At 51.3% G+C, this 115,343-nt stretch carries 90 protein-coding genes and 1 riboswitch; of the genes, 34 read left to right on the plus strand and 56 right to left on the minus strand.

Annotated elements, in window-relative coordinates; all coding sequences use genetic code 11:
• Positions 1-4 precede the first annotated feature (4 nt).
• From pqqE to HAV38_RS07485, 3 genes are all read left to right on the plus strand, one after another.
• On the plus strand, positions 5-1,231 hold the full coding sequence (gene pqqE, locus HAV38_RS07475; protein WP_168054005.1) for a pyrroloquinoline quinone biosynthesis protein PqqE: 1,227 nt from the start codon (positions 5-7) through the stop codon (positions 1,229-1,231).
• Between the two features lie 65 nt (positions 1,232-1,296).
• Positions 1,297-1,575 (plus strand): type II toxin-antitoxin system RelE/ParE family toxin, encoded by a 279-nt coding sequence (locus tag HAV38_RS07480; RefSeq protein WP_168054007.1) that lies wholly within the window; start codon positions 1,297-1,299, stop codon positions 1,573-1,575.
• Positions 1,576-1,594: 19 nt separating this feature from the next.
• Positions 1,595-1,882 carry a HigA family addiction module antitoxin gene (locus HAV38_RS07485; RefSeq protein ID WP_168054009.1) on the plus strand — a complete coding sequence of 96 codons (288 nt, stop codon included), beginning with the start codon at positions 1,595-1,597 and terminating at the stop codon, positions 1,880-1,882.
• Between the two features lie 19 nt (positions 1,883-1,901).
• Here HAV38_RS07485 and HAV38_RS21610 read toward each other — a convergent pair whose 3' ends face one another.
• The 5 genes from HAV38_RS21610 to relB form a co-directional block, all read right to left on the minus strand.
• Complete coding sequence (locus HAV38_RS21610; RefSeq protein WP_184013443.1) at positions 1,902-2,090, minus strand: hypothetical protein; 189 nt, start codon at positions 2,088-2,090, stop codon at positions 1,902-1,904.
• A 116-nt stretch (positions 2,091-2,206) separates the two neighbouring features.
• Positions 2,207-2,635, minus strand: coding sequence for a type II toxin-antitoxin system VapC family toxin (locus HAV38_RS07495; RefSeq protein WP_184013444.1), 429 nt, complete (start codon positions 2,633-2,635; stop codon positions 2,207-2,209).
• Entirely contained in the window at positions 2,632-2,886 is a 255-nt protein-coding gene (locus HAV38_RS07500) for a type II toxin-antitoxin system Phd/YefM family antitoxin (protein ID WP_168054011.1), read from the minus strand. Before HAV38_RS07500 ends, HAV38_RS07495 begins: the two co-directional genes overlap by 4 nt.
• Positions 2,887-3,071: 185 nt before the next feature.
• The gene (locus tag HAV38_RS07505; protein WP_168054013.1) at positions 3,072-3,338 is read right to left on the minus strand and encodes a type II toxin-antitoxin system RelE family toxin; all 267 of its coding nucleotides are present in this window, start codon (positions 3,336-3,338) and stop codon (positions 3,072-3,074) included.
• The gene (gene relB, locus HAV38_RS07510) at positions 3,322-3,549 is read right to left on the minus strand and encodes a type II toxin-antitoxin system RelB family antitoxin (RefSeq protein ID WP_168054015.1); all 228 of its coding nucleotides are present in this window, start codon (positions 3,547-3,549) and stop codon (positions 3,322-3,324) included. Before relB ends, HAV38_RS07505 begins: the two co-directional genes overlap by 17 nt.
• A 195-nt stretch (positions 3,550-3,744) precedes the next feature.
• Here relB and HAV38_RS22260 point away from each other — a divergent pair, with 195 nt between their 5' ends.
• The 5 genes from HAV38_RS22260 to HAV38_RS07535 all read left to right on the plus strand — a co-directional run bounded on the left by HAV38_RS22260 (position 3,745) and on the right by HAV38_RS07535 (position 7,126).
• Complete coding sequence (locus HAV38_RS22260) at positions 3,745-3,870, plus strand: SymE family type I addiction module toxin (RefSeq protein ID WP_209216672.1); 126 nt, start codon at positions 3,745-3,747, stop codon at positions 3,868-3,870.
• Positions 3,871-3,958: 88 nt separating this feature from the next.
• Entirely contained in the window at positions 3,959-4,216 is a 258-nt protein-coding gene (locus HAV38_RS07520) for a type II toxin-antitoxin system prevent-host-death family antitoxin (RefSeq protein ID WP_168054017.1), read from the plus strand.
• 52 nt (positions 4,217-4,268) lie between these two features.
• Positions 4,269-4,460 (plus strand): Txe/YoeB family addiction module toxin, encoded by a 192-nt coding sequence (locus tag HAV38_RS07525; protein ID WP_245182265.1) that lies wholly within the window; start codon positions 4,269-4,271, stop codon positions 4,458-4,460.
• Positions 4,461-4,766: 306 nt separating this feature from the next.
• On the plus strand, positions 4,767-5,933 hold the full coding sequence (locus HAV38_RS07530) for a Fic family protein (protein WP_168054019.1): 1,167 nt from the start codon (positions 4,767-4,769) through the stop codon (positions 5,931-5,933).
• A gap of 194 nt (positions 5,934-6,127) precedes the next feature.
• The gene (locus HAV38_RS07535; protein ID WP_168054021.1) at positions 6,128-7,126 is read left to right on the plus strand and encodes a GlxA family transcriptional regulator; all 999 of its coding nucleotides are present in this window, start codon (positions 6,128-6,130) and stop codon (positions 7,124-7,126) included.
• 127 nt (positions 7,127-7,253) lie between these two features.
• Here the strand turns inward: HAV38_RS07535 and gfa are convergent, their stop codons facing one another.
• The 3 genes from gfa to HAV38_RS07550 form a co-directional block, all read right to left on the minus strand.
• On the minus strand, positions 7,254-7,823 hold the full coding sequence (gene gfa / locus HAV38_RS07540) for an S-(hydroxymethyl)glutathione synthase (protein WP_168054023.1): 570 nt from the start codon (positions 7,821-7,823) through the stop codon (positions 7,254-7,256).
• A gap of 72 nt (positions 7,824-7,895) precedes the next feature.
• Positions 7,896-8,759: an S-formylglutathione hydrolase gene (gene fghA, locus HAV38_RS07545; protein WP_168054025.1), complete on the minus strand. Its 864-nt coding sequence runs from the start codon at positions 8,757-8,759 to the stop codon at positions 7,896-7,898.
• 20 nt (positions 8,760-8,779) lie between these two features.
• Complete coding sequence (locus tag HAV38_RS07550; RefSeq protein ID WP_168054027.1) at positions 8,780-9,886, minus strand: S-(hydroxymethyl)glutathione dehydrogenase/class III alcohol dehydrogenase; 1,107 nt, start codon at positions 9,884-9,886, stop codon at positions 8,780-8,782.
• 547 nt (positions 9,887-10,433) lie between these two features.
• Between HAV38_RS07550 and HAV38_RS07555 the strand changes: the two genes are divergently transcribed.
• On the plus strand, positions 10,434-12,395 hold the full coding sequence (locus tag HAV38_RS07555; protein WP_168054029.1) for a sigma-54-dependent Fis family transcriptional regulator: 1,962 nt from the start codon (positions 10,434-10,436) through the stop codon (positions 12,393-12,395).
• A 242-nt stretch (positions 12,396-12,637) separates the two neighbouring features.
• On the opposite strand, the gene HAV38_RS07560 is transcribed toward HAV38_RS07555, so the two are convergent.
• The 10 genes from HAV38_RS07560 to HAV38_RS07605 form a co-directional block, all read right to left on the minus strand.
• The gene (locus HAV38_RS07560; protein ID WP_168054031.1) at positions 12,638-13,666 is read right to left on the minus strand and encodes an ATP-grasp domain-containing protein; all 1,029 of its coding nucleotides are present in this window, start codon (positions 13,664-13,666) and stop codon (positions 12,638-12,640) included.
• A gap of 256 nt (positions 13,667-13,922) precedes the next feature.
• Positions 13,923-14,768 carry a hypothetical protein gene (locus HAV38_RS07565; protein WP_168054033.1) on the minus strand — a complete coding sequence of 282 codons (846 nt, stop codon included), beginning with the start codon at positions 14,766-14,768 and terminating at the stop codon, positions 13,923-13,925.
• Between the two features lie 140 nt (positions 14,769-14,908).
• A complete protein-coding gene (locus HAV38_RS07570) occupies positions 14,909-15,781 on the minus strand; it encodes a substrate-binding domain-containing protein (RefSeq protein WP_168054214.1) in 873 nt (290 codons plus the stop codon).
• A gap of 59 nt (positions 15,782-15,840) precedes the next feature.
• Positions 15,841-16,263 (minus strand): c-type cytochrome, encoded by a 423-nt coding sequence (locus HAV38_RS07575; protein ID WP_168054035.1) that lies wholly within the window; start codon positions 16,261-16,263, stop codon positions 15,841-15,843.
• A 110-nt stretch (positions 16,264-16,373) separates the two neighbouring features.
• A complete protein-coding gene (locus HAV38_RS07580) occupies positions 16,374-18,185 on the minus strand; it encodes a methanol/ethanol family PQQ-dependent dehydrogenase (protein ID WP_168054037.1) in 1,812 nt (603 codons plus the stop codon).
• Positions 18,186-19,072: 887 nt separating this feature from the next.
• Entirely contained in the window at positions 19,073-19,474 is a 402-nt protein-coding gene (locus tag HAV38_RS07585; RefSeq protein ID WP_245182254.1) for a hypothetical protein, read from the minus strand.
• A gap of 95 nt (positions 19,475-19,569) precedes the next feature.
• Complete coding sequence (locus HAV38_RS07590; RefSeq protein ID WP_168054039.1) at positions 19,570-20,577, minus strand: aldo/keto reductase; 1,008 nt, start codon at positions 20,575-20,577, stop codon at positions 19,570-19,572.
• A 149-nt stretch (positions 20,578-20,726) separates the two neighbouring features.
• Positions 20,727-21,644: a transglutaminase family protein gene (locus tag HAV38_RS07595; protein WP_168054041.1), complete on the minus strand. Its 918-nt coding sequence runs from the start codon at positions 21,642-21,644 to the stop codon at positions 20,727-20,729.
• Entirely contained in the window at positions 21,641-24,280 is a 2,640-nt protein-coding gene (locus HAV38_RS07600; protein WP_168054043.1) for a circularly permuted type 2 ATP-grasp protein, read from the minus strand. Before HAV38_RS07600 ends, HAV38_RS07595 begins: the two co-directional genes overlap by 4 nt.
• A 333-nt stretch (positions 24,281-24,613) precedes the next feature.
• Entirely contained in the window at positions 24,614-27,952 is a 3,339-nt protein-coding gene (locus HAV38_RS07605; protein WP_168054045.1) for a transglutaminase family protein, read from the minus strand.
• Between the two features lie 731 nt (positions 27,953-28,683).
• Here HAV38_RS07605 and trpS point away from each other — a divergent pair.
• Complete coding sequence (gene trpS / locus HAV38_RS07610; RefSeq protein WP_184013445.1) at positions 28,684-29,712, plus strand: tryptophan--tRNA ligase; 1,029 nt, start codon at positions 28,684-28,686, stop codon at positions 29,710-29,712.
• A gap of 105 nt (positions 29,713-29,817) precedes the next feature.
• Here the strand turns inward: trpS and HAV38_RS07615 are convergent, their stop codons facing one another.
• From HAV38_RS07615 to pedF, 4 genes are all read right to left on the minus strand, one after another.
• Complete coding sequence (locus HAV38_RS07615) at positions 29,818-30,246, minus strand: type II toxin-antitoxin system VapC family toxin (protein WP_168054047.1); 429 nt, start codon at positions 30,244-30,246, stop codon at positions 29,818-29,820.
• Positions 30,243-30,482: a FitA-like ribbon-helix-helix domain-containing protein gene (locus HAV38_RS07620; protein WP_168054049.1), complete on the minus strand. Its 240-nt coding sequence runs from the start codon at positions 30,480-30,482 to the stop codon at positions 30,243-30,245. The genes HAV38_RS07615 and HAV38_RS07620 overlap by 4 nt, the downstream gene beginning before the upstream one ends.
• A 124-nt stretch (positions 30,483-30,606) precedes the next feature.
• Complete coding sequence (locus HAV38_RS07625; protein WP_168054051.1) at positions 30,607-31,458, minus strand: substrate-binding periplasmic protein; 852 nt, start codon at positions 31,456-31,458, stop codon at positions 30,607-30,609.
• Positions 31,459-31,603: 145 nt separating this feature from the next.
• The gene (gene pedF / locus HAV38_RS07630; RefSeq protein WP_168054053.1) at positions 31,604-32,071 is read right to left on the minus strand and encodes a cytochrome c-550 PedF; all 468 of its coding nucleotides are present in this window, start codon (positions 32,069-32,071) and stop codon (positions 31,604-31,606) included.
• 290 nt (positions 32,072-32,361) lie between these two features.
• On the opposite strand from pedF, the gene HAV38_RS07635 reads away from it, so the two are divergent.
• Positions 32,362-34,269, plus strand: coding sequence for a sigma-54-dependent Fis family transcriptional regulator (locus tag HAV38_RS07635; protein ID WP_168054220.1), 1,908 nt, complete (start codon positions 32,362-32,364; stop codon positions 34,267-34,269).
• A 654-nt stretch (positions 34,270-34,923) separates the two neighbouring features.
• On the opposite strand, the gene HAV38_RS07640 is transcribed toward HAV38_RS07635, so the two are convergent.
• Together HAV38_RS07640 and HAV38_RS07645 are read right to left on the minus strand one after the other, a co-directional pair.
• A complete protein-coding gene (locus tag HAV38_RS07640) occupies positions 34,924-36,657 on the minus strand; it encodes a PQQ-dependent methanol/ethanol family dehydrogenase (protein WP_260326463.1) in 1,734 nt (577 codons plus the stop codon).
• A gap of 500 nt (positions 36,658-37,157) precedes the next feature.
• Complete coding sequence (locus tag HAV38_RS07645; protein ID WP_168054056.1) at positions 37,158-38,297, minus strand: porin; 1,140 nt, start codon at positions 38,295-38,297, stop codon at positions 37,158-37,160.
• A gap of 566 nt (positions 38,298-38,863) precedes the next feature.
• Between HAV38_RS07645 and HAV38_RS07650 the strand changes: the two genes are divergently transcribed.
• The 4 genes from HAV38_RS07650 (at position 38,864) to HAV38_RS07665 (ending at position 47,712) form a co-directional block, all read left to right on the plus strand.
• Positions 38,864-40,966: a 4Fe-4S binding protein gene (locus HAV38_RS07650; RefSeq protein ID WP_168054059.1), complete on the plus strand. Its 2,103-nt coding sequence runs from the start codon at positions 38,864-38,866 to the stop codon at positions 40,964-40,966.
• Positions 40,967-40,978: 12 nt separating this feature from the next.
• Positions 40,979-42,022: an FAD:protein FMN transferase gene (locus HAV38_RS07655; protein WP_168054061.1), complete on the plus strand. Its 1,044-nt coding sequence runs from the start codon at positions 40,979-40,981 to the stop codon at positions 42,020-42,022.
• A 203-nt stretch (positions 42,023-42,225) separates the two neighbouring features.
• On the plus strand, positions 42,226-45,090 hold the full coding sequence (locus tag HAV38_RS07660; RefSeq protein ID WP_168054063.1) for an insulinase family protein: 2,865 nt from the start codon (positions 42,226-42,228) through the stop codon (positions 45,088-45,090).
• A 306-nt stretch (positions 45,091-45,396) separates the two neighbouring features.
• The gene (locus HAV38_RS07665) at positions 45,397-47,712 is read left to right on the plus strand and encodes a bifunctional diguanylate cyclase/phosphodiesterase (RefSeq protein ID WP_168054065.1); all 2,316 of its coding nucleotides are present in this window, start codon (positions 45,397-45,399) and stop codon (positions 47,710-47,712) included.
• Positions 47,713-47,870: 158 nt separating this feature from the next.
• On the opposite strand, the gene HAV38_RS07670 is transcribed toward HAV38_RS07665, so the two are convergent.
• The 7 genes from HAV38_RS07670 to HAV38_RS07700 form a co-directional block, all read right to left on the minus strand.
• A complete protein-coding gene (locus HAV38_RS07670; RefSeq protein ID WP_168054067.1) occupies positions 47,871-48,803 on the minus strand; it encodes an alpha/beta hydrolase in 933 nt (310 codons plus the stop codon).
• Positions 48,804-49,119: 316 nt separating this feature from the next.
• Positions 49,120-49,674 carry a single-stranded DNA-binding protein gene (ssb, locus tag HAV38_RS07675; protein ID WP_168054069.1) on the minus strand — a complete coding sequence of 185 codons (555 nt, stop codon included), beginning with the start codon at positions 49,672-49,674 and terminating at the stop codon, positions 49,120-49,122.
• Positions 49,675-49,704: 30 nt separating this feature from the next.
• The gene (locus tag HAV38_RS07680) at positions 49,705-50,901 is read right to left on the minus strand and encodes an MFS transporter (RefSeq protein WP_168054222.1); all 1,197 of its coding nucleotides are present in this window, start codon (positions 50,899-50,901) and stop codon (positions 49,705-49,707) included.
• Positions 50,902-51,364: 463 nt separating this feature from the next.
• Positions 51,365-54,070 carry an MSCRAMM family protein gene (locus HAV38_RS07685; RefSeq protein ID WP_168054071.1) on the minus strand — a complete coding sequence of 902 codons (2,706 nt, stop codon included), beginning with the start codon at positions 54,068-54,070 and terminating at the stop codon, positions 51,365-51,367.
• Entirely contained in the window at positions 54,057-54,962 is a 906-nt protein-coding gene (locus HAV38_RS07690) for a fimbrial biogenesis chaperone (protein WP_245182255.1), read from the minus strand. The genes HAV38_RS07685 and HAV38_RS07690 overlap by 14 nt, the downstream gene beginning before the upstream one ends.
• Positions 54,963-55,016: 54 nt before the next feature.
• On the minus strand, positions 55,017-55,448 hold the full coding sequence (locus HAV38_RS07695; protein ID WP_209216674.1) for a DUF4402 domain-containing protein: 432 nt from the start codon (positions 55,446-55,448) through the stop codon (positions 55,017-55,019).
• Positions 55,449-55,623: 175 nt separating this feature from the next.
• Entirely contained in the window at positions 55,624-56,193 is a 570-nt protein-coding gene (locus HAV38_RS07700; protein WP_168054075.1) for a DUF4402 domain-containing protein, read from the minus strand.
• A gap of 143 nt (positions 56,194-56,336) precedes the next feature.
• Positions 56,337-56,421, minus strand: a riboswitch (cyclic di-GMP riboswitch).
• Between the two features lie 740 nt (positions 56,422-57,161).
• Here HAV38_RS07700 and uvrA point away from each other — a divergent pair.
• Positions 57,162-60,011 (plus strand): excinuclease ABC subunit UvrA, encoded by a 2,850-nt coding sequence (gene uvrA, locus HAV38_RS07705; RefSeq protein WP_168054077.1) that lies wholly within the window; start codon positions 57,162-57,164, stop codon positions 60,009-60,011.
• 194 nt (positions 60,012-60,205) lie between these two features.
• Positions 60,206-60,991 carry a phytanoyl-CoA dioxygenase family protein gene (locus HAV38_RS07710; RefSeq protein ID WP_168054079.1) on the plus strand — a complete coding sequence of 262 codons (786 nt, stop codon included), beginning with the start codon at positions 60,206-60,208 and terminating at the stop codon, positions 60,989-60,991.
• A gap of 30 nt (positions 60,992-61,021) precedes the next feature.
• On the opposite strand, the gene HAV38_RS07715 is transcribed toward HAV38_RS07710, so the two are convergent.
• Together HAV38_RS07715 and HAV38_RS07720 are read right to left on the minus strand one after the other, a co-directional pair.
• Complete coding sequence (locus tag HAV38_RS07715; RefSeq protein WP_245182256.1) at positions 61,022-61,984, minus strand: alpha/beta hydrolase; 963 nt, start codon at positions 61,982-61,984, stop codon at positions 61,022-61,024.
• A gap of 145 nt (positions 61,985-62,129) precedes the next feature.
• Positions 62,130-64,118, minus strand: coding sequence for a monovalent cation:proton antiporter family protein (locus tag HAV38_RS07720; RefSeq protein ID WP_168054081.1), 1,989 nt, complete (start codon positions 64,116-64,118; stop codon positions 62,130-62,132).
• A gap of 490 nt (positions 64,119-64,608) precedes the next feature.
• Between HAV38_RS07720 and HAV38_RS07725 the strand changes: the two genes are divergently transcribed.
• From HAV38_RS07725 to hpf, 11 genes are all read left to right on the plus strand, one after another.
• Positions 64,609-67,089 (plus strand): PKD domain-containing protein, encoded by a 2,481-nt coding sequence (locus tag HAV38_RS07725; protein ID WP_168054083.1) that lies wholly within the window; start codon positions 64,609-64,611, stop codon positions 67,087-67,089.
• Positions 67,090-67,895: 806 nt separating this feature from the next.
• Positions 67,896-70,058, plus strand: coding sequence for a S8 family serine peptidase (locus HAV38_RS07730; RefSeq protein ID WP_425338687.1), 2,163 nt, complete (start codon positions 67,896-67,898; stop codon positions 70,056-70,058).
• Between the two features lie 367 nt (positions 70,059-70,425).
• Positions 70,426-72,363 carry a S8 family serine peptidase gene (locus HAV38_RS07735; protein ID WP_168054086.1) on the plus strand — a complete coding sequence of 646 codons (1,938 nt, stop codon included), beginning with the start codon at positions 70,426-70,428 and terminating at the stop codon, positions 72,361-72,363.
• Positions 72,364-72,717: 354 nt separating this feature from the next.
• Positions 72,718-75,024, plus strand: a complete 2,307-nt coding sequence (locus HAV38_RS07740; protein ID WP_168054088.1) for a S8 family serine peptidase — start codon at positions 72,718-72,720, stop codon at positions 75,022-75,024.
• Positions 75,025-75,379: 355 nt separating this feature from the next.
• A complete protein-coding gene (locus HAV38_RS07745; RefSeq protein ID WP_168054090.1) occupies positions 75,380-76,456 on the plus strand; it encodes a KpsF/GutQ family sugar-phosphate isomerase in 1,077 nt (358 codons plus the stop codon).
• Positions 76,456-77,034: a 3-deoxy-manno-octulosonate-8-phosphatase KdsC gene (gene kdsC, locus HAV38_RS07750; RefSeq protein ID WP_168054092.1), complete on the plus strand. Its 579-nt coding sequence runs from the start codon at positions 76,456-76,458 to the stop codon at positions 77,032-77,034. Before HAV38_RS07745 ends, kdsC begins: the two co-directional genes overlap by 1 nt.
• Before the next feature lie 7 nt (positions 77,035-77,041).
• Positions 77,042-77,647 (plus strand): LPS export ABC transporter periplasmic protein LptC, encoded by a 606-nt coding sequence (gene lptC, locus HAV38_RS07755; RefSeq protein ID WP_168054094.1) that lies wholly within the window; start codon positions 77,042-77,044, stop codon positions 77,645-77,647.
• A 53-nt stretch (positions 77,648-77,700) separates the two neighbouring features.
• On the plus strand, positions 77,701-78,240 hold the full coding sequence (lptA, locus tag HAV38_RS07760) for a lipopolysaccharide transport periplasmic protein LptA (protein WP_168054096.1): 540 nt from the start codon (positions 77,701-77,703) through the stop codon (positions 78,238-78,240).
• 1 nt (position 78,241) lies between these two features.
• A complete protein-coding gene (gene lptB / locus HAV38_RS07765; protein ID WP_168054098.1) occupies positions 78,242-78,988 on the plus strand; it encodes an LPS export ABC transporter ATP-binding protein in 747 nt (248 codons plus the stop codon).
• A 16-nt stretch (positions 78,989-79,004) separates the two neighbouring features.
• Positions 79,005-80,492, plus strand: coding sequence for an RNA polymerase factor sigma-54 (locus HAV38_RS07770; RefSeq protein ID WP_168054100.1), 1,488 nt, complete (start codon positions 79,005-79,007; stop codon positions 80,490-80,492).
• 124 nt (positions 80,493-80,616) lie between these two features.
• Positions 80,617-80,970 carry a ribosome hibernation-promoting factor, HPF/YfiA family gene (hpf, locus tag HAV38_RS07775; protein WP_168054102.1) on the plus strand — a complete coding sequence of 118 codons (354 nt, stop codon included), beginning with the start codon at positions 80,617-80,619 and terminating at the stop codon, positions 80,968-80,970.
• A gap of 364 nt (positions 80,971-81,334) precedes the next feature.
• Here hpf and HAV38_RS07780 read toward each other — a convergent pair whose 3' ends face one another.
• The 8 genes from HAV38_RS07780 to HAV38_RS07815 all read right to left on the minus strand — a co-directional run bounded on the left by HAV38_RS07780 (position 81,335) and on the right by HAV38_RS07815 (position 90,901).
• A complete protein-coding gene (locus HAV38_RS07780) occupies positions 81,335-82,030 on the minus strand; it encodes a DUF4197 domain-containing protein (protein WP_168054104.1) in 696 nt (231 codons plus the stop codon).
• Positions 82,031-82,209: 179 nt separating this feature from the next.
• Positions 82,210-83,391, minus strand: coding sequence for a deoxyguanosinetriphosphate triphosphohydrolase (locus HAV38_RS07785; RefSeq protein WP_184013447.1), 1,182 nt, complete (start codon positions 83,389-83,391; stop codon positions 82,210-82,212).
• Positions 83,388-85,181: a bifunctional shikimate kinase/3-dehydroquinate synthase AroKB gene (aroKB, locus tag HAV38_RS07790; RefSeq protein ID WP_168054106.1), complete on the minus strand. Its 1,794-nt coding sequence runs from the start codon at positions 85,179-85,181 to the stop codon at positions 83,388-83,390. The genes HAV38_RS07785 and aroKB overlap by 4 nt, the downstream gene beginning before the upstream one ends.
• A gap of 465 nt (positions 85,182-85,646) precedes the next feature.
• Positions 85,647-87,764, minus strand: coding sequence for a type IV pilus secretin PilQ (locus tag HAV38_RS07795; protein WP_245182267.1), 2,118 nt, complete (start codon positions 87,762-87,764; stop codon positions 85,647-85,649).
• A 188-nt stretch (positions 87,765-87,952) separates the two neighbouring features.
• Entirely contained in the window at positions 87,953-88,501 is a 549-nt protein-coding gene (locus HAV38_RS07800; protein ID WP_168054108.1) for a pilus assembly protein PilP, read from the minus strand.
• A complete protein-coding gene (locus tag HAV38_RS07805; RefSeq protein WP_168054110.1) occupies positions 88,498-89,151 on the minus strand; it encodes a type IV pilus inner membrane component PilO in 654 nt (217 codons plus the stop codon). The genes HAV38_RS07800 and HAV38_RS07805 overlap by 4 nt, the downstream gene beginning before the upstream one ends.
• Positions 89,152-89,180: 29 nt before the next feature.
• Entirely contained in the window at positions 89,181-89,822 is a 642-nt protein-coding gene (locus HAV38_RS07810) for a PilN domain-containing protein (RefSeq protein ID WP_168054112.1), read from the minus strand.
• Positions 89,822-90,901: a pilus assembly protein PilM gene (locus HAV38_RS07815; protein ID WP_245182257.1), complete on the minus strand. Its 1,080-nt coding sequence runs from the start codon at positions 90,899-90,901 to the stop codon at positions 89,822-89,824. The genes HAV38_RS07810 and HAV38_RS07815 overlap by 1 nt, the downstream gene beginning before the upstream one ends.
• A gap of 426 nt (positions 90,902-91,327) precedes the next feature.
• On the opposite strand from HAV38_RS07815, the gene HAV38_RS07820 reads away from it, so the two are divergent.
• A complete protein-coding gene (locus HAV38_RS07820; protein WP_168054116.1) occupies positions 91,328-93,721 on the plus strand; it encodes a penicillin-binding protein 1A in 2,394 nt (797 codons plus the stop codon).
• 125 nt (positions 93,722-93,846) lie between these two features.
• Here the strand turns inward: HAV38_RS07820 and cyaY are convergent, their stop codons facing one another.
• Positions 93,847-94,179 carry an iron donor protein CyaY gene (cyaY, locus tag HAV38_RS07825; protein ID WP_168054118.1) on the minus strand — a complete coding sequence of 111 codons (333 nt, stop codon included), beginning with the start codon at positions 94,177-94,179 and terminating at the stop codon, positions 93,847-93,849.
• A gap of 47 nt (positions 94,180-94,226) precedes the next feature.
• Here cyaY and lptM point away from each other — a divergent pair, with 47 nt between their 5' ends.
• Together lptM and lysA are read left to right on the plus strand one after the other, a co-directional pair.
• Positions 94,227-94,481: an LPS translocon maturation chaperone LptM gene (gene lptM / locus HAV38_RS22095; RefSeq protein WP_280730144.1), complete on the plus strand. Its 255-nt coding sequence runs from the start codon at positions 94,227-94,229 to the stop codon at positions 94,479-94,481.
• A gap of 27 nt (positions 94,482-94,508) precedes the next feature.
• Positions 94,509-95,798, plus strand: a complete 1,290-nt coding sequence (lysA, locus tag HAV38_RS07835) for a diaminopimelate decarboxylase (RefSeq protein WP_168054120.1) — start codon at positions 94,509-94,511, stop codon at positions 95,796-95,798.
• A 150-nt stretch (positions 95,799-95,948) separates the two neighbouring features.
• Here the strand turns inward: lysA and HAV38_RS07840 are convergent, their stop codons facing one another.
• The 6 genes from HAV38_RS07840 to HAV38_RS07865 all read right to left on the minus strand — a co-directional run bounded on the left by HAV38_RS07840 (position 95,949) and on the right by HAV38_RS07865 (position 102,938).
• Positions 95,949-96,605 carry a protein-methionine-sulfoxide reductase heme-binding subunit MsrQ gene (locus tag HAV38_RS07840; protein WP_168054122.1) on the minus strand — a complete coding sequence of 219 codons (657 nt, stop codon included), beginning with the start codon at positions 96,603-96,605 and terminating at the stop codon, positions 95,949-95,951.
• Between the two features lie 145 nt (positions 96,606-96,750).
• Positions 96,751-97,731, minus strand: a complete 981-nt coding sequence (msrP, locus tag HAV38_RS07845; RefSeq protein ID WP_168054124.1) for a protein-methionine-sulfoxide reductase catalytic subunit MsrP — start codon at positions 97,729-97,731, stop codon at positions 96,751-96,753.
• Between the two features lie 319 nt (positions 97,732-98,050).
• Positions 98,051-98,767: an HAD-IA family hydrolase gene (locus HAV38_RS07850; protein WP_245182258.1), complete on the minus strand. Its 717-nt coding sequence runs from the start codon at positions 98,765-98,767 to the stop codon at positions 98,051-98,053.
• Positions 98,768-98,781: 14 nt separating this feature from the next.
• Positions 98,782-99,927: a c-type cytochrome biogenesis protein CcsB gene (ccsB, locus tag HAV38_RS07855; protein WP_168054236.1), complete on the minus strand. Its 1,146-nt coding sequence runs from the start codon at positions 99,925-99,927 to the stop codon at positions 98,782-98,784.
• A 118-nt stretch (positions 99,928-100,045) separates the two neighbouring features.
• Positions 100,046-102,193, minus strand: coding sequence for a cytochrome c biogenesis protein ResB (locus tag HAV38_RS07860; protein WP_168054126.1), 2,148 nt, complete (start codon positions 102,191-102,193; stop codon positions 100,046-100,048).
• A 76-nt stretch (positions 102,194-102,269) separates the two neighbouring features.
• On the minus strand, positions 102,270-102,938 hold the full coding sequence (locus HAV38_RS07865; protein ID WP_168054128.1) for a c-type cytochrome: 669 nt from the start codon (positions 102,936-102,938) through the stop codon (positions 102,270-102,272).
• Positions 102,939-103,384: 446 nt separating this feature from the next.
• Here HAV38_RS07865 and yihA point away from each other — a divergent pair, with 446 nt between their 5' ends.
• The 3 genes from yihA (at position 103,385) to HAV38_RS07880 (ending at position 106,937) form a co-directional block, all read left to right on the plus strand.
• Positions 103,385-104,164, plus strand: a complete 780-nt coding sequence (gene yihA / locus HAV38_RS07870) for a ribosome biogenesis GTP-binding protein YihA/YsxC (protein WP_168054130.1) — start codon at positions 103,385-103,387, stop codon at positions 104,162-104,164.
• Positions 104,165-104,501: 337 nt separating this feature from the next.
• Positions 104,502-105,527 carry a porphobilinogen synthase gene (gene hemB / locus HAV38_RS07875; protein ID WP_168054132.1) on the plus strand — a complete coding sequence of 342 codons (1,026 nt, stop codon included), beginning with the start codon at positions 104,502-104,504 and terminating at the stop codon, positions 105,525-105,527.
• Positions 105,528-105,791: 264 nt separating this feature from the next.
• The gene (locus HAV38_RS07880; RefSeq protein ID WP_168054134.1) at positions 105,792-106,937 is read left to right on the plus strand and encodes a magnesium transporter CorA family protein; all 1,146 of its coding nucleotides are present in this window, start codon (positions 105,792-105,794) and stop codon (positions 106,935-106,937) included.
• Positions 106,938-107,045: 108 nt separating this feature from the next.
• Here HAV38_RS07880 and HAV38_RS07885 read toward each other — a convergent pair whose 3' ends face one another.
• The 8 genes from HAV38_RS07885 to rpsD form a co-directional block, all read right to left on the minus strand.
• Positions 107,046-107,684: a peroxiredoxin gene (locus HAV38_RS07885; RefSeq protein WP_168054136.1), complete on the minus strand. Its 639-nt coding sequence runs from the start codon at positions 107,682-107,684 to the stop codon at positions 107,046-107,048.
• Between the two features lie 693 nt (positions 107,685-108,377).
• Positions 108,378-110,273, minus strand: coding sequence for a protein-disulfide reductase DsbD (gene dsbD, locus HAV38_RS07890; protein WP_168054138.1), 1,896 nt, complete (start codon positions 110,271-110,273; stop codon positions 108,378-108,380).
• A complete protein-coding gene (gene cutA / locus HAV38_RS07895; protein ID WP_168054140.1) occupies positions 110,266-110,598 on the minus strand; it encodes a divalent-cation tolerance protein CutA in 333 nt (110 codons plus the stop codon). The genes dsbD and cutA overlap by 8 nt, the downstream gene beginning before the upstream one ends.
• Before the next feature lie 181 nt (positions 110,599-110,779).
• Positions 110,780-111,556 (minus strand): ABC transporter permease, encoded by a 777-nt coding sequence (locus HAV38_RS07900; RefSeq protein ID WP_168054142.1) that lies wholly within the window; start codon positions 111,554-111,556, stop codon positions 110,780-110,782.
• A gap of 1 nt (position 111,557) precedes the next feature.
• On the minus strand, positions 111,558-112,499 hold the full coding sequence (locus HAV38_RS07905; RefSeq protein ID WP_168054144.1) for an ATP-binding cassette domain-containing protein: 942 nt from the start codon (positions 112,497-112,499) through the stop codon (positions 111,558-111,560).
• 430 nt (positions 112,500-112,929) lie between these two features.
• Complete coding sequence (gene rplQ, locus HAV38_RS07910; RefSeq protein ID WP_168054146.1) at positions 112,930-113,325, minus strand: 50S ribosomal protein L17; 396 nt, start codon at positions 113,323-113,325, stop codon at positions 112,930-112,932.
• A 165-nt stretch (positions 113,326-113,490) separates the two neighbouring features.
• Positions 113,491-114,468 (minus strand): DNA-directed RNA polymerase subunit alpha, encoded by a 978-nt coding sequence (locus HAV38_RS07915; RefSeq protein ID WP_108441469.1) that lies wholly within the window; start codon positions 114,466-114,468, stop codon positions 113,491-113,493.
• Positions 114,469-114,567: 99 nt separating this feature from the next.
• The gene (rpsD, locus tag HAV38_RS07920; RefSeq protein ID WP_168054148.1) at positions 114,568-115,191 is read right to left on the minus strand and encodes a 30S ribosomal protein S4; all 624 of its coding nucleotides are present in this window, start codon (positions 115,189-115,191) and stop codon (positions 114,568-114,570) included.
• Positions 115,192-115,343: the final 152 nt, after the last annotated feature.

A 115,343-nucleotide genomic window follows, 5' to 3' on the forward strand; every position in this document is an offset into this window, starting at 1 on the left:
CAACATGACCGGACAGACACAGCAAGCTGATCAGGCCCAAGAGGTTGAGGTGGTCAATCGGGTGGCGGATAGCGCGGTCCAGGATTTTGTCGTAACACCGCCATTGTGGCTGCTGGCCGAACTCACTTATCGCTGCCCTCTGCATTGCGTATTTTGTTACAACCCGCTGAATTACGCAGAAAACCGCAACGAATTAACCACCGATCAATGGTTTGACGTAATGCGTCAGGCGCGCAAACTCGGTGCCGCACAGCTCGGCTTTTCTGGCGGCGAACCACTGCTGCGGGATGATTTGGAAGAGTTGATCGCTGAAGGTCACCGACTGGGTTATTACACCAACCTGATTACTTCCGGCGTCGGATTAACCGAACCGCGAATCGCCCGCATGAAGGAATTGGGCCTGGATCACATCCAGCTATCGTTCCAGGACTCGACCAAGGAAATGAACGATTTCCTGACCAGTACCAAAACCTTTGATTTGAAATCGAAGGTCGCCAAACTGATTAAGCAATACGACTACCCAATGGTGCTAAACGTCGTCCTGCACCGCTACAATCTGGATCATATCGACCGCATTATCGAGATGGCGATTGAGATGGATGTGGAGTATCTGGAACTCGCCAACACGCAATATTACGGCTGGGGTCTGGTCAACCGCGCGCATCTGCTGCCATCGCGTGAGCAGTTACAACGTGCCGAAGCGACTGTGAATGAATATCGCGCCAAGCTTGGTAACAAGTTGCGTATTTTGTTCGTAGTGCCGGACTATTTTGAAGAGCGCCCGAAGGCTTGCATGAACGGCTGGGGTTCGGTATTTTTAGCCGTCGCCGCCGACGGCGCAGCGTTGCCGTGTCACGCTGCAAGATCGTTACCCGGCCTTACTTTCCCCAACGTGCTGGAAGACAGCATCCACGATATTTGGCACCACAGTGACGCATTCAACCGCTACCGCGGCGACGCCTGGATGAAAGAGCCGTGCAAGACTTGCCCTGACAAAAAGAAAGATTTTGGCGGTTGCCGCTGTCAGGCCCTCGCCTTGACCGGTGACGCAACCAACGCCGACCCGGTATGCAGTAAATCGCCACACCATGACGCGCTACAAACCATCGTTCTGCACGCCCAACCGACTAAGAACGGCGTACCGCAAACTGTTACGCAACCGATACTGTTCCGTACTGATGCCAACTCGATGCGATTTGCTAGCGCTGGTGCTGAGTCCTCAAATAAGTAAAAAACCTAGAGCAAAGAGGCGCACAAGTATTGTATTGTGTATATATACGCGATACAATAGGTTTCATGATAAAGAATTTTCGACATAAAGGATTACAGCGGTTCTTTGAAACAGGAAGCAAGGCCGGAATTCAAGCAGCTCATGCAGTAAAGCTGAAACTTCAACTTGCTGCACTTGATCAAGCCATCGCGCCAGAAGATCTTTCTGCGCCATCGTGGGGGTTGCATCCACTACAGGGCGATTTAAAGGGACATTGGGCAATCACGGTCAATGGAAACTGGCGAATGGTATTCGCTTTTGAAGGTACAGACGCTATTCTTGTCGATTACCTTGATTATCACTAAAATTTTAAGGAGATTTATAATGATACGTATGCACAATCCTCCTCATCCAGGCGAGGTTTTAAGAGAATATCTAGGTGACGTAACCGTGACGGCCGCAGCGAAGCAGATAGGCGTAGGTCGGGTCACATTACAGCGCATAGTCACTGGCGCATCAGGTGTTTCGCCTGATATGGCATATCGTCTTGGTGCGGCTTTTGGCACCAGTCCCGAATTGTGGGCGGGCATGCAGCTTCAGTACGACTTATATCAGGCCAGCAAAATAAGCCGACCCAAGATCGAGCGATTGAGTGTAACGACTTCAATGTAGCGCGAGAGTTCTATATGCATCACTTCTCCGCAGCGTTGGCGATTGCCTGATACTTGCGCTCAAGGCGGTTCAACACGTCGTCAGCCGAGATGCCTGATGACTTGTCGTTCAACGCTTCCTGCCAGACGCAACCGGGCGATTGCCCCTCCTTTAGTTCCCCATCTGGGACGTAAGGATCAAACCATCCCTTTCCGTTAAAACCTGTCAATACCCTAATGATGTATTATTTTTATACCTTATTCTGTTTTTTTAATTTTTAAAACGGAGGGTACAGCATAGAACTCATTACAACTCTGGCCTGTGTCGGAAAGCATCTGTTTCCCATCACTGCGATACATCCCATGGATTGATAAGGGGGACTCCTGTTTGCTTAAAATCAGCGATGTTGCGAGTAACCACCGTCATGCCATGCACAAGGGCGGTTGCCGCGATGAGTGCATCGCGCTCGCCTCGCTTATCGGGTACATGCAGCCTGGCGCAGCGTTGCGCCACGGCAGTATCGACAGACAGCGTGCGACCGGAGAACTCAGGCAATACGTGATGCTCTAGCCACGAGCGCAACATGGCCCCCTGAGTGGCGTCCTTTCGTTCAATTGACAGAACGCCAAGCTCCAGTTCCATGATTGTAATGGCCGATACAAAGAGGTCAGCGGCATCAACGCTTTCCGTCCATGCTGTCACATTGGCATCAGCTTTACCAAGCCGCACCTTGCGCAGTTCGGACACTACGTTGGTATCCAATACAAACATCATGTGAAATCAGCCGGACGAATTTCGATATTTACACGCGGCGGCTCAAACTCGATGTCGGCAATACTGGGCATAGCCAGCGCATCGGCAATGTTGCGCCGCTGTTTTGTGAGCCGCTGATAGTCCTCAAAGCTCATAAGCACATGGGCCGGCCGGCCGCGATCCGTGATGAACACTGGCCCGTTGTTTGCGGCCCGTTTTGCCTCGCTCGCCTTTTGGTTGAACTCGCGGCTTGATAAGGTGGTAATGATCATGACGACACCCCGCATGCTTGAATAATGTAGCTATGTTACTACTTCACTCAAGCGAGTGCAAGTGTTTCAGAGTCTATAGAAGGGCAACGAACGCGGTTAGAGGTTAGTCCGGCCATCGGCGTTGGTCGCGTTGAGCGTTGAGCGTAGAGCGTAGAGCGTTGAGCGTTGAGCGTAGAGCGTAGAGACTACCGATATACCTCACGCCGGTTGCCAACCTGCACCACAAGAACGCACAAAGCGCCGTCCTGTATGTCACAGATTACGCGGCAGTCACCTACCCGATAACGCCAGAGGGTATCAAGCGGGCCGCTCAACGCTTTGCCCGTGGTACGGGGGTTCTCCAGTCCGGCAATGCGTTCATCCATGTAATCGACGATGCGCCGCGCCATTTGCTTGTCGAGTTTTCGAAGCTGCCCCTTGGCAGTATCGGCGTAATCAATCGTCCAAGCCAAGGTCTCTCCTCACGTCAGCAGCAGAGTGTACTTGTTCTTGCCCCTTGCGTACACGTTCCAACACGTTGGCCGCAAGGTAGTAGTCCTCCATGTCCTCAATGCCCCGCTCAATAATTTCTCGCAGGTAGTACGCTTTTGTGCGACCAGTGCTTGAGGCGAGGAAATCAAGCCGTTGCTCCGTTTCTTGAGCGAGACGTACAGAGGTAGCCATAATAAAATCTCCAAGTGAATATATGTATTCATTGTATCATTTACATTCGGCGTCAGTTTTGGTGTCGAGGCGCTGCTGCTCACTATATGGATACGAGGCATCAAACTATTCGTTTTACCGCTCATAACTCATCGTGAGCGCCTGATTCTGGTCGAGAAACTGCCGGAATTTTTCGGCACTAAAGCAAGGATACGTTTGCAGGGCCGATGGCTGGCGGCAGCAGGATTCTTGCCCCGAACACGCGTCAGGGTCAGCGTCATGACGGGATGTCTGGTCATCACACGCGAGGATTGTCCGCCCATATCGTTCGACATGCTCTAATGTTGATGAAGCAACGCTTCATGTGCGGCGTTTTGACCGTGCTACCATATATGTACTAATATTTGTACATATTTATGAGGAACAAATCGTGGATGCCTTATATTATAGCTATACAAGACAGCACCTTACGGCTGTGATGGATAAGGTGGGACAAGATCGCGCCCCTATCTTGATTACACGCCAAAAGGGCGAGCCGGTAGTGATGATGTCGCTTGATGACTACAACGCACTTGAAGAAACAGCTTATCTCTTACGCAGCCCTAAAAATGCTAAAAGGTTAGCTAAGTCGATTGAGTCTTTACGGGCCGGTCGCGGCGTGGTGCGAGAGTTGCTCAATGAAGATTGAGTGGTCTGAAGAAGGCTGGGAAGATTACATTTATTGACAAACGAATAATAAAATTCTACTAAAACGTATTAATGCCCTTATTAAAGATATTCAGCGCGATCCTTATATCGGTATCGGCAAACCCGAACCACTGAAACACCATCTGTCAGGCTTTTGGTCCAGGCGCATCGATGATGAGCATCGACTTGTCTATGCCGTTGAGAATGCCGCGCTGCAAATCGCGCAATGCCGTTCTCATTATTAAAAAGAATACATCAGACTAGCGGTAAAAATATTGCAGGGCTAATCCCAAAGAACTTACCTAATTTTCGCCAGGGAAGCACTTATTTTTCGCTTGCCAGCCAGAATTGCCGACAGATTGCTCTGGTGAACAATTTCTGCCAATTCTTCTTGTTTCAGCTCGCGACTATCCATCAAAAAACGTAACGCGTCTTTGCTTCAGGATGTTTTTGGGACTAACTATGCCCATTTTTTATGTTCAAATTATGGTAAGTGGGTATTTGTGAGCCGTATATAATGAAATACGGCTCACGAATTGATTTGAAAATCCATGAATGCACCTCACCAACGCGCATATGTCTGGCAACACTCTTCTTGGCCAGCATGGGAATACGACAGCGAAGTCATCAGTGCATCGCTTACGCAAGCACGTCTTCAACAGGGAAAAGTACTAGGTAAAGCCCAAGTAATCGACATGTCCGGCGACGCCCTTACCCAAGTGGTTAATGACATCTGGGTTCAGGAAGTTCTTGCGACCGCTGCGATCGAAGGTCATAAACTCGACTTCGACCAGGTACGCTCCTCCGTTATGCGCAAACTCGGCATGGCAACGGCAGGACCATCCCCACGTCACGTCGATGGTTTGGTGGACGTCATGCATGATGCGATCCAAAATTTCTCCGTGCCGTTAGATTTTGACCGTCTGTTCCGGTGGCAGTCAGCGCTCTTTCCGGGTGGCACATCAGGGATACAGCGCATTGAGGTGGGAAAGTTTCGCACCTGCCAAGATCCGATGCAAATAGTAAGCGGGCGACCGGGCAAGGAAGTCGTACATTATCGTGCGCCAGATTCCAGACAAGTGCCCCAGGAAATGGCGCAGTTTTTAGCGTGGTTTAACAAGCCCAGTGAAATAGAGGGCATTGTGCGCGCGGCGATCACTCACTTGTGGTTCGAGACAATCCACCCGTTCGAGGACGGAAACGGCCGCGTCGGTCGCGCCATAATGGATATGGCCATCGCGCAAGACGCTCAGTCGGCGGTTCGCCTCTATAGCATGTCGCGCCAACTGCAAGAAAACCGCACGGCCTACTATGACGCGTTAAAGGCTGCGCAAACAGGTAACCTTGACATCACTCCATGGATTGATTGGTTCGCAAAGCAGTTCGCTTTAGCGTGCATCAAATCGGAACGCATCATCGACCAGGCCCTTGAGAAGGCCGCGTACTGGGCCAAGCATGTCACCCATTCATTCAATGCGCGCCAGCGCAAAGCACTGCAAAAACTTCTCGATGCTGGCGATGGAGGATTCCTAGGTGGTTTGACAGCGGAGAAATACTGCAAAATTACGGGCGTATCAAAGGCTACTGCCACACGCGATTTATCTCACCTATTGCAACAGGAAGCATTAGTCGTACGTGGCGTCGGCAAGGCAACCAAGTACTATATAAATGTTTCTGGCTGGCACCAAAAAGGTAGCGATGAAGGCGCTATCGTATAAGGTGAGGCAAAGTCCCATACACCCTCTCAGCGGAGGGTGTCAATAATGATGAAACATCGTTACAGCGCTTGCCCTCACGCTGTCAGGTTTTCCCTCTACAGATAGAATGCATGGCATCATCACGGCTTGCTTGCACGGCGCATGCACGTCACAGTCCGTATTTATACATTCCAGCTCAAATAACACCAGCAACTATGCACAAAGAAGTACAGCACTACAAAACACACACCGTAGATATCATCATCTATCCGGGCTTTAAAGCGCTGGAAGCTATCGGACCGCTGAAGGTATTTGACTACACCAATAGTTGTCTGCGGCAGCGCCAGTTAGCAGGGGGTTATCAGGTCGCGATAGCGTCAACCAAAATCGGCATGATCGTGTCCGACACGTTGATGGCGCTTGAGGCGACCAAAGCAATCAGTATGCTTGCCTTGCCTGATCTTGCGCTGATAGTCGGTGCGCCTGACATCGAAAAAGCGCTCAAGGATTCATTTGAAATAGTGGAATGGGTAACTAGCGCCGCGCCTAAAATGCAGCGTCTGGCAGCGCTGTGCACCGGGAGTTTCTTTCTGGCCGAAGGTGGCGCGCTGGATGGTCGGCGCGCCACCACGCATTGGCGGTTTTCTGAATTGTTAAGTAAAAAATATCCAGCGGTCAAAGTAGACGCTGATGCGATCTTTATACGCGAAGGCAACATCTGGACCTCTGCGGGCGTGACGGCTGGAATGGACCTGGCGCTAGCAATCGTAGAGGAAGATTTTGGCCGTGAAATCGCCCTTGAGGTGGCGCGCGATTTGGTGATCTACCTGAAAAGACCGGGCGGACAGTCGCAATTTAGCGTACATCTTTCTAGCCAGATGACGACCCACCCAACCATCCGTGAGTTACAAAGCTGGATCATGCTGCATCTGGGCGAGGACCTCAGCATCCCCAAATTAGCGGCACGGGTAGCGATGAGCGAACGTAATTTTGCCAGAGTATTTCAACGAGAAACCGCAGAAAGCCCAGCCGAATTTATAGAAAGCGCACGCTTCGAAGTAGCCCGACGCATGCTGGAAGAAAACGAATCGGCGTTAAAACAAATTGTGTTGAAGACTGGATTTCGCACTGAAGAAAAGATGCGACGGGTGTTTCAGAAAAAAATCGGCGTGACCCCAAAAGTCTATCGTGAACGCTTTTCAACAACGCTATGATTACTATTTTCAGATCCATACTGCAGCGTGTTGACCCTGAAGCACTTCCAGAGCCAACAGCTTACATAAAACAGTCGTTCTAATGGTCAACTAATGACCACCTTTTCGAGTGTTTCACACTTACCGGTTACAGACTTTTTGACTTAGCAGAATGCGCAGCAATAGCGTCCATTAACGGTGGTGACAGGCAATCGTAAGGTGGCAGATTCAGTTCAACCAAGCGTGCGCGCACTGCGCCCATACCGTCTGGCTTATAGCCGGCTTCGATGATCGATGATACAAACGCCGCAAATTCCGGAGGTGCCCATCCGCTTGCTGTAGAACGCTCTGTATGAACAAAATCCAGACCATGAAATGGATGACCGGTGTTTTCGATGCGGCCGTACATGTGAACGCCGCACTCTTTGCATGCATGACGCTGAATCGCTGCGTTGGTATCGACGACGGCTAGTTTATCGCCGTTTGCAGTAACGCTAACGTTGTCACGTGAGACAACGGCGATTTGCGCGAACAAAGCACCTTCTGGCTTCCAGCATTTTGAACAACCGCATACGTGGTTGTGCGCTACCTGACCTTTGATTGCTACTTCCACTTTATTGGAAGAACAGCCGCAAGAAAGCGTGCCGCCCGCGAAATTTTCTGCAGCTGGCTTTAGTCCGTTATCGACGGCTGGATGGATCTTGACTGAAGCATTCATGAAACTTCTCCTGATAGATTTTATGGATGAAAATAGCTGTGTAATAAATGGGGAGGAAATAATGTTGTGCCGTTACCGGGCGGCTCCATTTAGTTGTTGGTGGTGAAATCGCAAATGATCTTCAACGAAGGTCGAAATAAAATAATACCCATGGTCATAACCTGCATGTCTGCGTAATTCCAAAGGCTGCTGCGCTTTTGCACACGCGGCTTCAAATGCCTCCGGAAACAACTGGCCTGGTAAAAACTTATCGCTCAGACCCTGATCAATCAGGATGCCGTTCGGGTAAGGCGTGGCCTGCTGTTCCATCAATGCAGTGGCGTCATAGTGACGCCAGGTTGCCTGATCGCTGCCCAGATATCCAGTGAACGCCTTAACGCCCCAAGGACACTGAATCGGTGCACAAATCGGTGCAAATGCTGACACCGACTTGAATAACCCTGGATTACGCAGCGCCAGCACCAGCGCACCGTGACCGCCCATCGAGTGACCCGTAATACCAACCCGAGACGGCTCAACTGGCAGGCTTTCCGTCACCAATGCGAGTAGTTCCAGCACGTAGCTGTACATCCGATAATGCTTGCTCCATGCCGCTTCTGTTGCGTCGACATAGAACCCCGCACCGAGACCGAAATCCCAACCGTCTGCCTCACCCGGCACATTAGCACCGCGCGGACTGGTATCCGGCGCGATCAGTATCATGCCCTGCTCTGCGGCGATGCGCTGCGCACCGCCCTTGGTCATGAATGTTTCTTCGGTACACGTCAGACCGGCAAGATAAATCAAGGCCGGAACCTTGCCATCCTGCGCCTGCGGTGGCAAAAATACCGAGAACCGCATCGGTAAGCCGATCTCTTTGGAGTGATGGCTATAAAACCGCTGCACTCCGCCAAAACAAGCGTGTTCGCTGATAATTTCGAGAGAAGAAGCCGACATATTGGTCTCCGTCAGCTGATTCAATACAGCACGACGGATCGGATCGATTCGCCACTTTTCATCAAATCGAAACCTTCGTTGATGCGCTCAAGCGGCAACGTATGTGTGATCAGATCATCGATATTGAGTTTGCCGTCCATGTACCAGTCAACAATTTTCGGTACGTCGGTGCGACCGCGTGCGCCGCCGAAAGCAGAACCTTTCCACTCGCGCCCGGTGACTAGCTGGAACGGACGTGTACTGATTTCTTGTCCTGCTGCAGCCACACCGATGATGTAAGACTGACCCCAGCCTTTATGCGTGCATTCCAACGCTTGACGCATGGTAGTGGTGTTACCGATGCACTCAAACGAGTAGTCTGCGCCGCCGTCGGTTAGTTGAATAATGTGATCAACGACGTTGCCGACTTCTTTCGGATTCACGAAGTGCGTCATACCAAACTTGCGCGCCATTTCAATGCGGCCCGGATTGATATCGACACCGATAATTTTGTCAGCGCCGACCATCTTGGCACCCTGAATCACGTTCAGTCCAATACCGCCGAGACCGAACACAACGACGTTTGCGCCAGCTTCAACTTTGGCCGAAAATACCACTGCTCCAACGCCAGTCGTCACACCGCAACCGATATAGCATGCTTTATCGAATGGGGCATCTTCACGAATTTTTGCCAATGCGATTTCCGGCACGACGATGTAATTTGAAAAGGTCGAGGTACCCATATAATGGAAAAGCGGCTTACCATCCAGCGAGAAACGCGACGTTGCATCCGGCATCAGGCCGCGTCCCTGAGTCGAACGGATCGCCTGGCATAAGTTAGTTTTGCGCGATAGGCAAAATTTGCACTGACGACATTCCGGCGTGTACAGCGGAATAACGTGATCGTCTCTTTTAACAGAGGTAACGCCGGGGCCGACCTCCACCACGATGCCTGCGCCTTCATGACCCAGAATGGAGGGGAAAATTCCTTCAGGATCCGCGCCTGAGAGCGTGTAATAGTCGGTATGACAAATACCAGTCGCTTTAATTTCTACCAGTACTTCGCCTTCTCGCGGCCCTTCCAGATCAACTTCTTCGATCGTAAGTGGCGCTCCGGCTTTCCATGCGACTGCGGCTTTCGTTTTCATCAGGTGGCTCCAAAATATTTAATAGACGTATTCTGCTATCGGAGAAAGGAGGCAAATCGAATCCGGATAAATTTTGGCTGAAAATGCCGCAATTACGTCCGCATTTGCGTCCCATCCTTTCTAGCAGTAAGCTTCACTCCATACGGCGGGCAAATCGAGATCACAGCGTTTACAATGTCATACGTGAAGTAATCTGCGTTCCGTAGCGCGACGTCGGAAAAAGCTGCGACGTAGCGCCATATACTCATGCATTCATTATTTGTATTGATCAGTGCAAATTGTTACGCTTCCGCACCACTAAAACTTCGCACTGCTCCGAAAATCACCCATTGCTTATCAACAACACATTCTTATTTGACACCATTCGTTCACCACTGTAGCCCATGAGACGCCGTGTTGAGGTAGTATCAAGTAACAAATAAAACAATTGCAAAGAGTATGCGGGATAGTTATACCCGATATAAGCAAAAACCAGTCCACAAAATACGATCGACGTTTAACGCGCGCAATCCCACGTCAGATTGAAATGTTGGTCAGAGGAGACACCATGACAGTACTAGCCGCAAGTCACGTTAAACACGTGCGCTCGGTTGTTCAAAGAGGCATGCAGCCCGGTAGTGGTCTCGCGGGCGATCCGATCGTTAATTCCTGGATAAGATGTCTGAACGAATATAGTCTGGACCCGGACAATTGTGATGAGCCCGTCATCATCGGGCATGTCGAACTGCAGGAGCGACAGGCGCGTCTGGCCGATGTTCAAGAAGTAGCTAAAATTGAAATGGCGAACCTGTATCAGCAACTGGCTGGCTCCGGCTACGCTATCATGCTGATGGATTGTGATGGCGTTTTGCTTAATTATTTCGGCGATCCCAGCTTTACCCACGCGGCGTCCAAAACCGGTCTCATGCAAGGCGCGGTCTGGAGCGAGCGCCTGCAAGGTACTAATGGCATGGGCACATGCCTGGTAGAGAAAAAGCCGATCATTGTGCATCAAAACGAGCACTACCTTTTACGCAATATCGGCATCAGTTGTGCCGCAGCACCTATCTGCAATCATCGGGGCGATGTACTGGCGGTACTGGACGCATCGGGCGAGTCACGCCTTGCACAACAGCACACATTGGCACTGGTCAATATGTCGGTACAGATGATCGAAAATCGGGTTTTTCTGCAGCAGTTCCATCGCGAGTATATCGTGCGGTTTCATAACCGCCCGGAGTTCGTGGGTACGCTTAGCGAGGGTGCCATTGCGTTCGACAGCGCGGGGACCATTTTGGCCGCGACGCGCTGTGCGCAGTTCCAGCTTGGGGTACGTTCACCTGCCGAGATTTACGGCCGCAACATCACTGAATTGTTTAACGTATCGTTACCGGGCTTACTGGATAGCAGTCTTAAAAAAGCGTTCCATCCGACCCCGATTTTTGAAGTCCGCAGCGGTGCCCGTTATTTTGCAGTGATTTATCCCCCCGAGCCGACACCCGGCGCATCGCGCCTGTTGACCGTCAAACACGATTCAGGCAAGCCAGCATCGACTCAGCGCAGCGCGCTTGATGAACTGCATTTTGGCGACCTGACGATGCTCAATAACGTGCAGGCCACCAAGCGCGTTCTGGAGCGCGATGTGGCTATCATTCTGTGCGGCGAGACTGGGACCGGCAAAGAGATGTATGCCAAGGCAACGCATCTTTCCGGCAGTCGCTCGCAGCAACCGTTTGTCGCTATCAACTGCGCCTCTATTCCGGAATCGTTGATAGAGAGTGAACTGTTTGGCTATAAGTCTGGCGCGTTCACGGGCGCTAGCAAAGACGGACAGCGCGGCAAGATATTTCAGGCTAACGGCGGAACATTATTTCTCGATGAAATTGGTGATATGCCGATGTCTTTGCAAGCGCGCCTGTTGCGGGTTTTGGAGGAGCGCGAAGTTACGCCGCTGGGCGCAGACAAGCCGGTTAAACTAGACATTCGGTTGATCAGCGCGACGCATTGCGATTTGCAGGAAAAGATCGCACAGAATTTATTTAGAGAAGATTTGTATTACCGCCTTCTGGGCTTGACCGTGACACTTCCCGCGCTGAGAGAACGCACAGATCGCCATGGATTGATCAAGCATCTTCTGCTGAAAGAAGCTGGCGACGAGGTGGTAGAGATTGATGATGCGCTATTAGCTGTATTTGATCACCACCGCTGGCCGGGCAATATTCGCCAGATGCGTCATCTTTTACGCACAATGATCGCACTGCGTGAAGGCGACCTGCTCACCGCTTGCGACCTGCCTAATGGCTTCTACACCGGCCCGTTGCCGACCGCTGGCTGTGGTGACTGCGCTGGAGCTTCCGAGGAAGCCCGCAATCCTCTGGAGAACGCAGAACGCGATGCGCTGATTCAGGAACTGGAACAACACAACTGGAATATCACCACGCTGGCCAAACAATTGAAGATGAGCCGTAACACGCTGTATCGAAAAATGCGTCGTCTGGACGTCAAGGATCTGGATAAAATATCGCTGTAACTGGTGATATTAAGAGGTTGGTGGGTTCTGCATTAATGCAGGCTGCGCACGCATTAATATTACGTAAGAGGTTGGTGGGTTCTGCATTAATGCAGGCTGCGCACGCATTAATATTACGGCAGATTTTGCAGTAGAAAAGGCAGTAGATGCCGCAGCAGAAACCGCAGCGCATGTCGATTTAAAAATAGGTGGTGGCCACACCTGACAGTCTTTTCGGCCTGTCCGACGATAGCGTTATTGAATTATTGCAGCGTGTCAAATGTCGCTACATCAATACTAACGCTAGTGGCCTTCAAAGTCTTTTCCAATAATGAGCCCATGCCGGTTTCGTGTAATAGGCCAAGCACCAGTTCCGCCGGATTACAATCGATTGAGGCATGCAAGCCGGCACAGGAGCTGGTCATTTGCGGATTGACTTCAAGGACCACCGGACCTGTATCGGTGAAGATAAAATCGACCCCTACATAACCCCATAAGCCGGGAATGGCCGCGGCAATATCCTGCGCCAGTCGATCCAGATCCCCGGTGACGTCAACAAAACTATTGATGGTACTTCCAAGAAAATACAATTGATTATCGCGTACGGCGATCCGTTGCTTGTTGCAGCTAAGGACCCGCGCGACCCCGTTACAACATATCAGACAAAGGCTGCATGGCTGGCCTGACATAAACGGCTGCAATATAAAATTGTCGTCACTATTGGCCGCGATCCAGGCCAATGCTTTGGGCGGGGAGCTAAAGATGCGGCTATTGCGGCAACCAGCACCTTTGTCCGGCTTAACCACCCATGCCGATGCTGCGATATGCTGCGGCAAAACATCTTCCGGCGTATAAGTTTCCACTACCGGAATACCCGCTTCGGCCAACGCACGCACGGTACGCAATTTACTCGCAGCAATATGAATTGCCGCGGGCGTGCTGCCCAGCAAAATGCGGTTATGGCTAAGAATCTGACGCGACAGGTTCTCCAATATATCATCGGATTCCGGTGCGATCAGCCAGACTGCGTCGGCCTGTTCCATACAATCGGTAAAGTAAGATTCAAACCCATTTCGCACGGGAATTACCACGGCAGCCCCCGTCGGGGACAGACATAAATCCATTTTTGGCAAGCGTGCGTCGCGCGTGGTAATGATATCAATTCCAGCAATCGCGGAAAGATCGGACAGCAATGCACGATGCCGTATCTCGCCCGGACGCATTAGCGAATGATCCAATGGTTGCATCGACAAACCACCGCCGGATGCATAATCGAAAAGAAATACTTTCATGGGAACACCGTTTTTGGGAATTTTAGAGGGCTTACCCACGCTTAGTTATTGAGAGTTCCGTTTTTATTTAAATGCGCTCAATACAAAACTTTACTCATTCCGTTAATACCGCATCACCTCGCTAATAGGGTTGCGCTGCCTGCCTGCTCAAGATTAACGCAACTGTTTCTCTGCTGGCAATCAATCTTTCTTAAAATCAAAATTTACATTTACCAAGGCCTTTAAATGCAGCCCTGCTCTATGTACCACCTGCAAATTACTTCTTGCTATCTTCTTTTACTAACGTAATAGTTTCATCCGTGCGCATATTTTCCTGCGCAACTGTACTGACGGTTAACGCCCCGACCTTTTCCGTGCTGAGCTGAGTACCGATTTGGTACACTCCACCGGGAACCTTATTACTGAAAACAAACGTGTAACGCTTGTCCACATATTTCTCAAATTTTTCATGCATGGGATCATTCCGATACGGCTGGAAACTGACCTCTTGCGCATCCAGTTTCTTACCCTTGTAGGTAATAGTTGTGGGCCGAATCACTGCGGCCTCGGCGAGAGCAATCCTGATCCGTCTCCGAAAATAACCCGTTGATCCGCCGGTCAATGCCTTCATCTGCGCAATATCCCACTCTAGAAATCCTAGTAACAACGGGTTTCCTTTTGAGTGTTCGACTTCAGGAATTGCTAGTTTTCTGGTGCCGGTCAAGAATCGTAGCGATACTGTTGCAGTACCGTCAGGATTAATTTTGGTCACATCAACGTGGATCAGGTCATCAATACCCGGCGCGCTAACGACAGCCTTCTTATACGCATAGGTAAGGTCAACGGGCGAGTGAATATTTTGCATATGATTGGTTTGAAACACCATCACTTCGGCCGGCGAAATCTCCTGAGTCGGGGCTGAAGGAGCCGCCGGGGCCGCTGGCGCTACCGGGGTCTCAGGGGTCTCAGGGGTCTCAAGGGTCGCCCCGATCGCTGCTGTCGAAACGGCTACCGACACCGCCACGCAGATCGCCGTCGACACCACGACGTTCATGGGCAGGCGACCCGCTCTGCGCATCCATTGCGGCAATCCGCTACTACGATGCCCGAATATAGAATGCATTTATCTTCCTTTAAGATCCGCGCTAAAATAACTGATTTACCATACTGTGCGCGACCTCAACCATTAAACTAATGGTTCCCACCCAGCCTTCAGAAAAAGAGACCAGAATGGGTTAACGCGTGAGCGAGGGGGCAGCGCAGCTAGTTTGCCGATACTAAAAGATTACCTTGATCATCGACCAGCAAAACACCGTACTCTCGCAGGATCGCTGTAATTTGTGGCTGATTTTTTGCGATCAACTGATCAATACGGTCCTTGAAACCCTTTTCGCCATATCGAACGCCCATCGCGATACTAAAATCCATACGCATGTTGGGCTGTGATTTAAACGGGATAGCGGCGATCGGTACGGTAGTGGCCTTTTTAGCAAAGTAGCCGCCAATCGGTCCCCACACAAAAGCCACGTCGATCTTGCCGGAAGTCAGATCCTTCTCGACCATTTCACCCGGGTATTGCGCTGGATCGCCGGTCTGGGTCTGATAGGACACCATCTGATCGGCTAGTCCATTTTTAAGCATCCAGTCCACGACCGGGGACCGTCCGAATACGCCTAGCCGTAATGTTTTTAATCTGGCAGGATCGAGCTTGAGCAGGTCATCCGGCGTTTTGATATCGTCAAAGCCCTTACCCTTTACATACGCCATTGAATAGGTGGAGTGGTAATAAGGCCTGGTAGTGGCACCCAGATCAAATCCGACTGCAACACCGGTCACCAGATCGCATTCGTACTGGTCCGAATCAGGCAGTTTCTTCTTCAATGTGTTCCTTACGTAGCCCATGCGTTGCGGGTACCACGTGTACTCAATTTTCCAACCTAATTCTTTCGCGAAAAGTGCCGCAATCTTGTTTTCAAAGCCCATTAGTTTCTGGTTTGAAAACGGCATGTTGTTAGGGTCCTGACAAACCCGTAAAACTTTCTCATGTTCAGGTTCAGGTGCGGGTACTTCAGCCATAGTGAGATTTGAAGCCAAGGCAGCGCTCAAGAAAATCCCAGCCATACTGCAGTGCCACATACCGTGCAAAGGACGGCTCAGCCTTGCAACAATTGCGATACCAGAATTTGAGAGTGAGTTCACTTTGGTATCAACTTCAGGTTGCCTGTTTTGATGGCACCATCGGAGCGGCCTTTAAGAAACGCATAAAGGTTATCGATATTATCTGTCACTTGCTTGCTGCCGTTAAAGTTCGGCATACCTTTTTCCATCCGGCCTAAAAGAACCGTCGTTTTGAACTGCTCTTTTGTCAGAACTTTGAGACTGTCCACTAATGCGGGACCAACTAATCCCTGCTGGTTTGCACCATGGCAGCGTTCGCATGCCATGGCGCGCCAGGTGTGCCAGCCATCAAGCGTGCCCTGATCCACTTTGTTGCCATCGACCACTGTATAGGGCGTGTCTGCAGCATTGGCGACACCGACTGCTCCTAACAGTACGCCGCTAAAAATCGCAGCCTGAACTGCTGCCTGAAATATTGTTTTTATGATGCTTGTAGTCATGTAAACCTCTCAGTTCGGCGTTCATCCCGCCATTTTCGCTGACATTCCGGCATCTGCCGGAATGTCAGCGTCAATGTGCAGAGTTGTCTATAAAAATGTTGCTGTCGTGCTTACACGTTGCCTGGCAAAGCGAATACAGTCAAGACGCCGCCCAACTCTGTGTACTTAGCCAGATCTCTATAACCACCTACTGCGCCCAGACCTTCGGTGTCTTTTTCAAGACCTGCTGCAAGGCCAATCCCAGCCCAGCCGCCAATACCGGACAACACGCCGATGTACTGTTTACCTTTAAACGACCATGTGTGAACGTTGCCGATGATGCCGGAAGGTGTTTTGAACTTCCATAGTTCCTTGCCGTTTGCATCCACTGCTTTGATATAACCTTCCAGCGTACCGTAGAAAACTACATCGCCAGCAGTCGATAATGCACCACTCCATACAGAGAATTTCTCTGGCTTGGACCAGACAATTTTGCCTGTACCTGCATCCCAGGCGATAAAGTTACCCATGTTGCCTTTTGCTTTTTCGGCAGGATACATAGAGAGAGTTGCACCAACATATGGCTGACCCGCTGTGTAGTCAACTTTGAACGGCTCGTAGTCCATGCAGACGTGGTTGGTCGGTACGTAGAACAGGCCAGTTTTTGGAGAAAATGAAGCTGGTTGCTGATCTTTGGTGCCGAGTGCAGTCGGGCAAATGCCTTTGATATTAACGTCCGGTCCTTGACGATCGGTGCTGTACTTGGCATCAAGAATTGGACGACCTGTTTTCATGTCAACGCCTGAAGCCCAGTTAACTGTTGGATCGTATTTTTGTGCTACTAGCAGTTCACCCGTCGAACGGTCCATGGTGTATGCAAAGCCGTTACGATCCATATGGACCAACGTCTTACGCATTTGACCTTTGACCTTGATATCGGCCAGAATCATTTCATTGACGCCGTCATAATCCCACTCATCATGCGGTGTCATCTGGAAGGCCCACTTGGCTTTACCTGTATCCAGATCGCGAGCAAAAATAGTCATGGACCATTTGTTATCGCCGGGACGTTGGCTCGGATTCCAGGTGCTTGGATTACCGGTGCCGTAGTACACAAGGTTCAGCGCTGGATCGTAGCTGTACCACCCCCAGGTTGTACCGCCGCCAAGTTTCCATTGGTCCCCACTCCACGTTTTAAGTGATGAATCCTTACCAACCGGTGCCATCTTGCCATCGGTCCAGGTCATGGTTTTCTGGGGATCCATCAACATATCCGCGTCAGGCCCGGTGCTGAAGGCTTTCCACATCAACTTGCCGGTTTCAACGTCATAGGCAGCCAGACGACCGCGGACACCAAACTCACCACCGCTGATTCCGGTAATGATTTTGTCTTTAAAAACGTGTGGGGCATTAGTAGTCGTTTCACCGACCTTTGGATCGCCGACTTTTACTTTCCAAATTTCTTTACCTGTCTTCGCATCCAGTGCAACCAAGGTCGTGTCGGCTTGTTGCAAGAAAACTTTTCCGCTAGCGTATGCCACACCACGGTTTACCGTATCGCAACACATAACAGGAATAACTGAGGCATCTTGCTTAGGCTCGTATTTCCATTTAATCGTTTGATCGCCTAGATTAACTGCGAAGACTTTATTCGGGAACGGGCTGTGAACATACATCGTGTCACCCACCACCAAGGGTCCGCCTTCGTGACCGCGCAGAACGCCCGTCGAAAAGGTCCACGCGACTTGCAGATTCTTCGCATTGTCCTTATTGATTTGCTTTAATTCACTATAACGCTGACTTGAATAATTACCAGACTGCGTCGCCCAGTTATCTGGATTTTTAGTGAGTGCCTCAATATCTGAATTGGCAAATGCTAGAACCGGTACTGCAAGCAGAACGGCGCATTGCACCAAGCCTTTTAGGCTCTTTCGGGATGACATGTGTAATCTCCTGTTAATTTTTTTAAATAGAACTCAACGAACCCACCTGCCACCAACCCTCTTTGGAAGTGAAGTTTTTGATCCGTTATTGGTACTACCTTTTGTATTGCCCACTTCGCTTCGCACTGTACTTCGAATGATTACTCAGCATAGAACGTGCCAAGCAAAGGTCTTTACGCTGGCGCCGGGCGCGCTGCCCATAGGGAGCGTCGACATTCATTGTGCAGGCACCGCAACAGGCATTCGATGCTGCATAGCACCATGTTCAGATTGATGAACAGTGGGCTAAACGCTCTGTATCACTTTCGTGTCAAACCGGGTTCTAGTGAGCGTCGGAGATGATTAAAAGTATGGACGCCGGGCAGAGGGTTTACCAGACTAAAAGCGCTGGAATAAAAATTGAAAGGCACAGTAACCGCATGCCAATCCGAACCAGTGATTCATGGCAACAGTGATATCTGCAGAGTGGGATCTGGGGCGTGGGCGTGGCAATACCGGGTGTGGTTATTGAAGGCAACGGCAAGGCACCTACTGCACCTTGCCACGTTGCATATTTCAGCCATAAACAAAGGCAAATACCAGGCTGTAGCATGGCGATTCTGGCAGCACCCGCTATATTGAGCGGCTTAGTTTCTTTATCTGCATACAAAGGTTACAAATTACAACTGATGCCACCCAGAAAGCAAAGATTCGACTGCCTATCTGGCGAAAATTTCAACCCGACAACTACGTGCGACGAGCAGGTAGCAGCAATCATGCCCTACCAAGTTGCAGGGCAGTGATTGCTTGGGATGCGCGTACGGGTGCGCTCGTTACGACCTGTGAAGCCGAGGCCAAGGCGTAAATCGGCCTCAGTGCGCGCCCGGTGAGTGATGGTAGGAAAATGGTTATTGCACGAAGCAGGCTTGGTCGGCGGCGGCTTGAATTGTTTTGAATTTTTTGGCCATTGTTTTCACTATTTCGGGATCGCGAAATTCCGAACCGCGTTGGCCTCCGGTCATTTGTGGGCGCGCCGCAAGAGAAATTTCTACAAACTCGTCATATTTTACCGAGGTCGCAATATTGTCCAGTGCACAGGAACACTTGTACAAATATTCGTATTTTCCTGCATGATTTTTCATACATTCAAGCACGTATTCAACGCGCCCCGTTGTCGGGAAATCATTGGCATATGCGCTGATCGGCGCGGCGACGGCGGCGGGAATTGTCAGTAGTAATACCAAGCGTAAAACCTTCATTTCATCTCCGTTTATTTTATATTTTGACTTAACTGCATGGGAGTAATGCATATTCCATGCCACAGCACAACGTGCAATCAAGCTAACGACGCGCGGTATAGAAAAAACGAGATGAATTTCGCTTTTTCTATAACGGGCAAACTTTATTAGCCCGCAACAACGCGCCCAAAAAACGGATAACCAGGGTCTGTATATCCCGGCGTCGATGCATGTCCTGGCGGGACCAAACTGTCGACTAAAGCCTCATCATCCATCGCAATTTTGACGTCTACTGCGGCGTAATAATCGTCCATTTGCGCTAACGTACGCGGCCCTGCTATCACCGAACTAATGTGACGGTTTGCCAGCACCCAAGCAGTAGCAAACTGACCTAACTGGATGCCGCGTTCGTCGCTGTGCTGCTTCAGGCGTTGCGCGATTATGAGCGACTCTTCCCTGAATTCGGTTTCCATGATGCGCTTGTCACCCCGACTGGCCCGGGTATTTTCGGGCGGGGTCTGACCCGGCAGATATTTGCCGGTCAGCACGCCGCGCGCAATCGGACTGTAAGGGACAACACCCAATCCGTAATGGGCGCAAGCGGGCAGAATTTCTACTTCTGGCATGCGGTTCAGCAGGTTGTAATAAGGCTGGCAAACAATCGGTTGCGGCACACCCGTCTGTTGGCACAAGCGAACCACTTCCGCAATACGCCAGCCACGGAAGTTGGACAAACCGAAGCTACGAATTTTACCTGCACGAATCAAATCGCCGAGCGCGCGCACCGCTTCTTCCAGATTCTCATCCTGATAATCACGGTGCAGGTACAGAATATCGATATAGTCGGTCGCCAGTCGTTTGAGACTGTTTTCGACTTCGCTGATAATCCAGTGGCGTGAGTAATGCGATTGATTGGGACGGCCGCTCATTGGGTTGCCAAGCTTGGTGGCTAGTACCCAGTTAGGACGATCTGCAGCCAATACTGTTCCGACCATTTCTTCGGAGGCACCTTTGGTGTACACGTCGGCGGTATCAATGAAATTGACGCCGTGATCGCGGGCGGACGCGACGATGCGCTCTGCTTCACCGATATCGGTTTGATCACCAAACATCATGGTGCCCAGACAAAGTGCGGAGACCTTCAGATTACTAGTGCCGAGACGTCGATATTGCATGATCTTTTATCCTGTGTCGAAATGGGAGAATATCGGTAGCGTCCGAACCATTTCGCTAGAATCGGCACGCCAGAGACCAGTCTGTTTTAGCCAGCCCAGACTTTTGGACTTCTATTATGCCCAAAGATTGAATTTTAGTTATGCGGCCGTCAAATATGCGGCAGAGGAGTGACCGTGACCTCAACATCGAGCGTCTGTTCCCCACCGCCTAGCACGATGCCACGCATGGGCGTGACGTCGCTAAAGTCGCGGCCCCAACCCAACGTGATGTGTTCGGACTGCACGAGGCAGCGATTAGTAGGGTCAAAATCGATCCAGCCGAAGTCCGGGCAAAAAATCGATACCCACGCATGGGAAGCGTCGGCACCGATCATGCGCGGCTGTCCGGCTGGCGGATGGGTCAGAATATAACCGCTGACATAACGTGCGGGCAGGCCAAGCGCTCGCATACAACCGATCATCAGTTGCGCAAAGTCCTGACACACACCGCGACGACCTTTAAGAACCTCGTCGAGCGGCGTCGATATTTCGGTGGCTTTATCGTCGAATTCAAAGTCGTCAAAAATACGTTGCGTCAAATTCAGCGCGGCATCCAGCAATGGTCTGCCGGGGGTAAAACTAATCCGTCCGTAGTCACCCAGGTCAGGGCTGAGATGAACATGCGGCGAGGCATAAAGATAGCGACACGCGTCCAGCGCAGCCTCCGATTTATCCTGCCGTACGCTATCGCGCAAAGTTTCCCAGGAAAGGGTTCCCTGAATCCTTGTAAGCGTAAACCGCGGCTTGAGTACGACGATCGACTCGGCGTGCACGGACAATGTTTTATGCGGCACGGTAATGGCGATGTGACGGGTCATATTGCCAAAATAATCGTGGCCTTCCGAACCGTCTTCTTCGTGTGGCGCAATCACGATCCGGTGCGACTCGATCTGTTGATAGATAAACGAGCGCGGCGTCAGGTGCAGGTACTGCTGCGAGAGCGTCACCATACTTTGATAGGTGTAGCGCGTTTCGTGCACCACGCGGAAACGTGCAAATGAAGCGGCACTGACGGACGTATCACTCATGCTTTTCTGGTCCTGTCCTGATAGCTGTCGGTGTAGCTAAAAAATTGTACGCTGATTTGCTCGGATACGGCTTCGCTGGCAAGTTGCATGCGATACAGCAGGTTAATCAACTGGGCGTTGCCGCAATACAAATCGGTTTCTGGCGCTAGCGCCAGTAACTCTTCCTTAAGCGGCGTGAATCGCTCCGCACCGCAGGGTCCATACGTTACCGCAATTTTTCTAAGGCTCTTTAATATCCCGTCGAGCTGAAAAAAAATTGAGCGCGGATTGGTCTCGTCCAGCAATAACAGGTCGAGTACCGGTAGCCATTCCGGCTGCGCGCGATAGCGCGAACGATACGTCACAATGCTGTCCGAGAGCTCCAGCAACCAGTCCAGATTGCCGTTAGCGTCCATCACCAGCGCGCGCTGCAAAATCACGCTTTGAAACTGTAGTCGTTCCAAACGACGGCCAAGCGACAAGAAACGCCAGCCGAGATCACGGGTCATGCCGTCCAATGTAAATCCGGCCATGGTCATGAGCGATGCCGTTGCATCATCCAGAATAGTCATCGCCTCGGCCTGGGACAAGCGGTGATCGTCGCTGGTTTCTCGCGGCACCATGCGGTTGAGCGCACGCCAGTTATCCACGGATAGACGTTCGCGCAACTGGCTGGCAATGCCATACAACTGCTGTTGCTGACGCGCCAGGCCGGGCACGTCCGGCGATATCACTGCGCGCAATAAAGTCGATTCAATTTGGGCGTCACTAAACATTGCCGCCGGTTTTATGATTGCACCTGGCACCAGACTCTGCATTTGACTTTGCGTTTGCCCGAGTGTTTGACTTTGGCTCTGACCCTGGCTCTGGCTTTGCAACGCGAGCCGTGCCGCCAACTCCGGGTCAAGTTCTTTAATATCGATCAAATGGAAATAAACGCATAATGCTTCCACGGTCGGCCATTCGGCACCGCGATACGCAGGCCGGACATTGAATAGCAGGTGTAGCGTAACCCGCAACAATCGGGCAATATTGTCGCAGCGATCAGCGCTGCGGCCGAACCAAAACAAATTCTCCGCCATACGACTAGAAAGATGGGTGTCATCGCGCACCAGATCGTCGCGTGTTGTCGTCCGTTTGGAAAGACTTTGCGTGGCAACCTGCTCGTTGCCCTGCACCCAGGTATCCTTGCTACCGCCGCCGCGTTGCATGGTGATAATACGCGCATCGGTTCCTGTCGCGGCGCGCGTCAAACCGCCCGGCATGACGACGTAGCCTAGCGGCGTGGCACATGCATACACCCGCAAGCCGATGGCACAAGCGCTTAATCCGTCTCCCTTCCATACCGGCCCCTGCGACAATCGCACCATTTCCTGCGCGACATAGTTTTCCGGTTCAGCGCGCATCTTGGCAATAAAGGCGGCACGGGCGGCACCTTTAAGGTCTTGACCAAACACCGGAAACTGCCGCGATTGCGGGAAGGCCGGTTTGATAATCAGTTCGTCCAGCTTTTCAATTGCTTCTTCCAACGCGGCTGGCTCTCCGCACCACCAGGTAGCTACCGACGGCATTTTTAATGATTCTCCCAGCAAGCGCTCGCACAATGCGGGAAGAAAACCCAGCAATGCGCCAGACTCTAGCATGCTGGAACCCAGGCTATTGGCGATCAGTACATTACCGCGCCGTGCAGCTTCGGTTAATCCGGCGACGCCCAACCCGGAATCTGGTCGCAATTCCAGCGGATCGCAAAAGTCGTCATCGACCCGACGCATGATGACGTGCACGCGCTGCATGCCGGATAAAGTCTTAAGCCAGACAATACCGTTGCGTACCGTCAGATCACCGCCTTCAACCAGTGGCAAACCAAGATAACGCGCCAGATAAGCTTGCTCGTAATAGGTTTCGTTATATGGACCCGGGGTCAACAGGACGATCAGTGGCGCTTCGCTACTGCGCAGCGGCGCGCCATTTTTCCCGCCGTTACCGTTTGCTGCGCACAAACGCCCCCAATGCGCAAGGCTGTCGCGCATGGTGTTAAAGAATTCAGTCAGGTGCTGGACTTTCAAATCCCGCAATAGATCAGGAAAAGTACGTGCGATGATGGCGCGATTTTCAAGCGCATAACCGGCACCGGACGGTGCCTGCGTACGGTCGGCCACCACCCACCATTGTCCATTAGGCGCACGTGCAAGATCGACCGCATAAAAATGCAAAGCGATCCCGTCAGCATGCTGCATACCGTGACATGGACGAGAAAAGCCGGCATGACCGTGGATTAATTCCGGCGGCAACAACCCTTCTTCCAGCATTCTCTGGTCGCCATACACATCACCCAGAATCTGATTCATCAGGGTAGCGCGCTGAATGACGGCGGCCTCAATACCGGTCCATTCATCCTGCGGCAGAATCAGTGGCAGAACATTCAAATCCCAGGGACGCTGTATTCCTTTAGAATCGGTATAAACATTATAAGTAACACCGTTTTCACGCACCTGTTCTTGCACCGTTTCGATGCGTTCGCGCATCATATACGGTGACTCTGCGCCCAAACCCTCTAGCAAGGTGCGCCAATGTGGACGCGGCTGGCGGGACGCGTCCAGCATTTCATCGAAACTGTTCGGCGGAGCCCTGTAGCTTGCGAGTAGTTGATTTAACATTTTGTCGCTTATTCCTTTTATAACGATTCTATCGATATGCGGGGGTCGCATAACTATCACTTGCGACCCGGCACACCCGAACCATAAAGGATACGATCAAGAAATTTCTTTCGTAACCTGCGGGCGGCATCAATCCTGCGCTGCCCGGCGTTCGCACTAGTTGCGAGTTCTTTGCGCAATTTTACACATTCTCCACGCCAATCTTAAATGCGGCACCTGCCTGCTTGACGTAATTAACTGAACTTACCAACGTTTCGCGGTCGGGAATAAGCCCGGCGACTGAGATGCTGGTACCCAGCAATTCGGTCGCCTGACCGCAAGTTTCAGAACATACTAAGCATCGTGCCAGCGCAAATCCAGCGTCATCGGGAAGCTTGGATTGGTCTCTTCCTTATAGACTGTCATAGGACCCGGCGTATGACCGTGGGCCCAAAAGCGTGCAAAACGACGTGCTTCTGCAGCGTTTGCATTGACCGGTGCAGTGGCCTCACTGCGACCACCTGGATGGACCACGTGATAGGTGCAACCACCAATGGCGCGACCGCTCCAGGTATCGACCAAATCAAAGGTCAACGGTGCATGAATCTTGACAGTCGGGTGCAAGGCTGACCATGGACTCCATGCGCGGAAACGGATACCGGCTACGTACTCGCCCGGAATACCGGTCGGATGCAATGGCAACATGCGTCCGTTGCAGGCGATAACGTGACGTCCGTCGGTTAATCCGCGCACCAGCAATTGCATACGTTCAACCGAAGAATCGACGTAACGTGCAGTGCCACCGGCTGCCATTTCTTCGCCCAGCACATTCCATGGCTCGATTGCCTGACGCAGTTCCATCTCTACGCCTTCGTAGACGACCGTACCAAAACGTGGAAAGCGGAACTCGATAAACGGATCGAACCAGTTCTCTTCAAATGCATACCCGGCAGCACGCAAATCCTTAGCAACATCGCGGATATCCTGCGCCACAAAATGCGGCAACATCCAGCGATCATGCAGCGCTGTGCCCCAATTCACTAATTTGGCTTGATACGGCTGACGCCAAAAACGCGCTACCAATGCACGCAGCAATAACATCTGCAGCAAGCTCATGCGCTCATGCGGCGGCATCTCAAATGCGCGGAACTCGACCAGTCCCAGACGACCTGTCGGGCCATCGGGCGAATACAGTTTATCGATAGAGAACTCGGAGCGATGCGTATTGCCGGTTAGGTCGACCAGATGATTGCGCAACAAACGGTCAACCATCCACGGCTTATCGCCCGGATGTAGCGTCGGCAGTACTTTGTCCATCTGCTGGAACGCAATCGCTAACTCGTATAAGTTGTCATCACGCGCCTCGTCAACCCGCGGTGCCTGACTGGTCGGTCCGATAAACGTACCCGAAAACAGATAAGACAACGCGGGATGATTCTGCCAGTAGGTGATCAGACTTTTCAGCAAATCGGGGCGGCGCAGCATCGGGCTGTCTTCCGCGGTAGCCCCGCCCAACGTGGCGTGGTTGCCGCCGCCGGTGCCAGTATGGCGACCATCGACCATAAACTTTTCTGTACCCAGACGCGTCAGACGTGCCTCTTCATACAGCGTGGTCATGTTATAGACCAGTTCCTTCCAGCTTGCAGCAGGATGAATGTTTACCTCAATCACGCCCGGGTCCGGAGTGACGCTCAACAACTTGACCCGTGGATCGCGCGGTGGCGGATAACCCTCTATCCACAGCTTCAGTTTAAGCTTGGCGGCGGTGTTTTCTACCGCTGTCACCAGCGCCAGATAGTCTTCCACCCGCTTTACCGGGGGCATAAAGATATGCAGACGACCAGCGCGCACCTGTACGCACAGGCCGGTATGAATGACTTCCCGCGCTGCTGGCTTTGGATCGACCGGCGGAATAACGGCTTTCGTCGCTTTTTCCGGGTCTAGACTTAGTGTTGGCCGTTTGCCATTTTTTACCGCTGGCAGCGCGCCGCGCGGAGCAAACGGATCCACATCGAACTCATGCGGGACATCGTCCGGCAGTACCCATGGCAAGGCGTTCAGCGGCAGACGCAAACCCATTGGCGAATCGCCTTCGGTGAGGTACAAATGCTCACGCTTAAGTGGCCAGGCGGACGTGCGCCAGACCGTACCTAACGAGGTAGCAGGATCAAAGTCCCGCGGCTTCAGCGGTAACACATAACCGACGATTGCACCGAGACCGGTCTCTAACAAACGTGCAAGACGGCGGCGCTCTTCGGAATCTTTTAAATTGGCCTTCAGCGGATCGACGTTAACCGGCATGCCCTGCTCACGATGGACTTGCGACATGACATCTTCATATGCCGCAATGGCGCTATTGGCGGGCAAACCGAGCGCCCTTACCAATTCGGTCACAAAGCGGCCAGCCTCAGCGCCCTCATAACCTTCGGCCTTGTTCTCGTCGGAGAACAACGTCGCATCCAGCCACATCGGCTGGCCGTCGACACGCCAGAAAATATTTAACGCCCAGCGCGGCAATGGCTCACCCGGATACCATTTTCCCTGACCGTAATGCAACATACCGCCTGGCGCAAAATGGTTTTTCAGACGATGCATCAACTGCCCCGCCAATGCGCGTTTTTCGTCGCCGTGCGCCAGCGTATTCCACTGCGCGCCGTCCATATCATCGACGGACACAAAAGTCGGCTCACCACCTTGGGTCAGACGCACGTCTTGTCGCTTCAGATCAGCATCTACCTGATGACCAAGCTTGTCGATTTTTGCCCAATCGGCTTCAGAGTATGGCTTGGTCACACGCGGGTCTTCATGAATCCGCGTAACGGTCATTTCATGGAAGAACGTCACTTCCGCTTTATCGGTAAAACCGCTGACCGGTGCTGCCGATGACGGCATCGCTGTACAGGCGAGCGGAATATGTCCTTCGCTAGCCAACATACCGGAGGTAGGGTCCAAACCGATCCAGCCAGCGCCGGGAATATACACCTCGGTCCATGCATGCAGATCGGTGAAGTCCACCTCGGTCCCGCTTGGGCCGTCGAGCGATTCCTGATCAGGACGTAATTGAATCAAATAGCCCGATACAAAGCGCGCCGCCAGACCCAGCTGACGCATAATTTGCACCAGTAACCAGCCACTGTCGCGACAAGACCCCGAGCGATTTAACAGCGTCTCTTCCGGCGTTTGCACGCCCGGCTCCATCCGCAACAAATAGGCGATATCGCCTTGGAGACGTTGATTGATGGCGACCAGAAAATCGTTCGTCGCCAGCGGTTTTTTGAGCAATTCAGCCCGTGCAGCCGCGACCCACTCGACGAGCAAAGGTCCCGGCTCCTCAACCGCGAGATAAGCGCTAAGTTCAGATTTTTGCTGGGCCGGATAACTGAAGGGGAATTGTTCTGCGTACTTCTCGACAAAGAAGTCAAACGGGTTAATCACCGTCATATCCGCGATCAGATCGACCGTAAATTCGAGTACGTCCGATTTTTCCTGAAATACAAAGCGGCCTATGTAGTTGCCGTAGGGGTCTTGCTGCCAATTAATAAAATGGTCTTCCGGCGTCACGGTCAGCGAGTACGACAGAATCGGGGTACGTGCGTGGGGAGCAGGACGCAAGCGAACTTCATGTGGGGACAAAGTGACCAGGCGATCATAGTGGTAGCTGGTTTTGTGATGCAGCGCGACACGGATGGCCATAGGGTGGTGCCTTTCGATGAATGTTGATACGAAATGGGGGAAAGCGGGTAATAAGCAGTAAAACGGATAATTAAAGTGCCTAAAAATCCCTAAAAATGGTCCATTTCTCGTTAAGCAGGATTCATACCCGAAAACACGCAGAACGCGCGTTCAAATCACTATTTCAAGTATATAAATTTGCAGTTTTCTATGCCCTTTCGGCATTACTTCACACGTCAGTAGATTTGTCAGGCATTGCGTTGGCGTCAGTAAGGGCTTAATCGCTAATACTCGCTATTCCCTACGCCGGTAGCCCCGCCTTTTGCGCTTTGCCACCCTTCCTTGTATAGGGTCCCCCTACGGTTTTTCGGTCTTGTAATACTACTTCAATGTGCACTGACGAGAGAGCTGGAAGGTCATTTTATTTAAAAATCGGGCTGCAAATCTCACACCTATCGCGTGAGTAAAACCACATAATTTAGATTGCTATTTTAGCATCAATACAACATCTATTGCGCCTTGACATTATGGGAGCGCATCGCCAGCGCCGATCACCCCATGATCCGTATCACCGCAGTAAGCGGCGTGCGCTGAAATTGTGCATCCTGACAGTTTCTTCAAAAAAATGTCAGGCATCAATATGGAGCGCTTATACTGACGATCAAAATTGCGGCAGCCGCTTAACCGGACTGCCGAGGGTTTGTGACCGCCCGATATGGTTATAGGATTGCCCGTTGCTGAGTATCTCGCCGATGAATTTAACTACCGCCCCTAGCTCCCAGAACGCGCCTGTTATCCTGACAGGCGATAGACCAACCGGACCGCTCCATCTCGGTCATTTTGTAGGCAGTCTGCGCAATCGCGTCGCCTACCAAAATACTTACAAACAATTCATTATGCTGGCCGATGCGCAAGCCCTCACCGACAACATGGATGACACTGGCAAAGTGCATCGTAATGTCGTCGAAGTCGCGCTAGATTATCTGGCCGTCGGGATCGACCCGCAACAATCGACCATCTTCATTCAGTCCCAGATTCCTGAACTGGCTGAACTCACGTTTTACTATTTGAACCTGGTGACCGTTGCGCGGCTGGAGCGCAATCCAACCGTGAAAGAGGAAATACGTTTGCGCGGCTTTGAGCGTGATATCCCTGCGGGATTTTTGACCTATCCCGCAAGTCAGGCCGCAGACATCACCGCATTCAAAGCCAGCCTCGTACCGGTCGGCGAAGATCAAATACCAATGATCGAACAAACCAACGAAATCGTGCGCCGCTTCAACCGCCTTGCCGGGCGCGATATTTTGATCGAAGCCAAAGCACTAGTGCCAGAAATCGGCCGTTTGCCCGGCATTGATGGCAAAGCAAAAATGAGCAAATCGCTAGGAAACACCATTAATCTTGGCGCAACCTCGGACGAAATCCGGGCAGCCGTCAAAAAGGTCTACACCGATCCATTGCATCTTAAAGTGGAAGAGCCGGGCCATCTGGAAGGCAACGTCGCCTTTTTATATTTGGATGCGTTCGATACCGATCAAGCCGGACTGACAGAGATGAAGGCACACTACGTGCGCGGCGGCTTAGGCGACAGCATCGTCAAAGCGCGGCTTGAAGCCTGCCTGCAAGAACTACTCGCCCCAATCCGCCTGCGCCGTCAAGAGCTTGAAAAAGACCGCGGCTATATTCTGGATTTGCTAAAGAAAGGCACCGAGCAGGCGCGGGAAGTTGCGGCGCAAACGATGGCGGAGGTGAAGGCTGCGTTGGGGCTTACTTATTTTTAGGTGGTAGGAGTGGTTGGAAACCGATACCGTGTCGTTTTCCAACAAATAACAAGGACGGCTATCAAACGAGTGCCTGGCGTGGTTGCCTGCGGTCCGGCTAAAGCATCACGCCAACTGCCATGTCCAAGGGTTGATAACAGTCAAGCCAGCAGCGCCAAAAGGCGACGTGCCGCGCGTGGCGACCGCAAAACCATGCGTCGCAGCGATAGCTGCGATATAGCCATCCGTGGGCGCAATGGCTTGTCCAGCGTTACGCGCACGGGCGCGCAGCGTTGCATATGCTCGCGACGCAGCGTCATCGAATGACAGGATGCGGCCCGCGAACAACGGTAATACACGCTTCTCAAGACTGGACTGAAGCATGTCCCTGCGTTTGCCCTCAGGAAGCGCAGCGATACCGAAACGCAGTTCTGCAAGACTGATTGTGGAAAGGTATAACGTTTCAATAACCTGTGCATCGATCCCGGCAAGTACGTTCGTATCACCAGACACTTTTAACGGCTCAGAAACGACGTTGGTATCAAGCAAGATCATGCAAAGCCTAGCGGCTCGACGGGTGTTCTATCGCGTTCGATCTCAAGGTCGACGCCACCCACTTCGCGGCCAATTTCAGCCAAAAGTGAACCGAGCTTGATCCGACCCTCGGGTCGAACGGCATTTTCAAGGATCGCACGTATTTCGGCCTCTGTACTGAGGCCATGCATTGCGGCACGCACGCGCAGGGCACGGTGCGTTTCATCGGGTAAATTACGGACAGTGACGGATGCCATTGCTTTCACTAATCAAATTTAATATCAATGATAGTGGGCCGGGCATGACCGCCATTGCCCGGTTTGCAGCAAGTGACCGCTAATTGTCCAATTGCTTTGCCCGTCTATTCCTACCAAATTAATACTACGGCGCGACCACCTGTACACCATGCTTCTCAAATATTTTTGCCATCTCGCCGGACGCCACCAGTGAATCAGTCGCTGTCTGCAGTTGTTTGACTAGTTCTGTGTCGTCCTTTTTTACAGCCATGCCGATGATCCAGCCTTTTGGTGGCATACGCTGAAACGGAACCTCGCTCATTTTAAAGTTAGCGTCTTTGCCGAGGACGGATTCAATTTCTGAACGATTGGCGACGACGGCATCCAGTCCGCCCTCCTTAAGCTTTTCTAACGCATCGAATGCGGTCGGGAAAATTTTTACGTTTTCACGAAACTTGCCGTCCTCTGCGCCCAGTAATAGCATCGCGCCAATGGAGATTTTCTCGGCACCGATAGTTTTGCCTGTGATGGAATCCAGATTTTTAAACTCTGGTACCTTACGGATATCCCGGACCAGACGTACCGTCTCACGATGATAAGGCGCAAAAATAGTGACCTTGTCGTTTTGGTTGATCAGGATAGGCTCTACCGGCACGTGCATCAATACATCAGCTGGGCCATAACCGAGGTAATGTCCTTTCCACACCATATTACGCAGGTCATCGCTCAGTTCTTCACCTGCGGGGAAAGGTAACAAGCTTACCTTAAGCCCTAATTTGGCAGCCAACGCTTCGGCGATGTCGATGTCGATACCGCCCTTGGTTGTGGAATAGGGCGCGAAATCGTTGTAGACCGCGACTTTTAATATGCCCGATTGCTTGATTTTGAGGAAGTCTGCATTTTCCTGCGCATGCGCTGTAGCGATCAGGCCAAAACATAGCGCTATACTGGTGAGCGTCAGCACTCTGCTGGCGACCTTACGATAAAATTTAACCATTGCGTCTCATCCTGTTATTTTATGTTTTGGTTATGATTCTTTAGACACATTTGCGTTGTTTGATGCGTGAGGTGCGGCGCTATACTTCCCCACTGCAGGGAAATTGACGGACCACGCTTATGCCCTTTTGTGCGGTCCTGAAAAATTAATTAACTGCGCGCAGTGTCTCTAAATAGGATTTAATAGACCACATTGCTTCTTGATTCAGAATGCCTTCAAACGGCGGCATATACACTGCGCCATTGCGGACTTTACCGTGACGAACAGATACCAGGAAATACTTATCCGTTTCTTTGTAACAGGCTTGTTGTTTGGCGCCTTTAAGGTCGGTACAGTCGCGATCCAATAAACGCAAATCTGGCGCGATACCGCCGGATTGTGCTTGCAGGCCATGGCATCGCGCGCAATTTTCTGCATAGGCGGAAGTGCCGATATTAATGGCTTCCTTCTGACCGCGATAAGGGTTTTCATCACGCCATGCGGTACCTAAGGCGGGCAAGGTTTTGGTGTCAACAGGTTGTGGCGTTACGTCGCCATGCGCGTAGGCAAACGATGGTGCAAGTACAACAGCAAATAACAAACAACACGCAATAATGTGGCTAAATTTTTTCATACGATCTCCTCTACGACGATTTAAATAATAAAGAGCTAGTGGCAAGTGTCGTGCCAAGGAAATCTACGGCTTTTTCATATCTGATTGTTCTATTTCTGAACAATAGCCTCATCAAGTGCTATATTTAAGAGCAATACAAAAATAAACACGATGTGCATAACATCTAAAACGCAGGAGACCCGATGCAATCAAGCGATAATCCCGACCAGCGGAGCGTGTCGCACGCTACACAAGCGTCCAAACAGGGCAACGACGCGCGTGGCACGCTTTCTGCTTGCGATGACGCCATGATGATAGAAGAATCCCGTCAACGTTCTAAAGCATACGGCCTGTCGGAAGCTGAAAAGCCCGATTTTAGTCCCATAGGACGGCCCGATCTAGCGCTATTGCTGGATCAAAACCGCATACTGCACACGCATGCGATTCCGGTGATGGAAACGCTATACGAGCAAATCATTAACACCCATAACATGGTGATCCTGACCGACGTGAACGGTCTGATCGTGCATACGCTGGGCGATGATGACTTTCTGGAGAAGGCCAACCGCGTCGCCCTGAAACCTGGCGTCACCTGGTCCGAGGCCAGCAAAGGCACCAATGCCATTGGGACGGCGATTGCAGAACAGTTGCCAGTGCAGATTCATGCGCATGAACATTTTTTGGTCGCTAATCACTTTCTGACCTGCTCCGCCGCGCCAATTCTGGATCACCGCGGCAATGTTATTGGCGTGCTGGATGTAACAGGTGACCAGTCCAGCTTCCATAAGCACACGATGGCGCTAGTGCGCATGTCGGCGCAGATGATAGAAAATCATCTTTTTTTAGCTGCATTTCAAGATGCCATCACGCTGCATTTCAACACCCGCCCCGAGTTTGTCGGCACATTGATGGAAGGTATAGTCTCGTTTTCACCTAGCGGTAAGTTTTTATCTGCCAATCGCACCGGATTGTTCCAACTTGGGCTGCCGATGTCGGCCTTGCAATCGCATACGTTTAGCTCGCTATTTGGTTTATCAATTACCGCTTTATTCGACCATTACCGCACTGCCATGCCGGGCTTATTGAACCTGTGCATGCCTAGTGGCGTGCGGGTGTATGGCCGGGCGCAATTACATGTCGCAAATAATGCTTTTCACCGTTCGGTCGAATTAGTCCGGGCCAACGCTGCGACCGAGCCCGAGGCCCACAAACCAGCCGTTGCGGGTAAGACCGCCGACAATCGCACCAGTCAGATCGCACGCCGGATGTCTGGACTACGCTATCTGAATACCGGCGATCCTCAGGTCGCCGCGCTAATCGAAAAGGTTAACAAGGTACTTGGACGCGATATTCCCATTCTGATCATGGGCGAGACCGGCACCGGAAAAGAGTTACTGGCGCAGGCAATTCACAATGATTCACCGAGGGCCAGCGGGCCGTTTGTCGCGGTCAATTGCGCATCCATCCCGGAGACGCTGATTGAGTCCGAACTATTTGGCTATGAGGACGGTGCGTTTACCGGTGCCCGTAAAAAGGGCGCGGTCGGTAAGATATTACAGGCCAACGGCGGCACCCTGTTCCTTGATGAAATCGGCGATATGCCGTTCAGTCTGCAGTCGCGGCTTTTACGCGTATTGCAAGAACGCATGGTCACGCCGCTGGGAAGCACTAAATCGATCACAGTAAATGTTGAATTGATCTGCGCGACTAACCGCAACCTGCGTGACTTGATCACCAAAGGCGAGTTCCGCGAGGATCTCTATTACCGTTTGAACGGTCTGGTGGTGAAGTTGCCGCCGTTGCGCGAACGTACCGATATGGACATCGTCGTAGAAAAGATTTTGATCGCCGAGTCCGCGAGCGAGCGATATACGGTAGCGCCGGAAATCATGGCGCTGTTCAAGTTGCATAACTGGCCGGGAAATTTCCGCCAACTGACCAACTTGCTGCGCACGGCTATCGTCATGGCAGACCAACAGCATGAAATTCAGCATCAGCATCTGCCTGATGACTTTTTGGAAGATATTGAGCTAGCCCGTGCCAGCGAGCAGACCGATAATACAAAATGGCTGGTATCGAGCGGTGCCAATCTGGAGCAGGTAGAGAGATCGGTCATCGAGAAAGCACTGGCCTCGCATGGCGGCAATGTATCGGCTACCGCCAGAGCGCTGGGCGTGTCGCGCAATACGATCTATCGCAAAATTCCCTTGGCAAAATAGGTCCTCTTCAGCTGCACATTTAGCGCGCCATGATGGATTCAGCGCGATGTGCAACCGTGCACCACTTGCAACGACTTGGTAAGTGAGCGATTAACCTGCCCTCTTCCCCCTTGACTATTTAGGCAGCGCGAACCAGCAAACACTGGTTCGCGTTTTTTGTTGGGGCCTACTGCCGAGATATCAATCTATCCCCGCAGGCTCGCGTGACACCGGCACGGTACACCCGTCACTCTGCGGCGGACTAACGTAAATTCTCGCGCTGAAGCACCCGGTCGCAACCTTTAAATGGTTCGCTGATCGCTATGATATTTGCGCTGCAGGAAAAAAATGGCTACCGACTGCAGCAGTCGCTAGCCAAATCACCTGGGAGGAGGAGAGATTCTGTCCGTCTTCAACGGCGCCTTAACCCCGAACCTTCGTGCGCATAGTGCACATAGTGCGCGTCGTCAGTATGGTGCGCTTGTCGAGGTTTGAAGAACGTGTATCGATTGTACCGCTATACAAAATTGATGCTGGCGTTGATATAAATTAAAACGGCGATGTTAGTAGGAACTGTCTGCAAAATTGCCTGCTAATTGCACCTCAGACACCGGCGGGATGCAGGTCGATGTCTGAGGTAGTTTCTAGCCGATGCGAATAACTGCTAACCAAATTTTACTTAGCGCTAAGTTTGAAAACCCAGACTGAACCGCCTTGTTCAATCGTGTTGATTTTCTTGGCAACTTCACCGCCCCACAAAGGTACGGCCCCACCCCAGCCTGAAACAACGGCGACATACTGCGTATCGCCATCTTTCCATGTTACCGGCGGTGCTACGACGCCTGAACCGGTCTGGAATTTCCACAGTTCTTTACCTGTCGTTGCATCAACTGCTTTCAGGAAGCCTTCTGGTGTGCCATAAAATACTAATCCGCCAGCCGTGGTCATAACACCACCCCATAGAGGCGCGTTATTTTTGATTTCCCAGACAATTTTGCCTGTCTTAGGATTGATCGCACGCAATGCACCGATGTAATCGTCATTGATCGGGCGGATAGTAAATCCAGCGCCCAGATATGCACTACCTTTTTTGTAGCTGACTGGCTCATTCCAGATATCCATGCCCCATTCGTTAGCAGGTACATAGAACAATTTAGTTTGTGGGCTATACGCCATCGGCATTTGATTTTTACCACCGAGGAACGCAGGCGCTACGAAAGATGTCGTGCCTTTCTTGCCTTCTTCACCCTTGGTCGGATCGCCTGGACGACCTGTTTCAAGATAGTTAGGACGACCTGTTTTCAGATCGATACCAGAGGCCCATGTGATTTTTTTCACAAAAGGAAATGCATTTTCCAGTTTGCCGTTTTTGGCGTCGATGACATAGAAAAAACCGTTACGATCGGCTTTACCGCCGTAGCGCTTGCCGTCCATATCAAAGGTGACAAACTCGTTCACACCGTCATAATCCCAGCCATCGTGCGGCGTAGTCTGATAGCTCCACTTGATTTGTCCTGCATCCAGATCCAGCGCAACGGTCGAAGAAGAGTACAGATTATCACCAGGACGTAAATGGCTGTTCCATGGTGATGGATTACCTGTTCCGAAGTAAGCTAAGCCAGTCGATGGGTCGTAAGTACCGCCAAGCCAGGTTGCGCCGCCGCCGGTTTTCCACAGATCACCAGGCCAGGACTTATTGACCGTGCCGGTAATACCGTTTTCGGTCGCTTTGCCATCTTTGTCGTATTTATAGCCCATATGACCTTCGATCATAGGACGCGACCATACCAGTTCGCCGGTGCGTGGGTTGCGTGCATCGACACGGCCCACAACGCCGAACTCACCGCCTGAAACGCCGGTCAGCAACAAACCTTTGGCGATAAGGGGCGCAGCCGACATTGAATAGCCTGCAGCGTAATCCGCGACTTTTTCTTTCCATACGATCTTGCCGGTGTCTTGATCCAACGCAATCAACTGCGCATCGAGCGTGCCGAAAATCACCAGATTGTCGTACAAAGCTGCGCCACGGTTAACCACATCGCAACAAGGCATAATGCCGTCTGGCAGGCGATGTTCATATTTCCACAATTTGGTACCGGTCTTCATGTCAATCGCGTAGATGCGCGAGTACGAACCGGTCACAAACATTTTGCCGTTATAAATCAGCGGTTGCGATTCCTGACCGCGCTGCTTTTCACCACCGAACGAAAACGACCAGGCTGGTGTAAGCTTGCTCACGGTCTTGGTATTGATCTGAGTCAGTGTGGAGTAACGCTCCCCTTCGGTACCCATGCCCCATGACAAAACCGTATTCGGTGCTTTGGCATCATTGGCAATCATCGCGTCGGTGACGCCCACTTGTGGCACCGCAAACGCGCTGCTTACAACCGCGCCGAGCAGTACTCCCATCAGCTTCTTATGCATGTCATCTCCTGTTTATCTATCAAATATTTTTTGGTTACCTGCGGGCTTTTTTGTAACTCCCCACCACCCATAGGCAAGGCGCATGCCACCGGTGTGGTACAGGCGTTTAAGGGCGTTACAGGGCATTTGCCGGGCTAAAGGCTAAGGATGTGTCTGGAGACCTGCGCTAAAATTAAGCAAGTGTTTCAGAACAGAACAAGCAAACAGCGCATAATTATGGGAGTGATGTTGCGAGTAATTGCAGGGAGTTACGGTGATTTCGCATTTTGCATAAAAAAAGCAGATAAGGAGCAACCCTTATCTGCCGAATCAAAACGCACTGGTCAAATACCTGATTCGACCGCTGCAGTAGTTGCGCCGCAGCTAGCACAGCCACGCGCGGTCAGGAGTAAATAACCCGTGTGAAGTGAAGCGAAAAGGTAGGGGCTTTGCCCTCACCGATGACTTGAAAAGCGCGCCGGTCCAGATGTAAGCGCGCCCGGTCATTAAAACGTGTGCTTGATACCGACTTCAACTGCTGTCGTTGTTTTACCGCTGGTAGGCAGGTATAGATTATTATTTGCCACGCCGAATGCTGAGCCCACGGTGTAGCCGCTACCCGCTTTTACGCCAGCCACCAGACCATACAACGTGGTGCGCTTGGATAAAGAATAGTCATCACTAACGATGATTGATTTCGAGTTATCGCTGGAACCGACTTTATTGCTGGAGTAGTAGTAAGCCAGGGTCGCCGTGTTAGCCACTGACGTGCGGTAGTTCACACCTGCGCCATACACGCGATACTGAGCCAACTCTGCACCAGTTCCAGGATTTTTGTTTTTGTTGTTCAGGTAGTTCAGCGTCAATGTCGCGTCGCCGATGGCGTAGCCAGCACCGAGACTGTATTTTCTGGTCTGCACACCGGTGCCACCGATCGCGCCTGCCCGCTGACCGTTGTCCGATTGATAACTTGCCGACAGCGTTACAGGCCCGCTATAGACAGCACCTAATGAGATAACGCGATTGGCTGCATTGCTACCGGCGACCTCGCCAAAACTATACGAACCACTCAGATTCACATCTGCAATTTTGGTGCTTAGTGCCAACGCATTAGCCACGAAAACATCAATCGGCGCGTTTGAATTGGCGGGAGCAACCGCTGTGCCAACATTGATCGGGCTCTGTGTCAGTGCCCATGAAATCAGACCTGAAAAGGTTTCTTTCAAGCCACGGGGATCAGTCGCTGCAAACGCTAGAACTGCAGGTGAATACTGCTTACCCAGCGTCATAGTGCCGTAACTGTTAGACAGTCCGACGTTGGATTGGCGTCCGAACAAACCGCCCCACTGACCGCCTTGACCCGTGCCGGCGAAGAAATGTCCCTCAAGATTGAAGTTGGCTTTTAAACCGCCGCCTAAATCTTCGGTCCCCTTGAAACCAAAAATACTCGGCGTCACGCCACCGGTGTTCAGCGCGATGACACTACCGGTACCGCCGGTTGGTTTTTGCTGGTTGTTGACGTAAACCACGCCCGCATCCACCACACCGTAAATCGTGACGGACGATTGCGCCTGCGCGATACCTGCAACGGCACTTAATGCCATTACTGCAGCGAGGGATGTTTTACGCTTTAATATTTTTTTCACAGAAGTCTCCTTGGTCCATTTTATTTTCAATTCCGCGACACGTTTAAGCTGATGCGGCATCAGGCACATGGCAAAAGCCATGCCAGCGCATGCGTCATCTCAAGCGCAAAATAAAATTTTCTGCCGCATAAATCTGTGCAAGAGCGCGATACTAAAAGGCAGATTCAAGCAACATTTCATTCCCAAGGAAGGCTTTAAATCCGCGTCGCGAGCAACGTTATTGCAATGCAATATTGGCCGTGCTGAAGGGGTATTTTTTACGCTGAATTAATCTAATAACAGCCTAAAGAAGACATTGAACGGCAACCAGCGCGTATCAGTAGCTGCGTAAATATGTATCACATAAGACGCAACCTGTTCATTATTTGATCGCTTTCATGAACAGTGGCGTTTGCTTGCAGGCGCTCAAAAAACGATGGCACATATATTGCACTAGCTTTGAAAAAAGAGACCGCTAAAACGTCGGCCATTCGACATCCGTTTAGTTTAGCTTGGCTTGGTTGTCCCTCAGTTGCGCTCCGGTTGTGCACTCAGTTGCGCACTTTTTAAATACTCTAAGGTCCTCGATGCGCCATTGGTTAATTGTTTTTACCCTGTTGATAGCCGCAGGCTGGACCGCGTCGTCCTCAGCGGGAGAAATGACGCATGCGGAACTGGTCAAGCGCTTTCCGCAGCCTTATATCATCGGAGAAAAAGATAGTGCGATACCGGTCTGGCCTATCTTTAAACAAAACGCGACAGCTAATGAACTGGTTGGCTATGTGTTCGAATCAATCGACCTGGCGCCGATTTCCGGATTCTCGGGATTGCCGATCAATTTGCTCATCGCACTGGATCCCAAAGGTAACTTCATCGACGTCAGTGTTCTTTCGCATCATGAGCCGGTGTTTCTGGACGGCCTGGGGGAAGCACCAATGTTTCAGTTCGTCAGCCAGTATAAAGGCCTGTCGCTCTTTCAAAACATCAAAATAGAAACACAAAAAAATAACACCAACAAGCCGCATGGCGTAAACGTTTATCTGGATGGTGTCACCAAAGCCACCGCTTCGGTGCGCATCATGAATCAAACGGTTCTTTCGGCGGCCCTGAAAGTAGCGCGCAAAAAACTCGGCTTCGCAGAGGGCCGGGACCCTGATTTAATTGCACGGGTAAAAAAAGATTATTTTGTACCAGCCAGCATCGCGCAGCTAATCGATTCCGGACTGATCAAGCACTTGGTCGTGCGCAACCGCGAGGTTGAGCAAAAATTTAAAAGTACCAACGGCGCGGGACTAGACCCCGATGCGCTGGCGCAGCCCGATGCAACCTTCATTGATCTTTACCTTGCGCTGGTATCGGTGCCCGGCATCGGCCGCAATTTGCTAGACCTCAAAAGTTGGGGCAAGCTAAAAAACCGTCTGGAGGACGGCGATCACGCGATTCTGGTGATGACCAAAGGGCGCTACGGCATTCTCAGCGATACATTCGTCAGCGGCACCATTCCTGATCGCCTGCAACTGCAGCAGGATAAGCTGCCGATAGAAATGCGCGACCTGGATCTGGACCTCGCTCTGGCTAGCAATAGCGATTTGAAAATGGATTCAATCAAAGTATTTCGGGTGATCAGCCAGTCCGGCTTGGACCCTGCGCACCCACTAGATTTTTCATTAGCGGTGACCCGCAACCGCGGCATCATATATCCGGAACGTATCACTGAAAATTTCCCCTTCAGTTTTGAACTGCCAAAGAAGTTTTATCAGGAAGCGGAAGCCGACGCCAAGTCATGGAAAGGTATCTGGATCAAGCGTTGGTGGGAAATTACGCTACTTATCACCGGCCTCACCGCTCTCGCGATTGCGTTGACGTTTCAGAAACGGCTTACTAAAAACGGTGCAGCGTTTGTTTGGTTCCGCCGTGGATTTCTGAGTTTCACGCTGCTGTTTATCGGTTGGTACGCGCAAGGACAATTATCCATCGTCAATATCACGGGCTTCTTGCAGGCATTGATTGGTGGGCGCAGTCTGGATTTCTTTTTATATGATCCGATGACGGTAGTGTTATGGGGATTTGTCGCCGTGTCTTTGGTCATATGGGGACGCGGCACATTTTGCGGTTGGTTATGTCCATTTGGCGCACTGCAGGAATTTATCGGGAAGCTGGCTCAACTGCTTAGAATCCCGCAACTCAGGATCAAAACAAACACCGACGCACGGCTCAAGCGCATTAAATACGTGGTGCTCTTCGGCATCCTTATCAGCACTTTTATCTCCACAAGATTAACCGATACCCTGGTCGAGGTGGAGCCGTTTAAAACGGCGATTACGCTTAATTTTGTTCGCTCATGGCCGTATGTCGTGTATGCAGTCGGACTTTTGCTTGCCAGCACGTTTGTCTATAAATTCTTTTGCCGTTATCTGTGTCCGTTTGGCGCTGGGTTGGCCGTGCTAGGCCGCTTCCGACTTCTGGACTGGATACCGCGCCGCAAGGAATGCGGAACCCCGTGCCAGACCTGCCGCCATCGCTGCGATTATCAGGCGATAAAACCGGACGGAAAAATTGTCTACGAAGAATGTTTTCAATGCATGGATTGCGTCGTCATTTATGAAAGTGACGATAAATGTGCGCCTTTGATCATGGAGAAAAAACGCGCCCGGATTATTCCTATTCAACCGGCACCCGTTAATCTTTAAAGGAAAATCAACATGAAACGTCGTACATTTATCTCGGGTTCCGTCGGCAGTGTCGTAGCGGGACTGGCAGGATTAGCTAGCTGGCAGTTTTTGCGACCGCAGGCTGTCGCTGGTGTTATAAGCCGGAGCGCCGAGCTGCCTTCGGGCCTGCATTTGTTCGCCGGTGCTGATCTGGCATTCGGTACGACGATAGGGATTCAATTGCTGCATCATGATCAACGCCAGGCTGAACTGGCGATAGAGGATGCATTTCATGAAGCGAAAAAAATTGATGCGTTGATGAGCATCTATAGCGAACAGAGTCAGGTGTTTCAACTGAATCGGGATGGCCGACTATCCGATCCCGATCCGCATTTGCTGGTCGTACTCAAAGAAGCACAACGGCTGTCGGTACTAACCGAGGGCGCATTCGACATAACCGTGCAGCCGTTGTGGATAAAATTTAGTCAGGCGGCAAAGTCGCACACCCTTCCTCCCACTGACGAGGTACGGCATGCGAAATCGCTAGTAAACTGGAGAAATCTATCGGTTAGCCCTGCCCAAATTGCATTTAATAAACCCGGTATGGCCATTACCTTGAACGGCATGGCACAAGGTTACGCGGTCGATCTGGCGCTCGCCGCCATGCAGTCGCGTGGCATCAGGCATGCGCTGCTGGACACCGGCGAATTTATTTCTACCGGCAATAAGTCGGCGCAACGCCGATGGACCGTCGGCGTGCAAGATCCCCGCGATGCCAGCGCATTCACTGCCGCGTTGCAAATGGATGGGCGCAGCGTAGCGACGTCGGGCGATTATGAAACTACATTTACGCCTGACTTTGTCCACAACCATATATTTGACCCGGCCACTGGCGACTCGCCACTGGAATTAGCCAGCGTTACTGTCGTGGCACCCACCGGTTTGCTGGCCGACGGCATGTCGACAGCGCTCTTTGTATTGGGATCAAAGAAAGCGATGGCGCTTGCCGCCGAGACCGCCAATGTGGACGTGCTACTAGTGGACAAGCAAGGGAAAACCTGGAAAACGCGTACCTTGCGCGAAACGTTGGCATAAAGCCCTATCCAAATGAAGTGGTATTGCGTTGCATATTCAATTATTGCCGATTGGTGTTGCACACGGTCAATAGGTGCCGCTTGTTGTTGTTTTTATTGATCTTGCGGGGAAGAAAACGCGGATTGATATCGCTTTACAAAAGCATTAAAGACGGTTTTCAGGCACTATTGAGCATTGGTAATTAAATTATTTCAATTCAATACATGGCATTTAAACAAACCCGCCTTCATCCCGTTCCTGCCCTCCGCGCCGTTGTAGAAGAATATGAAGACGCTGACTTCGGCACGCGCCATATTCATCTGCGCACCGACGATCAGGAAATGGTATTTTTGGTGGCTTTTCCTACCATTCCCGACACTAGCGACGGTCGGGCGCACATTCTCGAACATTTATCGTTATGCGGATCCGCACATTTTCCGGTCCGTGATCCGTTTTTCTCGATGACCCGGCGTTCGCTGGGCTGGATGAATGCACTCACTTATCCGGAAAAAACTGTGTATCCGTTCGCAACGACCGATCGGACCGACTTTTTCAATTTACTCGATGTCTATCTGGATGCGGCATTCTTTCCCACGCTTGACTACTATGACTTCTTGCAGGAAGGATGGCGTTTGGCCTTTGAAGACGGCAAGCTGGTGTATCAGGGCGTCGTTCTCAATGAGATGAAAGGCGCGTTCTCAGACCCTGTCCGCGCACTGGATCATGGCATCAATCAGCACTTGTTCCATAACACTACTTATATGGTGGAGTCGGGCGGCGACCCTCTTGCCATCCCAAATTTAACCCATGCCGCCTTAAAAGCATTTCACGCAAAACATTATCATCCTTCGCAGGCGGTCTTCATGACCGCCGGGAATGTTGACGTTCGCGCGGTACAGGCGATTATTGCCGAACGCGTGCTCACCAAACTGCCCGGCCGTTCAGAACGCATGTTGCCGCAATTGGCAGCGCCATGGGATGCGCCTAAAAATGCCACTATCGTCATTCCTGCACAGGAAGGAAACGATAGTAAATACGGATTTCAGATGAGTTGGTTGATGGGTGAGTCGTCCGACCCGGTCGGCAATATACGCGCAAGATTACTGGAGGCAGGCTTACTTGGCGATGCATCGGCACCCTTGTCACGTGCCATGGAATCGGCGGGATTTGGCCGCCCTTCTGCACTTAATCATGCCGAAACCAGTTCGCGTCAAATCACCTTTCACGTGGGCATGGAGGGTCTCAAAAAATCGGAAGTCAGCAAAGCCAGAACCCGTATCTGGAATGCCCTGGAACAGGCTGCGGTGGATGGCGTGCCGACCTCAACGCTGTCGGCCAGTTTACGCGACTTACGCTTCCATCAACGTGAAATTAAGGGAGGTGGATTGCCGTATGGCTTGCATCTGTTACTGAATGCGTTGCCATTTGAAATGAATGGCGGCGACATCCTGCAGGCCTTTGATGTCGAGCCGGCCTTACAGCAATTTGATGAGCAGATTAAAGACCCCGCGTTCTTTAAAGAACTGGTCGCATCGTTGCTGAACTCCCCGACCCGGCTGGAGTCCAGCGTTTTAGCGGATGCCAGTTACGGCACCGACCGGATCCAGCAAGAAACAGCACGTTTGGCAGAAATTGAAAGCAACCTCACCGCCCAAGATCGGTCTCGCATCGCGAACGAATCTGCCGAATTATTGCAGCGCCAGCGTCAAGTGATGAACAAGGATATCTTGCCGCGTATCCGTCCTGCTGATGTCACGCCGATGGCCAAACCGGGTTTTCCGATTCCCCTGGCCGATCAAGGCGTGATCAGCCTGCCGATTGCCTCAAACGGTGTCAGTTACGCGTCAATTCTATTCAACGTTTCCGACCTTCCTGCGGATGAATGGTGCTGGCTCAACTTATACGCCGGTCTGGTCCCCGACCTTGGCGTGGGTACCCGGAACTACGAAGACGCGAGCGCCTGGCGCCAGGATCTGGTACCCGACTTCGAGGTCAATCTGGAAGTACATCAGCCGCTCGATGCCGCCGCCCCGTTACGGATTGCGATGGAGTTCTCCGCCAAGGGTTTGAAGGAGGAGCAAGATCACATCCGCATGGCGCTGCAGGATACGATCACTGGCGTGCGCTTCGATGAGAGCGAACGGCTGGCGTTTTTGATCGACAGCATGATACGTGATGTCCAGAGCGATCTTGCCGAAGATGGGAGCCGCTACGCTGCGCTGGCCGCTTCCGCTCCGTGGTCGCGCGCCAGTCAGTTTGAGGAGGCAGTGTTTGGTGCGTCCGGATTGCCTTTCTATCGTTACTTGCAAGAGCAGATAGCCAGCAAAAAAGGAATTCAGGCGATTGCCGACCGACTCATAATATTGCATCAAAAAATCGTTGGCAGTCCCGTCACGGTATTAGTCGCAGCGGAACCCCAGGTTGCCGTGCTATTTGGCCAGTCATTCGTTAAAGCGTACACAAACAATCCACGTTCACCAGGCGGTCCGCAACGCTTTGCAGCGCTGCCTTCCGCTAACGCCGCACTGCATGCTACCGCGCAGGTCAATCATTGTTTCGCAGTATGGGCGGGGCCGACTATTGCGGAACCGGATGCGGCGTTTGTATCGGTGCTGGCAGAGTTGATGACCAACGAGGTTTTACACAGAACCATTCGCGAGGAAGGCGGCGCTTATGGCGCGCAAGCCTCACATGCGGTGGGATCAGGGTTGTTCAAGATGACCTCTTTCCGTGACCCGCGCCTGTCTGCGACCTATGCAGATTTTGAACAAGCCATTGCGTGGGTGCTGGCCTCGGAACTGTCCGCAGAAAGTATCGAAGAGGCGATTATCAGTGTCGTGCAATCGATGGACCAGCCACGCTCCCCTTATGCAGAAGCCCATAACAGTTGGGCGCGCAAGCAGATCGGCGTGACAGAAGCAATGCGGATAGCATATCGCCAAAACGTATTGCGCTGCACCGCGAACGACCTTAAGGAGGCCGCCGCAAAATGGCTGGTCGATAAGGTACCTAGCCGCGCGGCATTTGTAGGTAACACCGATCAGGATTTGACCACGCTTACGTTAACCAGATTGGCATCGCTGATTTAATAGCGCCTCAAGGACTGGTTGAAACAGTCCATCACTGCAACTTACCGGGTGCAGCGATGGACCGAATTAATGCCACAAAAGATACGATTGGGCCGCTTAGCGGGATGTACGCAGTCCGCGATTCACCCCGTGGTCTACATCAATACTTCTTAAAATGATAAATCTAATGTTTGACCAGTATGGCGAAACTACTAAGCACCGAAAGCGACAGCCCGAATACACGTTTTTAAAACGGGGGTATTTCTCAACAAATTTGAGATTTATTTGGGCAATCATCGCTGCAAACGCGCTAACGTAGGACGTCTTATGGCATTTAAAACTGTACTGTCCCGTCGCGGTCACGAATATTTACTCGCGCTGCTAGTCGCCTTCAATGTGCTATTGCTGGTCGGGTTGTGGGTCGGAATTCAGATCTATACAAAGAATGAACGCATAGCCGCTGTTCGTTCTGCAAGTGGTGATATGGATAACCTGGTGCGTAGCTACGAACAATATATTTTACGCACTCTGCATCATGATGACGAGGTAGTAAAATTTATCAAGTTCCAGTATGAGAGTAACGAAGGTGTAATCGACCTGCCCAATTTTGTTGAGCGCGGCCTGCTGTCATCGGACATCCTGACGCTGGCGTCAGTTATTGACGCCAAAGGCAACCTTATCGCTACCTCGCGTCGGCAACCCATCGAAAAAACCAATCTGCACGACCGTGAGCATTTTCGGGTTCACATAGACGCTGACTCGCAAAAAATGTTTATCAGTAAGGTCGTGCGGGGTCGTATTTCGGGTGCGGAGACATTGCAAATGACGCGTCGCCTAAACCATGACGACGGTAGTTTTGCAGGAGTCGTGGTCCTGTCAGCGACGCCATCAACTTTCACTGATTTTTATAATAAAGCTGATTTTGGCACCCATGGCATGGTTGGCTTATTGGGAACCGATGGCGCTTATCGCGCAATCCGTATCGGCGATGCGGAGAAGAGCAAGATCTCCGTTAATTTCCTCGATACACTCGCCATGCTCACCGCTGCGCATAAATCTGAAGCCTCCGTCGTCCTTAGCGCGATTGATAAAACGCCCCGCGTTACTGCCTATCGGATGCTATCCGAATACCCCCTGATGGTCAGTGTCGGTATCTCGATGGATGACGTTTTGAGAGACGTTAATCTCGCTGCAGTGACGCATTACCGATGGGCTGCCGGTGCTACTGGCATCATCCTTATATTTTTGTTCGTCACTGGCTTACTCGCCTTTCAGCTAAAAAAACACCAGATAAAAATGGAGTTTCTGGCGGGACATGACTCTCTGACGCAACTGCCCAATCGCCTGCTATTTTTACGCCATTTACAAAGCGCGATGGACCTTTTCCCCGCGCAAAGCGGCGGTACCGCCGTACTGTTTATCGATTTGGATAACTTTAAAAACATAAACGATAGTCTGGGACATGAGACCGGGGATCAGATGCTTTGTGCGGTCGCCCGACGCTTGCAATCATCGGTGCGATCAACCGATACCGTATACCGTCTTGGGGGAGACGAATTTACGGTCATATTAAATAATTTCACCAATGATCGATTGGCAGTGTTGGCGAGCATTCGTATCCTCACCGAACTGGAACAGCCATTTACAATTAATGAGCGATTCTTGTCGATTGGTGCCAGCGTTGGGATTAGCCGATATCCATTAGACGGCAATACAACCTCAGAAATATTGCAGCACGCGGACATGGCAATGTATCAGGCCAAGACCGAGCAAAAAGGTGCGTATCGCTTCTTTTCGGCACGACTGGGGAATGAACTGGCCGACCGCCTGACGCTGGAACAATCAATCCGCGTGGGCATATCGCGGCACGAATTCTTCTTGAACTATCAGCCCAAGGTTGATTTGCAAACTGAGAAAATTGTTGGATTTGAGGCGTTGATGCGTTGGCGGCATCCGTCGAAAGGAATAGTACTGCCGGGAGAATTCATACCTGTCGCCGAGACCACCGGCCTTATCTTACCGTTGGGACGGCAAGCTATCGAAATGGCTTGCTCACAAATGCAACGCTGGCATCAGGCAGGTTTGGGCTGGATTCCGGTTGCAGTCAATGTCTCTGCGCGGCAATTTAACAGCGATCATCTGGTCAAGGACATCTTGGCCGCACTCGCGAAATACGGGGTGCCCTCATCCGTACTGGAAGTCGAGTTGACGGAGAGTCTGGTCATGGATGACCCTGTGATAGCGGAAACCATTCTGCTAGAACTCCGGGCAATCGGCATCAAGATATCGATTGACGATTTCGGAGCGGGTCATTCATCACTGGCGTCCCTGATGCACTATTCGGTGGACTGCCTGAAAATTGATCGCGCGTTCATCCAAAACAGTTCCACTGAAATTATTCGTGCGGTTATTTCTTTAGCCAAAAGTTTTGATTTGCAAGTAGTGGCCGAGGGTGTAGAAACTAGCACGCAGCGGGATATGCTGAAGGGGCTTTCTTGCGAAATTGCGCAAGGTTATTTCTATAGCATGCCCGTGACAGCCGAGGAGGTGCCAGACCTCCTGCTAAAGTTTTCAGGTACAAACCCTTTGGAGATTTTAGGCGATGATTATCAAGCGACACCGGCCCGAAAACATGAGGCATGATGAGGTGAAAGCGGATGTCTGGGACGCTTCACGTCATCCAGCCCCGTTCGCGCGTCACTGCGCAATCGCCCCGCGCTTACCTGTAGTCCGACATCCCTCAACGAGCCCTGCGTAAGCTCCGCTGAAAGCTCGTCCTTCAGGACGAAGTAAATAATCCACTATGCAGCAGGACCCTGCTGAGGCAGACCGGAAAGTGGCGGCGGGTTTAGATTCTCGCCCGCGCTCTCGGATGGCCTTGCTATCAGAGGCAGGGGACGCGCATCCTTGAATTTACTGGTGAGAAATTCGGCGATACGTCCTTGCGTGGATTCCAGATACGGGATGTTGCTATGATCAGAATCAGGGATAGTTTCATCCCTCGGTGTGGTCGTCAGCTTTGCGACCAGTAAGTCGGTATGCGACGCAGGAACCACATCGTCACTCGCAGCACGAATGATAAATGTCGGGGCCGATAACAACGGTGCGTGTTTGACTGAATCAAAACGATGCCGCAGAACAAACCCTGGTATGGAAGGAAAGCGCCGCTTGGCAATGGCTAATATAGAGTCATAAGGCGTAATCAAGACCACCGCCGCAACGGGCCTGCTGACAGCCAACTGCACCGCCACGCCCGAGCCAAGACTGCGTCCCACCACCGCGATTTGCCCCGGCGCGATATGCCGATGCTCCATCACCCAATCAAACAGCATGTGGGCGTCTTCAATCATTTTGAGTTCGCCGGGGATGCCCTCAGAATCCCCGTAGCCGCGATAGTTAATTGCCAGCACCGTCATGTTCGGGAACATTCTCCAGGCATCTCGCGCGACCCATGAGACCTCTTCCGAGCGTCCGCCAAAATACACAACAGCAGGATGCGGCCCCGCTGCCCGGGGAGTAAGTAGCCAACCAGAAAGGCGCGTTCCATCCATGCTACGCAACACCACAGGTCGCGTCCGATGCCCGATGCTGCGAGGACGCTCGACTTCCTTGATACGAACTGGTTTGAAAATGAGTTTGCGTTGAGTAACAGCAACTGCGGCGGTAAAAACGAGCCACCCAAGGGCGACGATGCCCCCCATTCCCGTCATTTTTTTGTATTTGATGGGTTTCATATGACTCATTGTACTGACGTCTTGTGGATGCCGCGACGATTCAATCGTCAGGAATTGTAACGGCGGCGAAGCTCATCCGGTTCGCACCATCGGGCGCGCTCTGCGTTGCGCACAGTCTCCGTGTTGTTGCGCCGACAGGTACTGAGACAGCTAACTAATGACCAAACCCGGCTGCGTAGTGGGCGCAAGCGTGGCTTCGGCGATTGACTGACACCATTCCCCATTCCGCAGTCTTCTAAAAAAGCTTGAGGCAATGAAAAGCCCGCTAAGTCGATGACTTAGCGGGCCGGGATAATTATTGAAGTATCAGTTCAAATTAGAACGGAATATCGTCATCCATATCCGAGAAGTTCGGTGCCGGGCGTGAGGCTGGTGCCTGTGCCGGACGGGATGGCGCTTGCGCCGGGCGCGCCGGGGTGCTGTTGCCGGATGGTGCGTTATTGTATGACGATCCACCGCCCGCGCCACCACCGCTTTGACGTGGGGCATCGCCGCCATCGTAACCGCCGTCATCCATTGATGCGCCACCCTGACCCTGACGACTGCCCAGCATTTGCATGGAGTCTGCAATGATCTCGGTGGTGTAACGCTCTACGCCTTCTTTATCTTGCCATTTGCGCGTTTGCAGACGACCTTCGATATAAATTTGCGAGCCTTTTTTAAGGTATTGACCGGCGATTTCGGCTAGCTTGCGATAGAAAGTAATACGATGCCATTCGGTCAACTCTTTCTTTTCCCCACTATTTTTATCTTTCCAGCTTTCCGTCGTCGCAACAGCGATGTTGGTTACCGCTTCGCCGTTGGGCATGTAGCGGGTTTCGGGATCTCGGCCCAGATTACCGACGATGATGACTTTATTGACCGACGCCATATATTTCTCCTCAATTTTGGTTAACTAAATTTAATGTGTAACCGCGCTGGCTGGCTTACCACGACGCGGTAAATTTTTCATACCGGCAGCGATTATAAGCCAACCGAGCGTTGAAATCGCGCCCAAGATGAATACAGATGGCGTTCCAAGGTGTTGCTTAAGCAAACCGCCTAACGCACCGCCACAAAATAACCCCAACGCCTGAAGAGTATTGTAGACCCCGAGCGCGGCACCTTTGGCGCCTGGCGGAGCGATGCGCGAGACCAGTGAGGGCTGGCTGGCCTCAAGTACATTGAAGGCGATAAAAAAGGCCAGCAACAGGCCTACCAAAAATGGCCAGTAGACTGCGGCTTGCGAAAACGCCAGCCACATACCGATTTGGACTGCTAGCAACAGCGCAATGGCGGCGACAAATACCTGTTTCATCCGACCCTGCTTCTCGCCAATAAAGACGGGTGGCAACATCAACACGAATGAAATCAGGACGACCGGCAAATAAATTTTCCAGTGTTGCGTGACTGGCAAGTCAGCGTACTGCACCAACGCTGACGGCATAACAACAAACATTGCCATTTGCGTTAAATGCAAAGAAAAAACGCCGACATTCAACCGCATCAATTCGCCATTGCGCAATATCTCGGACCACGCGACGCGCTTGGGCTTTACCATCGGTGCGTCGGGTACACCAAAAATTATCATGGCAATTGCTGCCAACGACAATACGCCCGTAACGACAAAAATGCCGCCCATGCCGACCCACTCAAAAAGCAATGGCGACAGGATCATTGAGAGAGCAAAAGTCAGCCCGATTGAGCCACCCACCATTGCCATCGCCTTGGTCCGATGCTCTTCCCGGGTCGAGTCGGCGATAAAGGCCGTTATCGCCGCCGAGATCGCGCCAGCACCCTGGACCGCGCGGCCAATAATGACCCAATAAATGTTGGGGGCAGCAGCGGCGATGAACGATCCGATGGCAAACAGAATCAACCCGATAATGATGATCTTTTTGCGGCCGTATTTATCTGATGCGGCACCAAAAGGAATTTGCCCGAATGACTGCGCCAGGCCATATATCCCCATGGCAAGACCAACCAACGTGGCACTTTGACCTCCGGGGAGGGTTTTGGCATATACCGAAAATACCGGCAGGATCAAAAACAATCCCAACATCCGCAACGCAAAAATCGACGCGAGTGAGGCGCTCGACCGAATTTCGGCGCGATTCATGCGACTACCTTCGATAACAGATTGATCTGCGGTCTTATCCAGGTCTGTGCCTGTTTCTATGGCGGTCGCGGTATTTGGGAACGAACTGGTCATGTTGGAGAAAGTAGCGCCTGGTTGTTAAGGCTGGTAATCGGAGGACTCATCGGTGAAAAGACATCGGTTGCGGCAGTCGTTGATACGCTCACACATGGAATCTGGCTACGCTGTAAGTATGTAAGCGCATGGAACGTAATGCAAACGATGCAAATCAAGATTCAATATCATAGCAGGGAAAGACAGCGACGCATGACAGCAGTGAAGAGTGCAGTTAACACCGAAGGCAATCGATAAGGCAAGTTTAGCGATTTATTTATTGCCTTACTGCACTCTGAGGAGGTTAGTCGAGCATGCCATAAGCAGCAGTATTGCCGAGTCAGCAGACGAACACATTCGCTGCTTGCCTACGGTTTTAACTGCACTTAGTTCAGTCCCCAGTTTCGTCCCCTCTCGGTAACGCTGGCCTGTTTTTCGAGAGTAAGAAGTCGACGCCTTCAATAAGATTGCCATCGGGTAAAACTGTGACAGCCCGCGGGCCGGGATCGGCCAGATCAAACTGTTTAAATTGCCACGGAGCGATTTGTAAATAGTACAGGCCATGGGTCACCGCAGGAACGGTGTAGTAGCCATCCGAACTAGTGGTAATCGTCGTCACTAATTGATGATTAAGATCCAACACCTCAATCACGACATCCCCTAAGCCACGTTTTTTGGTTTTATCGACTAGATACACGGTGCCATCAATGTCACTTGTCATGATTACCGGAAAATCAAGTTCAGCCACCGTACCAGGTCGGAGAATCAAACGCACACCTTTGCGCTGCGATACCCAGTAAGGGTCCTCCAAAGTTTGCGAATCGATCGCGATGTCAACATTTTCTCGGGTAGGCAAGTGATCCAGCCAAGCGATTCCTGCGGCATTGGTGCGGCTCTGCGACCGGTTTCCGTTTACCGTAATGCCGACGTTCGGGAGTAGTTTGTCCTCGGCGTCCAGGATGCCATTGTCATTGTTATCTAAAAAAACCCTTACCGATGCAGCGCCGCTGTTGGCTTTAGGCAGCGCATCAAAATGCCACTGTGCTTGTCGCGGTTCGCGCCCCATTGCCAGAAATAGTTGCAGCCCCGCAGTAAGGGTGCCGTGACTGGAATAACTGGCGCTAAGGCCTAAACCGTAACTGCCCAAGCTTTTATTCAGGGCTGCGGTGTATAACGTTTCGGCGCTGCTTACTGCACGTGCCAGACCCAGAGTGAGCAGGTAAGCCTGTCCGAAACGGTGGTCGCCTGAAAGTGTCAGCGAATTAAGTTTTGCTTGCGGTTGTATGCTATAGCCCAGCTGGCCGTTCAAACCCAGGTCGCCGACCCTGCGGCTGAGTTGCAGGTTGCCGTTAGCGCTGCTACTGTTGTATGCGCTTTGAAAGATGATTTGGTTGGATATCGCGGTACGGTCCAGATAGGCGGAGACCCGCGCACTCACAGACAGACTACTACTTCCCGAAAGAAACTTATCGCGCTGAAATTCAACGCTCATTGGCAGGCGCGGTAAAAACCCGGTTGTGAGCGCGCCATCCAGTCTAAGGTTGTCACGCGTTTGTAAGGGGTCGCTAGTGTTGGAAAAAACTTGGCTGCTGAATTTATTGAAAAGCAGATGGTTATAACTGACAGCGAGGCTCCCGATCCTGGTTTTGAGTTCTGCATCATTGAGCCAACCGCCATTCGATGAGTGGGAAAAATTGTTACTCAAGATGAATGATTGCCAAAAACTGCGTAGACCCACGCTGGTGTACATCTGAGGGGGGAGATTGCTCAACAATCCTGCTGGCATGTGGATGACCGCACCGGTAGCCATCAGATATTTGTTGAGGCCCCACTCAAACTGTCCCACCGAGCGCAACGCCCCGGAGTCGTCGCGCTGAGCTGTGATGTTGTAATAAAACATGCCAGGCGGCGTGCTGGTCTGATCTATCAAAAAACGCTGATTTTCAATGCGCTGTTGGCCCAATGGACCGTGAAATACCAGTCTGAAGTCATTCTCGCCATACGTCAGTGGCAAATCGTCAAAGCTATAGCGGCCGTCTGCGCGGGAATTTTGCAAAGCAACTAAAGCATTATTAAAATACAGTTCTACGTCCCAGCCTGGCGGTAAGTCGCCTTGGAAGGTATGGCGGTCAAAGCTGGTAGGTTGGTTTAGCGGGCGATTACTTAGCATCACGCCATAACTGTTGCCAGTGAGGTTGGTGCTACCAATGTTAGCTACGCTGGGCGTGCTGACACCGCTGCCAAATATTACCGAGCGCGCGCGCAACGGTCCCAACAATCCGGCATCAGGGTCGTTGCGCCCGAGCGTGAAGCGGAGATCCGGGGTTGGCTTTTGCTGGCTGCTGCTGACATATAACGCCGACTCCATACCCAGCAAATCTGGGGTCATATACGCGGTGTAGTTGGCATTTATCTGGCGCGCACCATTGCCGCTGCTGCTGGCCAGTCTCAGCGTCTGATCGATGAATGGCACTCCCAACAATCGGTAAGGCAAGGCTTGGCGTGGGTAGTTGGGGACTTGATAGGTGCTGGCTTGATTAGTGATTTTGGCGCCCAGACGTTGACGGTCTAGCCGGTCCTGCAAGGGCAGCCGTTCTCTTGGCTTGACACGTAGATACAGATCCGAAAGATTCACTTCAAGATCCAGAGGTAGCCAGCGCGCCAGCAGCGTGGTTGCAATATAAATATCGCCGCTATGAACGCTGACTTGCCTTGGATCAAAACTTTGAGTCTGACCGTTCAATGTGACTTTGGCCTGTGTGAGACTTAGACTGAAAGTGCGCGCTTCACGCAATATAAAACCATCTGCAGTACCTTGTGCGGGATTGGTATTGATGGCCAGGGTTAGCAGCTGGGCCAGTTCCTCAAGGGGTAAAAACGTCTGCCCCCCATATTGATAGGCAGTCATCGACTCGGCCAGCACGTCGGCATCGAGCCGGACGTCGAGCAGTATCGCACTACGGTCGTCAGACTGGAATGTGGTAACCGTGGGCACTGGCGTTTCGGCGAGTGTTATGCCAGGCCCAATCAGGAAAAAATATAGAATTAGCGTAGCGGCATAGCGTCGGAAATAGCGTTTCGGTTCAAGGGATTTCAAGGATGGCTTCAGCGATTAACTTACCGCCTGCATCTGGCCGCTCCCGGAAGGTAACATGCACGTTGCCGCCTTTGAGTGCCAGTCCTGCGGGCATCTTCAGGCTCAACTTAACGCGACGCAGGGCGTTGGGTGCGTAAACCGCTACACCACCAACTGTGCCGATGACACTTTCCTTTCCGCCATGCGGGGTAAAGCTAGCATTCAGATCGCCATATACTGAGCTATTGCCGCTGCGTTCCATTACCATCGCCAGCATAAAGCCGTTGGTAGCTTCTGGCTTGAGTATTGTCAGACCCGAAAGTGTCACGTTAGCGCTGGTTTCACCTTGACGCACGATAAGCGGAATCGTGGCGCCAATCAGGGCGGTCAACGACATGCCGATGTTGGAACTAGGGTTGCTCTGCGCGTCGATACTAGTAACACCATCGACGTCCGGCAGTCGGTCAAACTGGAAGTGAGAGCGGTATTCTCCGGTTGCCAAATCGGTTGGTTTGCGCAGAGATATCCGCACAATTTGGCTGCGCCCCGGGGCCAACACTACTTGTCGCGGTGAGTAGCGCACTAACTTGTCGGAGAATAGCTCCCCAGGCAACGGGCTAGTGACCGGGGCAAACTCTCCGACGTCATTCATGCGCCGGTTGACTACGCTAATACGGTAGGTTGCGGTTTCTTGACCATTATTAATGAGCTCAAGTTGCGCCGCGCGTTGATTTTTTTCGAATACGATACGGGTTGGATACAGCATCAGGTCCGCCAGCGCTGGTCGCGGGGCCAGCATGATTAACGCTGCACCTAACAGTAATGCGCTAGCGCGATTGAAACTGGCCCATGCGGGTGCTGCTTTTGCACACTGCACAGCCTTAGGGGGAGCACTAAAAATGGGGTTCATCATGTAAATCCTATGGGGCTTGATGGCGATCACGAGTCTGCCGGGTTAATAACGCTGTCAGTTGTAGTTGGCCGTGACCGCAAACGTGCCGTTGTAGACACCGGGTTTCTGGTTGTTAGCAATGCCCAGCGTTGCGCCAATCGCAAGTGTTTGCGTCCCACTTAAACTTAACGTTCCCGTCAGACTCGGTTTGCTGGTGAAGTAATTGACAGTCATGCTACTTGTGCCGCTCGTCAGGAGCACCGTTCCATTAGCCGGTAACACGATGGAATAGGTCTGGTTTGGAAGACCATTGACAGTAAATTGTCCTGCGGAACCATTGTCCGATGAGAGCAAAATAACGTCACCCGTTTTGCTACGTAAGCCGGCGGCGCTGATCGTGACGCCGCCGCCGTAACCCGCGGCGAAACTGCCAAAGGACAGTGCCTGAACGTTAGTCAAAGACTGTACCTGAGTCTGAGCCTGAGCCTGAAAGACGGAAGTGCACATTAACCCACACACCATAGCAAACCAGAAACGATAATTTTTCAAAATAGTTTTCTCGGACCATCCCGACGGTTAGCGCTCAGTAGTCGCAAAAAAGGCGGGGAGTACCCGCCTTTGTAATTTTATTTGGGGACACTACAGACGACTGGAGCTGCCCCTGAAGGTGTGCGAAACAGGTTTAGTTGTATTCGACAGCAACTATGATATTGGCAGCATAATCAGCATGAAATGGTTGGCTTGCACCGACCGTCGCGGTACCGCCAACATAGATTGTTTGTGCCCCAGCGGTAAGTGTTCCGCCGTTGGTGGCAACAGTACCAGTGGTCGCATTCCCACCAGTAAAGTCACTGAAAATAGCCAGTGGCATGACGTCACCTGGCGTGGCGGTACTGGCCAGTGGAGTGTTAGTAAAAGAAATACTATAAGTAGAAACGCCATCACCAGTGACTGCAAATTGTGCAGCACTTGGCGCGACCCCGATGCTGGACAAGATAGTTCCAGATTTCGTACGAGCTCCGCTGGTGCTCACGGTAATAGTGCCACCTACGCCGGGTGCGAACGAACCAAATGCAAGATCACGTGTCTTGCTAATCGCGATCGGTACCAAAACCTTCGCGGTCGAAATAGAAGTAGCAGAAGCAGCGTCAGCGTAACTGTTCACGCCCAACCCGATGCTGAGAGCAACCGCAGTTGACAGTACCGTTTTCAAAACGCGACGGTTAAAAATTGTAGAGGTAGTATGTTTCATGGTGTATTCCCGGTTTTCATTGAGAGTTCCTTGTGGGAACGTTGCGCGACAATAACGATCAATGAAAAGTGGGAAACACAAGGTAGAGGTCAAGCGGGGACGCAAAGCATAAACAATCGCGCAAAATCTGCGCTGAGTGCACTTTCGGCGACCCCGCTGTCGTAGGCAGAAGCCGTTAGACCGGAAGCTTTGCGTCCCCGCTTTTCAACGAGTTTGCTATTATCGAGTTATTTTTTATTTAACAAATGTTGCTGTGGCGTAATATACACTCTTTTTACATTTTTGTTTAATTGGTTTTTTAAATAGCAGTACCAAGCTTCTGCCGTCACTCAGGTTTAGGACCAGTTGCCCAACTTGCCATCAAGCTGTTCAAATTCAGCAGATCGTACTGCCTCGGGAGGCATCCACATGGCAACCTCTTCAATTGATCCTGATGCAAAATATATCGCTAAATTTGTATTATCGTTGCCTTCGGTTCTGCACTTCGATAAATGAATGAATACATTGCCCCTTAATATGAGTGGTGATTCAAATCTACAACGTCGCTTTGAATTGCACTATATTTATAAAATAAAACTTTCAAAGCGACCTGCTTGCAGCGCGAAGCCATACCGCATCGTAACAATTCAGTTTTGTCTGAGAAGCGCCGCAACGCATCGTCACCAACTCAAAAATGCGGAGCCTGATATAGTACCGGGTTGACCGCTTTAGGGACTGTTACCTGGCAGTAAGATGATCTTGTAACGAATCAAGCCATTCCGTTCAGGCCATCCAACGTATGGCAGCACTGCACCGATGATGAGGTCGGGACCCTACCAAAATGCTGAATGCGAACATGCTGACTGAACGCGCGCGTCAAGCACCAATTAGACGACACGTGAGGCGAAACTGTATTGCTATTGAGAATAAGTAACTTGCCACTTCAACATAAACCATCGCCGTAAACAAACCTACGCAGAAAGCTGTTAATGGAAGAAATTCGCATCCGGGGTGCACGCACGCATAACCTCAAAAACATCAATCTCGACCTGCCGCGCAATAAACTGATCGTGATTACCGGCCTGTCCGGATCGGGCAAGTCATCACTAGCTTTTGATACGCTCTACGCTGAAGGTCAGCGACGCTATGTTGAGTCGTTATCATCGTATGCGCGCCAGTTTCTGCAGTTGATGGAAAAGCCCGATGTCGACCTGATCGAGGGCCTGTCGCCCGCGATTTCTATCGAGCAAAAAGCCACTTCGCACAATCCGCGTTCCACCGTCGGCACCGTCACCGAAATCCACGATTATCTGCGCTTGTTGTACGCCCGCGTTGGCACACCGTATTGCCCGGATCATCCGGAAAAACCGCTGGCTGCACAATCCGTGTCGCAAATGGTCGATGCGGTACTGGCAATGCCCGACGAGACCAAACTAATGATTCTGGCGCCGGTGGTGGCGAACCGCAAGGGCGAGCACGTTGACCTGTTTGAAAACATGCAAGCGCAGGGATTTGTTCGGTTCAGGATTCAAAGCGGCACTAACAAAGCCAAGATATACGAAGTCGACGATCTGCCAAAGTTAAAGAAAACCGAGAAGCACACTATCGATGTGGTGATTGATCGGGTCAAAGTAAAAGACGACATCAAACAACGTCTGGCAGAAAGTTTTGAGACGGCATTACGTTTGGCCGACGGACGCGCGATTGCGCTCGAAATGGATGGCGGCGCAGAACATATATTCTCGAACAAGTTTGCCTGTCCAACTTGCGGCTACTCGTTGCAAGAATTGGAACCACGCCTGTTCTCGTTCAACAACCCAATGGGCGCTTGCCCCGAATGCGATGGTCTCGGTCATATTGAATTTTTCGATCCTAAGCGGATCGTTGCGTTTCCTAATCTATCGCTCGCCAGCGGTGCCGTAAAAGGCTGGGATCGACGTAATCAGTTTTATTTCAATATGCTGTCGAATCTTGCCGCGCATTATGCGTTCGATCTCGATATGCCATTTGAAAAACTGCCCGAAAAAGCGCGTCAGGTGGTGCTGTATGGCTCCGGGCGCGAGACCATTCCGTTCACTTATATTAACGAGCGTGGCAAGGCTGTGATCAAAGATCACACGTTTGAAGGCGTCGTAAATAATTTACAACGTCGCTACCGTGAGACCGATTCGATGGCGGTCAAGGAAGAGCTTGCCAAATTCATCAACGAGAAAGAATGTCCATCCTGTCACGGCGCGCGTTTGCGAATTGAAGCGCGCTTCGTTAAGGTCGGCAACGGTAAGCAAGAGCGCGCCATTTACGAGGTGGCGGCGACGCCTTTGCGTGAGACTTTGCATTTCTTTGAGAAGCTGAAACTAACTGGCGCGAAAAAGGAAATTGCGGACCGCATCATCAAAGAAATTATTTCACGCCTGACGTTCCTCAACAATGTCGGTCTGGATTATTTATCGCTGGAACGCAGTGCCGATACCTTGTCCGGCGGTGAAGCGCAACGTATCCGTCTGGCATCGCAAATCGGTTCCGGCCTGACCGGGGTCATGTACGTTCTCGATGAACCATCCATCGGTTTGCATCAGCGCGACAACGACCGCCTGATCGAAACGCTGCGTCATCTGCGCGATATCGGCAATAGCGTATTGGTTGTCGAGCACGATGAAGATGCGATCAGGACCGCCGATTATGTGGTCGATATGGGTCTTGGCGCTGGCGTCCATGGCGGCGAAATCATTGCACAGGGAACCCTCGCAGAAATCCTCAAAAGCAAGAAATCGCTCACCGCCAAATATCTGAATGGCACGCTAAAAATTGCGGTGCCAAAGAAACGCACACCGGCCGATCCAGACCGCCAGTTCATCATCTCTGGTGCTAGTGGAAATAACTTAAAGAACGTGACAATGCGATTGCCGGTTGGCTTGCTGACTTGCGTTACCGGCGTCTCGGGTTCGGGTAAATCGACGTTGGTCAATGACACGCTTTATCATGCCGCATCGCGCCATTTATATGGATCGCAAGCGGAACCCGCAGCACACGAATCGATTAGCGGCCTGGAACATTTTGACAAAGTTATTTCTGTCGATCAGGCCCCGATTGGTCGTACGCCGCGATCAAACCCGGCGACATACACTGGTCTTTTTACGCCAATCCGTGATTTGTTTTCTGGCGTGCCAATGGCTAAAGAGCGCGGTTACAACGCTGGGCGTTTTTCGTTTAACGTCAAAGGTGGTCGCTGCGAAGCCTGTCAGGGCGACGGCGTCATCAAAGTTGAGATGCACTTTTTGCCAGACGTTTATGTGCCTTGCGATGTCTGTCACGGCAAACGTTATAACCGTGAAACGCTAGAGGTGCAGTACAAGGGTAAAAACATTACGCAAGTGTTGGCAATGACGGTCGAAGAAGCATACGAATTCTTCAAACCGGTGCCTGTGATTGCACGCAAATTGCACACGCTGCTGGATGTTGGGCTGGGTTATATCCGTCTCGGACAAAGCGCTACGACCTTATCGGGCGGCGAAGCGCAACGCGTCAAACTCTCGCTGGAATTATCCAAGCGAGACACAGGGCGGACCTTATATATTCTCGATGAGCCGACTACCGGACTGCATTTCCATGATATCGATTTATTGCTCAAAGTGATCCACCGCCTGCGCGACCAAGGCAACACCGTGGTGATCATTGAACACAATCTGGATGTTATCAAAACTGCTGACTGGCTGGTTGATCTGGGACCGGAAGGCGGGGCTGGTGGTGGTCTGATTATCGCGACCGGAACGCCGGAAGATGTGGCCAAAAATCCAGATAGCGTGACCGGCAAATACCTGGCACCTTTGCTGGAAAAATAAAAAATATTACTGGCACGCAAGAGGATAATAGTAGAAGCTGGCGGTATGGAGAGGGCAGCATGAAAGTTTGCTGCCAGCTTCCGCTGAAATGGACGGTCGCTAGCAACTTTCAATGGGCGATGGCGGCGTATTGTTAGCACTCCACTCCTCATTTTTTAGCCGGTCGCGCAAGCCTCAAACATAGGAATGTCGTAATGAATAGCAACAACCCACTCTCTGCACAACAGATTGCGGCATTTGAAACAGACGGTTTTTTAATCTTGCCACGCATGGTGTCGGCAGCAGATTGCGCGTATATGGCGACCGTTACTAACCAGCATTTGCGCGATGCGGTGGCCCCGTTAGAATACGAATCTGAAGTTGGCTATTCGGGCGCGCCTAAATCTATCGATAGCGTCGGCGGCCGCACCGCACGGCGCTTGCGGGATGCCTATCATCGTGATGCATCGTTCCGCCAGTGGGCGGTTAATCCGACGTTGGTGGCAATGCTTGCGCAGCTAATGGGCGAGCAGGTTTGCTTAACGCTGGCGCATCATAATTGCGTGATGACCAAGCACCCTGACTATGGCACTGCGACCGGCTGGCATCGGGATATTCGCTATTGGTCGTTTGTGCAGAACGCATTGATTTCGGTATGGTTGGCACTGGATACCGAGACCGAGAATAATGGCGGGCTGCGCCTGATTCCTGGTTCACACAGATTTGACATACAACCATCTCAGATGGATGGCCTGGATTTTCTGCGACCGGACGTTGCTGACAATCAGGCATTATTTGCACAAGGAATTCCCTTACACCTGAACTCGGGCGATGTGGTTTTTTTCCACAGTGGCCTGTTTCATGCTGCGGGTAGAAATAATAGTCAGGCAGTTAAAGAGTCCGTGGTATACGCCTACCACGGCATCAGTAATCCACCAGTGCCGGGCAGTCGCTCGGCTACAGCAGAGGACATCGTTCTAAGCAGCAATCAAGGCGACTAGCGACTGGTGCCCTCGCCGCAAACAGGTCGGCTATTGCGCACTCAAGGTTGCCGTTTTCGCCGCACCTGGCGTTGTCAGCAAAGGCGTTGCGTTCCGGCCTGCGTCGGACAGAATAAATTGCGTAACGGTGTCAAGCACCGGTGCCAGCCCCCGCAGCGGACGTGAGATTGCACCGACCAGCGTGGCGTGGCCAACATGATCGAAATATTGTTCCGTCACCGGCACGTTAGCGGCCCGCAATGCAGCGGCCAGACCACCGGTATTGCGGCGGGGATTCACTAGATTGTCCGAGTTGGCGGCAATCAATAGTGTCGGCGGCGCTGTCGAGGAGATGTGGTTGATGGGTTGCGAATCAACCGGCGAATTGGGAAAGAAAAATACCGGGCGTACACCGCGATTTTCAATCGGCAGAAAATCGTACGGCCCCGCCAGACCGATCCATCCTCTGAACACGGCTGGCGTTAAATTAACCTCTGCCAGCCAGCGCGGATCGAGTGCAACCATCGCAGCATTGTAAGCACCGGAGCTATGGCCCATGATATATAGCCGCTTCGGATCGCCGCCATATCTGGCTACTTCCTTTACGCTCCACGCGACTGCGCGAGCGCCATCTTCTAGAAAAGTGGGATAACGCACTTCCGGGTATAGCCGATAGTCGGCGACAACGGCCACTATGCCGCGTGAAGCCAGGGCCTCCCCGACAAAGGCGTAGTCGCCGCGCTCGCCACTACTCCAGCTACCGCCATAAAAAAATACGACAACAGGTGCCGCAGCATGCATATTTTTAGGCGTGTACACATCTAGCTGGTTGCGAGGATAAGGGCCGTAAGTAATATCGCTGGTCTTTGTATAGGTGCTGTCTGTAGTCAGCGCGTTGATCGCGGTGAGTGGCGAACAGGCAACGGTAGTCGCTAAGGCTAGCGCAACGGTGCAGCAGATGAGCACAATTTTGGTGAAAAGGACCATCGTTTTACTCTCCGTAGAGTTAGTCATTTCACCGCACCGAATGGCGGCTTAACTTGAGCTGGACTTCTGTATACGCGCCAAGGGATCAAATGGATTCGTTTCCCGCATAAAACCCCTTTGGTGATAATACATCTGAGGCTGGCTAAGTATTCAGGCCCCATAAACCACGTATTTAGCCAGCAAATAACCGTTCTTCGGCCTTGGCAATCCCCTTTACCGCGCCGCGCAGGATCACAATGTCGCCACTTTGCAAGACAGTATCGGGCGTAATATCCATACGTCCCTTACCGCGTCGGACACTGCTGATTTCTGCCCCTAATTTTGCCAGATCTAATGCCGCCAGTGACTTGCCGACCGCTTTTGCACCCTCTGGCAAGGTGACCGAATGCAGTCTTTCCTGCAAGTAATCTTCAATGTCGGTGGCGTCGCCTACGCCATGAAAATAGCCCCGCAATGAGGCGTAACGTTCGTCGCGCGAGGCTTGCACCCGATGCACCACCCGCCGTAACGGGACGCCCAGCATTACCAAAGCATGGGAGGCCAGCATCAGGCTGCCCTCCAATGCTTCGGGCACTACTTCAGCGGCACCGGCGGCGCGCAATTTATCCAAATCGGTATCATCGTAACTGCGCACAATTACGGGCAAATCCGGCGCTAGTTCATGCACATGGTGCAGCACGCGCAAGGCCGATGGCGTACTGGCATAGGTGATCACCAGCGCGGCGGCACGATGTATCCCGGCTGCGACCAGACTCTCGCGTCGCGAGGCGTCGCCGTAGGACACCTGCGCACCGGCACCACGGGCCTCGATAACGCGGTCAGGGTCGAGATCAAGCGCGTGGTAGCCAATGCCCTCCTCCTCCAGCAAGGTCGCCAGACTTTGACCGCTGCGACCAAAGCCGGCGATGATGACGTGCTTTTTGGTCGCCATGGTGCGGGTTGCCAATTGCGTGAGCGCCAGCGATTGCATCATCCACTCGTTGGCGGATAGCTTCATCACAATGGCATCTGATTTGTTCAGAATAAACGGCGCTGCCAGCATGGATAGCACCATCGACGCCAGGATGAGCTGGATCAACAATGGGTCCATCAGATGCAAGCCGCCGGCCTGACTTAACAGCACAAAACCGAATTCACCCGCTTGCGCCAACGCCAGACCCGTACGCAAGGCAACCCCGGTGGTTGAGCCAAAGATTTTTGCCAGCACAGCGATCAAGCCAAATTTAAGCAGCACCGGCCCGGTTAGCAACAGCAATACCAGCCACCAGTGTTCAATAACAAGGTGGATGTTCAACAGCATGCCGATGGTAATAAAAAACAAGCCGAGCAAGACGTCCCGGAAGGACTTGATGTCCTCTTCCACCTGATGCTTGTATTCGGTTTCTGAAATCAGCATGCCGGCGATAAAAGCCCCAAGCGCCATCGACAGCCCGGCGCGCTCGGTAATCCATGCCGCGCCGAGCGTAATCAGCAGCAAATTGAGCATAAACAACTCTTGCGAGCGTCGCCGCACCACGATCTGAAACCAGCCGCGCATGAGCTTTTGCCCGATGAATAGCAACAGCACCAGAACAATCACCGCCTTGGCGCTGGCCCATCCTAGCGTGGCCGCAAGATTGCCGGAATTTTTAGCTAACGCAGGGACGATGATCAGCAATGGCACCAACGCCAGATCCTGAAATAGCAATATCCCGATGATGCGACGCCCGTGTTCGGTCTCCAGTTCCAGTCGCTCGGTGAGTAACTTGGAGACGATGGCGGTAGACGACATAGTCAGCGCCGCGCCCAATGCAAACGCCGCCTGCCAGCTGATATTGGTTAACTGCGGCAAGATATAAGCCACCGCCCACCCGAACAACATGGCTGCGCCAATGGTCAATATCACTTGTGCCATGCCCAGCCCAAAAACAATCCGACGCATTGCAGACAGTTTGGATAGCGAGAACTCCAGCCCGATCGAGAACATCAGAAACACCACGCCAAATTCCGCCAGCGCATGTGTGGTCTCGTTGTCCTCGGCAAAACCGAGAGCATAAGGGCCAATAATAATGCCCACCGTCAAGTAGCCCAGCATCGGGGGCAAATGGAACATCCGAAAAGCCACGACCCCCAAAACGGCAGACCCGAGCAACAAAATAGTAAGTTCCAATCCAGAAAGCATGCTTACTCAGTTCATGGTTAATTGACAATAAAGTGTTTATGTTGGCTGCGCTGCCACCAATATGTTGTATCACAATCCCAATGACATCCTGACGGAGCGGACAAAATTTCGCTTGACGGACATATTTATACCTCAGAAATCGATAGCAAAATGCCAGCGTGGTTTTACCTCCTTTGTGCGCTGAACCGCTAAATGGTCAAATACGGGGCCGCTCTCCTTAAGATTTTTCTCTAAAAAAACAGACATTTCCTGGCCTTGATGCGTGTTTGTCTCCTACCTATCACCGATATAAAAACTGATAATCCTTGGGTTGATTCATGCGGTCTTTTACTTTTAAAGACTTCCCATGCGCCACCTCCGAGTAAATCAAATAGATTTTCAGTCGCTTTGAGCGGTTAAAAATCGTTCTCCGATTTTATTACTAACACCTTACCTCGCGCCAATGCAATGCCCGCTAGCGCCAGCAACTATTAAGAAGATTGTAACCCGCATGAAACCCACGTTCACCAGGCTATTGTTGTGCGCCACGATAGGCGCGTTATTCTCCGGGCCGTTACAGGCAAAAGAAATTGAGCCGACCAGCATTACCGTATTGTTACGCAGCACCCTTGCGTCCTTAGAGTCGAACGAAAAATTACCAAAGAGTACGTCCAGGGCGCTGGCACAGCTTGAGCAAATCGCGCCGCGTCTGGATCCGATATTTCCGGTTCCGCTGACTTATTCTCAGGGCGACATCGCCGCGATGGAGCGGCACAACCTAACCCGCTATTACAAGATAGACACCAGCGACAAATCAAAAGACGCAGTGCAGGAAATGCTGACAGGATTAAAAAATAATCCTCTGGTAACTTCGGCCCAGATTACACCGGCACTGGGAACACAAGAGGATGCAATTTCTGTTGTACCGTTAGCAAAACCAGGCACTGTACAACACGGCTTTCCTGACTACACTTCGCAACAATATTATAAGAACGGCCTGGCCCCTCAAGGGGGATTTATGCTCGGCGGTTTAAATTCTATTGCCGCACGTGTCTACCCTGGCGGTGACGGAGAATATGCCCGCGTGATCTCCACTGAATGGAGTCATTGGTCTTACACCCACGTTGACTTGCCCCGCCCGTTCATTGAGCACGGTGATACTGGCGATAGCACCCCCGACTATCACGATACGAGCAGCGCCGGCATCATGTTCTCAAAAGACAATGGCTTTGGCACTACCGGATTTGTCCCAAAAGCGCAGGCAGGTTATAGCCAGTTCGATCACCCTGAGGGCAGCAGCTTATTTAAACTGGCGCAGCATTTGCAACCCGGTGATGTGGTCCAGGTAGGGATACATGTCCGCGCGCCATTACCTATTCCCATGGACGTCTGCGACAAAGAAGACCGAAATGCCTGTTTTTTGCCGGTTGAGGCTGCGCACTCCGTTGCGGACGAAATTAGTTACTTAACGCAAGAGAAAGGCGTGCACGTCATTATTGCCGCCGCCAATGGCAATATCAATCTGGATCATCCTTATTTTAAAGGTCAATATGACCGGAAGCGCTATGATAGCGGCGCGATTTATGCCGGTGCAGCAGACCCAACCAATGGCATCAGAGCGCATTTTTCAGAGCATGGCAGCCGGGTTGATCTGTTTAGCTGGGGCTGGAATGTCACCACAACATCTTGCGATGGCGTAGATTGCGCAGAAGATATGTATACGGATTCTTACAGCGGCACCTCTGCCTCTAATCCGATCATTGCGGGTGCTGTCGCACAAGTACAAAGTATTGCGTTTGCCCATGGCCTCGGTGCGATTCCACCTAAAAAAATGCGCCAGGTGTTAGTAGACACGGGGCATCCATTGCCCTTTCCTGATCCACAACGTCCGGTTGGTATGCAACCCGATGTAGAAGCTGCGGTGAAATTTTTATTGAATGAAGATAAGCCACCGGTCGTGGTGGAACTACCGCAAGCAATTATTGCGGCCGATAGTACCGATGTCGTGGCACCTACAAGTGGCACGATTAGCTTTGCGCTGGACGGTAGCGACAGTAAAAACGCCGTCAAATATCAATGGGCGAAATTGCGTGGCTCTACTCTGCTGACGGACATGGAAGAGTCGATTGCAAAAGTCTTTGCGCGACCGGATGATCATGGTGAAAATACCTATCAACTCACCGTTACCGGTAAAGACGGCAAGCAAAGCAGTGCCACTATCAATATCACGATTGTCGCACCTGTCGTCAATATCAGCGGCGCCACAGCGATAGTAGCCGGGCAAAAAGCCAGCCTGAAAGCACAAGCAAACTTTAGCGGTGCATACAGCTGGACTGTCCTCAATGCTAACGGTCAGCAAGTCATGCAAGGGACGCAGCAGGCGTTAAGCCTGTCAACCCTCTCGGCTGGTAATTATAAAATCACCGCGCATGTGGCTAGCCCTAATGGCGAACGCAAAATCAGCGCACAACACAACCTCACGGTCAAAAACGCAGAAGTAAGCCATCCGCCGACCGTGGTCATCAGTGGCCCGAATCAGGCAACCGCAGGCACTTCAGTAACATTAGATGCTTCTGGTTCAAGCGCTGGTAACGGCGGAACATTAAGCTATAGCTGGACGGTATCGCCGCAAGCGCCATTCACTACCAATGGCGCGCGACTCACTTTCACGGCACCGGTACTCACGGAAGATGTCGCGTATGTTTTCACAGCGACCGTCAGGGACGGCAAGCTGAGTGCGCAGCAGGACCATCTGGTGATGGTTGAGGCCGAGGATGTACCACCATCACCACCACCACTTCCTGTAGAAGAATGCAAGCCGTTATGGAAGCAAGGACCGGCGTATCAGGGTGGCGATCAGGTGCAGCACAACGGTCGCATCTATCGGGCGATGTGGTATACCACCCGCGAACCGGGCGACCCGGCAACTACCGATACCATCGGTCAGGGCTGGGGTTTTGAATGGGCGGATAAAGGGGCCTGCACTAAATAAACGGTTGACTCTACATCTGTCCAACCCGCGTTATCTCAATGTGGGTGCGTGCAGCTAAACATAGTCTCGGTAGAGAAATCTACCTTTTCATTCAATGCCCGGTGCCATGCATCCGGGCTTTTTTTATAAAAGGAAACTTTCTTATTGGCTTCAACTGCTCGGTTCGAAATAGTCAGCTTCCGTAACCGGAAGTATTTTGGCTTAAGATTTTTCTCTAAAAAAACAGATATTTCTTAACTTCGACGAGTATTTACCCTCTATCTCTCATCGATACAAAAACTCATAATCCCTTAGTTGATTCATGCGGTATTTGACCGTTGAAGATTTGCTATGCACCACCACCGGGAGTAGTTAAAACAGATTTTTGGTCGCATTAAGCGGCTAACAAATTTCTCTCCGATTTTGTGACTAAAGCCACCTTAACCTTGCGCAATGCGGTGCCTGCCACCGCCAGCAAACCACTAGTAAAGATTGTCACCTTCATGAAACCCACGTTCACCAAGCTATTGTTGTCCGCCACGATAGGCGCGTTATTCTCCGGGCCGTTACAGGCACAAGAAATTGATCCCACCAGCATTACGGTGTTGTTGCGCAGTACTCTTACATCATTGGAGTCGAGCGAAAAATTACCAAAAAATACGGCCACAGCGCTAGCGCAACTAGAGCACATCGCGCCGCGTCTTGATGCGACCTTTCCAGTCCCGATGACCTATTCCAAGGACGATATCGCCGCGATGGAACGGCATAACCTGACACGTTATTACACCATAGACACCAGCGAAAAATCAAATGCAGCAGTGCAGGAAATGCTGGAAAATTTAAAAATTAATCCGCTTGTGGTGTCGGCTCAGATTACACCGGTGCGCGCAAACGAAGACCAACTGGTTTCTGTATCACCGGTAAAAAATAGCGCCGAAAAAACAATTTCCGGGGCAAACGGTTTCCCTGATTACACCTCACGTCAGGATTATAAGCAGGGCTTAGAGCCTCTTTCATGGTATGACCTCGGTGGAGTAAATTCAATTGCCGCACGCGCCTATCCTGGGGGCGATGGTGAATATGCCCGCGTTATTTCGAGCGAATGGAGCCATTGGTCTTACGATCACGTTGATTTACCGCGCCCGTTCCTGTCACATGGCGAGGAGACTACGGATCGTACTCCCGACAATCACGATACCGCTAGCGCCGGGATCATGTTTTCCAAAGATAATGGGTTCGGTACCACCGGGCTTGTTCCCAAAGCACAGCCAGGGTATAGCAAATTTTCTCAGCCTGGCGGCGGTAGTTTATTTTCTCTGGCGCAGGTTTTGCAGCCCGGAGACGTGGTGCAGATCGGAGTAGGTTTTGGTCCTCCAGCATTGCCAGTGGACTTATGTGATAAAGCAGATCAAACCAAATGCCATCTACCGATTGAGTCTGTGCATTCGGTAGCGGATGAAATTTCTTACTTAACGGAAGAAAAAGGCGTACACGTCATTATTCCTGCGTCGAATGGCAATCTCAATCTGGATCACCCATTTTTTGAAGGTCAATATGACCGAAATCGATACGATAGTGGCGCTATTTATGCCGGCGCAGCGAATCCCGCTACAGGAAGAAGATCCAGTTTCTCAAATTACGGCAGCCGGGTTGGTCTGTTTAGTTGGGGCGGCAAAGTTACCACAACATATTGTAATGGCGTAGATTGCGCTAACGATACGTACACGCACGGCTTTGGTGGTACATCCTCCGCTAGCCCAATTATTGCGGGCGCTGTCGCACAAGTACAAAGCATTGCCTTTGCCCACGGGCTGGGAGCGATTTCCCCTAAAAAAATGCGCCAGCTATTAATCGATACCGGGCATCCATTGCCGTTTCCTGATCCACAGCGTCCGATTGGTATGCAGCCCGACGTAGACGCTGCGGTGAAGGTGTTACTGAACGAAGAAACGCCTCCACCACCGCCAGTCGTGATCGGTGCACCGGAAGCGATTATCGCGGTCACTAATACCCAGATTGTTGCACCAACGAGCGGCGCTTTTGGCTTTCCACTGGATGGCAGCGGCAGTAAAAATGCGGTCAAATACCAATGGGCGGAACTGAGCGGTTCTACTCCTCTGATCGATATGGAAGATCCGATTGCAAAAGTCTTTGCAAGGAAATACGACATTGGTGAAAATACCTATCAACTCACCGTTACCGGTAAAGACGGCAAGCAAAGCAGTTCCACTATCAACATCACGATTGTCGCACCTGTCGTCAATATCAGCGGCGCCACAGCGATAGTAGCCGGGCAAAAANNATACAGCTGGACTGTCCTCAATGCTAACGGTCAGCAAGTCATGCAAGGGACGCAGCAGGCGTTGAGTCTGTCAACCTTAATCGCCGGAACTTACAAGGTCACCGCGCAGGTGACGAGTCCTAATGGCGAACGTAAGGTCAGCGCAAAGCAAAACCTTACGGTCAAAAACGCAGATGTAAGTCATCCGCCGACCGTTGTCGTCAGTGGCCCGACCCAAGCGACCGCAGGCACTTCGGTGACATTGGACGCGACTGGTTCAAGCGCCGGTAACGGTGGAACGTTAAGTTATAGCTGGAAGGTATCGCCGCAATTGGCATTCAATACCAACGGTGGACAACTGACGTTCAGCGCGCCGACACTGACGCAGGATGTGACGTATGTTTTCACGGTCACTGCCAATGACGGCAAGTTGAGTTCACAGCAAAACCATTCGGTGCTGGTTGAAGCCGAGGACGTACCACCACCACCACCACCACCACCACCACCACCACCACCACCGGCGGGAGAATGCAAGCCGTTATGGAAGCAAGGACCGGCGTATCAGGGTGGCGATCAGGTCCAGCACAATGGTCGCATCTATCGGGCAATGTGGCATACCAGCCGCGAACCGGGCGATCCGGCTTATACCGACACTACTAATCAGGGGTGGGGTTTTGAGTGGGCAGATAAAGGTGCCTGTACTAAATAAACAGTGGGGTCGTATTCTGAGTGAACTGCGTAATTTGAATGCGGGTGTACACAGTTAAGCAGTCTCGGTGGAGAAATCCACTTTTTCATTCAATGCCCGGTGCTATGCATTCGGGCATTTTTTATGCAATGAAACTTTCTTATTGTCCCAAGTCGCCCTGCCTCGCATAGTCAAATGGCGTTACCGGAAACGTTTGCGCTTGAGAATTTTCTCTACAAAAAACAGCCATTCTCCAGACGAGCAAGCGTGTTTGTCCTCTGCCCCACAGCAACGCAAAAACCGATAATTCCTGGACTGATCACTTAACCCTTGCGCCGACGCAATGCCCGCTAGGGCTAGCAGCCCATTCAAGAAGACTATCACCCTCATGAAACTCACCAGATTATTATTGTGCGCCACGATAGGCGCGTTATTTTCCCTGCCATTACAGGCACAAGAAATTGATTCGACCAGCATTACCGTGTTGTTACGCAGCACGATTACATCATTAGAGTCAAACAAAAAATTACCAGAAAATACGGCTACGGCGCTGGCACAACTGGAGCAAACCGCGCCGCGTCTGGAGGCGATATTTCCTGTCCCGGTAACCTACTCCGAGGAAGATATCGCCGCGATGGAACGGCATAATCTGACCCGCTATTACAATGTCGACACCAGCGACAAAACAGCCGATGCCGTGCATGAAATGCTGACGAAATTAAAAAATAATCCGTTGGTGGAGTCGGTCCAGATTACCCCGGTGATCGCAAAGGATGAACTGATTTCCGTTTTACCCGTAGCAAAAACAGATGTGAAAAAAATGATCGCTGGTCAAAATGGTTTCCCCGACTACACCTCGTTCCAGCATTACAAACACGGTTTAATCCCTGAAGCTGGATATAAAATCGGTGGTGTAAATTCCATTGCCGCACGCGCTTACTCTGGCGGCGATGGTGAATATGCCCGCGTTATCTCCACTGAATGGAGTCATTGGTCTTACACCCACGTTGATTTGCCCCAACCGTTTATGGTGCATGATGAGACTGGCTTTAGCACCCCGGACCAACACGATACGCGTAGCGCTGGCATCATGTTCTCAAAAGACAATGGGTTTGGCACTACAGGGATTGTCCCAAAAGCACAGGCCGGTTACAGCCAATTTTCTCGTCTCGGGGGACGTAGCTTATTTAGACTGGGAAAGTTTTTGCAACCCGGTGACGTGGTACAGGTTGGGATACAGGTCCATGCGCCATTGCCCATTCCCATGGATGTCTGTGACAATGAAGACCGGAATTATTGCTTCTTGCCGGTTGAGGCTGCTCGCTCCGTTGCGGACGAAATTAGCTACCTAACGCAAGAAAAAGGTGTGCACGTCATTATTGCTGCGGCCAATGGCAACATCAACCTGGATCATCCTTATTTTGAAGGTCATTATGATCGAAATAAATATGACAGCGGCGCGATTTATGCCGGTGCAGCGGATCCGACCAATGGCATGCGAGCGGATTACTCAGAATCCGGCAGCAGGGTTGATCTCTTTAGTTGGGGTTGGAATGTCACCACGACAAATTGCGATGGCGTATATTGCGCCGAAGATAAATACACGGATTCGTACGGGGGTACATCTGCCGCCAATCCGATCATCGCGGGCGCTGTCGCACAAGTGCAAAGTATTGCGTTTGCCCATGGCCTCGGTGCGATTCTCCCTAAAAAAATGCGCCAGGTGCTAGTACAAACAGGGCATCCTTTGCCTTTCCCTGATCCCCAGCGTCCAATCGGCATGCAGCCTGATGTAGACGCTGCAGTAAAGTTTTTATTGAGTGAAGACAAGCCAATAGAAGAAACCCGCCCGCCGACAGTTGTCGTCAGTGGCCCGACCCAGGCGGCCGCAGGCAATTCGGTGACACTGGATGCATCCGGTTCAAGCGCTGATAACGGCGGCACGTTAAGTTATAGCTGGAAAGTGTTACCGCATTTGGAATTCAATACTAGTGGCGCGCAACTCACTTTCACAGCACCGGCACTCACGCACGATGTCACGTATGTTTTCACGGTGACTGCTAATGACGGCAAGTTGGGATCGCAGAAAAATCATTCAGTGCTAGTGAAAGCTGATGGCGCACCACCAACACCACCGGTGGAAGAATGCAAACCGTTATGGAAGCAGGGAACGGCGTATCAGGTCGGCGATCTGGTGCAACATAAGGGGCGCATCTATGAAGCCATGTGGACAACCAGCCGCGAGCCGGGCGATCCGGCGTACACCGACACCATCGATCAGGGTTGGGGTTTTGAATGGACAGACAAAGGCGCCTGTAGTAAATAAACACCCTTTTTTATTCAATGCCCGGTGCCATGCATCCGGGCATTTTTTATGGAATAAAACTTTCTTATTGCTCGAAGTCGCCCTGCACTAAAAAGTCAAATTCCGTTACCAGGAGTCTTGACGCTTAAGAATTTTCTCCATAAAAAATAAACATTTTCTTGCCGTCAAAGCGTGTTTGTCATCTCCCCCTTAGCGCTACAAAAATTGATAATTCATGTGTTGATTCATGCGTCTTTTCACCACTGAGACCTGTAACGCACCGCCCAAACAGATTTTATAACGTAAGCCATTACAACCTTGCACCGCTGCGATGCCCGCTAGCGCCAACAACCCATTAATAAAATTGTCACCATTATGAATTCCACGATCACCAAACTATTATTGTGCGCCACGATCGGCGCGTTATTCTCTGGACCTTTGCAAGCGAAGGAAGTTGACTCATCCAGCATTACGGTGTTGTTACGCACAACCCTTACCGCATTAGAATCAAATAAAAAATTACCAGAAAATACGTCCACAGCGTTGGCGCAACTAGAGCACATCGCACCACGTCTTGATGCTATCTTCCCGATCCCGATGACGTATTCCAAGGATGACATCGCCGCGATGGAGCGGCATAACCTGACCCGCTATTACAAGGTAGACACCAGCGACAAAACTACCGATGCCGTGCAAGAATTACTCACAGAGTTAAAAAATAATCCGCTGGTGGAGTTAGCGCAAATTACGCCGATACGCGTGAATCAGGACGATATGATTTCAGTATCACCGTTAAAAAAACCAGACGCGAAAAAAGTGCTCGCCGGGGAACACGGCTTCCCTGACTACACCTCGCTTCAACACTATAAACATGGCTTAATTCCTGAAGCGGGATATAAACTCGGCGGTTTAAATTCGATTGCCGCGCGTGCTTATCCGGGCGGTGATGGTGAATATGCCCGCGTCATTTCGACTGAATGGAGTCATTGGTCTTACACGCACGCTGATTTGCCCCGCCCGTTCATTGAGCATGGTGACACTGGGGATAGCACCCCTGACTTTCACGATACAGGCAGCGCCGGCATTATGTTCTCAAAAGACAATGGGTTTGGCACCACAGGATTTGTTCCTAAAGCGCAGGCAGGTTATAGCCAATTTGATCATCCCGAGGGCAGCAGTTTATTTAAACTGGCACAGCATTTGCAACCCGGAGACGTGGTCCAGGTCGGCATACACTTTGGGGGCCCAACAATGCCACCGGAAGCATGTGATAGGGAAGATGAGGGTTCTTGCTTTTTACCGGTTGAGTCCGTTCGTTCCGTTGCGGATGAAATTTCTTACTTAACAGAAGAAAAAGGCGTGCATGTCATTATCGCTGCGGGCAATGGTAGCGTTAACCTGGATCATCCTTTTTTTGAAGGTCAGTATGACCGGAATCATTACGACAGCGGCGCAATTTATGCCGGTGCAGCGGATCCGACCGAGGGCAACAGAGCGTCTTTCTCAGAATACGGGAATCGAGTTGATCTCTTTAGTTGGGGCTGGCATGTCACCACGACATCTTGCGATGGCGTAGATTGCGCCGAAGATTTGTATACGCATACGTTCTCTGGCACATCTTCCGCTAATCCAATCATTGCGGGCGCTGTCGCACAAGTACAAAGTATTGCGTTTGCCCACGGCCTGGGAGCTATTCCACCGAAAAAAATGCGCCAATTATTAGTAAAGACAGGACATCCTTTACCGTTCCCTGATCCACAACGTCCGATTGGCATGCAACCTGATGTAGACGCTGCGGTGAAGTTTTTATTGAATGAACAAAATCCGCCTGTTGTAGTGGATGTACCGGAAGCGATTTTAAGCGCCGATGTTATTCACACTGTTGCGCCAACCGGTGGCACCATTAACTTTGCCCTCGACGGCAGCGAAAGCAAGGGCGCAGTAAAGTATCAATGGGAACAATTAAGTGGATCTACTTCATTGATCAATGTGGACCAATCGATTGCAAAGGCCGTTATGAAAGCCAATGAGGTTGGTGAAAACACCTATCGACTGACCGTTACCAGCGCAACCGGCAAGCAAAGCAGCGCCATTCTCGCATTAACGATAGCGGCCCCTGTCATAAAAATCACCGGGCCCACATCAATAATGGAGGGAGAATCAACCACCCTGACAGCACTAGCAAACTTTGCTGGCAACTATATCTGGGTAGTTTACAACGCAAGCGGTCAGGTAGTTATGCAAGGGAGGCGTCCAGAATTAAAATTGCCGCCTTTAACGGCTGGCATTTACAGGATAACGGGGAGCGCTGAGACCCCATATGCTGAACGTAAGGTCAGCGCAGAGCACAACCTGACGATAAAGAAGCCAATTGAAACCGGCCCGCCAACCGTTGTTGTCAGTGGCCCCACGCAAGCCACGGCAGGCACTTCGGTAACATTGGATGCTTCTGGTTCTAGCGCTGCTAACGACGCGCCGTTAAGTTATAGCTGGAAGGTGTGGCCGCAATTGCCGCTCGCCGCCGATGGCGCACAGGTCACTTTCACGCCCCCAGCGTTAACCCGACCGGTAGAGTATCTTTTCACCGTCACCGCCAGCGATGGCAAGCTGACTTCGCAGCAATACCATTTTGTAATGGTTGAAGCCAGCGGCACCCCGCCACCAGCCCCCGTAGAGGAATGAAATTTGCGATGCAAGAAGAATAGGCATACCGGGGGTCAATAAAGAACGGTCGCATCTGTCGGGCCAAGGGTACGCTCAGGGCGCGGCGGCCAATCAAGTTCATACCGACACCGTTGATCGGCGTTGAGGTGGTGATCGACGGCGCCATGCGTTCTGTTATTTCTGGCATTGCATAGTTAGACCTCGACCCTCCCCACTGATTCACAAAGCAGCCTGATCTAGTACATTGCCAATTTGCAACAAAATAAGTTTGTAAATCTCCCTCCATGACAGCTCTGTGTTGTAAGTCGGTATTAATTGCACCCGAATGACACTGGCAAGTTTTTTGCTTTAGGAATTCGTTTATACTTTCCAGATGAGTCTAAGCCAATCCAAAATCTTGCCAAATTCTTTCAATGCTCGCCGTGCGCTTGAACTCGCATGCCAAACGCTGCAAATCGAAGCTGACGCAATAATCGCCCTAAAAAATCGTTTATCTGAATGCGCTCCCGAAAGCGCACTCTCATCGCGTAGCGCCATCAGCCCGGCCAGTCAACTTACCGCCGCCACGTCTTTTACCGAGGCAGTAGCACTGTTACTTCAGTGCAGCGGTCGTGTCGTCGTCTCGGGAATAGGCAAATCAGGCCATATCGCCCGCAAAATTGCGTCCACGCTAGCATCGACCGGCACGCCAGCCTTGTTCATGCATCCTGCGGAAGCGGCCCACGGCGACTTGGGGATGGTGACGGAAAATGATGCTTTTATCGCCATTTCTAACTCCGGCGAAACCGCTGAGTTGATGGCCATCGTACCCATCATCAAACGGATGGGTGCGACCTTGATTGCGATGACGGGTAACGACGCATCCAGCCTTGCTAAGTTGGCAACCGTGCATCTCAACGTCGGTGTAGATAAAGAAGCGTGTACCCTCAATCTGGCACCGACCGCGAGCACCACCGTCACGTTAGCGATGGGCGACGCTCTGGCGGTCTCGCTGTTGGACGCGCGCGGGTTTCGCGAAGAAGATTTTGCCCGCTCGCACCCCGGTGGCGCGCTTGGTCGTCGGTTGCTCACACATGTGTACGATGTAATGCGCAGCGGAGACGGCATTCCCGCGGTGACCGCGGACGTTTCGCTATCGGCTGCCTTGCTCGAAATTACCCGCAAAGGTATCGCCATGACCGCCGTTGTAGACGATCAGTTTCGTCCTGTCGGCGTGTTCACCGATGGGGATTTACGACGTTTGATTGAACATGTACAAGATTTTTCCAAACTTACCATTGCCGACGTGATGCATCCCAATCCACGCACCGTAGGCCCCAATCAACTGGCCGTGGATGCTGTACAGATAATGGAAGAGCACCGGATTAACCAGTTACTGGTAGCAGATAAAGACGGCAAGTTGGTAGGTGCCCTGCATATCCACGACTTGACCCGTGCTAAGGTGATTTGATGGCACTCACCAACACTATTACCGCGACGATCAGCGTTTCTTCTGAAGTAACGACCCGCGCAGCGCGGGTCCGCCTGATGATTTTTGACGTCGACGGTGTGTTAACCGACGGCGGCATGCTGTTTGGCGCAGATGGCGAAGCGCTTAAACGTTTTAATGTACATGATGGATTGGGTATCAAACTACTGCAACAAGCCGGCATCGCCACCGCGATTATCAGCGCACGCACATCGGCCATTGTCAGTCGCCGCGCCAGTGATCTTGGCATCACGCACGTGTATCAGGGCGCACACAACAAAAATCTGGCGTTCGCAGAATTGTTGACCCATACCAGTCTGCGCGCAGAGGATTGCGGCTTTATAGGTGACGACATTATTGACCTGCCGATTTTGTCCCGCGCCGGGCTAGCTGTCAGCGTCCCCAACGGGCATCCCGAGGTGAAGTCCCGTGTGCACTATGTCACTCAGGCCAGTGGTGGTCATGGGGCCGCACGCGAGGTATGCGATCTCATTTTGCGTGCGCAAGGAAAGTACGAGGCCGCGCTGGCGCAGTATCTGACCGGTGTACCTTCGCTATAACTGTCTCATGAAAAACTTACGCTCAACCTTTCGCCTGCGCTTCATGCTGCTATTGGCAGCATGCGTGGCGCTGACTCTCGGCAGTTTCTGGATAATGGAAGTGATGCGCAAGAATACCGAGCAATTGCTGCCCAGTGCGCCGCGCGTGGCCCCCGACTATTACGTTGAAAATTTTAACTACGTGCAGTTGGCGCTGGACGGCAAACCGCGTTATAACATCTCCGGGCAGCGCTTGACGCACAATCCAGCCGATGATTCGTTCGATGTGAATCTTCCCGTGATTCGTAGCCTGGACAAATTGCGGCCACCGATGACACTACGCTCTAACACCGCAAAAATCACCGATAACAATAGCAAAGTTGACATGTTTGGTAACGTCAACGCAGATCGTCTGGGAACGCCGACTTCCTCCAAATTCCATTTACAGACGGAATATCTGCGGTTGTTACCAGACGATGACATCATGACGAGCGACAAAGCGGTCGCCATCACGATTGATCAATCCCAAATGAACGGCGTCGGTATGTACGCCAATAATGCGACACAAGAATTGCGACTTTTAGGTAATGTGCGCGGCACCTACCGCGCCGCGATACCCCGCAAAACCAAATAACCAATTGACTGTCGGATAATGCCCTTGCGCCGTTATCCCTTTTCAGGATTTTTATGAAACGTATTCTTTTTTTATCGCTTCTGGCACTGCAACTGACGTGCATGTCGATCGCCCGGGCCGAGAAGGCCGATGCCGACAAACCATCCAATGTAGAAGCAAACCAATTCACGCTGGATGACGTAAAACAGGTCAAGATATTTACTGGCAAGGTCATTTTAACGCGGGGCACACTGATCATGAAGGCCGATAAGGTGGTCGTCACGACGGACCCATCCGGCTATCAGTTTGCCACCCTGTACGCTGCGCCGGGCGGTCTTGCCACCTTTCGCCAGAAGCGTGATGGCGGCCCCGACTTATGGATTGAGGGTGAAGCAGAGCGGATTGAATACGACGATAAAACTGAAATCGTTAAACTGTTTTCAAAAGCCCAGATGCGTCGCCTGCAAGGGACCAAAGTCACAGATGTCGTTAACGGCCAGTTTATCTCTTACGATAGTCGGGTTGAGTTCTACTCGGTTAATAATGATGTGTCCGGCACCAGCCAGCCGGGTGCGGGCCGCATCAAAGCTGTCATCCAGCCGAAGAGTAAATAAGATGACCACATCCAGCACATTGATTGTCAACGGATTAGAAAAAAGCTATGGCGCGCGCCAGGTTGTCCGTGACGTGTCGCTAAAAGTGAAAAGCGGCGAGGTGGTCGGTCTGCTCGGCCCAAACGGCGCCGGCAAGACCACCTCGTTTTACATGATCGTCGGCCTGGTGCCCTCTGACGGTGGAACGATCGATCTGGATGGCGCAGACATATCGCGCTTACCGATTCATAAACGTGCAGTAATGGGGCTATCCTATTTGCCGCAAGAAGCGTCGGTGTTCCGCAAACTGACGGTCGAAGATAATATCCGTGCAGTGCTGGAGTTGCAGCGTCCAAATGGCAAGCCACTGACCAAAGATGAAATTTCGGAAAAGCTTGAGTCGTTACTGCAAGAACTCCAAATCGAGAAACTGCGCGAAAATCAGGCTTTGTCCTTGTCCGGGGGAGAGCGTCGGCGGGTGGAAATCGCACGCGCCCTGGCCACCAACCCGCGCTTCGTGTTACTCGACGAACCTTTCGCGGGTATTGATCCGATTGCGGTCATCGAAATTCAACGCATTGTCCGCTTCCTTAAAGAGCGCGGTATCGGCGTCCTGATCACCGACCATAACGTGCGTGAGACGCTCGGCATTTGTGACCGGGCATACATCATCAACCAGGGCAGTGTGCTGGCCAGTGGCAGTCCAGACGACATCATCGCCAATGAATCGGTGCGACGGGTTTATCTGGGCGAACATTTCCGCATGTAACGGATAGCCCGCCACCATGAAACAATCTCTCCAACTACGTACCTCCCAACATCTTGCACTAACACCGCAGTTGCAACAATCTATTCGATTGTTGCAACTGTCCACGCTGGAGTTGCATCAAGAGCTGGAGCACATCTTATCCGACAACCCGTTGCTGGAACGTCTCGACGATCCGCTGGATAATTCGGTCAGATTGCTAGCCGACGGTGCCATCAGCTCAACCGCTTCGACCATGGACGCACCGACGGGAGACAGCGAAGTCAGCAGTTCGCCTATCGAGCCAGAAGCGAGCAGCGAGGCCCCGGAGGGCGGCGATACCAGTCAGGAAAACCCTAACAACGACAGTGAGTGGAGCTTCGACGACGTCGCCAAAACTTCCAAGGCACCTGACGACGAGGATTCGCGCCCGCAACTGGAAGCGTACGAGTCGACGCTACGCGAACATTTGCTCAAACAGATGCGAGAGGCTGTCGAGCAGCAGCGCGATCGCGCGCTAATTGAACTGATCATTGATGCGCTCGATGAAAACGGCTATCTGGAAGAGTCGCTAGAGGATATTTTTGCGCGTCTGCCGGAGCAACTCGAGATCGAAATTGAAGAACTTTCGATGGCGCTGAACATGGTGCAGAGTTTTGACCCGACCGGTGTCGGCGCGCGCAACGCTTCAGAATGTCTGGCTTTGCAAATTAAGGCGTTTCCCACAGTGGCGTTTGTTACGCGCAGACTGGCGCTGACCATCGTTGAAAGTTATCTGACGTTGTTTGCCCAGCGCGACTTCAATAAAATCAAGAAAGCGCTGGAGTGCGACGATGAGGACTTGCGTGAAGCACAAGTCGTTATTAAACAATGCAATCCTCATCCCGGCGCCATTTATGCTGGCAGCACGTCGGACTATGTTGTCCCGGATGTCATCGTCAGACGCACAAAGAATGGCTGGCAAGTCATGTTAAACAATGACGTTATGCCAAGACTTCGCGTCAATGCGTTGTATGCCAATATTCTCAAGCAAAGTAAAAGCGAAGGATCGTTGACCTCGCAGTTACAAGAGGCGAAATGGCTGATCAAAAATATGCGCCAGCGCTTCGATACCATCCTACGTGTCGCGCAGGCAATCGTGGAACGCCAACGAAATTTTTTCTCACATGGGGCCGTCGCGATGCGACCACTTGTGTTGCGCGAAATAGCTGATACACTAGGATTACATGAGAGCACTATCTCACGTGTAACCACCCAGAAATATATGCTCACCCCTCACGGGATGTTTGAATTAAAATATTTCTTTGGCAGCCATGTTGCTACTGAGGCCGGTGGAGAGGCTTCCTCAACAGCGATACGTGCGTTAATCAAACAACTCATAGGAGCGGAAGATTCAAAAAGTCCTTTCTCTGACAGCAAGATTGCCGACATGCTTGCGGAACAAGGTATGGTAGTAGCACGTCGCACTGTCGCAAAATATCGCGAAGCACTAAGAATTCCGCCAGTCAATTTGCGTAAATCTCTTTAGCTGTTTGCTCGTTTGCACCAACGTCGCTGTGTTCTGATCGATTGATTCGACCTGATTAACTGATCATCGCTGAATTGATCATCCGGGTCCGAACCGCCAACGACATACTTGATAGGAGCGCTGTATGAATTTCACAATCAGTGGGCATCACCTAGACGTAACTCCCGCCATTCGCGAGCACGTGTTAAGCAAACTGGAGCGTATAAAGCGCCATTTCGATCAGGTCATAGATATCAGTGTGATCCTGACGGTAGACAAAATTACCGAGAAAGAAAAACGTCAAAAAGCTGAAATTAATCTGCGCGTCAAAGGCAAAGACCTGCATGCCGAAAGCATTGCGCATGACCTTTACGCCGCCATTGATTTGTTGATCGACAAGCTTGATCGACAAGTGATTAAATACAAGGACAAATTGCAGAATCATCAACATTCGGCAATTAAACACATACCAGAGGACTTGCCTAGCGCCGCCGCGTGACCGCAACAAATCTCCGTATCGTCAACGCAAGTATTTTTTAATTTAAACGATTAAAAATACTACACTGACATGAGCAAGGGCGCAGTTAATGCGCCCTTTTTTTTGGACTTCCGCAAAGTCGCCCCAGCTGCGTTGCGCTTTCCTTGCCGTACTGGCGTACTGGCTGCGTTGGCAAGCCTTGCTGGGACGACTTTGCGGAAGTCCACAATATTTTTGTATTAATCAAACAATTTAAAAAACCATTTAAATTATTTAGATCTTTATGTAAATATCATTTATACATTTATACAAAAACCTACATCGTTTTTGTCCAAAGTTGGCCCCTGATATCTTTGCCGAACCCGTTATTGGTGTCTTGCTGCCATTACTTTAACGCCCCAAACACTTTCCCAATAATCGCACTCCCCGCCCCAATCGGATCCTTCCTTATCGCTTTCTCTTCCTCACCGATCATATAAAACAAACCATCGAGCGTACGCTGTGTGACGTATCCCTCAACCGTTGCTGCCGAACCCGGCACCAGACCGGTCTTGCTCACCAAACCCATCGTCGCGTTATATTGCGCGGAAACGCCATTTACATCCGTTACTTTTTTGACTATCGGCAGGAATTTTGCACTTAATGGCACGGCGGTTTTTTCTCGGAAAAAATCCGTCACCGATGTATCGCCGCCGCTTAAAATATTTTTTGCGTCAGTCACCGACATTGATTTCACTGCGTTCAGTAGCAGTGGCTTTGCCAACGGCACCGCTGACTCTGCCGCGTGATTCATGGATACCACCAAGTCGTCCAACTGCTGCCCTTTTCCCGTCATTTTTAACAACGGGCCCGCTTTCTCCAGCATGCCCGGCAAGCCGATCTTTACTTTATCGTTATTGAGAAATCCATTGGGTGTGCCAAGCTTTTCGACTGCGACGCTCGCGCCTTTATCCAGGGCCGCTTTCAGTCCTGCGCTGGCGTCCTTGTTGCTCAAATCAGCGAGGGAAAGTGCCATTGCGGCAGACGAGGCCAGGCAGATTGCCACACCAAGATGCACTGTAGGGTGAGAGAAAAATTTCATTGATAATCCTTTGAGAAGAGCTAGTGCAGTGATCCAATATCCAGCTGCAAAGCGAGATGAAACAATTGGCGCAAAACACCAACTCAACTGCGCGCTGAGGGCGGGAAGTGCGATGGAGCCCTGCCGAATTGAAAATACTGCGATCCGCAATGACAGCACCAGTTCCGTGCCGTGTACCGTTAAAGATGCCCTTCATTGACCAAAAATAAGCGCCGATGTTCGCGTATGGCATAACGGTCGGTCATACCGGCAATATAATCGGCAACCTGTCTTGCTTGCAAAGAAGCAATATCGCCCTCCCTCACAATATCACCTTGCGGCATAGACGACGGTATTAATTGATAATCTGGCGGCAGCAACGCAGGCTCCTTGACGAAGCAATCGAATAAATCAACCACGATGCGCCGCGCCTTGCTGGTCATGCGACTGACCAGATAATGACGATAAAGATTTTCGCGCAGGAATCGCTTTAAAGCAGCAGCCTCCTGAGCCATTGGCTGTGAGAAGGCAATCAGCGGCGCAGCATCGCGCACGTCCTCCACTGTCTGGGGCGCAGCAGCACTGATGCGCGCGCGCGAGGTATCGATCAAGTCGTTAATCAACGCATTAATCATGCGCCGCAGGGTTTCGTTGATTGCACGCCGTCCGCGCAACCCCGGAAAAATTGTCTCTACCTCACGGTTGTGACGTGCAAAAAAATCAATTTCCATCATTTGATCAAGCGTCAGCAATCCAGACCGCAAGCCGTCGTCGATGTCGTGATTATTGTAGGCGATCTCGTCCGCCAGATTAGCAACCTGCGCTTCCAGCGTCGGTTGTTTGTGCTGGATAAAGCGCTGCCCGATCTCGCCCAGCTTTTTCGCGTTAGTTATTGAGCAATGTTTGAGGATGCCTTCTCGGGTCTCAAACATCAGGTTCAAACCGTCGAAAGCGCCATAGCGTTGTTCCAGCTTATCGACCAGTCTCAGACTTTGCAAATTATGTTCAAATCCGCCGAAATGCTGCATGCAGGCGTTCAATGCATCTTGCCCGGCGTGGCCGAACGGCGTGTGACCGAGATCATGCGCAAGCGAAATCGCCTCGACAAGATCCTCGTTCAATTGCAAGTTGCATGCGATGGAACGGGCGATTTGAGCGACTTCTATACTGTGGGTAAGGCGGGTGCGAAACAGGTCGCCTTCGTGGTTGACGAATACCTGGGTCTTGTATTCCAATCGACGAAAGGCCGTGCAATGCACGATGCGATCCCGGTCGCGTTGAAATTCGGTACGGGTATTTGGTGCGATTTCATCAAACAAGCGTCCCCTGGATGTCGCTGAATGCGCGGCATACGGAGCGAGGGACGCTTCCTGGCTGATCATGGAGCGTAACTAATGACGTTTTCAAGCGTTGCACCGGCTAATTCATGCAAGGTTTCAAATAACGATGCCTGCGATGCGGTGGTAATTAACGCGCCACCCAATCCTTTCATCAAAATAAATTTGATTTGACCGCCTTCGTTCTTCTTATCGATTTGCATTAGCTCCAGCCAGCGCATCGCGCCAAGATCGGGTGCTACAACGGGTAAGCCTGCCGCTTGTATCAAGGCCCTGACGCGCTCACGCGTCACATGGTCGATATAACCTAAACGATAGGATAGGTCCGCCGCCATGATCATGCCGCAACCGACTGCTTCGCCATGCAACCAGACACCATAACCGAGACCTGATTCGATGGCATGTCCAAAGGTGTGACCAAAATTCAGAATTGCCCTCAAGCCACCTTCGCGCTCATCCTGACGGACAACATCGGCTTTAATTTCGCACGAACGCTGGATCGCGTAGACCAGCGCGGCACTATCGCGGGCCATTAATTTACCAATATTTGCTTCTAGCCAATCGAAAAAAGCGGCATCAATGACGGCGCCATATTTAATCACTTCGGCGAGGCCTGCGGACAGTTCGCGCCTGGATAAGGTTTGCAGTGTCGTCGTGTCTGCAATCACCGCTTGCGGTTGATAAAAGGCACCGATCATGTTTTTGCCGAGCGGATGATTAATGCCGGTCTTCCCACCAACAGATGAGTCCACCTGCGCCAACAAAGTGGTGGGAATCTGCACAAACGGCACGCCACGCATATAAGCCGACGCCGCGTACCCGGTCAGATCGCCGATTACGCCACCGCCGAGGGCAAGCAGGGTAGTTTGACGATCGCATTTCTCGGACAGGAGACGATCAAAAATCACCATCAGGTTTGCCCAGTTTTTTTCTTCTTCTCCATCCGGGAGAATGATTTCAATGACGGATTTTCCGGCAGACAAAAGCGCGCAGCGCAATACGTCCAGATATAACGGCGCCACCACGGTATTGGTGACGATGACGACTTGCTTGCCTTTGATCAACCGCCCGATTAACTTTTCATCCAGCAATAACCGTTGCCCAATCTCTATCGGATAACTGCGTTCTCCTAGTTCGACTTTCAAACTAATCGAGAGTGTAGAGGTCGCGACGACAGGCGACGGCGTAAAGGTGTTGTGCGATGTCATAGGAAATTTGCCGAAAAAGTTATTACTATTATTACTGTGCATGGCGGCCGCAGCTTGGTTTCTGCGATCCATAAACGCATTATGCCCTTCCAGGCTATGCTCATTCACGTTAATGCGCGTCATATCAAGCTGGGACAAAATGCTGTGCAACAGAACCTGGACATTCGGCCGCCCTGTATCGATGATGATGTCTGCAATTTCGCGATACAGCGGATCCCGTTGACGTGAGAGTTCTTCTAATCGTCGACGCGGATCCGCGGTCTGCAATAGCGGGCGATTCTTGTCGCGACTGGTGCGCTGCAATATATGGTTTACGCTGGCGCGCAGGTAAATGATGGTGCCGCTGCCTTTGAGAAGCGCCCGACTATCGGCATTCAGGATCGCGCCACCACCCGTTGCCAGAACAATATTCTGGCGCGCGGTGAGGTCCCGGATGACTTCCGCTTCACGCTCGCGAAAACTGGGCTCGCCTTCAATCTCAAAAATCAAAGGGATCGAAGCGCCAGTGCGCGCCTCTATCTCATGATCTGAGTCGATGAATAGTTTGTTGAGCTTTCTCGCTAGCGCACGGCCAACCGTTGTCTTGCCTGACCCCATCAGGCCGACCAGAATAATATTGCCGTTCATGTACACCGTACCATTTCACCACTTAGCCGATTGAAACCTGTTTATATCTTGCTACGCGGACATGACATCCCCAGCCGGCTTTGCATTACACTCCGGCTCGGATATCGGCCTGATCCGCACAACTTCCCTTGCGAGCGGTTGTTTACACTTGGTGGTATCCAAACGGATCACATGCATAACTCAGCGAAGCGCCTATGAAACGCCCCGAATCAGGCCAATGGATCAGGGGCTGTATCATGAGCGATTTCGCGCACAGATTGAATCTCCGCACCGCAGCCGATTGCTTAAACAGGCGACGAGCTTCGATTTTAATGCCTTTCGCTGCTTTTGGCCTAAACGCGGTAGATACAAATAGGTTTTAATAATCCGGACACCAGCGCAAAGCCGGTATCCCTGAGTGGTTAAGGAGCCTGTGGGGCTTACGGATAACCAGCTTTCGCTAGATCCCACAAGTCCTACAGGCGACTAATGCCCAGTGATCCGATCTATGACGACTTTAGGTGTCAAAAAGATCAATAATTCCGTTCGTTTGTTAACAATTGCTGTTTGTTTGAAAAGATAACCCAGAACCGGAATATCTCCAAGTAATGGCACCTTATTGACGCTATTTGATATGGTTTGGGTATAAATACCGCCGATCACGACGGTTCCTCCGTTTTCTACCTGCACCTGGGTTTGAACGTGCTTGGTATTAATAGACACGCCACCAGGGACTACTTGTCCCACGCTATCATTAGTTACGTCGACTGTCAGGATCACATTACCGTCCGGCGTGATCTGCGGCGTAACTTCCAGCTTCAGATTGGCCTTCTTGAACTCAACCGAAGTAGCACCACTACTGGTAGCACTTTGATAAGGAATTTCAGTTCCTTGCTCAATCAATGCCTTTTGTTGATCAGCAGTAACAACGCGAGGACTAGAAATAATTTTGCCCTCCCCTTCCGCCTCCAATGCCGACAGTTCAAGACTTATAAACTTGGATGCCGCGGCGTTAAACAACGTCAGCGCGACAGAACCCGCAGTGCCAACTTGTGGGTTCGCCGGCAAATTGACTGCACTTGATCCCAACCCTGGAACGCCCGCAGGTGCCGCTATTTGATTGCCACCGGCCGCAACGTTGGCGCTGCTAAAACCGAATCCAAGTTTGGCACCCAAATTGCGACTAAACCCATCGTTAGCCTCCACCATGCGCGCTTCGATCAATACTTGACGCGAGGCGATGTCGATTTTTGTGACTAGCGTGCGAATATTTTCCAGCACTGTCGGCGTATCTGTAATAAATAGCTGATTGGTGCGCGGATCGATAACGGCACTTCCACGTTTGGATAAAATGCTGTTCTTTTTATCGCCGCCGCTGCTACCGTCATCGTTGATGCCGAACACTTTCTTGAACGCCTCGGCCTTTTGATAATTTAGTTGGAACGACTCGGTCCGTAGCGGTTCCAGATCGGCAATTTGCGCCCGTTGCTCAAGTTCCAGTTTCTCTTTGGTCAATAACTCGTCACGCGGCGCAATCCAGACGACCGAGCCATTCTTGCGCATAGCCAGTCCTTTGGATTGCATCACGATATCAAGCGCCTGATCCCATGGCACGTCTTTCAAACGCAAAGTCAGATTACCGCTGACGGTATCGCTGGTGATAATGTTCAGGCCGGTAAAATCAGCGATTACCTGAAGAACCGCACGGACTTCAATATTCTGAAAGCTCAAGGAGAGTTTGTCGCCGCGATAATTTTGAACGCCCTGCCCTAATTTGTTCGGTTGCTCTTTTATCGGCTTGACCTCAATGACCAACTGAGAGTCGGTCTGGTACGCGCTATGTTCCCACAATCCTTTAGGCTCAATCACCATGCGCACGTTTTCACCCTCTGGCATGGTGGTAATGGTGCGTACCGGTGTACCGAAATCGCCAACATCCAGTTTGCGCCGCAAGGTTGCCGGCAAACTTGTCTTCAAAAAATCAACAACGACCGACTGTCCTTGCTGGCGGACGTTCACAACGACTTGCTTGCTTGGCAGGTCAATCACAATGCGACCCTCTCCCTGACTGCCACGTCGGAAGTCAATGTCGCGTAACGCTGGCTTGCTATTGTCGATCCCGGCCGCAGGATAGGTGGCTGAGGTGATCACGGGCGGAACGGTACGGTCGATGGAAGACGGGAGGACTGGCGGAGGAACGTCAGCAGACACAACAGGCATACCAGAGGCATTAACGGCTGTCGCTACACCGCCCGTGCCATCGATCGTGACGACGACGGCATTACCTTCCATCACCAGCGCGTAATTAAGCGATCGTGTGAGATTAATCACCAGCCGCACGCGATCATCATTTTGCGCGACGATAACGTTGCGAACATCGCCCAGACTGACGTCTTGTACCGTTTTCCCGGTCGCGTTTCCGATACCGGGAAAGTCCAGTGCGATCCGTGCTGGCTTAACGATGGCAAACCCCGCCGGTAGCTTGGTCAGAGGATTTTTGAGGTGCACCGTTACAATTGTATTGGTGCCCTGATGGTTCGCACTAATAGCGGTAATAGCATTTTCCTCGGCCAGCGCTAAGCGCCCAAATCCAAGCAGTAACATCAAGGTGGCGATAAATATGACTATGACTTTATGACGAATCAGGCTAAGGCCTCCGCTGAGCGCATTCATCGCCCCTTCATTTATCATCCCTTTTAACCCCGGTGCGGATACAACGCTAAATAAAACAATGCTTAATCTGGTTTTTATAACTGCGCCTGTGTCGGTATTTACCGCCCCCTTTGCTCCACTCATTTTGTGCTCTCCTGCAATGCTAACTTGGCTTGGCGTTCGACCCATTCGCCGGACGCATCTTGTACGATTTCTTTTATGTTTATTTCCGTCTCGCTGATGTGGGTCACCATGCCAAAATTCTGCCCCACGTAGTTACCGACTTTTACCGGAAATACTGTCTTGTCAATTTGCAGCAACGCGTAACTTAAGCCGACTTTTTGTAATATCCCCACCATCCTTACGGTGTCCAGAGGATAGTTTTCGAGCGCCTCCCGCCGGCGGTCAAAGTTCGGCTTCAGTCCGGTTGAACTTGCCTGCAATTTAGCCAGGACTACCAGTAACTTGTTTGGATTAAATGGATCGACGCCGATATTCCCGTCATACACAAAAGGGATGAATTTTTTAGGCGCAGTCAATTTAGGAATAAATGCGTGAGTGTGCGCTTTTACATCGGCCATCCACTCCTTGACCTCTTGGACGCCGTTGTCACCGCAACCGGATAACGTTGCAGCGAGGAGGACAATGATGGACGGTCGTACCCAACGGGCTAGGGACAGATTCATCATTTTGCCCCCTTGGACTTATCACTAATAGCGCGCTGGGTAGCCACTTCTTCAGGGTCCAGATAGCGGAAGGTTTTAGCGATTGCTTCTAACGTCAGTGATCCGTCTTTGCCTGTACTCAGGTTCATGTTGTTCAAGGTGACGATGCGGGGCAAATTGGCTATATCGCTGGTGAATGCACCAACATCGTGATAGCTACCGGTTACTTTGATTTCAATTGGCAATTCTGCGTAATAATCTTTGACGACTACTTGCCCCGGTTTGAACAGCTCAAACTGCAATCCCCGCCCCAAACCGGCCTGATTGATGTCGGATAACAAAGCGTCCATTTCGGCTTTGCTTGGTAATTGTTTTTCCAGGGAGATTACGTACTCGGCCACCAGTTTCTTTTGCTTGCGTAGTCCTTCGAGATTAATCGCCTGCTGAATTTTTCCCTTGTACTGATCCTTCAGTTGCAGCTCTTCCCGCGCCCCGCTTGCAAGTTCATCCTGTTGATCGCTCCAATAAAAATATTGGCCGAGCGCCATCACTGCCAATAACGCACCAACGCCGCACAAGTTGCGCGGAATCGCTGGCCATTGCCCAGGATGGCGTCCGTTCAGCCCCCTGAACTGGGCGCTGATTTTCGCATTTAATTCTTTGAAATCAATCATCGTGCTTCTCTCATTTCAACGCTGTTCTGCTACTTGGCCGAGACGGGGGTGGCACCCGGAACCGCTAAGCCATCTGCCTTTTTGCCTTCGCCCGGCAGCGGGGGTTTAACGCCGCTGGGCCGTATGATATCGACATTGACATTGAAGTCGAAAACCCGCTTGCTATCTTTGCCGGTGGCCAGACTAGCTGCGCGAATCTCGATCAGATCAGGATGGTCGAGCCACGGGGAGTTATTGCTAAGATTGCGCAATAACTCCGACACGCGCTCGTTAGACTGTGCGTAACCGTTCAACGCGACGCGCTGACCGTCCTGCTTGAAACTGCGCAGATAAATCCCCTCTGGCACCTGTCGCACCAGTTCTCCCATTAAATATACCGGCTGATTGCGATCGCTTTGCAAATTCTCGACGGCTTGCTGGCGCGCCTTGAGAGAAGCGATTTCTTGCTTAAGGCTGACGATTTCTTTAATCTCGGTATCCAGACGCGTGTTTTCTTGCTTAATATATTGATTACGATCGGCTTGATTGGAGAGGCGATGTGCAAAAAAGCTGCCAAGCGCGATAATCACGAGCAAACCCATCACCGCTGAAAATCCAAGCATGGTAAAAAAAGCATTTTTGCGCAGCTTTCGGGACTCTATTCGATGGGGTAAAAGATTGATTTTAATCATCAGCCGAATCTCCGCATTGCCAGACCGCAGGCAACCAGATAGGACGGCCCTTCACTCCGCATTTGCTTCTCACGCACTTTGGACGCTAGCTGCATCCCTTCGAAAGGGCTGACCACCGAGGTAGAAATTCGGGACCGTCCGGCGACCGCTTCCACCATGCCGGGAATAATTGCACTGCCGCCCGCCAGATACAGTTGGTCGACTCTGGTGTAGGGGGTCGAGGTAAAGAAGAACTGAATCGCCCTGGTTAGTTCGATGGACGCGCTCTCCAGAAATGGGTCAAGTATTTCTTGCTGGTAACCAGGCGGCAGATCACCTGAACGTTTTTTAATGTCCGCGTCCTCGTAGGACAAACCATAGGCGCGAACAATATCCTGCGTTAGTTGTTGCCCGCCAAAAGGTTGCTCGCGCTCATAAATCAGTTGTTCGTTGAGCAACACAGACACGTGCGTGCTTTGTGCACCAATCTGGAATAAGGCTATGATCTTGCCGTGCCCCCCCTGCGGCAATTGCGCGATGATGCGATTGATGGCGCCGCGAGCAGCGTACGACTCAATGTCCATGATGATCGGTTTGAGCCCTGCGGCTTCGGCTACCGCAACGCGGTCTTCCACTTTCTCCCGGCGCGTGGCGGCGAGCAATACCTCTACGTCATCTGGCAAATTGGGTGCGGGCCCGATCACTGCAAAATCGAGACTGACTTCGTCCAGCGCGAAGGGAACATATTGACTCGCCTCTGACTCGACCTGTATTTCAAGCTCATCATCGTTCAGGCCGCCCGGCAATATGATGACTTTGGTTATTACTGATGCCGAGGGCATTCCCAATGCGACGTTTTTGATGCTCGTGCCGCTTTTTTTCCAGAGGCGTCGCACTACTTCCGATACCTGCTCGATATTTTCAATATTGCCATCCACCACTGCACCGCGCGGCAGCGGCTCGGACGCGTAGCGCTCCAGCCTCAACTGGTCGTTACCGGACGAGGACAATTCCACCAGGCGGACGCTCGACGCGCTAATATCTATCCCAACCAGAGCTGGGTTCTTTTTGCCAAATAATGATCCAAGATCTAAATCCAAGAGCCTATCTCCAATGAACATATTGCAGGAACGTTTGCTTAAAACGTGCGTCGAAATAGGACCAAGCTAAATTTGTTTCTGCTAATGCAACTTAACCTGCCAAACTTCTGCAACTAAACTGTTTCCATAATATCTAGTTGCGAATTCGCAACATCTCACAACATCCGAAACGACCAATGACAATAATTAATTTTGTAAAATTACCTGTTTTTATCGGCAATAACGCATTGGGGGAGCGCCAAATAAGGTCACATAAACGGTAAATAATTGTTAAATGTAATGCTTTTCGTCCAATTTCTGTATCAATTTCGCCTTCGAGTAACCAAATTTAAGTAATTTCCGCATACCTGCAATTTTTATGCCGTGTTGTGCGTTTAACGCCTACCGTTATAATGCGAGGCATCATTAAAGAAATTCCAGACCCGCATGCCAATTCCTGTTTCAAGTCCTTCCCCAGATTCGATTCCGGGCGATCCGGCCCGACTTCCCCCGATTAAGGGGCGGAAGTCGCTCCCAGTCAGAATCCTGCTAAGCCTGTTCGCGGCGCTCGCAGGGCTCTTTGTGATCGGTGCGCTCACTTTCGGTTTTATGCTGGCATTAGCCTGGCCTAACCTGCCGGCCCTTGATTCCCTGACGGACTATCGTCCTAAAATTCCACTCCGTATTTTTTCGGCAGACGGCGTACTCATCGGTGAATTTGGTGAGGAACGGCGCAGTGTGGTGCATATCAACGATATCCCCGACGTCGTTAAAAAAGCCGTCCTGGCAATTGAGGACGATCGCTTTTACCAACATGGCGGCGTCGATTATCAGGGTATTTTGCGCGCTACTTTTTCTAATCTGACCGGCGGTAGCGGCGGTGCCAGCACGATTACGCAACAGGTCGCACGGAATTTTTTTCTCACAAGTAACGAGCCAACTTTTTTACAGAAAGCCTCCCGTAAATTTTTGTACGAAATTCCGCTGGCCTGGAAAATTGAACAAAATCTGACCAAGGATCAAATTCTTGAGGTCTACATGAACCAGATTTATCTGGGGCAACGGGCTTATGGTTTTGCGTCCGCGGCTCAGGTCTATTACGGCAAAAAAATTCAGGATCTCACCATTGCAGAGGCGGCCATGCTGGCCGGTTTGCCGAAAGCCCCGTCGGCCAATAATCCGGTGGTGAACCCTAAGCGCGCTATCGCACGCCAGCAGTATATTTTGTTGCGAATGCAACAATTGGGCTACATTACTCCGACCCAATATGAAGAGGCAAGAAACGAACCTTTGCGTCTAAAAACCGGCGCTACCGAGTTTGGCATTCACGCTGAATATGTATCTGAAATGGCGCGCCAACTGGTCTACGATCAGTTTAAGGATGCCACTTATACGCGCGGTTTAAATGTTTTCACCACCATCACCAAGGCCGATCAGGATGCCGCTTATTTTGCGTTACGGCGCGGCGTAATGAGCTACGACAAACGCCGCGGTTACCGCGGTCCGGAAGGCTATATGACCATTCCCACCGGTTCCAAGGAAGAAATGGATGCGGCCATTGAGGTTGAGTTGGCTGACCATCCGGACAGCGATGAAATCGTGGCGGCAGTGGTACTTGAGGCAACCCCAAAAATCGTGCGCGCCGTGCTTTCTTCCGGCGAAGAAATCGCGATCACCGGCACAGGGCTGAGCATCGCTACCAACTTATTGAGCGACAAAGCGCCACCGCAACGCAAAGTAAAACCGGGTGCCATCATTCGCGTGATGCGAAATGAAAAAACCTGGGCCGTCACGCAAATGCCGGCAGTGGAATCGGCTCTTATCTCTACCAGCACCAGCGATGGCGCGATTCTGGCACTGGTCGGGGGATTCGACTTTAATCGCAACAAGTTCAATCATGTGACGCAGGCATGGCGCCAGCCGGGCTCGGCATTCAAGCCATTCATTTATTCGGCCTCTCTCGAAAAAGGTTTATCGCCTGCAACCATCATCAACGATGCGCCGATTACCTTTGGCGGCGGGCTGACCGGCGGCCAAATATGGCAGCCAAAAAACTATGGCAACAAGTACGAAGGCCCAATGACCATGCGCAGAGGATTGATGAAATCCAAGAACATGATATCGGTGCGTATCCTCGATAAAATTGGGGCCCAGTACGGGCAAGAATACGCTACGCGATTTGGATTCGATGCCGACAAAAATCCGCCTTATCTGACACTCGCGCTTGGGGCGGGTGCCGTGACGCCATTACAACTTGCAGCCGGATACGCGGTATTTGCCAACGGCGGCTATAAGGTCAATCCGTATCTGATCAGTAAAATTCTGGATGCAAATGGTCAGGTTCTGGCGGAAGCGCACCCTGCCCGGGCAGGCGAAGAAGACCATCGGGTCATTGATGCACGCAATGCTTTCTTGATGGATAGCATGTTAAAAGACGTGGTGCGGGCAGGGACCGGAGTGAAGGCTATGGCGCTGAAGCGCACCGATCTGGCAGGCAAAACCGGTACCACTAACGATTCAATGGATGCATGGTTCGCTGGCTATCAGCCGACGCTGGTGACCGTGACCTGGATGGGTTTTGATCAGCCTAAAAATATGGGCGATCGTGAGACCGGCGGCGGATTAGCGTTACCGATCTGGATCGATTACATGGAAAAAGCATTGAAGGGATTGCCGACCATTGAGCGGCCCGTACCGGATGGCCTGCTGCATAGCGGCACGGAATTTTATTACGCTGAATATCCGCCCGGGACTGGCACGCAAAGTATCGGCTTGGGCAATGCTAACGCGTCGCCAGAGGAGGAGAAGGCCCGGGATGAGGTAAAGAACGAGCTATTCTGATCTAGCCTTGGATCATTGATTACGTTGAAGCAATGTGGAAACAAATTAATCGCCGAAGTTGAAAATATACCTTCGGGTATATTTTCAAACGCCCAGCAAAAGCGCTGACAATGGCATGTGCTGGCTTAAGGTTGCAGTTGCAGCGTAGTGCCACCCTGCTCGCCAACCATCGTCGAAAGCGCGCTGAAGAACTCGGAATCGTCGCGGGTATTGCGCCACACATCGCCCTTTAATTTATAGTGAAAACCGCCCGATTTGGCGGCAATCCAAAGCTCTTGCATCGGGGCCTGACTGTTGACAATAATTTTGGAACCGTTATCGATAAACTCGATTTCCAGCACGTTGCCTCTGCGACTGCACTCGACATCAAGTTCATCGTTATCGTTGGCGCGCTCCAGTGCTGCTTCAAGCGCGCCCAAAGTTGCTTCTGCTGCAACCAGAAATTCTGATTCTGTCATGCTAAACTCCATTCCATGTCGTTAAACTTACCCAGTGATTCTAATCCGTGAAACCAAATTTTGATTCGTCCCGCGTAGTAATTTTCGGATGTACGCTTGTATTTTCGCTTTTCCTGGCCGGTTGCGGGCAAAAAGGCCCCCTTTTCATGCCAACGGTACCACCGCTAGCGCCGCTTCCGACTGCAACGCCGGCGGCCCCGGTGCCAGACGCGACCTCCAACGGCAAACCTAAAACGGTACCAGCAAGGACAGTACCGATGCCGCCCACAGAACCGACCGGCCCGGACACCATTTCCCAATAATTGACAGACTTTATAACAGACTTTTACATGTCCTATTTTTCGTATCAAAACGGTGCACTTCACGCAGAAAACACTTCTCTGTCCTCTATTGCCGCACAGTTCGGGACGCCGACCTATGTCTACTCGAAGGCGGCATTAACTGACCATTTTTTGGCCTATGCCGACGCTTGTACCGCAGGCGGTCGCCCGGCTACTGACAGTCTGGTGTGTTATTCCGTCAAGTCCAATTCGAATCTGGCCGTTTTGCAGGTACTGAACCAGCTTGGTTCAGGCTTTGACATCGTTTCAGGTGGCGAATTATTGCGCGTTCTTGCCGCCGGTGGCGATCCTCGCAAAGTAATTTTTTCTGGCGTAGGCAAAACGCGGGACGAAATGCGACTGGCGTTATCACACGATATTCTATGCTTTAACGTAGAGTCGATTCCAGAATTGCATCGCCTCAATGAGGTCGCTGGTGAAATGGGTAAAACCGCTGCGATTTCATTGCGCGTCAATCCAAACGTCGATGCTAAAACGCATCCGTATATTTCAACCGGCCTCAAAGACAACAAGTTCGGTGTCGCTTACGAAGACGCACTGGACTGCTATCGTACCGCTGCATCGTTGCCGCATATCAATGTCAGCGGCATCGACTGTCATATTGGTTCACAATTATTGGACGATGCACCGTTGCTGGAGGCGTTGGATAAGGTTATCGAACTGGTAGATCAACTGGCGAGTGAAAACATAGCGCTGCATCATCTGGATATTGGTGGCGGCATCGGGATTACCTACGATGACGAAAAGCCGGTGGCGGTGAGCGCCTATCTTGGGCGCTTGTTTGCACGCATTGACGCCTGGCGTGAAGAAAAATATCAAGGTATTCCGTTAAAAGTGTTGTTTGAACCCGGCCGTTCCATTGTTGGTAACGCAGGCGTTTTACTCACCGAAGTGCAATATCTAAAATATGGTGCCAGCAAGAATTTTGCCGTAGTTGATGCTGCCATGAACGATTTGATGCGCCCGGCGATGTATGAAGCATGGCATGGCGTACAAGCGGTGCTTGAGTGCAACGTTGACGCCGCCAGTCACACCTATGACGTCGTGGGACCAATTTGTGAGTCAGGCGACTGGCTGGCCCGCGAACGCGTCCTGGCGGTCAGCCAGGGTGACTTGCTGGCATTCCAGTCCGCTGGGGCCTACGGCATGACGATGGCTTCTAACTACAATACCCGGGGACGCGCCGCCGAAGTGATGGTAGACGGCGACAACCAGTATCTGGTCCGCAAACGGGAAGAGACATCTGACTTGTTTGCGTTGGAATCAATGCTGCCTTAAGTCTCCGGGCAATCGCCATTGTTGATGTGAAAAGGGCACGATGCAGGATTACATACCTGTATTGTGCCCTTTTTGCGTTGGTGCGCGATATTGTCAGTTTTTAGCCTGTGCGTGGCCAGAGCGATGCGACAGTGCGGCAAGCTCCTGGCGCTATGTCGGCTGGCGTTTTTGGACGACGGCAGACTGGCGAATGCCAGTTTCCCTTTTTTGTTTGAGATACCAGTACACCCGCAACAACAATAGAATAGCGACTATGGTGCCAAATATGATTGGTTTTTCAAAGTTGTGCTTGCCTGCACGCATCCACCAAAAATGCAGCATCCCTAACATCACTATGCCGTACACGGTGCGATGCAGCCATTGCCAGCGCTTGCCACCCAACCGTTTGATCATGCCGTTGGTACTGGTGACAGCCAATGGGATCAGCAAGACAAATGCGATAAATCCCACGGTAATAAATGGTCGCTTGTAGACGTCTTTGAGCATCTCTGTGATATCAAAGAAATGATCGAACCAGAGAAAAGTAGTGAAGTGAGAAGCCGCATAAAAGAAGGCGAACAAACCCAGCATGCGGCGCAATTTGATCAACCAGTTCCAGCCGGTGAAGCGTCGCAATGGGGTTACGGCCAATGTGATGCACAAGAAATAAAGGGTCCAGTCGCCGGTACTGCGCGTGATGAATTCAATTGGGTTCGCACCGAGTTGGTCGATGAATGCGTAGACCACCAGCCGTATGAATGGCAATAAGGCCAACGCAAATAATGTGGCCTTCAGGAGGCGAAATTGCTTGGGATTGGGATTAATCATGTTCCACTTTCAGAATCCGGGGGAGTGGCGATGTTTTCGTTAATGGGGCGGGAAGTAGGGCGATCGGAGTGCTGCAAGGCGCCGCTGCCACGCCAAAGTGCGCACCTTAACGGGCATGCTTTCACCGCTGTCGTCCCTCAATTTCCTAGAAATATTTCTTTAGATCCATCCCGGTATAAAGCGATGCAACGTCGTTATAACCATTGAACATCAGCGTCTTACGCTTCTTGGTAAAAAATCCATCTTCGCCGATCCGGCGCTCGGTAGCTTGCGACCAGCGCGGGTGATCTACGGTAGGGTTCACATTGGAATAAAAGCCATATTCGTTGGCTGCGGTGAGGTTCCACGCGGTTTTCGGCTGCTCTTTTAAAAACCGAATCTTGACAATCGACTTGGCTGACTTAAAACCATATTTCCAAGGCACAACCATACGCACCGGTGCCCCATTCTGATTCGGGAGTACTTCGCCATACATGCCGAAGGTGAGCAGCGCCAGCGGATGCATTGCCTCGTCCATGCGCAGGCCTTCGACATACGGCCATTCCAGCACCGGACTATTCAAGCCGGGCATTTGCTTTTTATCCGCCAGCGTTGTGAACTCGATATATTTAGCGTTACCGGTCGGCTCAACTTTCTTGATCAATGCGGAGAGCGAGTACCCTTCCCACGGAATGACCATTGACCAGCCCTCAACGCAACGCAGGCGGTAAATTCGCTGTTCCATCGGGGCTAACTTCATCAAGCTATCGAGATCAAGCGTCATTGGTTTCTTGACTTCCCCTTCGATCGATACGGTCCACGGTCTGGTTTTAAGCGTTCCCGCGTTTTGCGCCGGTTCCGCCTTGTCGGTGCCGAACTCATAATAATTATTATAAGTGGTCGCGTCTTTATAAGGCGTCGTTTTATCTGTCATCAGATAAACAGGATTCTGTTTTCCCAAAAGTTTTTGCGCGGCCGCGTTTTGCGCAAATGCCTGCTGCGAGGCCAGTTCCAGCATCGATCCGGTAGCGATTGAACCGACGGCTAACTGGCGAATAAAATGTCGACGCGACTCAAATATGGCGCGTGGCGTGATTTCAGACGGTTGTGGAATCTCGATAATATTTTGGCTGCGACGAATCAACATGTAAATCTCCGGTGAAGATTGGTGAGACATTATGGCTGGGTTACCCTGGCGAACCCGACGTGTGACTGTACAAGGTTACCTTAACTGGCGGTGTTTGATTACTACCCTTACAGGCCATCCTTACTGCCCGCTCGTGCTTATCAGCATGAATACGTGCTATAGACGTTGGTCGACCAGCCTCGACATACCTTACATTCTCCCTGCTTTATACGCAATTTTTCACGTTTTAGATGCAGATTGAAGTCGGGAAGACGGACGTGATAGCTCTACGAAATAAATGCAATAACCATGAGAATTTCCGAATGGAAAGATTGAGTCCTTATCGGACGATGCGATCGTGACCAAGGTAGTCATATAAATCTGCAAGGCGGGCAATGATGGTTGCTTGTGCCGGCATGCCCGGCTCGACCTCGCCGGTTTGCAACGCAAACACGCGCATGCCTGCGGCCACTCCAGCCAGCGCACCGGGAACGCTATCCTCTACCACCGCACAGCGCGAAGGATGCACGCCCATCTTCCCGGCAGCGTGCAGAAATAAATCCGGTTCCGGTTTCCAAACGCCTAATTCGTAAGCACTAAAAATGCGCCGTTCAAAGTAAGGCAATAAACCGGTTACACCTAGACATAACTCAATTTTGTCACGCGGGCCGTTGGAGGCTAGACAGAACGGTATTTGCAGGGACTGCACCAGTTTCAGGGCGCCCTCAATCGGCTGCAAACGTTCCCGAAATAAAACCGCGGTACGCTCCCGCAACGTTAGCGTAAACGATTTCGGCAAGGCCGCGCCACCCATCTGCTCCATCGCCAGCACCCAATCAGCCATTTTGCCGCCTTTGAAGCGCTCCATGATCTCGGTGACCGTTAGCGCTACACCATATTCGGCAGCATAGTCCACCATTGCCTCGGCGGCGAGTAGTTCGCTGTCCACTAACGTACCATCAGAATCGAAAATAACCAGATCGATGCCCGCGTTTTTCAGTGACGTTTCCAGCGATGCAGCGTCAGTATTAGCGTTGATAGCAGTGTTGTCAGACAATTCCGGTCATCCTGTTATAGCTCGCCGTAAGAGTGCAGTCCAGACAGGAACATGTTTACGCCGAGGAATGCAAAGGTGGTTACCAGCAGGCCTATTAACGCCCACCATGCGGCTACGCGCCCGCGAAGGCCCTTCATTAAACGCATATGTAACCAGGCAGCGTAGTTAAGCCAAACGATCAGCGCCCAGGTTTCTTTCGGATCCCATGACCAATATCCACCCCACGCTTCAGCGGCCCATAGGGCCCCAAGTATTGTGGCGATGGTAAAGAAAGTAAAACCTACCGCTATCGCCTTGTACATCACGTCGTCGAGCACTTCCAGCGTTGGCAAACGGTCAACCAGATAGCCGCTGGACTTTAACAAGTACGCCATCGCGACCATTGCCGACATAGAAAAAGTGCCATAACCGATGAAATTGGCCGGTACGTGAATTTTCATCCACCAGCTTTGCAATGCGGGCACCAGCGGCTGGATTTCAGCCGCATCGCGGGCAACGGTATACCAGAACAAAAAGCCAACAGCCGCAGATATCACGAGCATCACAAAAGGCCCAAGTTGCCGGGTGCCGTAGCGTTGTTCGTAATACAAATAAAACAATGCCGTTATCAAGCTGAACAGAATGAAGACTTCATACAGGTTGGAAATAGGTATATGACCGATATCCGCACCAATTAAATACGATTCATACCAGCGGACCAGCATGCCGGTGAAGCCCAAAACTACCGCGGCCCAACACAGTTTGGAGCCAACCGTCGAGCCGAAATCCGAGCGCGCAATCAAGCCTATCCAGTAGAAAAAAGTCGATAGAAAGAATAAAGTCCCCATCCACAAAATCGCGGACTGGCTGGAAAGGATGTATTTAAGGAAGAATTTCTTATTTGCCATGTCCAGCACGCCGCCGTACATCGCAATCCCCGACAGTGCCAGCACCGCCAAAAGCGGCATCAACCAGCGCACCGACTTCCAGTTCCAGCCGACTAGTGCGAACGTTGGCGCGGCCAGTAACAAAATGCCTTTTTCGTAATAATCCATGTGCGTGCCATAACGGCCCAGCGCAAATAGCGATCCCGCCACCAACGCAAAGGCGAACAGCCAGTCAGCCACCGACAATCGCTTAAAAAAGCCATCTGGGGGGGTGTATGTTTGAGTCAATTCCATCATTATCTCCGAATTATTTTTTATACCGCGCAACTAGCATACATTTAACTGAACACTGTGTTTGCCGTGACCCGCGTACTTCCGCTGGCACCACGGCAAGGCATTACAACGAGGAAACCTAACTTTCTGGTTGCATTAAATGTGTTTTCATCACGTCAAATTCTTTTTCAAAGTCCAACGTCTTGCGTTGCGTACTCATGGCCATCAATATATGCGACTGCCCTTCCGTCTGACTATCAGGACGTATCCATACCCATAAGCGACGTTCCCGTATATACAACATAGAGAACACGCCCAGCACCAGAAACAGGCAGCCCAGATAAACCACCTTTTTTCCCGGTGAACGGGTGATCTGGAAGACCGAGGCCTTGATCTCGTCGAAACCGGTTAGTTGCAGATATACCGGTGCATTATAGAAGGTTGCGTCGGACAGTGCATTGCTGCTCAACTGTAAGAAACGGGTGTTCTTTTCGTCCACAGGCATATCCTTCAAACCATCCGTTTCGCGGGCTATCTGCCACAGATCCCACAGACTGCCGTTCAGGATTTTCATGAAAATGTCGGCAGCCTTTTCCTGTTCCTGCGCCGGTATCCGTTCCAGAAATTTGGATATCGCCATATAACCCGCCTGCTGACCATCGCCTGCAAACAAAAACAATCCGCGCAATGCCGATTGTTCTAACTGGTTACGTAAGGTGGCCATATCAGTGCGATTTTCAGGAATCGCGCGCCGCGCATAACGTTGGGCGGCAAGTTTTCGCATATCCGGGTTCATCAGGGCCGAACGCATCCGCATCCACTCATCTACCGAATCGTTTTCGTCAGCGGGGATCCGCAGATATCGGAACGGCTCATCAGGCACATCCCGCACACCCGCCAGGAATACATAATCTTTATCAACCTTCACCGGCTGCATATAGTTGCTGAACTCGCGCGCCTGTCCGTTTTTGTCGCGCAATTTGTATTGCACGCTTGGGCCAACGTTTTTTAGTTCTTTTACATTTTGGCTTTTAGCGCCAGAACCCATGTGCTTAGTCAGGTCATCTGACAGCTTTTGACCTCTGGTTTTGGTGACAGCCCGTAAGTCTTGTCCCGATTGCGCCATATTTTCCACATTGAACGGCCGAAATCCGGTCCACTCAATCGTGTACGCATTATTAGGACCGGCAGTCAGCGGCGTAGTTCCATTGACCACCCCGGCCACGGGAGAGGTCGCCTTGGCATCGCCAAGCATAGGAAAAGCGATAAGCCGCAGCTTACTGCCACCGTCTTCAAAACTGGATTGATAAATTGATACGCCTTTATAAATCAGCGGCTGATTGACTTTGACGGTTGAGGTGATGGTTTCACCGGTGGCGTTGTCTCGCAATACCACATCGCTGGCGAACAATTTCGGCATTCCGGTGCTGTAATAATCGATCACGAAACGTTTGAGTTGCAGCGTAAAAGGTAAATCTTGAATCAATACACCATTTTGCTGCGGAATAATGGCCGTGCTGCTAGCAGAACCTTCGGGGATCATCGTGTTACCGCGGAAGGTCGGATTGCCCAGTCCTAAACGATGTTCCGGGCCAATCTCGGCAATGACACCGGTACCGGTAAATGGGGTTTTATTGAAAATTAATTTTTGCGCCCGAATAGGCAGGTCAGAGTCCAGTAATCCGCCAATACAGATGATCACAATGGCGCTGTGGGCAAATATATAGCCCCATTTGTTCGCAGCACCTTGCTTAGCCGTTATTAACAAAGCATCATTCTTTTGAACGACTTTGGTTTTATACCCCTTTGCAGCGATACGCGCCAATAACTGCTGTGTGAGCGTCGCCGGAATTACCGCAGCGCTCCATTCTGCTTTATGGTGAAAATTACGGAGCGACTGTTCGCGGACGTTTTCTTTCCAGCTTCGCATGTCTTTCAACATTTTAGGGCCGTTGCGGCTAATGCAAAGCGACGTCGACAGCACCAAAAATCCCATGATTAGCAGAAACCACCAAGTCGAATAGACCGCGTATAACCCAAGTTTGGCAAACACGTCGAACCAGAACGGCCCGAACTGGTTGACGTAATTTGGCATCGGCTCGTTTTGCTTGAGCACGGTCCCAATAATGGAGGCGATTGCAATGAGCGTCAGCATGCTAATGGCAAAACGCATTGACGACACCAGCTCTACCGCCTCGGCCAGCCAGCGATGTCTGGTTTTCAGCTCTATACCCCCGGTGCGCGGTGGTTCGTCAAAGCCTGCCGTAGTTTTATTGCTGGTGCTCATATGCCGTTGCTCTTTTAAAAAGAAAAAGGGGACAGCCTTCGCCGTCCCCCTAAATTCGCGAATCCAGTAGTCAGTATTACTTCAGGCCTGCAATGTAGTCTGCAACTGCTTTGATCTCATCATCCGACATGCGCTTGGAAATTGTCATCATTTGCGGGCTATTCTTGCGCACGCCACTACGGAAATTGGTCAACTCAGCGACAGTGTAATCCTGATGCTGTCCGCCGATACGCGGGAACTGATTAGGAATACCAGAACCTCCCGGACCATGACAAGCGGCGCAAGCAGGAATGTTCTTTTCTGCTACACCGGCGCGGAATATCTTTTTACCCAAGTCGAGCGTGTCTTTATTTTTAGCGGCACCCGGCTTCGCTTTTTGCACGTCCAGATAAGCGGCGATATTTTTCATTTCATCATCGGTCAACGCTTTTGCAAACATTGTCATGATCGGATTATTACGGTCAGGACCCTGAAAATCTTTCAGTTGCTTGTAAATATAGGCCGCGTGCTGTCCGCCCAATTTAGGGTTTTGAGTAATAGAGGAGGCCCCCGCCGCTCCGTGGCATGAAATACAGGCCGCAATATTGCGCGTCGCATCGCCATTGGTATATAACGCCTCGCCTTTGGCAAGATCGGGTTTAGGTGCCGCTGCCGCTGCCGGTGCGTCTGCTGCATAAGCAAAAGACGACAAAGCCAGCATGGAAATAAATAAGTACTTCAAAACGGATAGAAACGCACGGTTCATTCAAACACCCTGAGACTTTATAATTAAACTTGACAATATATTCTGCCCAGACGGGGAGTAAATATTGCTGCTATGGCTTTTTGCGGCTATCACTGTTGCTACGATTGGTGAACGCATTGAAGCTTACACTCCTGCCAACCTTCCTACGGACGTTATTAATAATGACAATGCCAATATTGCTTCGTATAAGCTATTGCGTGCGCCGGTTGCAACAATGATGCGCTTCCGCATCGCGCCTACATCGCACGTATATCGCACGTATATCACGCACATTCACGCACATTTCGCCAAATTACGCACAATTAATCGTGGATAATTGGTGCCATGCGTACGCAGATTGAAGTCCGCCTGGCATTCGATACAGCCAATTCAGCATTACACAACCCCTTATTGTACAATAGCTTTCCGGCATTTTCGCCGCCTATACCGCATTTTCTGCTCATTCCATGTCTCTACTCTGGCAAGCCCGTTTTTTTACTACGGTAAATCACCTCCGTGATTTACCCACTCTCCAAGTCCCTGAGATCGCCTTTGCCGGTCGCTCCAACGCAGGCAAATCAACCGCAATCAATTTATTGTGTAATCAGAAGAAGCTCGCTTTTGCCTCCAAAACACCCGGACGCACCCAGCACATTAATTATTTTTCCATCGGTGGCGCCCAGGTTGGGCAACATCGTAAAGACGTTACCAAAGTCGATGAAATCCGCGCGATGCTGGTCGATCTGCCAGGTTATGGCTATGCCCAGGTCTCAGGATCGGCCAAGCTACATTGGCAAGAACTGCTAGGCGATTACGTCCGCCGCCGGTCACAACTGGCCGCACTGGTGCTGATCGTCGACTCTCGCCGCCCTTTTACGGATCTGGATGTGCAAATGATTGAATGGTTTGCGCCTACCGGCAAACCGATCCATTGCATCCTTAGTAAGGTGGATAAACTGAACCGCAACGACGCGACCAACGCGTTGCGCCAGGCGCATACTTTCCTTGGCAGTTACGTTGATGAAAATAACCAGCCATTACCGTTCACGGCGCAATTATTTTCGGCTCTGAAACGCACGGGCGTGGATGAGGCTAATCAGCGCATTCTTGAGTTAGCTGGCCTGGTGGGCAGCGCGGAGGCGGGCGAAGAGTCTGACGTTGATACGGCGGATGAGTCCATCTCACATTCTGGATCACATACCAAGTCACAATCCAATAATGAAGCGCACAGCGCCGATGACGAGTAACCGTTAAAAATCAGGTGTTGATAAGTAGTCGCTATTTGACCTCCGTAGCACGTTGATAACACCGCAAAGATGCCGTCAATTTGCGCCGGGGAAACACCGTACGGAAATAAAAAAGCCCTGAAGAAAGGGGAGGATCTTCAGGGCAGAATGCCTTATCACTAAAAGCGACATGGCCCCGCTCAGGGAGGGAAGCGGGAGGTGAATAATGCACCTATCGTTAGGAGAGCATTTCCCTTGGAAAGTTCAAGACTTTTAATATTTTTTTGCCTTTTTTGGTTCCCCTTCCAACCAATCTATCGAGGCCTAACCACGCGATCACCCTAATCCTGGAACCGATATGTCAAATAAGCCTAAAGCCACCTCATCGATTGCTCCTTTTCCTGCATTACGCATGCGCCGTATGCGCAAGGATGCCTTTTCCCGCGCGATGATGCGCGAAAATACCGTCACAGTTTGTGACTTGATTTATCCGGTCTTCGTCGTAGAAGGTACTGATCACCGTGAAAAAGTTGCGTCGATGCCGGGCGTTGAGCGCCTGTCCATCGATCTGCTTCTGCTGGTGGCCGGTGAGTGTGTCGAGCTCGGCATTCCGGTCATCGCGCTATTTCCGGTCATCAATCCTGCCTTAAAAACACCTGACGGTATTGAGGCGACTAATTCCGAAGGGTTGATTCCGCGGGCTATCCGCGCGCTCAAACAACGTTTTCCTGAACTGGGAGTGCTCACCGACGTTGCCCTCGATCCATATACCAGTCATGGTCAGGATGGCGTCATGAACGCAGATGGTTACGTGCTCAACGATGAGACCTGCATCCTGCTGGTGAAGCAAGCGCTTACTCAGGCGGATGCTGGCGTAGACATTGTGGCGCCGTCAGACATGATGGATGGCCGTATCGGTGCTATCAGACACGCGCTGGAAGCGCATAATCACATCCACACCCGCATCATGGCTTATTCTGCCAAGTATGCGTCCGCGTTTTATGGTCCGTTCAGGGATGCAGTAGGGTCGGCAGCCAATCTAGGTAAAAGCAGCAAAAACACCTATCAAATGGACCCTGCCAACAGCGATGAAGCATTGCGTGAAGTCGCGCTGGATCTCGCCGAAGGTGCGGATATGGTGATGGTGAAACCGGGTATGCCGTATCTGGATATCGTGCGTCGCGTCAAAGATGAATTCAACGTGCCGACCTTTGCGTATCAGGTCAGCGGTGAATATGCAATGATCAAGGCAGCCGCTCAAAATGGCTGGCTGGACCACGACAAAGCGATGATGGAAGCAATGATGGCGTTTAAACGCGCTGGAGCCGATGGCGTGTTGACGTACTTTGCGCTGGATATTGCACGCCACTTGCACAAAAACTAAGCTAACGGGGGTGAGCTGGTGCAATTTACCGCCACCCCGTAGCATTAAAAAGTCTGGCTTTTACCAGAGGGTAGGGATTTTTTATTTACCAGTAGCAGAACGGCCGCGATGGACAAGCAGTCGACATTAACAAACTTTTTGTTAGCGTTAATCGGTGCACCAACCTCGGCCAGACAACATCATGGCCACTAAAATTTTTTCTAAAGTGCAGCGCTTCTTCTCCCTCATTTTTCGCCCAGTTAAGCACCACCACACCACCCAACTATGGATATATTTTTAATAGGTGCCACGCAGGTTACCCAGACCAACGACCTGCCGGGAACCGTCCCGGCTGAGGGTTTCTTGTGGATAGACGCCACTCATGAAGAAGTCACCGCAGACCCTGAAGGCTGGCGCGATCTGATCGCTTGCGCTACCGGCACGCACATTTACGATCCCCATTTAAAGGATGCGGTTAATCCACTGCATCCGTCTTATTTTGACTCGACGCAGGACTACGGCATGGTGGTGTTCCGCAAGCTATCGCTGCATGGCACAGACTATAGCGACTCGGCAGCCATCCCCACTGGCGATGAACCACTTAGCCCGACACCGAACGGAAGCAAGCGTGCGGTACCGGCGGCGCTCAGTAACCTGACTACCCAGCCGATCACATTTTTTATTCTTGAGAATGCACTGGTGACCGTGCATGAACATCAAAGCCGCACAATTAACGCAACGCGCAACCGTCTGCTGGATTATGCCAGCAAAGGTAATAAAGCCCTGCATAACAACCGTCTGCCAGCCTCGCCGGAAGATCTGATGCTGCGGCTACTGAATGCGATGGTCGATAAATATCTGGAACTACGGCAACCGCTTACCAACCAACTGGATCGCTGGCAACGTGCGTTACTAGATCCGGGCCGACCATTCAAGGACTGGCTAACATTGCTCGATGCGCGGATTGAATTGCGAAAACTAGAGAGTTTGTGCGAAGAACAGCATGACGCTATTCAAGAGTTGCGGGATTATTTTGTGGACATGGACGATGACGGCGATGGCGCAACCATCAGTCGTACCCGCGACCTTTTGCTAGTGCGCGTCAACGACATCATGGAGCATATTAATCGCGTACTGAATCACGCCAGACGGCTTGAATCCTCGATCGAATCTGCCGTGCAAATTCACTTTTCCGCGGTCGCCCACAGAACCAACGAAGTTATGCGTACCTTGACAGTAATCACTGCGCTGTTTATGCCGCTTACGTTAATTACCGGCATTTTTGGTATGAATTTTGCGGTAATGCCTCTACTGCAAAACAAGACCGGATTTTGGCTCACGATGCTCTCCATGGTCCTGATCGTCGTGGGAATGCTGGCGTTCTTTCGGCGCCGTCGTTATCTGGAAACTCCGCCCTCGGAGCGGCGTTAATTAAGCTAGTCCCTTCACGCTCTCTGCAGCGATTAAATTCGCAGTCCAAAAAAAATCCTCAACCAAATTGGTGTGAGGATTTTTTTATGGAACCGAACCGGATCCCGTTTATTTATTAGGCTGCGGCGTCAGGCGCAAATACGGCCGTATCGCTTTGTAGCCTTTCGGAAATTTCTCCCGGATAATTTCTTCATCCTGTAACGACGGCACGATCACCACATCCTCTCCGTCTTTCCAATTAACAGGCGTCGCCACTGAATGATTGTCAGTCAATTGCAGCGAATCAATCACTCGTAAAATTTCATCGAAATTACGCCCTGTGCTGGCCGGATAGGTGATGATCAGGCGCACTTTTTTAGCGGGATCAATCACCAATAAAGAGCGCACGGTAGCAGTGGCGCTGGCGTTCGGATGAATGAAGCCATACAACTCGGACACTTTGCGATCCTCATCCGCGATAATAGGAAAATCGACGATGGTATCTTGCGTTTCGTTAATGTCCTTGATCCATTCCAGATGCTTATTGACCGGATCAACGGAGAGCGCAATAACCTTCACGCCCCGCTGCTCAAATTGCGATTTGAGTTTGGAAGTCAACCCTAATTCGGTGGTGCACACGGGAGTGAAATCGGAAGGATGAGAAAAGAGTACCACCCACGAATCACCCACCCAGTCGTAAAATTTGATCGGGCCCAGTGAAGACTCTTGCTCAAAGTCAGGGGCAACGTCACCAAGACGTAAGGTCATGTCATTCTCCTTTATACAAACGGTTACCAGACGGATACATGCGTTTGAATCGGCAGAGCGAGGAAGATTCATCAAAAAAACAGTGCACAGTGGCGCTAATTTTTCGTTCCTCACTTCGCTACATCTAAAACTATAATCCCATCGTCAGAATTAGCAAACGATTGTTATCGACTATACAAATAACTTAACTCTATAATTAATATACCGGTTGGTCCGAGAATATTGATACGTAAAATCACATATGGATTCGTCTAAAACCGCATCACGCCAAGCATAAAGGCTGTTGCAGTTGAATTTGACTTACCCCGTCATAGGCGTTGCCGCTTGTTTCGGCTGTCAGTCGGGAATTGTCGGAATACATGTCTGAGGCGAAGGCGAGTTGGTATTTCGACCCGACTGATAGTCGAAATAATTGGGGACCCGCCAACGGCGGGCAACGCCTCTGCGGTCGCCTTCTTTTTGGATACTCTTTTCTGCGGGGGCGCCTAGCCGAAGCAAGAAAAAGTGACTTGGTGCAGGGCCGCCCCGACTAGCACCCACGGAGTACAAACCGTTTTAGTTAGCGAACAATCGCACCATCGCGATTACAGGATGCAAAAATCTATCTCAATAAATCCACAGTCAACACGACCTAATCCTAAACAACTAATCTTACCGCCCCCATCCAATACGAAAGTTAAAAATCCCGCAAATTTACGATCGCTTATCCAACACCGCCAACGACCGCGTAAATTTATCCGCATTCTGAAACCCAATAACTCTCCCCCCCGCCAATTTCTTTCCTTGATGATCAAACAAAATGATCCCCGGCGGACCGAATAAGTTAAAACGCTTAAGCATGGCTTTGTCATCAGCGTTGTTGGCAGTCACATCAATTTGCAGCAACACGATATTATCGAACTGCGCTTTTACCCGCGGATCGGTAAACGTAAATTTTTCCATTTCTTTACACGACACACACCAGTCAGCATAAAAATCCAGCAGCGCAGCTTTACCATTTGTTTGCGCCAGCGCTGCATCCAGTTCCGCAACCGATTTGACTCTGACAAACTCGGCATGCGTAGATTGCCTAGATTGCGCGACGCCCAGATGCCCAAGCGGCATCAACACATCGCGCCCGCCAGTTGCCACGCTGACCAACTGCAACAGACCCAGCGTCGCAAACACCAGCCCGGCGGCCTTGGAAACCCAACTGGTAGAGGCGTGCCACAGCAAATAAGCACCATAACCAACGCCCAACGCTACCCAACATAAAATCTGCACCGCAGCCGGAATCACCGGAGCAATCATCCACACTGCAACGCCCAGCATCAATACGCCGAAGAAGCGCTTCACCGACTCCATCCACGCACCAGCGCGCGGTAACAATGCGCCTGCGGAAATACCGACCAACAATAACGGCACACTCATCCCGATGGCCATGGCAAACAACGCACTGCCACCAATTACCACGTTACGGCTCTGACTGATGTACACCAATGCCCCTGCGAGCGGCGCAGCCACGCACGGCCCGACGATCAGCGCCGACAGTGCGCCCATCACAAATACACCGGCCAGTTTGCCTGCCGATTGCTTATCCGATGCTTGCGACAATCTGGTTTGCATCGATCCCGGTAATTGCAGTTGATAGACGCCGAACATGGATAACGACATCAGCACCATCAGCAGTGCGAATGCTGACAACACCCAAGCATTCTGTAGTGCGGCAGACAACCCCTCTCCAGCGAGTCCGGCTGCAACGCCCAGCGCGGTATAAACCAGCGCCATTCCCATCACGTACGCAATCGACAGGATGAACGCACGACGCCGCTTAACCAGCGCGCCTTCCCCGACGATAATGGATGACAAAATCGGTACCATGGGCAACACGCATGGCGTGAACGATAGTCCCAGCCCCAATAACAAAAACAGCGGCATGATGACAAGCAGCTTACCGCCTTTTAATGATGATTCTATGTGCCCGACATCCGAATCGGTGGCAGGATCTGACCCAGATGCGCTAACATCGGCAACTGCAGTATCAGGCGTTACCGCCGCGCTGGACTGTTGCGTTCCGGTTGCGTTGGGGCGATTGGGACTATCAATCGCAGGGCCGGCGCCCTTGGCCGCCGCTATCGCACTCATTAGTCCCCCGCCTCCGATAGCGCCATCAGGCGACAGGCTAATGCGATGCTCCATTGGAGGATAACAAAGGCCCTTGTCGGCGCAGCCCTGCCCCGCTACGATCAGCGTGAACACCTTGGCTGCCTCAACGGGAATGTGGATCGTGACGCTGTGGTGATAGGTCTCTACATTCTTTTGAAAAGTCTGGTCGAATTTGATAACACCGGCGGGTATCTTGGGTTCTCCCAACGTCGCACCGTCGGCTTTAAAACTGAAACGCTCACGATACATATAATAACCGTCCGCAATCGCATACGTTACTTCTGCAGTTTTTGGGTCAGCCATCCGGGCGGAAAATTTAAACGCCACTTCTGGCGCCAGATAATCCTCATCGGCATGTGCAGATGACGTCGATAACGCCATCGATAACGTCATTAAGGTCAGCAAGACAACAAACACGACGCGCGATTTGAAGCAGTTAAACATTCAGTTCCTTTTTTGTTGCTGCGCCGATCCAGTCAAGATAAGCCGGGAGGCCCTTTACCACCGGTATCGCAATAATTTCCGGCAGGTCGTAAGGATGAGCCGCTTGAACAAAAGCCTCAAGCTCGCTATAACGGTCCACCGTGGTCTTGATCACCATCGCCACTTCATCCGCGTGCTCGATCACGCCACGCCAAAGATAGATGGAATGTACTAGCGGCAAGATATTGACACATGCCGCCAATTTACGTTCCACAAGTTGCTGCGCTAACGCGTTGGCGCCGACGGCATCCGGCATGGTGGTCATCACTAATATCGGTTCGGGCATGATTACCTCTTTAGACTTTTGCCTGCACGCTGGATTCGGGTCTCACTTTTGCCGCGCAGACGAGATTTAATGCGAAATCTCTCTCAGAACAATGTCGAACCCTTCCTGATCTTAAGACAATTTTGCATTTTCTGCGCTGTAGACTCCAAATCGCCGAATTCACTCCGGCTTCAGCTATTTTTTATAGCAAACGTCGGCGGGTCAGAACCACCGCGGCGTAAAATCCCACACAACAATACGCAATCAAAATGGCGAGATCAGTGAGCGGCGCAACCGGCCAGGTTCCCAATAAAAGTGGTCGTACCAGATTGACAGCCGCGTTCAAGGGCAATATATGCGCAACAATTTGCAGCCACGAAGGCAACTGCGCCGAAGGATAATAAACGCCGGACAGAAAAATCATGGGCGTCAGCACCAACGTAAAATAATAAGTAAAGAAGTCGTAACCTTTTGCCAGGGCATTAAAAACCAGCCCCAGTGAGCCAAAAGTCATCCCAATCAAGAACAACAAGGGCAACACCAGCAATGTGTGCGGATGCAGGCCTATACCCAGACAAAACATTACCAGAAGTATCGCCACGCCAGAGAAAATCGACTTGGTTGCCGCCCATAACATTTCAGCCAATATCACGTCATCCAACGCCAGAGGCGCGTTCAACAACGCATCCCAGGTCTTTTGCACATGCATGCGCGAAAAAGCCGAATATAACGCCTCGAAAGAAGCCGCCCACATGATCGACATGCAGATGGAGCCGGACGCCAGATAATGTATGTAAGGAATACCATCGACTTGTTTTAACAGACTACCGAGCCCGTAACCAAACGCCAGTAAAGTGATGAGCGGGTCGGCGATGTTGCCCAATACACTGGCGACGGCCAGTTTTTTCCACACCAGGAAATTTCGCTGCCAGATAGGCTGGAACCGCCTGGAAAATTCAGGTAGTGCGTAGATATTCATATTAATCCCGCATTTCACGGCCAGTGAGTTTTAAAAACAAATCTTCAAGGTTCGCAGGTCGGTGAATATAGCGTACGCCTTGCGCCCCTTGCAGGTCGCGCACCAAAGCCTGTGCATCGTTGGTGTAACAGAATAACGTCTCGCCACTGACCTCGATCCGTGCGGGTTGTTTGGGGCCTTTTTTATTCAGCCAGTCTTTGGCGTTATCGCCGTAAATTTCTACGACTTCGGATTCAATGTGCTGCGCGATCAAATCGCGCGGCGAACCTTCCGCTATCATTTTGCCGTGATCGACGACCGCGAGACGGTCACATAAGCGCTCAGCTTCGTCCATAAAATGCGTCGTCAATAAGATCGTCTTACCTTGGCTAAGCAAGGTCTTCAGGCGCTCCCAGATCATATGGCGGGCCTGTGGATCAAGGCCTGTGGTCGGCTCATCCATAAAGATCAAATCCGGATCATTAACCAATGAGCGGGCCAAGGTTAAGCGTCGCCGCATGCCGCCAGATAACTCGTTAATGCGAGCATGCTGCTTGGCTGCCAGATTGGCAAACTCCAGCAACTTTGGAATGCGGGTGTTAATTACGTCGTCCGGTATGCCAAAATAACGACCAAATACCAGAAGATTCTCTGACACCGTGAAGTCAGGATCAAGGTTATCCCCTTGGGGCACAACGCCGACCCGTAAGCGAGCCAATCGCGCGTCGCCGGGGACCGCATGACCAGCCAGGAGAATTTGCCCGCTATCGGGCGTTGTCAGGCCGAGACACAAACGTAACGTCGTAGTCTTGCCTGCACCATTTGGCCCCAGCAATCCGTAGCATTCACCCTTCCGTAACGCGAATGACAAACCATCGATAACGATGGTCTTTGCCCCTTTGTTTCCATAGGATTTACGCAGGTCGGTAACATTTAAGATAGACGTATCGGACTTCAGAGACATAAATGCTCACTTTAACTAAATTTAAACTTACGTAAAACCGGGTCCGCGACGTCATGCCCTCATTACCACCTGCGCGGGCGGCAAGCGTAGCCGATAACGTGGGCCGACCAATATGTGCGTCGGGAGGGCTGGCAGGCCCCTTGCGGGACCGATTTGCGTTAGCCATGCATGAAACCGCGTGGCATCAGTAAGCAGTTTATTAACGGACAACTGCGTTCCATCTCAAACTGATCAATCAACAGCGAATCGTTTGGGCCACATCGCGTACAGCCCGAAACAACTTCTAGCTTTGAAACCGTCCGGGGTGTTGCCGTCATTGAATAAAGGCGAACTATTTTGCACTTTGCGATAAATCCTGAAAATGCAAAAAAGCCAGGCAATGCCTGGCTTTCGATTTTAACGCAAAGCGTTATTGGTAACTTGAGACGTATTAGTCTGCAGTCGGTACTTCAGCATCGTCGCTAACTTCCGGACGATCCATCAATTCGATGAAAGCCATTGGTGCATTATCACCAACACGGAAACCCATTTTCAGGATGCGCAGGTAGCCGCCATTACGATTTGCGTAACGTGGGCCGAGTTCAGCAAACAATTTCAACACCATTTCGCGGTCACGCAGACGGGCGAAAGCCAGACGTTTGTTAGCTAGTGTATCGGTCTTGCCCAATGTCAGAATCGGTTCAATAACGCGACGCAGTTCTTTAGCTTTTGGCAATGTGGTTTTGATTGCTTCGTGACGCAGCAATGACACAGTCATGTTGCGCAACATAGCCAGACGATGGGAAGAGGTACGATTTAATTTACGAAGACCGTGACGATGACGCATGATAATTCCTTTTCAGTTTTGAGTGTATATCCAGCTCTTCGATCAATAAGGCAGTTTTGCTTTATCGCGGGCCGGTTAAGACGAGTTAACAACGACTTGGTTAAAATAACCAAAAAATGTCAACAGGGGCGAGATTTTACATCGCCCGCGTTGAAACGACAAATATTACTTTTCCAGCCCGGCAGGCGGCCAGTTTTCAAGCTTCATACCCAACGTCAGACCACGGGATGCAAGCACTTCTTTGATTTCATTCAAAGATTTACGACCCAGATTTGGCGTCTTCAACAGTTCATTTTCGCTACGCTGGATCAAGTCGCCAATGTAGTAAATGTTTTCTGCTTTCAGGCAATTTGCCGAACGTACTGTCAGCTCCAGATCATCGACCGGACGCAACAGGATAGGATCGACTTGTGGTGCACGCGATGGCGCTTCAGCCGCAGCCTCGGTGCCTTCCAGCGCAGCAAACACATTCAACTGATCAACCAATACGCGCGCCGACTGACGAATTGCTTCTTCCGGCGTAATCACACCGTTGGTTTCAATATTGATGACCAATTTGTCCAGATCAGTGCGTTGTTCGACACGGGCCGACTCAACTGCGTATGACACGCGACGTACTGGTGAAAATGATGCGTCAAGAATAATGCGACCAATCGTCTTGTTGGTATCTTCCGACAACCGACGAACGTTACCTGGCACATAACCACGGCCTTTTTCAACCTTGATCTGCATATCCAGCTCACCGCCACCAGTCAGATGCGCGATAACGTGGTCAGGATTAACAAGCTCAACGTCATGCGGCAAATCGATATCGGATGCCAATACCGCGCCTTCGCCGCCTTTTTTCAATGTCAGGGTGACTTCGTCGCGGTTGTGCAGTTTGAAAACCACACCTTTCAAATTCAACAGAATATCAACAACGTCTTCTTGCACGCCATCTAACGATGAGTACTCGTGCACAACACCAGCGATAGTAACTTCAGTCGGTGCGTAACCTACCATCGACGACAGCAGAACGCGACGCAACGCATTACCCAAAGTGTGACCGTAGCCACGTTCAAACGGCTCCATCACGACTTTAGCGTGACCGGCACCGAGTGCTTCAACTTCGATAATACGTGGCTTTAATAAACTGTTTTGCATGAAATGTCCTTTTCAATACCCTCGGCTCATTACACCGATAAGGCTGATGGCATGACGAAAAAAGCCCATCCTAAGATGGGCAGAGAAAATATTTACAAATTAACGCGAGTACAGTTCGACGATCAGCGATTCGTTGACATCAGCAGCGATTTCGCTACGATCTGGCAGGGACTTGAAAGTGCCTTCCATTTTTTTCGAATCAACGGAAACCCATGAAGGCATACCGATTTGCTCAGCCAATGACAACGCTTCAGCGATGCGGACTTGCTTTTTCGATTTTTCACGAACCGCAACAACGTCGCCAGCTTTAACCTGGTATGAAGCGATGTTGACAACGTTACCGTTGACAGTGAACGCTTTGTGCGAGACCAATTGACGGCCTTCAGCACGGGTCGAACCAAAGCCCATACGATAAACGACGTTGTCCAGACGCGCTTCCAGCAATCTCAACAAAGTTTCGCCAGTGTTACCCTTGCGACGGTCTGCTTCAGCGAAGTAACGGCGGAACTGACGTTCCAAAATACCGTACATACGCTTAACTTTTTGCTTTTCGCGCAATTGATTACCGTAGTCCGAAGTACGCGCGCCTGAAGTACGGCCATGTTGACCTGGCTTTGAATCTAGTTTGCACTTAGAGTCCAAAGAGCGTCGAGCGCTTTTCAGGAACAGATCCGTACCTTCACGGCGTGATAGTTTTGCTTTAGGTCCGATGTAACGTGCCACGATGATTCCTTTGGTGAAGTGACGCCCGCCACCAAGACCTTAGAAGGCCTTAAGTAACTGACGCTAGTCTGTTTTACCTTCAAACAGACGGTGGGCTTAAGAACAAAACCCGCCAAGGACATTGGCGGGTCATTTGCAAGCTGTCAATCCTA

Origin of the sequence: Glaciimonas immobilis (assembly GCF_011947285.1) — a bacterium.
In the GTDB taxonomy this organism is placed as follows: domain Bacteria; phylum Pseudomonadota; class Gammaproteobacteria; order Burkholderiales; family Burkholderiaceae_D; genus Glaciimonas; species Glaciimonas immobilis.

Bases quoted from the DNA above. Each gene is read 5' to 3' on its own strand.
- HAV38_RS07770 (WP_168054100.1), top strand. From the start codon at position 79,005: ATGAAACAATCTCTCCAACTACGTACCTCCCAACATCTTGCACTAACA.
- HAV38_RS07710 (WP_168054079.1), top strand. From the start codon at position 60,206: ATGAATAGCAACAACCCACTCTCTGCACAACAGATTGCGGCATTTGAA.
- HAV38_RS07905 (WP_168054144.1), bottom strand. From the start codon at position 112,499: ATGTCTCTGAAGTCCGATACGTCTATCTTAAATGTTACCGACCTGCGT.
- HAV38_RS07725 (WP_168054083.1), top strand. From the start codon at position 64,609: ATGAAACCCACGTTCACCAGGCTATTGTTGTGCGCCACGATAGGCGCG.
- HAV38_RS07680 (WP_168054222.1), bottom strand. From the start codon at position 50,901: ATGAATCGCGCCGAAATTCGGTCGAGCGCCTCACTCGCGTCGATTTTT.
- HAV38_RS07480 (WP_168054007.1), top strand. From the start codon at position 1,297: ATGATAAAGAATTTTCGACATAAAGGATTACAGCGGTTCTTTGAAACA.
- HAV38_RS07715 (WP_245182256.1), bottom strand. From the start codon at position 61,984: ATGACTAACTCTACGGAGAGTAAAACGATGGTCCTTTTCACCAAAATT.
- HAV38_RS07885 (WP_168054136.1), bottom strand. From the start codon at position 107,684: ATGACCTTACGTCTTGGTGACGTTGCCCCTGACTTTGAGCAAGAGTCT.
- HAV38_RS07800 (WP_168054108.1), bottom strand. From the start codon at position 88,501: ATGATGAATCTGTCCCTAGCCCGTTGGGTACGACCGTCCATCATTGTC.
- yihA (WP_168054130.1), top strand. From the start codon at position 103,385: ATGTCTCTACTCTGGCAAGCCCGTTTTTTTACTACGGTAAATCACCTC.
- HAV38_RS07695 (WP_209216674.1), bottom strand. From the start codon at position 55,448: ATGTGCACTTCCGTCTTTCAGGCTCAGGCTCAGACTCAGGTACAGTCT.
- HAV38_RS07665 (WP_168054065.1), top strand. From the start codon at position 45,397: ATGGCATTTAAAACTGTACTGTCCCGTCGCGGTCACGAATATTTACTC.
- HAV38_RS07535 (WP_168054021.1), top strand. From the start codon at position 6,128: ATGCACAAAGAAGTACAGCACTACAAAACACACACCGTAGATATCATC.
- HAV38_RS07810 (WP_168054112.1), bottom strand. From the start codon at position 89,822: ATGATTAAAATCAATCTTTTACCCCATCGAATAGAGTCCCGAAAGCTG.
- lptA (WP_168054096.1), top strand. From the start codon at position 77,701: ATGAAACGTATTCTTTTTTTATCGCTTCTGGCACTGCAACTGACGTGC.
- HAV38_RS07650 (WP_168054059.1), top strand. From the start codon at position 38,864: ATGCGCCATTGGTTAATTGTTTTTACCCTGTTGATAGCCGCAGGCTGG.
- HAV38_RS07620 (WP_168054049.1), bottom strand. From the start codon at position 30,482: ATGGCATCCGTCACTGTCCGTAATTTACCCGATGAAACGCACCGTGCC.
- HAV38_RS07595 (WP_168054041.1), bottom strand. From the start codon at position 21,644: ATGAGTGATACGTCCGTCAGTGCCGCTTCATTTGCACGTTTCCGCGTG.
- HAV38_RS07735 (WP_168054086.1), top strand. From the start codon at position 70,426: ATGAAACTCACCAGATTATTATTGTGCGCCACGATAGGCGCGTTATTT.
- HAV38_RS07565 (WP_168054033.1), bottom strand. From the start codon at position 14,768: ATGCATTCTATATTCGGGCATCGTAGTAGCGGATTGCCGCAATGGATG.
- HAV38_RS07640 (WP_260326463.1), bottom strand. From the start codon at position 36,657: ATGGGAGTACTGCTCGGCGCGGTTGTAAGCAGCGCGTTTGCGGTGCCA.
- HAV38_RS07915 (WP_108441469.1), bottom strand. From the start codon at position 114,468: ATGCAAAACAGTTTATTAAAGCCACGTATTATCGAAGTTGAAGCACTC.
- ccsB (WP_168054236.1), bottom strand. From the start codon at position 99,927: ATGGAATTGACTCAAACATACACCCCCCCAGATGGCTTTTTTAAGCGA.
- HAV38_RS07900 (WP_168054142.1), bottom strand. From the start codon at position 111,556: ATGAATATCTACGCACTACCTGAATTTTCCAGGCGGTTCCAGCCTATC.
- HAV38_RS07485 (WP_168054009.1), top strand. From the start codon at position 1,595: ATGATACGTATGCACAATCCTCCTCATCCAGGCGAGGTTTTAAGAGAA.
- lptB (WP_168054098.1), top strand. From the start codon at position 78,242: ATGACCACATCCAGCACATTGATTGTCAACGGATTAGAAAAAAGCTAT.
- HAV38_RS07605 (WP_168054045.1), bottom strand. From the start codon at position 27,952: ATGGCCATCCGTGTCGCGCTGCATCACAAAACCAGCTACCACTATGAT.
- lysA (WP_168054120.1), top strand. From the start codon at position 94,509: ATGTCCTATTTTTCGTATCAAAACGGTGCACTTCACGCAGAAAACACT.
- HAV38_RS07500 (WP_168054011.1), bottom strand. From the start codon at position 2,886: ATGATCATTACCACCTTATCAAGCCGCGAGTTCAACCAAAAGGCGAGC.
- aroKB (WP_168054106.1), bottom strand. From the start codon at position 85,181: ATGAACGGCAATATTATTCTGGTCGGCCTGATGGGGTCAGGCAAGACA.
- HAV38_RS07820 (WP_168054116.1), top strand. From the start codon at position 91,328: ATGCCAATTCCTGTTTCAAGTCCTTCCCCAGATTCGATTCCGGGCGAT.
- HAV38_RS07600 (WP_168054043.1), bottom strand. From the start codon at position 24,280: ATGTTAAATCAACTACTCGCAAGCTACAGGGCTCCGCCGAACAGTTTC.
- HAV38_RS07495 (WP_184013444.1), bottom strand. From the start codon at position 2,635: ATGATGTTTGTATTGGATACCAACGTAGTGTCCGAACTGCGCAAGGTG.
- HAV38_RS07655 (WP_168054061.1), top strand. From the start codon at position 40,979: ATGAAACGTCGTACATTTATCTCGGGTTCCGTCGGCAGTGTCGTAGCG.
- cyaY (WP_168054118.1), bottom strand. From the start codon at position 94,179: ATGACAGAATCAGAATTTCTGGTTGCAGCAGAAGCAACTTTGGGCGCG.
- HAV38_RS07805 (WP_168054110.1), bottom strand. From the start codon at position 89,151: ATGATTGATTTCAAAGAATTAAATGCGAAAATCAGCGCCCAGTTCAGG.
- HAV38_RS07780 (WP_168054104.1), bottom strand. From the start codon at position 82,030: ATGAAATTTTTCTCTCACCCTACAGTGCATCTTGGTGTGGCAATCTGC.
- gfa (WP_168054023.1), bottom strand. From the start codon at position 7,823: ATGAATGCTTCAGTCAAGATCCATCCAGCCGTCGATAACGGACTAAAG.
- hpf (WP_168054102.1), top strand. From the start codon at position 80,617: ATGAATTTCACAATCAGTGGGCATCACCTAGACGTAACTCCCGCCATT.
- trpS (WP_184013445.1), top strand. From the start codon at position 28,684: ATGAATTTAACTACCGCCCCTAGCTCCCAGAACGCGCCTGTTATCCTG.
- uvrA (WP_168054077.1), top strand. From the start codon at position 57,162: ATGGAAGAAATTCGCATCCGGGGTGCACGCACGCATAACCTCAAAAAC.
- HAV38_RS07745 (WP_168054090.1), top strand. From the start codon at position 75,380: ATGAGTCTAAGCCAATCCAAAATCTTGCCAAATTCTTTCAATGCTCGC.
- HAV38_RS07625 (WP_168054051.1), bottom strand. From the start codon at position 31,458: ATGGTTAAATTTTATCGTAAGGTCGCCAGCAGAGTGCTGACGCTCACC.
- cutA (WP_168054140.1), bottom strand. From the start codon at position 110,598: ATGCCCGAACCGATATTAGTGATGACCACCATGCCGGATGCCGTCGGC.
- HAV38_RS07840 (WP_168054122.1), bottom strand. From the start codon at position 96,605: ATGATTAATCCCAATCCCAAGCAATTTCGCCTCCTGAAGGCCACATTA.
- HAV38_RS07690 (WP_245182255.1), bottom strand. From the start codon at position 54,962: ATGATGAACCCCATTTTTAGTGCTCCCCCTAAGGCTGTGCAGTGTGCA.
- HAV38_RS07635 (WP_168054220.1), top strand. From the start codon at position 32,362: ATGATAGAAGAATCCCGTCAACGTTCTAAAGCATACGGCCTGTCGGAA.
- HAV38_RS07880 (WP_168054134.1), top strand. From the start codon at position 105,792: ATGGATATATTTTTAATAGGTGCCACGCAGGTTACCCAGACCAACGAC.
- fghA (WP_168054025.1), bottom strand. From the start codon at position 8,759: ATGTCGGCTTCTTCTCTCGAAATTATCAGCGAACACGCTTGTTTTGGC.
- HAV38_RS07555 (WP_168054029.1), top strand. From the start codon at position 10,434: ATGACAGTACTAGCCGCAAGTCACGTTAAACACGTGCGCTCGGTTGTT.
- HAV38_RS07740 (WP_168054088.1), top strand. From the start codon at position 72,718: ATGAATTCCACGATCACCAAACTATTATTGTGCGCCACGATCGGCGCG.
- HAV38_RS07550 (WP_168054027.1), bottom strand. From the start codon at position 9,886: ATGAAAACGAAAGCCGCAGTCGCATGGAAAGCCGGAGCGCCACTTACG.
- HAV38_RS07720 (WP_168054081.1), bottom strand. From the start codon at position 64,118: ATGCTTTCTGGATTGGAACTTACTATTTTGTTGCTCGGGTCTGCCGTT.
- HAV38_RS07860 (WP_168054126.1), bottom strand. From the start codon at position 102,193: ATGAGCACCAGCAATAAAACTACGGCAGGCTTTGACGAACCACCGCGC.
- hemB (WP_168054132.1), top strand. From the start codon at position 104,502: ATGTCAAATAAGCCTAAAGCCACCTCATCGATTGCTCCTTTTCCTGCA.
- HAV38_RS07560 (WP_168054031.1), bottom strand. From the start codon at position 13,666: ATGAAAGTATTTCTTTTCGATTATGCATCCGGCGGTGGTTTGTCGATG.
- msrP (WP_168054124.1), bottom strand. From the start codon at position 97,731: ATGTTGATTCGTCGCAGCCAAAATATTATCGAGATTCCACAACCGTCT.
- HAV38_RS07575 (WP_168054035.1), bottom strand. From the start codon at position 16,263: ATGACTACAAGCATCATAAAAACAATATTTCAGGCAGCAGTTCAGGCT.
- HAV38_RS07615 (WP_168054047.1), bottom strand. From the start codon at position 30,246: ATGATCTTGCTTGATACCAACGTCGTTTCTGAGCCGTTAAAAGTGTCT.
- kdsC (WP_168054092.1), top strand. From the start codon at position 76,456: ATGGCACTCACCAACACTATTACCGCGACGATCAGCGTTTCTTCTGAA.
- HAV38_RS07865 (WP_168054128.1), bottom strand. From the start codon at position 102,938: ATGAACCGTGCGTTTCTATCCGTTTTGAAGTACTTATTTATTTCCATG.
- HAV38_RS07580 (WP_168054037.1), bottom strand. From the start codon at position 18,185: ATGTCATCCCGAAAGAGCCTAAAAGGCTTGGTGCAATGCGCCGTTCTG.
- HAV38_RS07700 (WP_168054075.1), bottom strand. From the start codon at position 56,193: ATGAAACATACTACCTCTACAATTTTTAACCGTCGCGTTTTGAAAACG.
- lptC (WP_168054094.1), top strand. From the start codon at position 77,042: ATGAAAAACTTACGCTCAACCTTTCGCCTGCGCTTCATGCTGCTATTG.
- HAV38_RS07585 (WP_245182254.1), bottom strand. From the start codon at position 19,474: ATGCATTACTCCCATGCAGTTAAGTCAAAATATAAAATAAACGGAGAT.
- HAV38_RS07570 (WP_168054214.1), bottom strand. From the start codon at position 15,781: ATGTGGCACTGCAGTATGGCTGGGATTTTCTTGAGCGCTGCCTTGGCT.
- HAV38_RS07660 (WP_168054063.1), top strand. From the start codon at position 42,226: ATGGCATTTAAACAAACCCGCCTTCATCCCGTTCCTGCCCTCCGCGCC.
- HAV38_RS07670 (WP_168054067.1), bottom strand. From the start codon at position 48,803: ATGAAACCCATCAAATACAAAAAAATGACGGGAATGGGGGGCATCGTC.
- relB (WP_168054015.1), bottom strand. From the start codon at position 3,549: ATGGCTACCTCTGTACGTCTCGCTCAAGAAACGGAGCAACGGCTTGAT.
- pqqE (WP_168054005.1), top strand. From the start codon at position 5: ATGACCGGACAGACACAGCAAGCTGATCAGGCCCAAGAGGTTGAGGTG.
- ssb (WP_168054069.1), bottom strand. From the start codon at position 49,674: ATGGCGTCGGTCAATAAAGTCATCATCGTCGGTAATCTGGGCCGAGAT.
- HAV38_RS07590 (WP_168054039.1), bottom strand. From the start codon at position 20,577: ATGCAATATCGACGTCTCGGCACTAGTAATCTGAAGGTCTCCGCACTT.
- HAV38_RS07530 (WP_168054019.1), top strand. From the start codon at position 4,767: ATGAATGCACCTCACCAACGCGCATATGTCTGGCAACACTCTTCTTGG.
- pedF (WP_168054053.1), bottom strand. From the start codon at position 32,071: ATGAAAAAATTTAGCCACATTATTGCGTGTTGTTTGTTATTTGCTGTT.
- dsbD (WP_168054138.1), bottom strand. From the start codon at position 110,273: ATGTTTAACTGCTTCAAATCGCGCGTCGTGTTTGTTGTCTTGCTGACC.
- rplQ (WP_168054146.1), bottom strand. From the start codon at position 113,325: ATGCGTCATCGTCACGGTCTTCGTAAATTAAATCGTACCTCTTCCCAT.
- HAV38_RS07785 (WP_184013447.1), bottom strand. From the start codon at position 83,391: ATGATCAGCCAGGAAGCGTCCCTCGCTCCGTATGCCGCGCATTCAGCG.
- HAV38_RS07795 (WP_245182267.1), bottom strand. From the start codon at position 87,764: ATGTTACTGCTTGGATTTGGGCGCTTAGCGCTGGCCGAGGAAAATGCT.